This is a genomic window from Streptomyces guryensis (assembly GCF_021261325.1).
In the GTDB taxonomy this organism is placed as follows: Bacteria; Actinomycetota; Actinomycetes; order Streptomycetales; family Streptomycetaceae; genus Streptomyces; species Streptomyces guryensis.
In genome coordinates this window covers 340,603-455,945 of record NZ_JAJSBI010000004.1, presented here as the reverse complement: position 1 = coordinate 455,945, position 115,343 = coordinate 340,603, and the positions used below count along the sequence as shown (strand labels likewise).

Here is a 115,343-nt window from a genome sequence, read left to right as displayed (position 1 = left end):
CCCTCCTCGGCGCATCGGCGCGCATGGCGCAGGACCGCTTCGGCGTTGGCATGCGGGTCGGCGATGACGGTGTGGCCCGTACATGCGGCGACGCGTGCGAAGCCGTGCTGATACATCGACCAGAAGTTCAATTCAGGCACGAGCGCCAGTGTAATCGTCAGAGCGACGCGATGGGGTGGCGGGGCTGCCCTCGCACGCCGAAGGGGCGCGGGATGACCACATCCCGCGCCCCTCCGTACGGTGCCGTTGCCGGCGCTGCCTCAGTGGCCCTTGTACGACTCGACGTAGCCGTTCGCGGGCGAGCCCACGCCGGTGACGTCGTCGTAGCCCTTGACCGCGGACAGCGAGCTGTCCTTGCCGAGGCTGCGGACCGAGGTGGCCAGACCACCGGTGGCGTCATACCCGTTGACGAAGTCCACGCGCGCCTCCGCCAGGCCGGAGCCCGTCGGGTTGTCGGTCACGTCGTGGAACACGCCCTTGCCGTACCGGGCGTAGATCTCCGGGTTGGCGAAACCGATGACCTTGCCCCGTGCCTCCTGGGCCAGCGCCTGGACGGCCGCGATGACCGGAGCGGCGAGCGAGGTGCCGCCGATGCGGTACTCGTCGTACGCCTGGGTCTTCCCGTCCGGCAGGGTCTGGGTCTGCCCGACGAGGAAGCCGGTGTTCGGGTCGGCGATCGCCGCGATGTCCGGGACGACGCGGTTGCCGTCGGCGCTGTTGGCCGTGGCGAGCGCGTCGGGGACGATGCCCTTCTGGTAGTAGGGCTCGGCGACCGTCTTGCTGGTGCCGCCGCCCGCACCCGAGGTGAACGCGCCGGGGAAGTTGGTCCAGCTCTTGCCGTCCGCGGACAGCAGGGCCTTCTTGGTGCCCCAGCCGGTTTCCCACTGGTAGTTGTTGCTCTTGCCGACCGCCAGCGAGGTACCGCCGACCGCCGTCACCCAGGCCGAGTTGGCCGGGGTGTCGACCTGCTTCGTACCGGTGTTGGCGACCTCGTCGCCGTTGTCACCGGAGGAGAAGTAGAAGCCGATGCCCTCGACCGCGCCGAACTGGAACACCTGGTCGTAGGCGGCCGCGAGGTCGGGCGTCTGGTTGGCCTCGATGTCGCCCCACGAGTTGGAGACGATGTCGGCGAGGTGGTTGTCGACCACCTTGCTCAGCGAGTCCAGCAGGTCGTTGTCCAGGCACGAGGCGGCACCCACATAGGTGACGTCCGCGGCCGGCGCGACCGCGTGCACGGCCTCGACGTCCAGGGTCTCCTCGCCGTACCAGCCGGCCGCCTTGCAGTCCTTGACGTTCGTGTAGCTCTTCGGCAGGACCTGGTGCAGCTGCCCGGTCGACCACTTGGCGTCACGGTGCTTGCCCGCGTACGTCTGCGCGTCGAACGCGATGTACGGCGAGGCGTACGCGTCCGTGATGGCGACCTTGACGCCCTTGCCGGTGTACTTGCCCGCACCGTAGGCGGCACGCAGCTGCTTGCCGGTGTAGCCCTGGATCGCGTACGGGATCTTCGAGCCGTAGGCGTCGGGCAGGGTGCTCGCGGTGTTCGAGCCGTAGTACGACGAGAACGGCCCGGAGTTGCGGAACACGGTCTCCGGCTGCGGCAGCTGGTCGTCGTGGGTCGACTTGTGCGGCGCGTTGTCCAGGCCGGTGACGGTCAGGACGGCGCCCTTGAGACTGTCCGGGACGGAGGCGGCCTTCGCCGGCGCCCGGTAGGTCTTCGACCCCTTGGTGTAGTTGTGCAGAGAGGTGCCGAACGCCTTCTCGGCGGCGGCCACGTCACCGGTGACGGAGACGTAGTGCTGCGTGACGCCCGTGACCTTCAGGCCCGCGGACCTCAGCCACGACTTGACCGCGGCCACCTGGGCCTTGGTCGCGCCGAATCGGGCCTGGGCCTTCTTGGCGCTCAGGTACTTGCCGTACGAGGCCGAGCTCGGGTCGGACACGGCCTTCGCGTACTCGGCGAGGCCGGCGGCGTCCTTGCCCGCGAAATAGACCCGGGCGGAGACCTGGGCGCTGTTCGAGGTGGCGCCCTTGTCCGCCTTGGCCGTCGCCCACGCGGGCTTGGTGCCCGCGAGCGCGTTCCGGCCGGGGTTGTCCGCGGCGTGCGCCGCGGGTATGCCGAGCGCCAGCGCACCGGCGATCATGGGCAGTGTCGCCGCCATGCTCACGGTGCGCAGTTTGGCGCGGTTGGATCTCATGGAACCCCCTGCAATGCGGTTCTTCGCATGTGTGGTCGGTCGTCGCTGTGATCCGCGTAGACAACCCGCTCCGCGGCGGAGGCGCGGGCATTGGATCAAGCGATGGGGGTCACTCTTTCGATGAACTGTTCATGCCAGGGGAATGCGAAAGCCAAGAGAAACCCAAGGAACCGTCATCCAGGGCGATTTGAGGCTTTCGTTCTCGCTGGAGAGTTATGAACGCGCTTTCGCTCCCCGCTCCTTGAGCATGTCCGCCATCAGCTTGATCTCCGACTGCTGGGCGTCGACCATGCCCTGCGCGAGACTCTTCTCCACGCCGACCCCGCACTTGGCGACACAGCCCTCGGCCATGTGGATCCCGCCCTTGTGATGGTCCGTCATCAACTGCAGGTAGAAGACCTCGGCCTGCCTGCCGCTCAGCGTGCCGAGCTTCGTCAGCTCCGTGTTGGTCGCCATGCCCGGCATCAGCGCGCCGTCCTTGCCGGAGGCCATGTCGCCCATGCCCATCCAGGTCATCGGCGGATCCGCCGACACCTTCGGCAGCCCCCACAGATCCAGCCAGCCCAGCAGCATGCCGCGCTGGTTGGCCTGCGTCTGCGCGATGTCGTAGGCGAGCCGCCGCACTTCCGCGTTCTTGGTGCGGTCGCGCACGATGTACGACATCTCGACGGCCTGCTGGTGATGTACCGCCATGTCCCGCGCGAACCCCGCGTCCGCGGAGTCGGCGGACGGCGTGCTCGCGCCCGGGTCCGCCCCGTTGTCCTCGGCGACCGCGTAGGTGATCGCGCCCGCGGCGACGAGCGCGGCCGCCGCGGCCCCCGCGATCCAGCCGATGTGCTTCTTCATGTCACATCGTCCCGCCGGTGCAGGAGGCACCCGGTTCCGGGGTCTGCTTGCCCTGGACGTACGTCTCGAAGAACTTGGCGACCTTCGGGTCGTCGGCGCTCGTCACACTCAGCTGGTGCCCCCACGCCGACAGCTCGATCGGGGAGGTCTGGCTGGAGTACGGGCTCATCAGCGAGTACGGCGTCTGCTTCACCTTCGCCGCCAGCTTGTCCACGTCGGACTTCTTCGCCTTGTCGGTGTACGTCACCCAGACCGCGCCGTGCTCCAGGGCGTGGACGGCGTTCTCGTCGTGCACGGCCTTGGTGTAGACGTCGCCGTTGCAGTTGAGCCAGACCTGGTTGTGGTTGCCGCCGACGGGCGGGTGCATCGGGTAGTTCACGGTCCCGGTGACATGGTTGCGGGCCAGCTTGCCCGTCCACGTCCGCACCCCGTCCGTGCCGGTGACGAAGTGCCCCTTGCCGTCGCCCGAGGAGGTGGTGTCGCTCGCCGTGTCGCTCTTCTTGCCGTCCTGCGACTTCACGATGAAGACACCGCCCACCACCAGACCGGCGACGACCAGCACGCTCGCACCGATCGTCAGGATCCGGTTGCGCCGCTCGCGGGCCTGCTCGGCACGCCGCATCTCCTCTATTCGCGCCTTGCGTGCCGCGCTGCTGCTCTTCTTGGCGGTGGCCATCGCAGTGTCCTTCTGGGGGAATCGGGTGGGGGGTGAGAAAAAATGACGGTCGGGTCGCCTGATCGTAGTGGGAGAGTGGTGACTTTTTGCAGACGGGGCACGGGAAAGCCGGGTCCTGCCAAGGTGCTCGTCACCTTCTGCCGGGCCTCCCATTACGGATGTCGGTCCGAGCAGGCAAGATGGTCTGTGGAGCAGTACACCCGCTGTTGGTGAGGCGTTCAGACCGGAGTCGCCCGGTCGATCATGGTCGGCAACGCGCACGAAACGCTGTTGTGGTGTGATGCTCAGGTGCCCGACCGCCTCCTGCGGGACACGGAGACAGGCGGCCTGACCAGCAAGGATGGGGAAGCGGAAGATGGACAAGCAGCAGGAGTTCGTGCTCCGGACCTTGGAGGAGCGCGACATCCGGTTCGTACGGCTGTGGTTCACGGACGTGCTGGGCTTCCTCAAGTCCGTCGCCGTGGCCCCGGCCGAGCTGGAACAGGCCTTCGACGAGGGCATCGGCTTCGACGGCTCGGCCATCGAGGGCTTCGCCCGGGTCTACGAGTCCGACATGATCGCCAAGCCGGACCCGTCGACCTTCCAGATCCTGCCCTGGCGCGCCGAGGCCCCAGGCACCGCCCGTATGTTCTGCGACATCCTCATGCCGGACGGCTCCCCGTCCTTCGCCGACCCGCGCTACGTCCTCAAGCGCGCCCTGACCCGCGGCTCCGACCTGGGCTTCACCTTCTACACCCACCCGGAGATCGAGTTCTTCCTGCTGAAGGACCGCCCGCTGGACGGCACGCGCCCGACGCCCGCCGACAACTCGGGCTACTTCGACCACACCCCCCAGAACATCGGCATGGACTTCCGCCGCCAGGCGATCACCATGCTGGAGTCGATGGGCATCTCGGTCGAGTTCTCCCACCACGAGGGCGCCCCGGGCCAGCAGGAGATCGACCTCCGGTACGCCGACGCGCTCTCCACGGCGGACAACATCATGACGTTCCGCCTGGTCATGAAGCAGGTGGCACTGGAGCAGGGCGTCCAGGCGACCTTCATGCCCAAGCCGTTCTCGGAGCACCCGGGCTCGGGCATGCACACGCACCTCTCCCTCTTCGAGGGCGACCGGAACGCGTTCTACGAGTCCGGCTCGGAGTACCAGCTCTCCAAGGTCGGCCGCTCCTTCATCGCGGGCCTGCTCAAGCACGCGGCGGAGATCTCCGCGGTCACCAACCAGTGGGTGAACTCCTACAAGCGCATCTGGGGCGGCTCGGAGCGCACCGCCGGCGCCGGCGGCGAGGCCCCCTCCTACATCTGCTGGGGCCACAACAACCGCTCGGCCCTGGTCCGCGTCCCGATGTACAAGCCCGGCAAGACGGGCTCCGCGCGCGTGGAGGTCCGCTCCCTGGACTCCGGCGCCAACCCGTACCTGTCGTACGCGGTCCTGCTGGCCGCCGGCCTCAAGGGCATCGAGGAGGGCTACGAGCTCCCGCCCGGCGCCGAGGACGACGTCTGGGCCCTCTCGGACGCCGAGCGCCGCGCGATGGGCATCGAACCGCTCCCGCAGAACCTCGGCGAGGCGCTCACCCTGATGGAGCGCAGCGACCTGGTCGCCGAGACCCTGGGCGAGCACGTCTTCGACTTCTTCCTGCGCAACAAGCGCCAGGAATGGGAGGAGTACCGCAGCGAGGTGACCGCCTTCGAGCTGCGGAAGAACCTGCCGGTTCTGTAGAGCTTCGCCGTAGGGGCGCGGGGAGTCTGCGACAGTGCGGCCCGGTGGGGGCCTGCCGCGCAGTTCCCCGCGCCCCTAGAGGTTGGTCAGGATGGTCACTGCGCCGCCAGTTTGGCCAGCACCGCGTGCAGCGGCTCCGTCTCGCGGCGCCGGTACTCCTGGATGGCCCACCCGTTGCCGTCGGGGTCCTTGAAGTACATGAACGTGGCCCCGTCCTGCGGGGCGAACTGCTGCGGCTCACTGACGTCGAGGCCGCGCGCCGTCAGCTCCTCGTACGCCGCCTTCGCGTCCGTCACGCACAGCTGCATCCCGTGGTACGTCCCCGGCTGCGGCGTCCCGGTGGGCACCTGCAGCCCGTCGACCAGGGCGATCGAACACCCCGACCCGGGCGGGGTGAGCTGCACGATCCGCACCCCCTCCATCACCTCGCCGTCGAGGTCGACGTGGAAACCGACCTTGTCGCGGTAGAACTCCTTGGCCCGGTCCACGTCGGAGACCGGCAGCAGGATCACTTCGAGACTCATGTCCATGGAGCGACTCCTTTGTCGTACATCAGTCATGTGTGTCGTACGTCGGTGGTGCGTCGGCGCTGCCCCAGTCATACGGCACGTGAACGTGGCAGGGCCACGGCTCGGGGAGAACGGCCCGGCGCTTCTGTCAGTGTCTCCGGTTAGGCTCGGCCCAGTACGACCTTGATCCGACAGGAGGACGGGGATGACGGTGCCCGGGCGCAGGAGCAGTACCTTCACGCGGCTGCTGCGGCACGGGTTCACCGACCCCTCCGCCGCCGAGCGGCTGCTCGACAGCGCGGAGCTCATGCCCGTGCGGGACGACCCGGTGCTGCTCGACGCCCTGGGGGCGACCGCCGACCCCGACCTGGCGCTGCTCGGTCTGGTGCGGCTCCTCGAAGCCCAGCCGGGGACCACCGCGCGCCGCGAGCTGCTGGACACGCTGATAGCGGCCAAGCCGCTGCGCGACCGCCTGCTCGGTGTGCTCGGCGCGTCCGCCGCGCTCGCCGACCATCTGGCCCGGCATCCGCGCGACTGGGAGGCGCTGGTCACCTACGAGCCGCGGGACCTGCACCCGGGGGTGGAGGAGTTCGAGCGGGGCCTCGCGGAGGCCACCGACCCCGTCACCCTGCGTGTCGCCTACCGGCGCTGCCTGCTGTCCATCGCCGCCCGTGACGTGTGCGGCACCACCGACCTCGCCGAGTCCGCCGCCGAGCTCGCCGACCTCGCCACCGCCACCCTGCGCGCCGCCCTCGCGATCGCCCGGGCCGCCGCGCCCGAGGACGCCGCGCTGTGCCGGCTCGCGGTGATCGCGATGGGCAAGTGCGGCGGCCACGAGCTGAACTATGTGTCCGACGTCGACGTGATCTTCGTGGGCGAGGCCGTCGACGGGGCCGACGAGGGCAAGGCCCTGCGCTCCGCCACCAAACTCGCCTCGCACATGATGCGGATCTGCTCCGAGACGACCGTCGAGGGGTCCATCTGGCCGGTCGACGCCAACCTGCGCCCCGAGGGCCGGAACGGCCCGCTCGTCCGCACCCTCTCCAGCCACCTCGCCTACTACCAGCGCTGGGCCAAGACCTGGGAGTTCCAGGCGCTGCTCAAGGCCCGCCCGGTGGCCGGCGACATCGAGCTCGGCGAGGAGTACGTCGCCGCCCTCGAACCCCTCGTCTGGCAGGCCGCCGAGCGGGAGAACTTCGTCGCCGACGTCCAGAAGATGCGCCGCCGGGTCGTCGAGAACATCCCCGTGGCCGAGATCGACCGCGAGCTGAAGCTCGGCCCCGGCGGCCTCCGGGACGTCGAGTTCGCCGTACAGCTGCTGCAGCTGGTGCACGGGCGGGCGGACGCCGCGCTGCGCAGCGGCACCACGCTGGACGCGCTGCAGGCGCTGGCGGCGGGCGGGTACGTGGGGCGGGCCGACGCCGTGCAGCTCGACGAGGCGTATCGGTTCCTGCGGTCCATGGAGCATCGGATCCAGCTGTACCGGCTGCGGCGCACGCATCTGGTGCCGGAGGACGAGGCCGACCAGCGGCGCATCGGGCGCTCGCTCGGCCTGCGCGTCGACCCGGTGGCCGAGCTGAACCGCGAGTGGCGGCGGCACGCGGCCGTCGTACGCCGTCTGCACGAGAAGCTCTTCTACCGCCCGCTGCTCGACACGTTCGCCCAACTCGCCCCCGGCGAGGCCAGGTTGAGCCCGGAGGCGGCGAGGGAGCGGCTGGTCGCGCTCGGGTACGGCGACCCGGCCGCCGCCCTGCGCCACCTGGAGGCGCTGGCCTCCGGGGTGACGAGAAAGGCCGCCATCCAGCGGACCCTGCTGCCGGTGCTCCTCGGCTGGTTCGCGGACTCCGCCGACCCGGACGCGGGCCTGCTGAACTTCCGCAAGGTGTCGGACGCGCTCGGCAGGACCCCCTGGTATCTGCGGCTGCTGCGGGACGAGGGCGCGGCGGCCGAGAACCTCGCCCGCGTGCTGTCCGCCGGACGCCTCGCCCCCGACCTGCTGATGCGCGCCCCGGAGGCGGTGGCCCTGCTCGGCGACGGCGACGGCGGGGGACTGGAGCCGCGCGAGCGGGCCCACCTGGAGCAGGAGATCCTCGCCGCCGTCGGCCGCGCGGAGAACGCACAGCAGGCGGTCACCGCGGCCCGCGGCGTCCGCCGCCGCGAGCTGTTCCGCACGGCCGCGGTCGACATCGTCGGCTCGTACGGCACCGAGACCCAGCCCGCCGAGGCCGACCGGGGCGCGCTGGTGGACCTGGTCGGCGGCGCGGTCTCCGACCTTACGGCGGCGACGCTCGCCGGGACGCTGCGTGCGGTGGTGCGGGACGGCTGGGGCGACACGCTGCCGACCCGTTTCGCCGTCATCGGCATGGGCCGCTTCGGGGGGCACGAGCTGGGCTACGGCTCCGACGCGGACGTGATCTTCGTGCACGAGCCGTGCGAGGGGGTGCCGGAGCGGGAGGCCTCGGAGGCCGCGGGCCGGGTCGTCTCCGAGATGCGGCGACTGCTGCAGATCCCGAGCGCGGATCCGCCGCTGCTGATCGACGCGGACCTGCGGCCCGAGGGCAAGTCCGGGCCGCTCGTACGGACCCTGAAGTCGTACGAGGCCTACTACCGCCGCTGGTCCCTGGTCTGGGAGTCGCAGGCGCTGCTGCGGGCCGAGCCGGTGGCCGGGGACGAGGAGCTGGGGCGGTCCTTCGTCGAGCTGATCGATCCGCTGCGGTACCCGGCGGAGGGGCTCGGGGACGACGCCGTACGGGAGATCCGGCGGCTGAAGGCCCGCATGGAGTCCGAGCGGCTGCCGCGGGGCGCCGACCCCAAGCTGCACACCAAACTCGGGCCGGGCGGCCTGTCCGACGTCGAATGGACCGTGCAGCTGCTCCAGCTGCAGCACGGCTGGGCCGAGCCGGTCCTGCGGACGACCCGTACCCGGGAGGCACTCGTCGCGGCGTGCGCCGCCGAGCTGATCTCGGCCGAGGACGCGTCGATCCTGGACGAGGCATGGGTGCTGGCCACTCGCGTGCGCAACGCCGTGATGCTGGTGCGCGGCCGTGCGGGGGACACCTTCCCGTCGGACGGGCGTGAACTGGCGGCGGTGGGGCGGTACCTGGGGTACGGGGACGGGCACGTGGGGGACATGCTCGATGCGTATCGCCGTACGGCGCGGCGGGCCAGGGCCGTGGTGGAGGTGCTGTTCTACGGGGCGTAGGGAAGATCTCGGCCGCGGGCGCATTACGGTTGCTCGCCGCGCAGATCCCCGCGCCTTTGAAGGGCACGTCACCGGCGGGGATGCGCGCCGTCAGGGGCGCGGGGAACTGCGCGACCAGCCACGATGGCGCTGCAGACGATCGGCGGCCGGCTCCTCCGGCAGGGCATACGGCAGCACCCCGTACCAGACCCGAGCCACCGCGAACCCGAACCCCAGGCACAGCAGCCCCCCCACCGCATCCAGCCAGAAGTGGTTGGCGGTGGCAACGATCACCGTCAGTGTCACCACCGGATACAGAAGACCCAGCACCCGCACCCACGGCACCTTGGCGAGTGCGAAGATCGTCAGCCCGCACCACACCGACCACCCGATGTGCATGGACGGCATCGCGGCGTACTGGTTCGACATGTGCTTCAGGTCCCCGGAGGCCATCGACCCCCAGGTCTGATGGACCATGACCGTGTCGATGAAGGTGCTGCCGTTCATGAGCCGCGGCGGCGCCAGCGGATACAGGTAGTAACCGACCAGAGCCACACCCGTCGTCGCGAACAGCACCAGACGCGTCGCCGCATAGCGGCCCGGGTGACTACGGTAGAGCCACACCAGTACACCCAGAGTCACCACGAAGTGCAGCGTGGCGTAGTAGTAGTTCATGCCGACGATCAGCCAAGTCGCCGAGTTCACGGCGTGGTTGACCGACTCCTCGACGGCGATGCCGAGATGGTGCTCCATCCGCCACAGCCAGTCGGCGTTGCGCAGCGCCTGGCCGCGCTGTTCCGGAACCGCGTTGCGGATCAGTGAGTAAGTCCAGTAACTCACCGCGATCAGAACGATCTCGAACCAGAGGCGGGGCCGGCGCGGGGTGCGCAGTCGGCGCAGGAAGCCCGGCCCGTGCACGGCCGTAAGGGAGTCAGGAACGGCCGTCTGTTCACGGTCGCCCAGACTGGTTACGGTCGAGTCACCCATGGGCACAAAGTCTGCCAGAAACGCCTTCTGCGACCGATCATCCCGCGGTTGGGTTCGGCCCGCATGTTCTACAACAGACGGATGTGTGCGCCTACTCCCGACGCACTGCGCGAATCTCCGGATTCTCCGCCCTAGGGACGATTCCGGTCCCCAGGCGCCGAAGCGGTCGAACCACGTACCACCAGCTCCGGCATGAACACGAACTCACTGTGGGGCGCGGGCGTCCCGCCGATTTCCTCCAGCAACGTACGCACCGCCGCCTGTCCCATCGCCGGGACCGGCTTGCGGACCGTGGTCAGCGGCGGATCCGTGAAAGCGATCAGGGGGGAGTCGTCGAAGCCCACCACCGAGACGTCCCGCGGGACTTCGAGGCCGAGCTGGCGTGCCGCGCGTATCGCGCCGAGCGCCATCATGTCGCTCGCGCACACCACCGCCGTACAGTCACGGCCGATCAGCGCGGTGGCGGCGGCCTGGCCGCCCTCCAGGGTGTAGAGCGAGTGCTGGACCAGCTCCGTCTCGATGGTCTGCGCGCTCAGGCCGGTCTGTTCCTGCATCGAGCGCACGAAGCCCTCGATCTTGCGCTGCACCGGCACGAAGCGCTTGGGGCCGAGGGCCAGACCGATCCGTACATGCCCCAGTGACACCAGGTGCGTGACCGCCAGCGTCATCGCCGCGCGGTCGTCGGGGGAGATGAACGGCGCCTGCACCTTCGGCGAGAAGCCGTCCACCAGCACATACGGCACGCCCTGCGCGCGCAGCCGCTCGTAGCGCTCCATGTCGGCCGTGGTGTCGGCGTGCAGCCCGGAGACGTAGATGATGCCGGCGACCCCGCGGTCGACGAGCATCTCCGTCAGCTCGTCCTCGGTGGATCCGCCCGGGGTCTGGGTGGCGAGCACCGGGGTGTAGCCCTGCCGGGTCAGGGCCTGGCCGATCACCTGGGCCAGCGCCGGGAAGATCGGGTTCTCCAGTTCCGGAGTTATCAGGCCCACCAGGCCCTCGCTGCGCTGTCGCAGCCGTACCGGGCGCTCGTAGCCCAGGACGTCGAGGGCGGCGAGCACGGACTGGCGGGTGGTGGCGGCGACGCCCGGCTTGCCGTTGAGGACGCGGCTGACGGTCGCCTCGCTCACCCCCGCCTGGGCGGCGATGTCGGCAAGCCGTGTGGTCACAGGGGTGGACTGTACCGGTCGACTGTCGCTTTGCACACCAATCGGGCGCCGGGCGCGAGCTGTTGCACGGCCCCGGGCGGGTTGCTGCGTCATCGCGGTCCCTCGTGTTCTGGTGGGCGCCTGGTTCGGCAAGAGCTTGCAGAGTCTTGCACAAGACTCCCACGGCCCGCTCAGCGGCTTCAATACTCGGTTGCGCGGGGGTCGAGGAGAGGTCACGGGGACGTAACTCTCGCGCCGTCTTGCAATTTTTTGCTGCAAGACCTTTCGCGCAGCTTTCAACGCTGTTACGTTCACGTCGCCCGGCGGCGGCAACGGCGCAGTCGGCACGACAGCAGGAACGGCAGACGGGGCCGCACCTGCACCACACGGGCTTTCACCCTCAAGGAGAACTCATGCGGCGTGGCATAGCGGCCACCGCGCTGGTGGCGTCCCTCGCCCTGGCGGCGACGGCGTGCGGCGGAAGTGGCAGCGGCAGCGACAAGAGCAGCGGCCCGGTCACCATCACCTGGTGGGACACCTCCAACGCCACCAATGAGGCGCCGACGTACAAGGCCCTGGTCAGCCAGTTCGAGGCCGCCAACAAGGACATCAAGGTCAACTACGTCAACGTCCCCTTCGACCAGGCGCAGAACAAGTTCGACACCGCCGCCGGCTCCAAGGGCGCCCCCGACGTACTGCGCTCCGAGGTCGGCTGGACCCCCGCCTTCGCCAAGAAGGGCTACTTCCTGCCGCTGGACGGCACGGAGGCCCTCAAGGACCAGAGCAAGTTCCGCTCCAACCTGATCGAGCAGGCCAAGTACGACGGCAAGACCTACGGCGTCCCGCTGGTCACCGACACCCTCGCCCTCGTCTACAACAAGGCCCTCTTCAAGAAGGCCGGCATCACCGAGGCCCCCAAGACCTGGGACGAGCTGAAGGCCGACGCCGCCAAGATCGACTCCAAGGCCAAGGTCTACGGCTACTGGGGCTCCACCCAGTCCTATTACGCGCAGACCTTCCTCTACGGCGAGGGCACCGACACCGTCGACGCCACCGCCAAGAAGATCACCGTGAACTCGGCCCCCGCGAAGAAGGCCTACGGCACCTGGCTGAGCCTCTTCAAGGGACAGGGCCTGCACAAGGCCGACACCACCGCCGACGCGTACGCCCACATCCAGGACGCGTTCGTCAACGGCAAGGTCGCCTCGATCATCCAGGGCCCCTGGGAGATCACGAACTTCTACAAGGGCTCGGCCTTCAAGGACAAGTCCAACCTCGGCATCGCCACCGTCCCGGCCGGTTCCACCGGCAAGGCGGGCGCCCCGACCGGCGGTCACAACCTTTCGGTCTACGCCGGTTCGGACTCCGCCCACCAGAAGGCGGCTCTCAAGTTCGTGAACTTCATGACCTCCGCGAAGTCCCAGACGGAGATCGCCCTGAAGAACTCCACCCTGCCGACCCGCGACGACGCCTACACCGCCGAGGTCAAGGCCGACCCGGGCATCGCCGGCTTCCAGACCGTCCTGCCCGCCGCCCAGCCGCGCCCGGCGCTGCCCGAGTACAGCTCCCTGTGGACCCCGCTGGACACCGAGCTGACCTCCATCGCCGGCGGCAAGGAGTCCCTCGACAAGGGCCTGAGCAACGCCGAGCTCGCCATGGCCAAGCTGGTGCCGGACTTCAGCAAGTGATCCCCGAGTGACCGTCGGGTCCGCCATTTCATGGGGGGACGGACCCGGCGGTCACCGGCCTGCGCCCAGCCCGCCCGCCGCTTTGACTGCCGTAGAACTTCCCAGGCCGTAGAACTCCCCAGAAGGTGTCGAACATGACAGTCGCCATCGACCGCGCCACCGGCAAACGCCACGGTGACCGCGCGCCACGGCCCGGGTTGGGCGGGCGCTTCAAGCGCAGCTACCAGAAGTACTGGTACGCGTACGCGATGATCGCCCCGGTGATCATCGTGCTCGGCGCCCTCGTGCTGTACCCGTTGGTGTACGGCCTGTACCTGACGCTGACGGACGCCAACAGCCTCAACACCGCGCGCACGATCGGCGTCAACCACATCGACGCCACCTACAAGTTCATCGGGCTCGACAACTACAAGGACATCCTGTTCGGCCCGACGGCGTACGACCGCTTCTGGTCGCACTTCATCTGGACGATCGTGTGGACGGCGGTCTGTGTGACCCTGCACTACACGATCGGCCTCGGCCTCGCCCTGCTCCTGAACCAGAAGCTGCGCGGCCGCACCCTCTACCGGCTGATCCTCATCCTGCCGTGGGCCGTGCCGACCTTCGTCACCGTCTTCGGCTGGCGCTTCATGCTTGCCGACGGCGGCATCATCAACACCGTCCTGCACGCCCTCCATCTGCCGCAACCCTCATGGCTGGAGGACACCTTCTGGCAGCGGTTCGCCGCGATCATGGTCAACACCTGGTGCGGTGTGCCCTTCATGATGCTCTCGCTGCTCGGCGGACTTCAGGCCATCGACTCCTCGCTGTACGAGGCCGCCGAGATGGACGGCGCCAGCAGCTGGCAGCGGTTCCGGTACGTCACCCTGCCGGGCCTGAGGTCGGTCAGCTCCACCGTCGTACTCCTCGGCATCATCTGGACCTTCAACCAGTTCGCCATCATCTTCCTGCTGTTCGGCAACACCGCCCCGGACGCCCAGATCCTGGTCACCTGGGCGTACTACCTCGGCTTCGGGCAGCAGCCGCGCGACTTCGCGCAGTCGGCCACCTACGGCATCCTGCTGTTGGCCATTCTGATCGTCTTCACCTCCTTCTACCGCCGCTGGCTGAACCGCAATGAGCAGCAGCTCGCGATCTGAGGCAGGAGTCACCATGAGCACAGCAACACCCCCCGAGATCAAGTCCGGCCGCCCGGTGACCCCGCAGGTCCTCGCCAACTCGCGGCTCCGACCGGTCCGCCGCCGAGGCAACAGCAGCTCGACCGCCCGCCTCGTCTCGCACGGCATCCTGATCGTCGCGAGCCTGATCGCACTCTTCCCGGTGGCCTGGCTGGTCTACCTGTCCCTCGGTCCGGACAAGGACGACTATCTGCACCCCGGCGGCATCTGGGGCAAGATGTCGCTGACCAACTACTCGTTCGTGCTGGAGCACACTCAGTTCTTCGACTGGCTGCTGACCACGGCGGTCGTCACGCTCGGCACCACCCTCATCGGTGTGCTGATCTCCGCCACCACCGGCTACGCCGTCTCGCGGATGCGCTTCCCCGGCTACAAGAAGTTCATGTGGGTGCTCCTGGTCACCCAGATGTTCCCGGTGGCCGTACTCATGGTGCCGATGTACCAGATCCTCTCGGACCTGCAGCTCATCGACACCTATCTCGGGCTCATCCTCGTCTACTGCTCCACCGTCGTCCCGTACTGCGCGTGGCTGATGAAGGGCTACTTCGACACCATCCCGTTCGAGATCGACGAGGCCGGACGTGTCGACGGTCTGTCCCCCTTCGGCACGTTCGCGCGACTGATCATTCCACTCGCCAAGCCGGGCCTGGCGGTTGCGGCCTTCTACACCTTCCTCACGGCCTTCGGCGAGGTCGCCTTCGCCTCGACGTTCATGCTGTCCGACACGAAGTACACCTTCGCCGTCGGACTCCAGACCTTCGTCAGCGAGCACGACGCCCAGCGCAACCTCATGGCTGCCACCGCGGTGCTGATCGCGATACCCGTGTCCGCGTTCTTCTACCTCGTGCAGAAGAACCTGGTGACCGGGCTCACCGCGGGCGGCACGAAGGGCTGACCGCCGGTTGAGCCGCGACAGGCCGCCGTTCCCCTGCGGCGCCATGGTGGCCGGTCGCGCCGACGCGGCGGTAGCCGCAAATTCAACACAGCCCCGCGCCCCCTCGGGGGCGCTGCCCCCCCGCCCCCCTGAGACCCGAGGCGGTCGCGGTGTCCATCCGACCCCGCTGTCACCGCGGCCGCCTCGTCACCACAGTCGCCGTACGCCCACCACTGACCCGATGACTCCTCCCGCATCAAGGACGCCATGAGCCAGCAGCAGTCCACCGACCCGGCCCCGACCTCCGCTGTAGCCACCGTCGCCAAGCGCCGTGACTGGTGGCGGGACGCGGTGATCTACCAGGTCTATCCGCGCAGCTTCGCCGACAGCAACGGTGATGGCATGGGTGATCTGGAGGGCGTACGTTCCCGACTCCCGTATCTGCGCGACCTCGGCGTGGACGCCGTGTGGCTCAGCCCCTTCTACGCCTCCCCGCAGGCCGACGCCGGCTACGACGTCGCCGACTACCGGGCCGTGGACGCCATGTTCGGCAACCTCCTCGACGCCGACGCACTGATCCGTGACGCCCGCGACCTCGGCCTCCGGATCATCGTCGACCTCGTCCCCAACCACTCCTCGGACCAGCACGAGTGGTTCAAGCGGGCGCTGCGGGAGGGGCCCGGATCGTCGCTCCGGGACCGCTACCACTTCCGTCCCGGCAAGGGGGAGGACGGCGAACTCCCGCCCAACGACTGGGAGTCCATCTTCGGCGGCCCGGCCTGGACCCGCGTCACCGAGCCGGACGGCACCCCGGGGGAGTGGTACCTCCACCTGTTCGCCCCCGAGCAGCCCGACTTCAACTGGGAACACCCGGCGGTGGGCGACGAGTTCCGCTCGATCCTGCGCTTCTGGCTGGACATGGGCGTCGACGGCTTCCGTATCGACGTGGCCCATGGCCTGGTCAAGGCGGAGGGCCTGCCCGACCTCGGCTCCCACGAACAGCTGAAGCTGCTGGGCAACGATGTCATGCCGTTCTTCGACCAGGACGGCGTGCACGAGATCTACCGTCAGTGGCGCACGATCCTCGACGAGTACTCCGGTGAGCGCATCTTCGTGGCCGAGGCATGGACGCCGACCGTCGAGCGCACGGCGAACTACGTCCGCCCGGACGAGCTCCACCAGGCCTTCAACTTCCAGTACCTGGCGACCGACTGGGACGCCGACGAACTCCGCAAGGTCGTCGACCGCACCCTGGAGGCGATGCGCCCGGTCGGCGCCCCCGCCACCTGGGTCCTCTCCAACCACGACGTGACCCGCCACGCCACCCGCTTCGCCAACCCGCCCGGCCTCGGCACCCAGATCCGGCTGGCCGGCGACCGCGCGCTGGGGCTCAGGCGTGCCAGGGCCGCCACGCTGCTGATGCTGGCGCTGCCCGGCTCGGCATATGTCTACCAGGGCGAGGAACTCGGCCTCCCGGACGTCGTCGACCTGCCCGACGAGGTGCGCCAGGACCCGGCGTACTTCCGCGGCGCGGGCCAGGACGGCTTCCGCGACGGCTGCCGGGTGCCGATCCCGTGGACCCGCACGGGATCCTCGTACGGCTTCGGCGACGGCGGCAGTTGGCTTCCGCAGCCCGAGGGCTGGGGCGAGCTGAGCGTCGAGGCGCAGACCGGCGTCCCCGGCTCGACCCTGGAGCTGTACCGCACCGCCCTCGCCGCCCGCCGCGAGCAGCCCGACCTGGGCGCGGGCGACACGCTGGAGTGGCTGCGCGCCCCCGAGGGCGTACTCGCCTTCCGGCGCGGGGAGTTCGTGTGCGTCGCCAACACGAGCGGCGAGTCGGTGACGACCCCGGCGTACGGCCGCGTCCTGCTCACCAGCGGCGAGATCACCGAGGCGGACGGCGAAACGAAGGTGCCGGCGGACACGACGGTGTGGTTCACCACCGCCTGACCCGACTGCCGGGGGCCTGACGGCCTTTCTGAAAGTTCTTGCATCAACTTCACGCGGCCCGCTGCCTTTTCAGGCAGCGGGCCTTTAACATCTCCGTCACCGCAAGTTTGCGGGAAAGTTTCTGCAAGAGCCTTCAACGGTGAAGGAGACCCCCACATGGCACGCAGAACCCTCGCGGCGACCGTCGCCCTCACAGCGGCCGCCCTTGTCATGACCCCGACCGTCGCGGACGCGACCCCGCCCGGCACCAAGGACGTCACCGCCGTCCTCTTCGAGTGGAACTTCGCCTCCGTCGCCAAGGAGTGCACCAACACCCTCGGCCCCGCCGGCTACGGCTACGTCCAGGTCAGCCCACCCGCCGAGCACATACAGGGCTCGCAGTGGTGGACCTCGTACCAGCCGGTGAGCTACAAGATCGCGGGTCGGCTCGGAGACGCGACGGCCTTCAAGGACATGATCGACACCTGTCACGCGGCGGGCGTGAAGGTCGTCGTCGACACGGTCATCAACCACATGACGTCGGGCAGCGGCACCGGCACCGGCGGCTCCTCGTACACGAAGTACAACTACCCGGGCCTGTACTCCTCGGCCGACATGGACGACTGCACCGCCACGGTCAGCGACTACACCAACCGCGCCAACGTCCAGAACTGCGAACTCGTCGGCCTCGCCGACCTGGACACGGGCGAGGAGTACGTCCGTGCCACCATCGCCGGCTACATGAACAGCCTCCTCGGCTACGGCGCCGACGGCTTCCGCATCGACGCGGCCAAGCACATCCCGGCGACCGACCTCGCCAACATCAAGTCCCGGCTGAGCAACCCGTCCGTGTACTGGAAGCAGGAGGTCATCTACGGCGCCGGAGAGGCCGTCCAGCCCACCGAGTACACCGGTAACGGCGACGTCCAGGAGTTCCGCTACGCCTACGACCTCAAGCGGGTCTTCAACAACGAGAAGCTGGCCTACCTCACCAACTTCGGCGAGGGCTGGGGATACATGAGCAGTGGCGTCGCCGGCGTTTTCGTCGACAACCACGACACCGAGCGCAACGGCTCCACCCTCAACTACAAGGACGGGGCGAACTACACCCTCGCCAACGTCTTCATGCTCGCCTACCCGTACGGCGCCCCGGACATCAACTCCGGCTACGAGTGGTCCGACAAGGACGCGGGCCCGCCGAACAACGGCCAGGTCAACGCCTGCTGGCAGGACGGCTGGAAGTGCCAGCACGCCTGGCCGGAGATCATCCGCATGGTCGCCTTCCGCAACGCCACCCGCGGCCAGTCGGTGACCAACTGGTGGGACAACGGCAACAACGCCATCGCCTTCGGGCGCGGCAGCAAGGGCTACGTCGCCATCAACCACGAGTCGAGCAGCCTGACCCGTACGTACCAGACGTCGCTGGCTGCGGGGACGTACTGCAACGTGCAGAACAACACCAGCGTGACGGTCGACTCCAACGGCCAGTTCAGCGCCACTCTCGGGTCCAACACCGCCCTCGCGATCTACGCGGGCAAGACGAGCTGCTGAGCGACAGAGGGCAGTGAGCCCGCAACAGCCGAAGGGGAACGTGGGATTGACGCTCATCGAGTGTCGTCCTACGTTCCCTGATGTCTGTGGGAGCGCTCCCAGGTGGCGCTCCCGTGAAGGGAGCATCATGCAGCGCAGGCTCAGAAACTGGGCGTTGACGTCCTTGGCGGCTCTGCTGACGGCCGCCGCCACCACCGCGGCCGCCCTGCCGCAGCCGACGGCCGCCACCACGGCGACGATCAACGGCTCGACCACGTACCAGCCGATCGACGGCTTCGGATTCTCCGAGCACTTCGGACGGGCCGCCATCATGAACGGCTCGCAGGGCTTATCCGCCCAGCACCAGAAGGAGATCCTCGATCTGCTGCTCGACCGCAGCACCGGCGCGGGGTTGAGCATCCTGCGCCTGGGCATCGACTCCGGGATCCAGCCCGCCGACCCGGGCGGCCCCAACGCGACCCCCAAGTACGTGTGGGACGGCGTCGACAAGGGCCAGGTGTGGCTGGCCAAGCAGGCCAAGTCATACGGCGTGAAGCGCTTCTACGCCGATGCCTGGACCGCCCCCGGCTATATGAAGACCAACGGCACGGACGCCAACGGCGGCACCCTGTGCGGCCTGTCCGGCGCGACGTGTGCGAGCGGCGACTGGCGGAAGGCGTACGCGAACTTCCTGGTCCAGTACGCCAGGTTCTACCGCCAGGAGGGCATCGGCATCACCGACCTGGGGTTCACCAACGAGCCCGACTGGACGGCGACGTACGACTCCATGCGCCTGACCCCCGCCCAGGCCGTCGAGTTCATCAAGACCTTCGGCCCGATCGCGCGCGCCGCCGGGTACAAGGTCGCCTGCTGCGACTCCTTCGGCTGGGACCAGGAGAAGACTTACAGCAGCTCGATCGAGGCGGACGCGAAGGCGCGGGGCCTGGTCACCACCCACACCGGCCACACCTACGCCAGCAAGGTCGACGGCCCCCTGCCGACGCAGAAGCGCAGCTGGATGTCGGAGTGGTCCCCCGACGGCACCACCTGGAACGAGAACTGGGACGACGGCAGCGGCTACGACGGCTTCACGGTCGCCTCCGCCATCCACGACGCCCTCACCAAGGGCAACACCAGTGGATACGTCTACTGGTACGGCGCTTCCCTCGGCGCCACCCGCGGGCTGATCCAGATGGACGGCGACGGCTACCACGTCTCCAAGCGCCTGTGGGCGATGGCGAACTACAGCCGCTTCATCCGCCCGGGTGCCACGCGCATCGGTGCCACGGCCTCCGACTCCGCCCTCGAACTGTCGGCGTTCCGCAACACCAACGGCACGGTGACCGTCGTAGCGCTGAACACCTCCACCAGCGCCACTCCGGTCACCTTCGACCTGAAGAACACGGGAATCGGCAAGGGCACGGCGACCCCGTACCTGACCGACGCCACGCACAGCACGGCGCAGCAGCCGACCGTGGCGGTCGGCAAGAGTTCACTGACCAGCACGGTCCCGGCCCGGGCGCTGGTCACCTACACCATCAGGCGATAGGGCCCGCTCACTTCCACGTGTCGCTCGCGGTGTATCCGGACGAACTGCCCGTCGTGTACGAGCGGTTCGTCCCGGACTCCCAGGTCACGTTTCCTGGGCTGTTCTTCTTGGGGTATTGGCGCTCGATCGTCGTGGCCGGTGGCTGGCCGGGTCGGCAGTCGGGAGAGGTCACTCACCCGGGTGATGTTGATCGATGGCGTGCGCAGTCGGGGAACGCGCGAGCTAGGTTCACGGCAGGGCACGGTTTCGCATGTACCCGACGAGCAAGCAGGCGAGCATCATGCTCGGTCACTGCGCGCACGAGCGGTACGTGTGGAACTTGGCCGTCGAGCAGCACTTGCACTGGTACAAGGGCCGCAAGGCCGCGCCCGGTTTCCTCGAACAGTGCCGCCAGCTCACCGTGGCCCGCCGGGAGAACGAATGGCCGGCCGCCGGTAACGCCGATGCCCAGCAGCAGGCCCTGAGGGACTTCGCCAAGGCCAAGCAGGCCCGGTTCACCTCCGGCTTCGGTGAGCCATCCTGGCGCAAGAAGTACCGGCATGAGGGCTTCCGGGTTATCGGCACCGACCGCGTACCCGAGTACAACGAGGACGGGTCGCCGAAGCTGAACGCGAAGACCGGCAGACAGGTCTTGGGCCGCTCAGTCGTTGTGCAGAAGCTGAACCGGCGGCGGGCGCAGGTGAAGGTGCCGGGCTGCGGGTGGGTGCGCTTCAGGCTGTCCCGCACCGGCCTGCCGAAGGCGAAGACGTTCCGGGTCACGTACCGCAACGGTCAGTGGCACCTCGCGTTCGCCGTCATCCCGTGCCGGTCGACGCGCCCGGCACGGGTGCGGTCGTCGGCATCGACCGGGGCGTGAAGATCACCGCTGCCCTCTCCGACGGCCGGAAGCTGAACTGCCCGCAGCTCACCACGAAGGAGCGCGCCCGGATCCGCAAGCACCAGCGCCGAGCTGCCCGCGCCCCGAAGGGCAGCAAGGCCAAGACCGCCGAGTACGCCAAGGCCGCTCGCCTCAAGGCCCGCGAAGCCGACCGGCCCAAGGACTGGTGCGAGAAGACCGGCACCATGCTCGCCCGCACCTGTGGTCTGATCCGGTTCGAGAAGCTGAACATCAAGAACATGACCCGCTCTGCGAAGGGGACGGTTGACCAGCCCGGCACGAGGGTTCGGCAGAAGGCCGGGCTGAACCGGGCGATCCTCGCCCAGGGGTGGGGCCTGCTCCGGCAGCGCACCGAGGACAAAGCCCCGGGCCGGGTCGAGGACGTCCCCGCCTCCTTTACGTCTCTGCGGTGCAGTGCCTGCGGATGGATCGAGAAGAACTCGCGCAAGAGCCAAGCCGAGTTCGTCTGCGTGTCCTGCGGGTTCACCTGCAACGCGGACACCAACGCAGCAACCAACGTCGCGGCAGGACAGGGCGGGATCCCCCGCCCCCGGCGCTCAGCCGGTGCCGGAGGGACGACAGCGGCCACAAACCGTTCGAGCGTCCGTGAACCTCAACCCACCCGGGTTGGCATCCCCCTCTATTAGAGGCGGAGGATGTCAATCCCACAGGTTGGCGATGACGTCGCCTTTTGCGCTGGTGTCCGCGTGCGCGGAGGCGGCGGGCAGTGCCACGGCGCCCGCGAGGGCCAGCGCGCCGGCGGCCACGGCACCGGCCGTGCGCCGGAAGACACCAGGGGGTCGGTGTCTGGTCAGTGCGGCTCCGATGAAAGGTGTTGGGGTTTCAACCAGGGGTCAACCAGAGGTGAGAGTGGGGCCGTTGGTGAGGCGCGTCAAGGTGGCGCGTGAAAGTTCTTGCTATGAGTTTCAAGCCTCTTGCTGTAAACCTTGCGTTAGCGATACGGTCGCGCGGGGTCGGACCCAGAGAGTCGTGATCGCAAGGAGATCCCGCCTGTGATATCGAGATGGCCGGCGCCCCGGACGCGCCGTACCGCCCATGCCAGACGGGTCGCGGCCGTCACCGTCGCCGCGCTCGCCGCAGCCCTGATCCAGCCACTCGCGGCGCATGCGGACTCCCCGCCCGCGCCGCCCTCCGACGGGAAGCTGGCTGCCGCGCCCGCCCGGCACGACGACACCCGCGAGCAGTTCTACTTCGTCATGCCGGACCGTTTCGCCAACGGGGACACCGGCAATGACAAAGGCGGGCTGACGGGCTCGCGCCTCAGCACCGGCTACGACCCCACCGACAAGGGCTTCTACCAGGGCGGCGACCTCAAGGGCCTGACCAGGAAGCTCGACTACATCAAGGGTCTTGGCACCACCGCCATCTGGATGGCCCCGATCTTCAAGAACCGTCCCGTGCAGGGGACGGGGAGCAACGCCTCGGCCGGCTACCACGGCTACTGGATCACGGACTTCACCCAGGTCGACCCGCACTTCGGGACCAACAAGGACCTGGCAACCCTCATCTCCAAGGCGCACGCCAAGGGCATGAAGGTCTTCTTCGACGTCATCACCAACCACACCGCCGACGTCGTCGACTACAAGGAGAAGTCCTACGACTACCTCTCCAAGGGCGCCTTCCCGTACCTGACCAAGGACGGCCGCCCCTTCGACGACGCCGACTACGCGGACGGCAGCAAGAAGTTCCCCGCCGTCGACACCGGATCCTTCCCGCGCACGCCCACCGTCGCCGCCGCGGACAGGAACGCCAAGGTCCCCTCCTGGCTCAACGACCCGACGATGTACCACAACCGCGGTGACTCCACCTTCGCCGGTGAGAGCGCCACGTACGGGGACTTCGGCGGCCTCGACGACCTGTGGACCGAGCGTCCCGAGGTCGTGCGGGGCATGGAGAAGATCTACGAACGCTGGGTGCGCGACTTCGACATCGACGGCTTCCGGATCGACACGGTCAAGCACGTCGACATGGACTTCTGGACCCAGTGGGCGACCGCGCTCGACGCCTACGCGGCGAAGCAGGGGCGCAGGAACTTCTTCATGTTCGGCGAGGTCTACTCCGCAGACACCTCGATCACTTCGCCGTACGTCACCCAGGGCCGCCTGGACGCCACCCTCGACTTCCCCTTCCAGGACGCGGCCCGCAGCTACGCGTCCCAGGGTGGCAGCGCGCAGAAGCTGGCCTCGCTCTTCGGCGACGACTACAAGTACACGACCGACAAGGCCAACGCGTACGAGCAGGTCACCTTCCTCGGCAACCACGACATGGGCCGCATCGGGTACTTCCTGAACCAGGACAACCCGAAGGCCACCGATGCCCAGCTTCTCGCCAAGGACAAGCTCGCCAACGAGGTGATGTTCCTCAGCCGCGGCAACCCGGTCGTCTACTACGGCGACGAACAGGGCTTCACCGGTTCCGGCGGCGACAAGGACGCCCGCCAGACCATGTTCGCCTCGAAGGTCGCCGACTACCTCGACGAAAAGGAGATCGGCACCGACCGCACCCACGCGAGCGACTCGTACGACACGAGCGCACCGCTCTACCGGCAGATCGCCGCGCTCAGCAAGCTGCGCAAGGACAACCCCGCCCTGGCGGACGGCGTCCAGACGCAGCGGTACGCGTCCGACGGCTCAGGCGTCTACGCGTTCTCGCGTACGGACGCCAGGACCGGCCAGGAGTACGTCGTCGCCCTCAACAACGCCGACGAGGCGAAGTCGGCCACCTTTGCGACCGGCTCGGCCGACATGAAGTTCCACGGGATCTACGGGACTTCGGCCGACACGACCTCCGACGGGGACAGGAAGATCACCGTCACCGTCCCGGCCGGTACGGCGATCGTCCTCAAGGCGGCGGGCAGGCTCGCCAAGCCGACCACGGCACCGACCCTCACCTTCAAGGCCCCCGACGCCGGCGCCACCGGCACCGTCGAACTCTCCGCCGACGTCAACGGCGGTCAGCTCAACCGCGTCGTCTTCGCCGCGCAGGTCGGCAACGGCAAGTGGCAGACACTCGGCTCCGCCGACCACGCCCCGTACAAGGTCACGCAGACCATCGGCAAGGACGTCCCGGCCGGAACCGCCCTGCGCTACAAGGCAGTTGTCATCGACTCGGCCGGTCACACGGCGAGCGCCACCGCCGCCTCCAGCACCGGCACCCCGCCCGCCGAGGAGCCTCCCACCGCCTCCTCACGCGACTACGCGGTCGTCCACTACAAGCGCACCGACGGCGACTACGACAACTGGGGCCTGTACGCCTGGGGCGACCTCGCCGACGGCGAGTCGACCACCTGGCCGGCCGGCCACCCCTTCGTCGGCCGTGACGCGTACGGGGCCTTCGCCTACGTCAAGCTGAAGCCGGGCGCCTCCAGCGTCGGGTTCCTGGTCGTCGACAAGAACGGCAACAAGGACGTCTCGACCGATCGCACCATCGACGTCACCAAGACCGGCGAGATCTGGATCGAGCAGGGCAAGGAGGCCGTACAGACGACGCGGCCTGACTACCCGGCGCAGGACAAGAGCAAGGCGGTCATCCACTACCACCGCGCCGACGGGAACTACGACGGCTGGGGACTGCACGTCTGGACCGGTGCCGCGAACCCCACGGACTGGTCGAGCCCGCTGAAGCCGGTGAGGACCGACGCCTACGGCGCGGTCTTCGAGGTGCCGCTCACCGACGGTGCCACCAGCCTCAGTTACCTCATCCACAAGGGCGACGAGAAGGACCTCCCGTCCGACCAGTCGCTCGACCTCAAGTCCAACGGCTACGAGGTCTGGCTGTTGAACGGCCAGGAGAAGTACCTGCTGCCGCAGCCCGCCGGTTCCGCCGCCGCGCTCGACCTGACCACCTCCAAGGCGGTCTGGATCGACCGGGACACCGTCGCCTGGAACGGCTCCGACGCCGCCGCCTCCACCCAGCTGCTCTACTCCCACGACGGCTCGATCGCCGTGAAGAACGGGGCGCTGACCAGCGACGACGAGCGCTGGCTGCGTCTTGCGAAGACCACGCTCACCGACGCCCAGAAGGCCAGGTTCCCGTATCTGAAGGACTACACGGCCTGGACTGTCGACCCGCGTGACCGGGACCGGGTGCGCGCGGCCCTGGACGGCCAGATCGTCGCCTCCCAGCGGGCGGCGAACGGTGCCGTGCTCGCGGCGACCGGCGTCCAGATCGCCGGCGTACTCGACGACGTGTACGCGAGCGCGACCAAGGCCGAGCTGGGGCCGACGTTCCACAAGGGCCGGCCCACCCTCGCGGTGTGGGCGCCGACCGCGCAGAGCGTGGCACTGGAGCTCGACGGCTCGGTCAGGAAGATGACGCGCGACGACTCCACCGGCGTCTGGTCCGTCTCCGGCCCGGCGTCCTGGAAGAACAAGCCCTACCGGTACGTCGTCAAGGTGTGGGCGCCGAGCGTGCGCAAGGTCGTCACCAACAAGGTCACCGACCCGTACTCGGTCGCCCTCACCGCGGACTCCGGGCGCAGTCTCGTCGTCGACCTGGACGACAGGTCCCTCGCGCCGAGCGGCTGGTCGAGCCTCGCCAAGCCCAGGGCCGTACCGCTGAAGGACGCCCAGATCCAGGAGCTGCACATCCGGGACTTCTCCGTCGCGGACGAGACCGTGCCGGCGAAGGACCAGGGCACCTACCTCGCCTTCGCCGACAGGAACAGCGACGGCTCGAAGCACCTGCGGCAGCTGGCGAAGTCGGGCACGTCGTACGTCCATCTCCTGCCGGCCTTCGACTTCGCGACCGTCCCCGAGAAGAAGGCGGACCAGGCGAGGACGGACTGCGACCTCGCCTCCTACGGCGCCGACTCCGACCAGCAGCAGGCGTGCGTCGCGAAGACCGCCGCGAAGGACGCGTACAACTGGGGCTACGACCCGCTCCACTACACGGTCCCCGAGGGCTCGTACGCGACCGACCCGGACGGCACCGGCCGTACCGTCGAGTTCCGCAAGATGGTGAAGGGGCTGAACCAGGACGGGCTCCGGGTCGTCATGGACGTCGTCTACAACCACACGGCGGCCGCAGGTCAGGCGGACGCCAGCGTCCTCGACCAGGTGGTGCCCGGCTACTACCAGCGGCTCCTCGCGGACGGCTCGGTCGCCAACAGCACCTGCTGCGCCAACACGGCCACCGAGAACTCCATGATGGGCAAACTGGTCGTCGACTCGGTCGTCACCTGGGCCAAGGAGTACAAGGTCGACGGCTTCCGCTTCGACCTGATGGGCCACCAGCCGAAGGCCAACATCCTCGCGGTCAGGAAGGCGCTCGACGCGCTGACCCTCGCGAAGGACGGCGTCGACGGCAAGAAGATCATCATGTACGGCGAGGGCTGGAACTTCGGCGAGGTCGCCGACAACGCCCGCTTCGTGCAGGCCACGCAGAAGAACATGGCCGGAACCGGCATTGCGACCTTCTCGGACCGGGCGCGTGACGCCGTGCGCGGCGGCAGCCCCTTCGACTCCGACCCCGGAGTCCAGGGCTTCGCCTCCGGGCTGTACACCGACCCCAACTCGTCCACGGCGAACGGGACTTCGGCCGAGCAGAAGGCCCGTCTGCTGCACTACCAGGACCTGATCAAGGTCGGTCTGTCCGGCGACCTCGCCGACTACCGCTTCACCGACACCGACGGCAAGGAGGTCACCGGCGCGGAGATCGACTACAACGGTCAGCCGGCCGGTTACGCGGACGCGCCCGGTGACGCCGTCGCCTACGCCGACGCGCACGACAACGAGTCCCTCTTCGACGCCCTCACCTACAAGCTGCCCGCTTCGACGAGTGCGGCCGACCGGGCCAGGATGCAGGTCCTCGCCATGGCGACGGCCACCCTCTCGCAGGGGCCGTCCCTCTCGCAGGCGGGCTCCGACCTGCTGCGTTCCAAGTCCCTGGACCGCAACTCGTTCGACAGCGGCGACTGGTTCAACGCCATCCACTGGAACTGCACGGACGGCAACGGCTTCGGGCGGGGGCTGCCGATGGCGGCCGACAACCAGTCCAAGTGGCCGTATGCGAAGCCGCTGCTCAGCTCCGTGCGCGTGGGCTGCCCGCAGATCGAGGGGGCCTCGGCCGCGTATCAGGACCTGCTGAAGATCCGTTCGACGGACGGCGTCTTCTCGCTCGGCACGGCCGCTCAGGTGCAGTCGAAGCTGTCCTTCCCGCTGTCCGGGAAGGACGAGACGCCCGGTGTGATCACGATGGTCCTGGGTGACCTGGTCGTCGTCTTCAACGCGACGCCGAGCCGGCAGGAGCAGCGCGTCGGCTCGCTGGCCGGGGTCGGCTACCGTCTGCACCCGGTGCAGGCGGCGGGCGCCGACCCTATCGTCAAGTCCTCTTCCTATGAGCGGGAATCGGGCACGTTCGCCGTTCCGGGGCGCAGTGTCGCAATATTCTCCCGGATCTCCTGATAGGAGCATTACTTTGGTGGGGCGGACCGCGACCCGCGGTCCGCCCCACCGGCGTTCGTCCAAGGGCTGACAGGCTGACAGATGGACCTCAACGGCAAGCTGACAGACACGACCGTGCTGGTCGTGGACGACGTCGCGGCCAGCCGGTACGCGATGGGGACCGTGCTGCGCCGGGCCGGACACCAGGTCGTACCGGTCGCCACCGGCCAGCAGGCGCTCGTCGAACTCGACGTACGGCTGCGCAAGGGCCTCCTGCCCGACGTGGCTCTCGTCGACATCGACCTGCCGGACATGAGCGGCTTCGAACTGTGCCGGCGGCTCAAGGAGCGGCCGCACATGGCGGGCCTGCCCGTGGTGCACTTCTCGGCCGCCGCCGTGGCACCGGCCGACCGCTGCAAGGGGCTGGACGCGGGCGCAGAGATCTATCTGACGGTGCCCGCCGAGCCCGAGGAGATCGAGGCGGTGGTCCGCTCCGCGGTGCGCACCGCCCGGCTGCGCGCCGACGACCAGGCGCTGGTACGACGGCTGATGCTGCTGTCGCAGGCCATCGTCACCATCCAGTCGGCGCGCTCCCTGCAGGAACTCGCCGACGCCGCCGCCGACGGCACCGCGCGGCTCATCGGCGGTCCGGCCGCCGTCTTCGTCCTCGGCCCGGACGACGAGCTGTACCGCGGCGTGTCCCGGGACCGCACCTCCCTAGCCCTGCCGGACGCGGGCGCCCACCGGACCGTGGCCGGTCTGCTGCGGCGGCTCACCCGCGGGCAGGCCGGGGTGCAGATCACCACGGTGCCCGCGCCGCTGTGGCCCGCCGGGTTCTTCCGGCCCGGCATGCAGCACGACGCCCGGCTGGCGCTTGTCCTCACCCAGGACGACAAGGCCCCCGTGTGCCTGGCCACGCCCACCCGCGGGGTGCGCCGGGTGAACCCCGAGGAGGAGGCCCTCGTCGCCCAGCTGGCGCAGGCCACCGCACTCGCCGCCGAGCCGCTGCTCATGTACCAGGTCGAGCGGCATGTCGCCCTCACCCTCCAGCACAGCTTCCTGCCCCAGCCGCACCGGCTGCCCGAGCTGCCCGGCATCGACGTCGGGGTCCGCTATGTGCCCGCGTCCCGCGAGACCGAGATCGGCGGTGACTTCTACGCGGCCCTGCGCACCGAGGAGGGTGTGCTCACCGCGGTCGGCGACGTCGTCGGGCACTCGCTGGAGGCGGCCACCGTCATGGTCGAGATACGGCACGCGCTGCGCGCCTACTGCGTCGAGGAGAGCGACCCCGCCGTACTCGCCGAGCGCCTCGACCGGATGCTGCAGCACTACCACCCCGACGTCACCGCCACCGTCTGCCTGGTCCTGATCGACCCCGAGACCGGGCGCACCCGGATCGCCAACGCGGGCCACATCCCGCCGCTGATCCTGCGGCACGGCTCGGACGCCGAGTACGCCAAGGCCGACGGACCGCTGCTCGGCCTGGGCCTGCCCCACCCGTCGCCCACCGAGCTGTTCCTGGAGCCCGGCGACCGGCTCCTCATGGTCACCGACGGCCTGATCGAGACCAGGGGCACGGACCTGAGCCTCTCGATGGAACAGCTCCGCTCGGCGGCCGTCGGCGCGCTGCCCGGCCTGGACGCCCTGTGCGACACCCTGCTGGCCTGCTTCGGCCACGATCGCGAGGACGACATCGCGATGCTGGCGCTCCAGCTGAGGAATTAGGCTGCTCACGTCGCTGCCGTCCTGGAACAGGAGTGCTCATGCCGCAGATCACCGTCGACTACACCTATGCCTCGGAAGAGTCGATCGACATGGAGGGCTTCACGCGGGCCCTGCACGAGACGGTCGTGGAGATCGCGGCGGCCAAGCCGGAGGCCTGCAAGACCCTGCTCCGGGCGGGGATCGCCGCGTACGGGTACGAGGACATGGACCAGTCGCACACCCTTGTGCACGTGACCATCGGGCTCCTTGCCGGACGCAGCGAGGAGACGAAGGCGAACCTCACGGAGGCAGTGCTGGATCTGCTCCGCAAGTACGTGAGCTCGGAAGACGGGGTAACCCTGCACGCCTCCGCCGAGGTGCGGGACCTCGACCCGTCGTACCGGAAGTTCGAGCGCTGAGGGTTCTTGGTCGTCTGCGGGTCCGTTGTGGCTGGTCGCGCCCAGGCGCGGCAGCCGCAAATTGACACAGTCCCGCGCTCCTGAGACCCCTGCCGGCGGCTCAGGAAGCCAGGGCGAGCAGGCGCGCCACCAAATCCGCGAACGGCCCGTTCGGGGGCTCGTCCTTGATCATGCGGCGCAGTAGTGCGCCCATTTCCTCGTCGTAGGCGGCGCTCACCGCGGCCAGGGCGGCGAAGTCGTGGACGAGTTGGGATTCCAGTTCGGCGCGGGGGATGCGGCGGCCGTCCAGCCAGAGCAGGGCGGTCGACTCGGCGAGGGAGATCCAGGAGCGTACGACCAGTTCCAGTCGGGCGGGCGGGTTCTGGACGTCCAGATGCGACAGGATCTGTTCGTAGGCGGCCTGCCGTACGGAGTCGATGAGGGCGTTGGTGGCCGACGAGCCGACTGCCGGGCCGCCGCGCATCAGGGCCGAGAAACCGGGCCCGTGGTCGTCCACGAAGTCGAAGAAGCGGTGCATCGCCCGCAGCAGCCGGGCACCCAGCGGACCCTCCTGCGGCTCCTTGAACCGGCCCGCCAGATCTTCCGCCGCACGCTTCAACGCGGCCTCGTACAGGCTGAGTTTGCCGGGGAAGTAGTGGTACACCAGCGGGCGGGAGATGCCCGCGGCGGCGGCTATCTCGTCGATGGAGACGTCGTCGGGAGAGCGTTGGCTGAACAGTTCGAGGGCGACGCCGATCAACTGCTGCCGCCGCTCCTCGACTCCCAATCTGCGGCGTACCCCGGTAGTCATGCGAACACCTTACCGATCGGATCCGGCCCCGAACGGACCGGACCGGACGCGGATGTTCACATATCCAGCACCAGACGCTCACTTCGTGCTCGCGAAACACAGATCAGCATCGAGTCGGCCCGCTCGGCGTCCGTCAGCAGTTCGTCCCGGTGCTCCACCTCGCCCTCCAGGACCCGCTGCTGGCAGGTTCCGCAGAAGCCCTGTTCACAGGAGTACGCGGTGTTCGGTAGCTCGGAGCGCACCGCGGCCAGCACGGTCGAGTCGGCCGGCACGGTCAACGTCCGGCCGGTGCGCCGGAGTTCGACCTCGAAGGCGCCGTTGCCGTCGGCCGACGTACGCGGTGTGAACCGCTCGAGGCGGACCTGGGGGAACCGCTCCTCCACCGCGGCGATGAGCCCCTCCGGCCCGCAGCAGTACACGGCGGCGCCCTCGGCCGTGGCCGCCGACAGGCCGTCGAGATCGGGCAGTCCGTCCTCGTCCTCGGCGACGACGGTCACCCGGTCACCGCCCAGCTTCTCGACCTCCTCCAGGAACGGCATCGACGCCCGCGTCCGCCCGCCGTACACCAGCCGCCACCGGGTGCCCTCCCCGAGCGCCCGCAGCATCGGCAGCACGGGAGTGATCCCGATGCCGCCGACGACGAAGACGTACGACGGGGCCTCGATGAGCGGGAAGCGGTTCCGCGGCCCGCGCACCTCCAGTTCCATCCCCTCGGTGACCTGCTCGTGCACCTCGCGCGAGCCGCCCCGCCCGTCCTCGATCAGCCGGGTGGCGACCGTGTACGACGAGGTGTCCTCGGGGTCCCCGCACAGCGAGTACTGCCGTATCAGCCCCGACGGCAGTACGAGGTCGAGATGCGCGCCGGGCTCCCAGCGCGGCAAGTCCCTTCCTTCCAGGCGCAGTTGTACGACGCCTTCGGCGACCGTCGCGCGCGAGGCGACCAGCAGCTTCAGCGCCCGCGACCGGGGTCGCCCGGACGTCGGGTGGTCCAGTGCGGGCATGGGCCACAGCGGCGAGGCCTGGATGCGGCTCCGCATCGCCCGTCTGACCAGCATCGCGGCGCCCGCGACGACCACGACCGTGCGCAGCTTCGGCATCACACGGCTCCCTTCTCCGCCGCGAGCGCCGCGAGCGCCGCGGGGGAGGAGGCGAGATAGGCGACGGCCTGCTCGGTGGAGCCCTCCTGGGAGGGGTGGTAGGCCTGGCTGAGATACCGCGGGATGGACCTGAGCATGTCGCCGGTCGTGGGCAGGGTGCCCCGTCTGCCGCGCACGTGGAATTGCCTGAAGCTCGCCCTGCCGTCGATCAGCGTCGGGTCGTTCTCCATGAAGAAGCGCGCCCCGCGCTGCCACAGGAACACGATCGCCGCGAAGGCCGTGGCCCAGGTGCGCACGCGCCGCCGGTAGCTGCCGTCGACGTGCATGAACAGGTCGAAGGCGACCGAGCGGTGCTCGACCTCCTCGGCACCGTGCCAGCGCAGCAGGTCCAGCATGGTGGGGTCGGCGCCCCGCCGGTCCAGCTCCTCCGCGTTGAGGACCCAGTTGCCGAGGAACGCGGTGTAGTGCTCGATCGCGGCGATGATCGCGACCCGCTCCATCAGCCACCACTTGCGCGCCCTGCCCGGTGGCAGCGTCCGGTCGCCGAGCAGCTTCTCGAAGAACCAGTCGACCTGCGCGGTGTACGGCGCCGGATCGAGCCCCAGGTCCTTGAGGTGCGGCAGGACCTCGTCATGGGCCTGCGAGTGCATCGCCTCCTGCCCGATGAACCCGATGACGTCCTCGCGCAGCCGGTCGTCCCGGATGTACGGCAGCACCTGTTTGTAGACGTGCACGAACCACCGCTCACCGGCGGGCAGCAGCAGATGCAGCACATTGATGGTGTGCGTGGTGAACGGATCCCCAGGCACCCAGTGCAGCGGGGTCCCCTCCCACGAGAAGGACACCTTCCGCGGCTTGAGGGCGACCCGCTCCGAGGCCGGCGTGTTAGACATGGCGTCAATGTACTGACGAGTAAGTCCGAGGGAAACCCTTCTGCGGCGACTTGTTGACGCCAGCGTCAGCCAGGGGCCGGGGCGGGGGTCACTGCAGTCCACCGAGTCAGCTAGGGGCCGGGGCGGGGGTCACTGCAGTCCACCGACCGACCGCCCGTCCTCCAGGGTCCCCTCCAGCTCGGCCCGCTCCCCCTGCTTGGCCCGCACGGCCAGCAGGCTGCCCGGGGCTGAGGTGCTGACTCCTCCGGTCGTACTGATCGACGACATCCCCGGGCTGCCGGCCGCGAGCAGGTACCAGTTCCCCGCCCCCGACTTCCACAGCACCCCGGCGAGCACCTGCGGGTCCTTGGCGCCGCAGGCCGGCACGTTCTCCCCCTTCGCCGCGACCGCCCCGTACGCCCCGCCCGGCGTGTGGAACTGCGCCAGCACCCGTGTCCCGCCGCCCCGCCAGGTGTCGGCCCGTGTACACACCCAGTCCGCCGCGCCGCTCGCGTCGGGCAGCGGCTGCCGGCCGTACGCCCAGGCGTTGACCGTGCGCACGCCCGCCGAACGCATCGAGGCGAGCGAGCAGGCGTACGGCGCCCAGGTGTGCAGTGCCTGGGCGCCGGTGACCTCGTGGGTGGCGCCGGGCCGTCCGGTGGTGAGATGGGCGGGGACGAGCTCGCCGAGGTCGGTGCTCAGACGGGTGCCGGTGGCGTCGGTGAGCTGGAGCACCTTCCATGACGTGCAGTCGCCGGTCTGGGCGGCGGAGCTGGCCAGCGGTGCCGTGACTCCACCGGTCAGGGCGAGGGCCGTGGTGCCGGTGCCCGGCTTGAGGAGGTCCCGCTCGGTGGCCTGCTTCACCCAGGGGGCCGTCAGATAGCGGACGTTGCCGTCGGCCCGGTCCAGGACCAGCGCGTTCGCCTCGGAGCGGTCGGCGCCGTCGACGCGCGCGAAGTCGAGCGCGGCACCCTTCGTGCTGCTCTTCGGCTCGGCGTACCGGACGATGCGCAGACCGTCGTAGAGGATCACCACGCGTGCGCTGTCGACGGTCCCGGCGTACAGGAGCTGGGGCGGGCCGGACGGGCCGCCGGACGGGGTGCCGGGGGTCGCGGAGACCTGGACGCTCTCGCCGGGGCGGGCCCAGACGGCGAGGGCGCGGCGCAGCAGGGCCTTGTCGCCGGTGAGGTCGCCGCGGGCCGGCCAGACGGAGAAGTCGGTGCGCGCGGAGGTCGTCCAGGCGGTGGGGGCGACCCGCAGCAGCTTGCCCGGGTCCAGGGCGGCTTCGGCCGCCGGGTTCTGCGCGTACACCGGGGCGGCGGCGCCGTCGGGGGCCCAGCCGTCCCCGGGCAGGCCGAGCAGCACCCCGCACACGGCGACGGCCGCGGCGGCGGCCAGCGCGGCCTTGGTGTGCTGTCTGCGCCGCATCAGATCGGTGGGCCGGGCGTGCAGCGAGCAGGGGTCGAACTCGGGGGAGTCGAGCAGGGCGTACTGCTCGGGGATGTCGTCGGCCTCCTGGAGCGCGTCCTCCGGTTCCTCGCAGCCGGCGGCGGTCAGCACTCCGACCACGTCGCCGTCGGGGAGTTTCTCCAGGCCGCGCAGGACGTAGGCGGCGCGGGCGGGGCCGGACAGGGCGGACAGGCGCTGGTCCAGGGCGAGTTCGTCGGCGCCGCCCGAGCGCGGGAAGAGCCGCAGGCCCCACACCTGGGGGAGCAGCGGCGGCAGCTGGGACCGCTTGGGTAGCGCCGTGCGCTTCAGCGGCCGGCCCGCGTCCAGTGCCGTACGCAGTACCTGGAGGCGGACGAAGGCGTACCCGGGGTCCCCGTTGCGCCCGGTCGACCGTGCCGGGATCGTGGGCGCCTGCGTCCGGCCCCTGGGCAGGGCGCGCTGGGTGACGGCGTGTGCGGTCACCACGCGCCGGTTGCGGCCGAGGCTCGGCGGCAGCACCAGGTAGGCGAGCCGGACCAGCCGCGGATAGTGCTCGACGAGCGCGGCCTCGGCCTGTTCGACGTCGACGGCCAGGTCGGAAGTGGACGGTGCGGGGCGCGGGGCGACATCCTGTGACTGCACGTTCAGCAAAACGAGCGAATCGTGGGATAGTCACCGCCGCCCGGGTGACTCAGGCCCTGTCGGCCGAGCCCTCGGGCTCGACGAGTGCGCGCGCGTAGTTCGCCATCGAGCGCTGATAGCGCGGGAGATGGGGCGCCAGGGCGCCGAGCACCAGGGACAGTCCCTCGCGGTCCCGGCCGAGGCTGGACAGGCAGAGGGCCAGACACGCCCGTACCGCGTCGTCCAACTCGTCGGAGGGCGCGTCCAGTTCGGGCGTCAGCAGCTTGACGCCCTCCTCGGGCCGCCCGGTGTTCCTGAGCGAACTGGACAACTGGATCTTGGCCCTGCGGCCCTTGTACGGGCTGACCTCGCTCAGCCCGCGCTCCAGCGCCTCCCGGTACAGCGGGACCGCCTGGTCCGAGTGCCCGGTCGAGTCCCAGGCGGAGGCCTGCTCGAAGAGTCCGAGGGGGCTGCCCTCCGGCAGTTCCGCGGCGAGGGTGTCGATCACGGCCCGGAAGTCGGCTGCCTTCTCTTCCGGATAGCCGTCGAGGGTGGCCCAGGCCGCGGTCACGCGATCTTCCCAGTCTTGATTCACCAGAGCACCTTCGCACACACATGCGCGGGGAGACGGCCGTATTTTTGAGCGCGTCAGCTCTCACAGCCGTATCGAAGGGGACGGGCCCACAGGGCCTGGCTGGCAAAGCGACTCGGAGGAACAGATGAGGTTGACCCGACCGATGCTCGCCGTGGCCGGAGCCGCGGGCGTCCTGGCGCTGGCGGGCTGTGGAACCGGAAACAGCGACGCGGCCGCCAAGGTGCCGACCGCCGCGACCGGCAGCCTGGAGAGCCTGGCCGCCAAGGTGAAGTGCAAGCCGGACATGCAGATCGACTCCGACGAGGTCCGCCAGGCCATCTGCAAGACCACCGCCGGCAAGTTCGTCCTCGTCACCTTCTCCACCGACCGCGGCCAGCGCGAGTGGATCAACGACGCCAAGGACTACGGCGGTTTCTACCTCGTCGGGCGCAAGTGGGTCACCGTCGGTGAGGACAAGGTGGTCAAGTCGCTGCAGCACACGCTCGGCGGCGACGAGGAGATCGGCACCAACCACAGCGCGCACAGCAGCCACAGCGGCTGAACACCTCGTACGAGACACGCTGTCGTACACACACCGGAAGGCCGGTGGCGGGAGATCCCGCCACCGGCCTTCTTCGGTGGGTCACCGGCTCAGTGTGTCACTGGCACTTCTGTCCGGTGTTGATGCAGTTGGCGATCTTGTTCGCCAGGCCGCCGGTCGTGACGCTGATGAAGTCGTCGTGATCGGTGATCGCCTTGTGGAGCTCCTCGGGGAAGCCGTCCACTGCGTAGGCGTTCTTGACCTGGCCGTTCTGGATGGTCGGCGGCGTGACGTTGTACACCAGACGCATCGTCAGCTGCGGGATCGCCTTGAAGCCGTTGCCGCAGTTGCCGGCGGCGTCCGCGAACGCCACATGCGTGCGGTGGTTGGCGCTGTCGATGTTCTTGCCGTCCCAGCAGCTCTGGAAGGCGAACGAACGGACCACCTGGCTGCCCTGCGGACAGATCGGGTACTTGTCCGTCAGCTGCACCTTGTTCTCGAAGCCGGTGCAGCTCCAGTGCGCGTTGGCGTTCGCCGGGCCGTTGACGAAGGCCTTGGCGTCACCGGTGATGATGCGCAGGAACTGCGGCATCGCGACGACCTTGCTGGTCGGGCTGCCGACGTACTTGATCTGCGCCTGCTGCGGCGTCAGGATCTTGCCGACGTTGAGGTCCTTGCCGCCGCCGTCCGCGTTCGCGTCCTTCTCCTGCGTGCCGTCCTGCAGACGGATCACCGGCCAGTAGTACGCCGACAGGTCGTTCTTGTTCTGGCAGCTGCTGCCGCCCTGCAGGAACGTGTTGTTGTTGGAGAACGCGTTGACCTTCTGGTTGCCGACGTAGTCGTGCACGTGGTGGGCACCGTTGGTCACGCCGGGCGCGACGATGACGTTGTCGCTGTTGTGGTTCTGGTTCGCGTTCACCCCGCACTTGGTGATGAAGGCGCCGGTCGAGGCATTGCCGGACTTCTGCGGCTTCGCGGCGACGTTGGGCTGGACCTTCGTGATGTCGACGAAGTCCGCCGCGGACGGGCCGTCGCCGCCCTGACCGCCGTTGTTCTGCTGTCCGCCCTGCTGCTGACCGCCGTTGTTCTGCTGGCCGCCCTGCTGCTGACCGCCGTTCTGCTGCTGTCCGCCGTTCTGCTGCTGCTGTCCGCCGTTCTGCTGCTGACCACCGGCGTTGGTCTGGTTGGCGGACTGCGTCGTACAGGCGGCGAGTGCGCTCAGCCCGGCCGCGTCGACCTGGCCGCCCACCCGCTGGATGTCGATCCGGATCCGGTCGAGGGTCGCGGCTCGCTTGTCCTTGAGGGGGCCGACGATCGCGTTCTGCACGAAGCTGGCGTCCTGCGTCTGTGCCTGGCGCGTGGAGGCGAGCCGCGTGTAGGCCTCGGTGACCTGCTTGTCGAGGTTCGCCAGCTCCGTGGCCACACCCTGCTGGGCCTTGGCCGGCACGTTCGTCAGCTTCTGCTGGACGTCGGGGCAGGCGATCGTGGCGACCTGACCGGTGGCGGCATAGGTCTGGTTCTGCCCCGAGCTGTTCGACTCGTGTGCCGAGGCGTAGAAGTTCGCCCAGATCAGCCCGCCCCCACCGAGCGCTAGGGCCGCCGATGCGGCTATGGCCTTGGTGGCCAGCGGCGTACGGCGTTTTCGTGTGTTGCGTCCCATGGAACTCCTCTGACTTCCTTGCGGGCTTGGCGGGGCTTCGAGGCGCCCGACAGGAGTGAAGCGGCTCCCACTCATACGGTCGCGGTCCCAGAGGTGTTCAGCAGCCCCACAAACAAATCAGAGGTTTGCTCGGCCTTTGCGACCCAACAGCAGTCTGAGCAGCGGAAGTTACGGAGGATCAGCAACCGCTTACTGTTCCCGGTCCAGATAGGCGAGAACCGCCAGGACGCGACGGTTGTCGTCGTCCGAGACCTCCAGGTCCAGTTTGGTGAAGATGTTGGAGGTGTGCTTGGCAATGGCCCGTTCTGTGACCACCAGCTGTCCCGCGATCGCCGCGTTGGAACGGCCCTGCGCCATCAGCTCCAGCACCTCCCGCTCACGGGGCGTCAGCCGCGCGAGCGGACGGTCGTCGGCGGCCCGCCGCGAGAGCAGCTGCTGGATCACCTGCGGATCCATGGCCGTACCGCCCGCCGCGACCCGCCGTACGGCATCCACGAACTGCTCCGCGTCGAACACCCGGTCCTTCAGCAGGTACCCGACCCCGCCGCTGCCGTCGGCGAGCAGCTCACGCGCGTACAACTGCTCCACGTGCTGCGAGAGCACCAGCACCGGAAGCCCGGGTCTGTCCCGGCGGGCCCGCAGCGCGCACTGCAGCCCCTCGTCGGTGTGCGTCGGCGGCAGGCGTACGTCGACCACGGCGACGTCCGGCTCCAGCTCGGCCAGCGCCCGTTCGAGCTCGGGGCCGGACTCGACGGCCGCGGCGATCTCGAAGTCGTAGGCCTCCAGAAGCCGGACCAGGCCGTCGCGCAGCAGGAAGAGGTCTTCGGCTAGGACAATGCGCAAGGGATCTCCATGGTGACCATGGTGGGACCGCCCGCGGGACTGCTGACGGCCAGGACGCCGTCGAATGTACCCAGGCGCCGCTCGACTCCGGCCAGCCCCGAACCGGCCCCGATCACCGCGCCGCCCTTGCCGTTGTCGGTGACGGTGACGCGCAGCATGCCGGCGCCCTCGGTCACATGATGCAGGTCGATCCAGATCCGGTCCGCGCCCGAGTGCTTGACCGCGTTGGTGAGCACCTCGCTGACCGCGAAGTAGGCGGCCGACTCGACCGGCGCGTCCGCGCGCCCCGCCAGATCGACGTTCACCTCGGTGGGCAGCGGCAGCCGCAGCGCCAACGCCCTCACGGCGTCGCCGAGTCCGCGCTCGGCCAGCACCGGCGGATGGATGCCGCGGACCAGGTCGCGCAGCTCGGCGAGCGCGTCGACGGAGGACTGCCGGGTCCGGGCGAGGAGCTGCTTCGCCTTCGCCGGGTCCTTGTCGAGGAGCATCTCGATGGTGCCCAGATCCATGCCCATGGCCACCAGCCGGGCCTGCGCGCCGTCGTGCAGATCCCGCTCGATACGGCGCAGCTCGGCGGCGGAGGTGTCGACTGCGTCCTTCCGGGTCTCGGTCAGCACCTGCACCCGCTCGGCCAGTTCGGCCTGACTCGCGCCGAGTACGGCCCGGGTGAGCCGGAAGTGGGCGGTCAGCAGGGACGGGGCGTAGCGGTGGGCGAGGGGGAGGAGTGCGAGGGCCAGGGCGCCGGCGCCGAGCGCGGAGGCCTGGTCGGTGACGTGTACGAAGCCGTACCAGTAGCCGCCGGCCTCCGACAGCGGCCGCCACAGCCCGGCCGCCACCGCGAGGCCCTCCAGGGGGTAGAAGACGAGCAACGCAGGCAGCAGCGCGGTGACGAACCCCGCCGTCATGTCCACCTGAAGCCAGCGCACGTCCCGCCAGACCGCCGGGTCGCGCAGCATGGCGTACGTGCGCGTCCAGGGGTTGGCCCGCCCGGGGACCGGCCGGTACGCCGACGGTATCCGCACCCCGCACCACTCCGCCGCGAGCTCCCGCCGCTTGTCCGCGAGGGTCCGCACCGCGTTCAGGATCGGCGGGGTCGTGACGACACCGACGCCGATGGGTATGAGCGCGACGGAGACGAGGGCCAGGACGAACAGCAGCACCGACAAGGGCAGCACGGCCACGGCCAGTGCGAGTCCCCGTACGGCAGCCAGTAGTACCTCGCGGGCCCGCGCCCGGGCACGGTGCGTGTCGGTGTTCATGGCAGAAGTCTGGCCGAGCGGGGACGGAGGGTCACGGGGCCGGGCCCCCCGGGTGGGGGGTGGTGCCAGGTACACCCACGGGAGGGGCATTTGGGGGCGCGGGGAACCGTGCGATCAGCCCCCACCGGCCCGCAGTCTCGTCACCGCCCCAACACCTTCGCCTCCACCACCGGATCCAGCCCCACCGGCGGCCGCCCCGGCCGTACGGGCGCGGTGCCGCCGATCCCCTGGAGCCAACGCCAGGTATCGGCGACGGTCTCCCCGACGGGGCGGCAGACCAGCCCCGCCGCCAGCGCACGGGAGACGTTCCCACTGTGCATGGAGTCATGCATGTCGGTGTGCGGCGGCACCCACACCGGCAGCTGGGTCCACGGCGCGATACCCGCATCGAGGATCACCCCGGGGTCGGTCCACCGCAGTTCCGCACCCGAGCCGGTGACGGCGACGCACGCGTCCAGCAGGCTGCCCATGGTGGCGTGCCCCTGCTCGCTGACCATGTTGTACGGCCCGCTCAACTCCCGCTCCACCGCGCCGAGAATCCACTCGGCCATGTCCCGCACGTCGATGTACTGCAACGGCAGACCCCGTGGCCCGGGCGCGAGCACCGGCCCGCCCCGCGCAATCCGCCCCAGCCACCACGGCAACCGCCCGATGTTCTCGTACGGACCGAGGATCAGCCCGGCCCGTACGAGCACGGAACGCTCAGCGCCGAAGGCGTCCACGACGGCGATCTCCGCACCCCGCTTGTCGCGCGTGTAATCCGTCGTGTCCGCGTCGGGCTCGGCACCCTCGACCAGTGGGGCGCTCTCGTCGTACCCGGCCGGCGAGGGCCACGCGTACACCGAGCAACTGGACACATACACATACCGCCCGACACGGCCCTGCAGCAGCCGTGCGGCGCTCCGCACGGCCCGGGGCGCCGCCGACCAGGTGTCGACGACGGCGTCCCACTCGCCCTCCGCGAGGGGGGCGAGCCCGTCGGGCGCGGTGCGGTCACCTCGCAACGCCCGTACGCCGTCCGGGAGTCGGCGCCGCCCCCGGTTGAGGGCGGTCACCTCCCAGCCACGCCCCAGGGCCGCTTCCACGACGGCCCGCCCCGCGAACTCCGTCCCGCCCAGCACCAGAAGTCTCATGCCGGTGAGCCTGCCCGGTCGGGCCGCCGGACGGAACGGCAATCTGCCGTCAGCAGAGGACACGCCGTCCGTGGACGCTCAACGACCGGTCGGCGGCGTGTACTTGTACCCGACCCGCCGCACCGTCTGGATCGTCCCGCGGTGCTCGGCGCCCAGCTTGCGGCGCAGGCGGGCGACGTGGACGTCGACGGTGCGGCCGTCGCCCACGTGGCCGTACCCCCATACAGTGGTGACCAGCTGGTCGCGGGTGTGCACCCGGTGCGGATGCCCGACGAGATGCGCGAGGAGCTCGAACTCCAGGTAGGTGAGGTCGAGTTCGCGCCCGTCCACCTCGGCCGTGCGCTGTACGGAGTCGATCCGGACCAGGGGGTTGCCGCTGCCCCGCGTCTCACCGGTGGGGCCGGGCACCGCCACCGGCAGGAAGGGCGGCTGCTGGTCGGCCGGGACGAGCACCAGGTAGCCGATCATCGGCGGCTGGCCCGGCAGGGTGGGCAGGGTGTGCTGCGGAGCGGGCAGCCAGGTGGCACCCGGCGGCAGGAAGTCCGCCACGTCCACGACCTCGTCCCGGTCGACGGCCCGCAGCCGGTGCCGGGCGCCGTTCTGGGCGGGGGAGGTGAGGGCGGCGGTGGAGAGAGAACGAGTGGTCGCCATGAGAGGTCAGCTCTTTCGCGCGAGGAGTTCGTCTGGGAGGACGGCGGCCGCGATTCGTGGTCGGGCCCGCCGGGACGTACGTCGTTGCGCGCTGGCCGAAGGCCGGGGTGTACGGCTTTAGAGGGCCGGCGCGTTCGTCGCGCGGCAACACACCCGGTCGAAGTCGTGGTGCTGACGGGAAGGCCAGAACGGCTCGAGGTCATGGCGACCCGTCGCGGTGTGGTTCTGGAAGCTGGCCATGCGCCCATTGAAGCAGACCATGCCCCTCACGAGGAGCGTTCTCTCACTGCTCGGACACTTCCCTGGCATGAAACCGGCCTTGCGTACCTCACCCCACCAGGCGTTTGCGCCAGGTCAAGGGTGTGACCTCGATCGCCGTGTCCGGATCCCCGTCCCACATCACGGACAGTCCGGCGGCACCCAGGGCGGCGACGACCTCGCGCCCGACGGCGGCCGTGGTCTGCTCCGACCCGTCGAACCTGCCGTACAGCAGCATCAGTCCACGTCCTGCGGCGGCACTTTCGGTGCACTGTGTATGAAAGTAGACGAAGCCGCGGTCGCCTTCGGCCCGCTCCCCGCCTATCTCGGCGGTACCGCACGAGCGGCAGCAGGTGAAGTTCTCCCGGCCGGTGATGCCCCGCGCGTTCAACGCCTCGAAGGCGGCGGTGAGGCGCTCGGGATCGGTGGTCCCGACCCAGGCCGCCTGTTCGGTGACCCGCTCCATCCACAGCCGGTCCACGAGCCTTTGGGCCTGGGCCCGGGAGACGGGCCGCTCATCGCCGTCGACCAGCCACTCCTCGGCGGCCTCGGCCAACCGGGCCCGGCTGTCGTACCCACAACGCAGCAGCAACCGGACACGCTCCTCGACCTTCTCGCGCACCTCGTCCGGCAGTTCGGGCACCTCCTCGGCCGGTCCCAGGCCGACCGGCTCCCAGGAGACTCCCGCGTCCCATCCGGCGTCTCGCCGGGCCCAGCCGATCAGCAGGTCCGCCGCCTGGGCGGGTGCCGGAAGGTTCGTACCGCAGAACCCGGCCGCGCCGCGCCGGTGTTCGAGCCGGTAGTCGCCGCCCTCCTCGTGCCAGACCTGCGCGAACTCGTCCGGGATGTCAGGAACCCGCTGTACGACCAGAAAGCGGTTCCCCGCGCCCCCGATCGTGTGCACCAACTCCCGCAACCGGTCCTGCGCAATCCGCGCGTGCGAACGACCCGTCTCCGTCTCGACCTTGACGGCGAGGCCCTCGTCGATCTCCATGGCTTTCACCTTTGCACGCCCCACTGACAACGCGCCGGGCCCAACGCGAAGAGGCGCCCACCGCGAACGGGTGGACGCCCCTTTTCCGGAGAACCGGGATCAGACCTGGCCGGCCTTCTCCAGCGCGGAGCAGCACGTGTCGACGATCAGGCGCGTCACGACGTACGGGTCGACGTTGGCGTTGGGGCGGCGGTCCTCGATGTAGCCCTTGCCGTCCTTCTCGACCTGCCACGGGATGCGGACCGAGGCGCCGCGGTTGGAGACTCCGTAGGAGTACTCGTTCCACGGGGCGGTCTCGTGCAGACCGGTCAGGCGGTCGTCGATGCCGGCGCCGTAGTTCTTGACGTGGTCGAGCGGCTTGGAGCCCTCACCCAGCGACTCGGCGGCGGTGATGATCGCCTCGTAGGTCTCGCGCATCGCCTTGGTGGAGAAGTTGGTGTGCGCACCGGCGCCGTTCCAGTCGCCCTTCACCGGCTTCGGGTCCAGCGTCGCGGCGACGCCGAAGTCCTCGGCGGTGCGGTAGAGCAGCCAGCGGGCCACCCACAGGTGGTCGGAGACCTCCAGCGGGGAGACCGGGCCGACCTGGAACTCCCACTGGCCGGGCATGACCTCGGCGTTGATGCCGGAGATGGCGAGACCGGCCGCGAGGCAGTTCTCCAGGTGGGCCTCGACGATGTCACGGCCGAAGATCTCGTCGGCGCCGACTCCGCAGTAGTAGCCGCCCTGGGGGGCCGGGAAGCCGCCCTTGGGGAAGCCCAGCGGGTAGCCGTCCTGGAAGAAGGTGTACTCCTGCTCGATGCCGAAGATCGGCTCCTGAGCGGCGAACTTCTCGGCGACCTCGGTCAGCGCGGCACGGGTGTTGGACTCGTGCGGCGTCATGTCGATGTTGAGGACCTCGCACAGGACGAGGATGTCGTCGCCGCCGCGGATCGGGTCCGGGCAGGTGAAGACCGGCTTGAGGACACGGTCCGAGGAGTGGCCCTCGGCCTGGTTCGTGGAGGACCCGTCGAAGCCCCAGATCGGCAGCGCGTCCAGACCGGCGGGCTCGCCCGCGATGATCTTCGTCTTGGAACGGAGCTTGGCGGTCGGCTGGGTGCCGTCGATCCAGATGTACTCAGCCTTGAAGGTCACGGGCCACTTCCTTCGGGGGATGTGTCTACGCACTTGCGGGTGCTGCGGCGCTGCGGCACTGGGGCGCCGCGGTGGATGTCCGCGAGCCTGTCAACAGGCGATTTCCCGGCCATTGCTCGAGTGTGAACCCCGTGTTACCTGGCGGTGGTGTGGCGCGATTCACGCTGTGAGGGCGGGTGGGGCGCGGCGAGTCGACAGGTCGACGCGGTCGGCGGCGGCGAACGGCCCGTCGTACGGCCCCTCGTACGGCCTGTCGTGGGGTGGGCGTGGGGTATGCCGTACGGCGGCTCGTATGCGATGGGGTTCTGCGCAAACGGCCGGGTGGTCAGCCGCCGGCCGCGGCCGCGTCCCGCACCCCGGCGAGGAACCCCCTGATCGCGGCCACCTCCCGCTCGTCGTACCCCTGCAGCAGCTCCACCGTCCGCTGGATCAGCGGCCCGAAGGAGGACCACCCGAGCCCGACCGCCCGCTCGTCCACCTCGATCACCACCCTGCGCCGGTCCCGTGGGTCACGGACCCGGCGCACATGCCCGGCCCGCTCCAGCCGGTCGACCAGCGCGGTGGTCCCCGCCGAGTTCAGTCCGAGGGCGGTCCCGAGCCGCCCGGCCGTCATCTCCTCACCCGCGCGGGAGACGTCCATGAGGGCGATCAGGGCGCGTACGTCCGTGGGGTGCATGCCGTTGCGGGACGCGAAACGGGCGCTGTGCAGGGCGAGTTCGACGGTCGCCGCACGCAGCAGGTGGACGACCTCCATCTCGGGGCCCTGGGGGTTCGGCACGAACTGCCTCCGACTATTATCTCGTTCACCGAGTATCTCGCCTAACGAGATAATAAGGGAGGTTCCGGTGCCTGCTCGCAGCGCCTACGACATGGACGGCTTCCGCACCGCGTACGACAAGGTCATGGCCAAGTGGCCCGCCGAGCGCGAGGCGGTGACCGTCCCCACGCCCTTCGGGACGACGTACGTCAACCTGTGCGGCCCGGTCGACGCGCCCGCGGTCGTCCTGCTCCCCGGCGGCGGGGGAGCCACCTCCGCCACGTGGTACGCGCAGGCCGCCGACCTGGCCCCTACCCACCGCGTGTTCGCCGTCGACCTCCCCGGCTGCGCGGGCCGCGGCACCGAGGCCGGCGACCGTCACCCCCGTACGGTCGCCGACCTGGTGGTCTGGCTGGACGTGGTCCTGGACGACCTCGGCCTTGAAGAGACGGACCTGGGCGGGCACTCGTACGGCGGCTGGATCGCCCTGCACTACGCGCTGCACGCCCGCGCACGCGTCCGCCGGCTCTTCCTGCTGGACCCCACCCAGTGCTTCGCCGGATACCGGCCCGCGTATCTCCTGCACGCCCTGCCGCTGCTGCTGCGGCCCTCGCCCCGCCGGGCCCGGGCCTTCCTGGAATGGGAGGCCGGGGGAGGGACCGGAGAAGTGCCCCTCGACCCCGACTGGCTCCGGCTCCAGGAGGCGGCCGCCGGCTTCCCCTCCGTATCGAAGCCGGTGACCGGTCCGCGCCCGGCGCCGGACGCGCTGCGCGGGCTGGACATGCCGGTCCTGCTGTTCCTGGCCGGGAACAGCAGGACACATGACACGTACGAGGTGGCGGCGAGGGCGGATGCGCTGCTGCCGCGCGCGGAGACGGTCGTGGTCCCGGACGTCTCCCATCACGCGCTGCCGCAGGCCGCACCCGCCGGACTCGGCCGCCGCCTCACGGGGTTCTTGAGCCCTTGAGCCTCACCCCACCTTCTCGATCAGCGCATGGCGGATCAGGAACTTGCCGGGCTCCCGGACCTGTTCGAAGGCCGCGTCGTTGAGCAGGGCACAGCTGCCGGAGACCGAGGTGACCTTCACCGTCGTGGACTTGTTGTTGTCCAGGTTGGTGACCTTCAGCGTCGTCCCCGCCGGGAACTGGTTGCTGGAGGCGGCAGGCGCGCCGCCCTCTCCGGAGAGGGTGACGGTGGAGCCGTTGCACACCTGCTGACCCGAGGCGGCAGCGCCGCCACCCGCGTTCCCGTTCGCGTTTCCCGCGGGTGCCGAGGCCGCCTGCGAGGGCTGCGCGGACTGCTGCGCACCCCCCGCCTGCTGTCCCGCCGCCTGCTGTCCCGCACCGTTCTGCGCCGGCTGCGTCGCCTGGGAGCCCTGAGCCGACTCCCCAACGGTGCAACCGGACGCCTTCTGCTGGACCTTGATCTGCGCGATGACGGCCTCGCGGTTGGCGATCCGGGCCGCGGACTGGGCGTCGGGGTCGGCCTTCTGCCCGTCGATGAACTTCTGGTTGTTGCCGAGGGCGGTGGCGAGCCCCTGGCAGACGTTCGAGTCCGCGGCCGACAGGGTCTTGGCCTGGGGGCTCTGCGCGGCGTTCGAGGTGCTCGCCATGACGAAGGCGCCGCCTCCCGCCACCGCCGCCGCGCTCACCAGCAGCGCGATCTTCTTCTTCGTACCGAGACTTCTCCTACGCGACATGCGCGCCTCCTGCGAGGTAGGGGAGCGTACGCCGCTATGTACGAGATACCGAACGAGGTTACTCAGCGGTTACAGGAGTCACCGAAGTAACGTGCGTCACAGGGAAGTTGAAGCCGGCTCACAGCGCCGGCTCCGTTCCCTGCTGTCGGGCCTATCGCGACAGGGCGTCCCGCACGGCCTCGTCGGTGCGGCCGACCACCGCGGTGCCGTCGTCGGCGGTGATGATCGGGCGCTGGATCAGCTTCGGGTGCTCGGCGAGCGCCTTGATCCACCGTTCGCGCGAAGAGTCGTCCCGCGCCCACTCCTCCAGTCCGAGCTCCTTGGCGTCGGCCTCCTGGGTGCGGGTGATGTCCCAGGGTTCGAGGCCGAGACGGTCGAGTACGTCCCTGATCTCGTCCTCGCTCGGTACGTCGTCCAGGTAGCGGCGGACGGTGTAGTCGGCGCCCTCGGCATCGAGCAGGCTGATGGCGCTGCGGCACTTCGAACATGCGGGGTTGATCCAGATCTCCATGGGGTCAAAGGTACCCCTGGGACCCTCTCAAAGCCCCTGTGGCCAGGGCCTTTTGTCAGTGCCGAGCGGTACACTAGAAGAAGTGTTCGAGGGTGTGGGGGGTTGCCGAAACTCCCGTTCCGACGCCCTCACCGCGACAGGAGGATGCCTGTGCCCGCTGCCGCACTGAAGCCGAAGCCGACCCAGTCCACCGCAAAGCGTTCTGTTCTGCTCGACCTGCCGTACGACCCCGTGGAGAAGCGACCGCTGCCGCCGGGCCGTCCGCGCGAGTGGTACGTCACGCACAACCGCCGCCTCAAGGCGATGCGGCTCGCCATCGCCCTGCTCGACACGGGGGTGTACGTACCGAACCAGGCCCGCAACGAGACGATACGGAGCACGGCCGAACTGATCGGCGTCCACCCGCCGTCGGACACGACGTGCCACATGGTGCGGGCGCTGATGCGGTATTCGCGTTGAGTGTGGTGCCGGGTGCCGCCTGCTTGCGGGGGGCACCCGGCACTTGTGTTGCCGCCTGCTGGGGGCTGCCGCCCCCAGGCCCCCGCTTCGGCCCTCAAGGGGCTTCGTCCTCAAACGCCGGACGGGCTGAAAACGCGGACCGGCGCCGAGAACGCGCTGCCCCGTGGGCACGTGGGGTATGGGATGCCAGTCCCTGTCCTCAAGCGCCGGACGGGCCGGGGAGTGCCGCCAACTCCTTCTCCAGGGGCGTCCGGAAGCGGGGTGTCACCTTCGTGGCGCCCACCCACCCCCGCAGTCTCTCCGCCTCGGCCGCGATCGCCGCCTCGGCCTCACGCCCCACACCGTCCGTGTCGAGCAGCCGCCAGACGATCTCACCGTCGGGACGCTGAGCCCATCCGCCCACCACCCGGCCGTCCCACCACACCGTCGGCCCCACGTTGCCGCTGTAGTCGAACAGCGACGGCCGCAGCTCCGGCGCCAGGTACCAGTCCCGCTCCCGCCACCCCATCGCCGTCGGATCCAGCGCGGGCAGCAGCGCGGCCCACGGCGAGTCGGGGCCCGCCACCGGCTCGACGTCACCGGCGACGACGTACCCCGTGCCCTCGTCCAGCCTCACCGCCCGCGCGCCGATCGCCGCCAGCGCACGCCGGACGTCCGTGACCTTCCACCCCGTCCACCACTTGAGGTCGTCCTCCGTGGCGGGCCCGCACACCGCGAGCCACCGCCCGAGCAGCGCTGACTGCGCCTCGGCCACGTCGAGTTCGGGGTGCGGAGGGGCCACGGCCCAGCGGAACTGGCTGGACGTCCACGAACCGAGCGGCCGCCCCCGTACGACCTTGCCCTCCACTCCCAGCACCCTCAGCAAGCGGGTCGAGACGGTGTGCACGCCCTCGTAGCTCTTTCCGGCCGCGTACACGAACTGCTCTCTCAACCGCGGCTCGTCCAGGGCGAGTTCGGTCGCCGTCGCCTGACCGCGCCGCGCCAGAGCCGCCAGCGTCGACTCCTCGACGTCCTTCAGCCAAACCGCGTCCGGTGCCCCGGCCTTCGCCATGTCCTTGAGCAGCGAGGCCCGCTCCCGGCCGGCGACCGTGATGCCGGTCGAGGCGTGCACGACGGCGGTGAGGTCGGTGGGGAACACGAACACCGTGTGCCGCATGCCGTGCATCCGCACCAGCGACCGGTCCCGGTACAGCGCCCGCTCGGTCTCCGCCACGGTTCCCGCCGCGTCCGCGAGCCGCGCGCCCACCGCCAGGTGCACCGTCGCCGGGTCCGACCCGTGCAGTGCCACCAGCGTGCCCGCGACCTCCTCCGGGCTGCCCGCCCGCGCCGCCGGAGCCAGCCGCTGCCGCAACGCGAGCCGCGCCCGCCGCTCCGCCACCCCGACATACCGCCCGCCGTCACTCATCCCGGCCTCCCCGTCAGCCACCTGTCCCCCCATCTTGCAGGAGCCCACTGACAACGCCCCCTCGTCTCCAGCCGCCGGTCTTGAGGGCGGTCACGGCGGACCGCAGGGGCCCTGGCTCGTGAGCCGTCGGCCGTGGGCCTTGTGTCTTGGGCCGTTGGTCTTCGGGGGGCTGGTCGCGGCCGTGGGCGCGGGTGCCCGCTCACGAGCCACCGGCTGTACGTCGCCGTTCGTGCGGCTGGTTTCGGTTGGCGGTGACTGCTGGTGGCACGGGTTTTTGCTGGTGAGCCGCTGGTGCTGAGTCCGTCGGCGGCCGGAGTCACCAGCCCCGTCCCCGAAGTCCCCCACCCCACCCCGCGCCCCGTCACCCGATCGCCGCCCCCGGCATGCGCGCGTCCCCGCCCCCGCCTTCACTGCGATCAGGAGGCGACGGAAGGCGACCGCACCGGAGGCGTGATGGGCAGGCGCGGTATGCGGTGGTGGGGGCCGTGAGTACGCCCGTTGCCCGGGCCGAGCGGGGTAAGGCCGCCCGGCGGAGGGTTTCGCGTTCCGCGCATGCGGGGTGGGTCCCGCCCGTCGACCGGGCCGACCCCCTGGGCGTACTGGAACGGCAGGGACGTGACCGGCTGCCGGAGCTGCTGCCGATCCGGTACGGGCGGATGGCCGCCTCGCCGTTCGCGTTTCTGCGCGGTGCCGCCGCCGTGATGGCCGCCGACCTCGCGTCCCGGCCGCACACCGGGCTGACCGTGCAGCTGTGCGGTGACGCCCACCTGCTGAACTTCGGCGTGTACGCCTCCCCGGAGCGGGCGCTTCTCTTCGACCTGAACGACTTCGACGAGACGTTTCCCGGCCCCTTCGAGTGGGATGTCGAGCGGCTCGCGGCGTCCGTCGCCGTGGCCGGGCGGGCGAACGGGCACGTCGAGGCCAAGGTGCGGCGCGCGACGCTGGAGGCGGGTGCCGCCTACCGGGCCGCCATGCGGCGGCTGGCCGGGCGCGGCGAGCTCGCCGTCTGGTACGAGCGCCTCGACGCCGACACCCTGCTGCCCCTCGTCCGCTCCGCCCGCCGCCGCGGGCAGGTCGCCTCCAGCCTCACCCGGGCCCGCCGCCGCACCAGCCTGCAGGCCCTCGGCAAGCTCACGGAGGTGGTCGACGGGCGCCGCCGGATCATCCACGACCCGCCCCTCCTCGAACCCGCCGGCGCCTCCGACACGGCCTCCCTGCGCAAGATCTTCAGCGACTACCGTTCCACCCTCTCCGAGGAGCGTCGCCTGCTCCTGGACCGCTACCGCTTCGCGGACGCCGCCCGCAAGGTCGTCGGCATCGGCAGTGTCGGCCTGCGCTGCTTCGTCGTACTGCTCACCGGACGGGACCAGGGCGACCCCCTGTTCCTGCAGATCAAGGAGGCGCGGAAGTCCGTACTGGAGGAACATCTGCCGCACGGGCCGTACGTCCATCCCGGACATCGCGTCGTCGCAGGTCAGCGGCAGCTGCAGGCGGCGAGTGACATCTTCCTGGGGTGGATGAGCGGACCGCAGGGGCGCGCCTTCTACTGGCGGCAGCTGCGCGACATGAAGGGCTCCGCGGACGTGGCCGGGATGAGTCCGGCCGACCTGCTCGGGTACGCCCGGCTGTGCGGCACCGCCCTGGCCCGCGCCCACGCCCGCTCCGGCGACCGCATCGCCATAGCCGCCTATCTCGGCGGCGCCGACACCTTCGAACAGGCCGTCGCCGACTTCGCCCTCGCCTACGCCGACCAGACCACCGCGGACCACGCGGCCCTGGGCGCCGCCGTCGCCGCCGGCGTGGTCGCGGCCGCCCCCGAGGTGTGATCACACCCCAGGACCTGCCTCCCCCGGTCAACAGACCTACGCTGACCAAGTGCAGCCTTCCGAGCCCACGACCGACGGCTTCGAGGCCGTCGCCGTAGCCTCCTCCGCGGGCGGCATCAACGGCCTGGTCACCCTGCTCGGCGCTCTCGACGCCGGGTTCCCGGTGCCGGTCCTGGTCGTGCAGCACCTGGACCCCCGCCATCGCACCGTGATCGCGGAGGTCCTGGACCGCCGTACCGAACTGGATGTGAAGCTCGCCGAGGACCACGAGCGGACCCGGCCGGGCACGGTCTACATCGCCCCGCCCAACCGGCACCTGCTCGTCCGCCCCGGCGGCCTGCTCACCCTCACCGACAGCGAGCCGGTCCACTTCGTCCGGCCCTCCGCCGACCTGCTGTTCGAGTCGGTCGCGGGGGCGTACGGGGCGCGGGCCATAGCCTGCGTGCTCACCGGGACCGGGCGGGACGGCGCGATGGGCGTGGACGCGGTCAAGTCGCGCGGCGGCACCGTGATCGCCCAGGATCCGGCGACGGCGGAGTTCAGAGGCATGCCCGAGGCGGCCGTGGGTACGGGGACGGTTGACTTCGTGCTACCTCTGGAGGAGATCGCCGCAGTGATCCGCGGGCTGGTCGAGACCAAGAGGCAGTAGCAGAGAAGCAGGCGGAAGCGATGGTTGACGGACAGCCGGACGTGGAGACCGACGAGGAACTGGAGGAGCTCCTCGGCTTCCTCAGGGACGCCCGCGGTTTCGACTTCACCGGTTACAAGCGGTCCTCACTGGGCCGCCGCATCCGCAAGCGGATGACGGACACGCAGATCACGTCGTACACCGACTACCGCGACCGCCTGGAGACCAATGCGGAGGAATTCAACGCGCTGTTCAACACCATCCTGATCAACGTCACCTCGTTCTTCCGCGACCCCGAGGCATGGACCTTCCTGCAACGCGAGGTGATGCCCGAGCTGATCGCGAGGAGCGGGAGCGAGGGCGAGATCCGGGTGTGGTGCGCGGGCTGCTCCAGCGGCGAGGAGGCATACTCCCTGGCCATCATGTTCGCCGAGACGCTGGGCCTCGACGAGACCCTGGAGCGGGTCAAGATCTACGGCACGGACGTCGACGACGAGGCGCTGCGCGACGCCCGCTCCGGTCTGTATCCGGCGAGGTCCCTCGAACCGCTCTCGTCCGAGCTGCGCGACAAGTACTTCGAGCAGAACGGCGCCCGGTTCGGTTTCCGCTCCGATCTGCGCCGAAGGGTGATCTTCGGTCGCCACGACATCACGCGCGACGCTCCGATCTCCCGCCTCGACCTGCTCATCTGCCGCAACACCCTGATGTACTTCAACGTCGAGGCGCAGACACAGATCATCGATCGCTTCCACTTCGCGCTGCGCGAGGGCGGCTGTCTCTTCCTCGGCAAGGCCGAGATGCTGCTCAACGACGCGGAGCGGTTCGAGGTGATGAGCATGCGCCAGCGCGTGTTCCGGCGCCGCCCCGGTGAGGCCACTCCGCCGTACCAGCCCGCACCGGTGAAGATCCGGGCCGGAACGGGCGGCGAGCTGACCAGCGTGGCCCGCCACCGGCAGTTGCGCGACCTCATCCTCGACGCGACACCCAGCGCCGCCCTTGCCGTCGACTCCGAGGGCATGGTCGTCCTGGTCACCAGGCACGCGCGCGTGCAGTTCGGCCTCACCGCGACCGACATCGGGCGCCCCTTCCAGGACCTGGAGATCTCCTACCGCCCCGTCGAACTGCGCTCTCTGGTCGAACAGGCCACTCACGAGCGGCGCTCCGTGCGGATCAACGGCGTCGAGCGCCGCGTCGCCGACGACGTCCAGTACTTCGACATCCTCGTCCAGCCCGTGACCGGCTCCGACGGCGTGCCGGTCGCCACCCACATCACCTTCACCGATGTCACGGTCGCCACCCAGCTCAAGTCCGAGGTCAAGCGAGTGCGCGAGGATCTTGAGACGGCATACGAGGAACTCCAGTCCACGAACGAGGAGCTGGAGACGACGAACGAGGAACTCCAGTCGAGCATCGAGGAGCTGGAGACGACGAACGAGGAACTCCAGTCCACCAATGAGGAGTTGGAGACGACCAATGAGGAGCTCCAGTCGGGGAACGAGGAACTGGAGACCATGAACGAGGAGATGCGGGTCCGCACAGAGGAGCTGGACGAGGCCCGCACCTTCCTGGAGGCCGTGCTCACCTCCGTCGCAGCCGGGATCGTCGTCCTGGACCAGGGGCTGAAGGTCAAGAGCTGGAACCGCGGCGCCGTCGACATGTGGGGCCTGCGCCCCGACGAGGTCCTCGACCAGCCCTTCCACGGTCTCGACTTCGGACTGCCCACCGCGAAGCTGCGCGAGACGATCGAGCGCTGTGTCGACACCGGCAGACGGGGAGAGCCGCTGCCCGTGCAGGCCGTCAACCGCCTGGGCCGCTCGATGATCTGCACGGTGCACTGCAGCCCCTTCGACGGCCACAACGGCGGGGTCGTCCTGCTCATGGAAGTAGGCAGGACGAACGGCTCCGGGTGAGGACCTGAAGCGTAGGATTCCGGTATGGCCACCGGAGGTGAGGTCGGGGACCTCATGGCGTCCGCCGAGCGGAAGGCCGCTGTGGCGCGGGTCCGTTCCGAGCGTGAGAGCGGCCATGCAGAGCTGCATGAGTTCCGCGCCGGTCAGGCCCCCACCGAGGTGCTCAGAGACGTCCATCTGCGGATCGCGGAGATCCACCGGTCGACGGCGGCCCGCCACCTGACCGCGGCACAGCTTCAGGACGACTACGTGTCCCGGCTCAGAGACTGGTCCCGGACGCGCAACACCCCGCAGCCGCAGTTCATGTCCGGGGTCGCGGCGGCCTGCGGCACCAGCAGCGCCGCCGTCACGCTGGTCGGAGCGGCCCGCGACCAGCTCGGCCTGGCCGCCTCCGACGAACCGGCCCGTGCCGCGCAGGAGCTTGAGTTCCTGCTCGGCGAGGGGCCCGCCCGGGACGCCACCAGCGAGGTCCGCCCGGTGACCGCGGCCGGCCCGGCACTGGCCGACCGCTGGCCCGGGTACGGCCCCGCGGTGGCCGAACTGGGCATCGGCGCGGTCGCGGCCGTACCGCTCAGCCTGTCCGGCACCTGTGTCGGCGCGCTCGCGGTCTTCGACCCCGTGCAGGGCGTCACCGACTCGGACACCTTCAGCGAGGTCGCCGAGGCGCTGACCCGCTCCATGATCCTCAGCTCGGACGGCGACCCCGGGCTGTACGGCGCCACCGACCTGCGCGCCAAGGTGCACCAGGCCGCCGGCATGGTCTCGGTGCACCTCGACTGCCCGGTGACCGACGCACTGGAACTGATCAGGGCACACGCCTTCGCCGAGGGCGTCCTGGATCACTCGGTGGCGGAGCGCATCCTGCGGGGCGAGCTGCGTCTCGGCTGAAGCGGCAGACGCCGCGGGCGCCGACAAGGAAGACTGCGGACACGGTTCGCGACCGATGTCCGAGAGGCGAAGGGAAGCTGATGAGCACGATGCCTCCGTCGCAGCAACGGCTGGCACAGGCGTTCGTGGATCTGGCCGCCAGCCAGGTCACCGAACCCTCCGATCCGACCGGGCTCCTCGCGGCCCTCGCCGCGCACGGTACCGAACTGCTCGGCGACTGCGTCACGGTCGTGCTGTACGCCCCCGACGACTCCGTCGGCCCCGACGTGGCCGGCACCGGCAAGGAACTGCTGCACCTGGCTCGCTCGGCCGCCACCTGGGGCGAGGGGCCGGGGTCGGAAGCCCGCCGCACCGGCGTCCCGGTGCCGGACACCGCCCTCGACGGCGAGCGGGCCCGCCGGGACTGGCCGCGGTACGCCGCCCGGGCCGTGGAACTGGGTTACGGCCGGGCCGCCGCGCTGCCCCTGCACGTCGGCGACGACACCCTGGGCGCCCTCGTGCTGCTGGGCCCCGGCGGCACCCCGCTGCCCCCCGAGCTCCTGACACTGGGCCAGTCACTCACCGACGCCGCCGGCTGGAACCTGGAACGGGACCGCCGACTGCGCGAGACCCGAGCCCTGGCCGACCAGCTCGGTCAGGCGCTGACCAGCCGTATCGTCATCGAACAGGCCAAGGGCACACTCGCGGCCCGGCACTCCATCACGGTCGACGAGGCCTTCCGCATCCTGCGCTCCCACGCCCGCTCGCACCGCCGCCGCATCACCGAGGTGGCCCAGGAGGTGGTGGAGCGGAGGCTGGATCTGCAGACGGACTGAGGCCGTCTCCGAGGGCCCCGGGCAGAAAACCGGATGCACGGCGAGTGACCGTCTCCCTACGCTGGACAAGCGTTGCGGAGCTGCCCACCACCGCTTTCCGCAGGACAGGCATCACCCTGCGGACTCGGGGCTACTCTCTACGCACCGACGGACGGACGCTCATCCCCCAGCGCCCCGTCGGGACGACAACTCATCACCGCTCACTCACCCACGCCCAAACGGAGGCCCGTCATGGGCACCATCGTCATAGCCGGGACCGCTGTCCTGGTGCTCCTGGGATTCGGAAACCACGTCTGGTGGCTGGCCGCGGTCGCTGTGCTCTTCCTGTACCTGCAGTACGGGCGGAGCGGCACCGGCGGTGGCTCCGCCTCGCAGTCCTCGCAGTCGTCGGGGGGCTCCTCTTCGGGGTCCATGCCGGCCACGTACCAGGCCTACCGCAAGCGCCGTGACATGCAGGCCAAGTGGGAGCGCCGATACCGTCGCGAGCGTCCCATGGAGTCGCGCCGCCAGGAGCGCGAGAAGAGCAAGTGAGACGACGTGAACCGCTGGTAGGCGCTGCCGGTCACTGTCCCGGCGCGCCCCACACGGGGAACCAGCGGCTCAGGTCCTGCTCCATCCGCAGGTCGCCGGCGAGCGCCGCCTTCACCTGCAGCTCCAGCGCGTTGTCGCGCCGCTGCCCACCGCCGGGCAGCGGTGCGAACGGGTAGAACGTGCCGCGCTTGTAGAGATAGACCAGCGCGAGCCGTCGGCCCCCCTCGCCCTGGAAACCGGCCAGGGAGCACAGCAGCTGCGGCCCGAAGCCGTTGACCTCCATCGAGCTGTTCACCGCGTGCAGATCGTTGACCAGCTCGGACAGCCGACCGGGGGAGCGGCGGGAGACCAGCCACGAGTACCCGTACTCGTCCTGGCTGAGCTCCACCGGGGGCCCGTCCCGGTCGGCGTCCGCGTCCAGCAGGGCCTGGACCTCCCGGTGCGTCTGCTCGAACGCCCCGCCCTCGACCGTGGCGAAGCACACCGCACCGGTGCCGGTCGGCGTGAAACCGGCCGCGGCCTCCAGGGTCACGGCAGCCGACGGCAGCGCGAAGAGCTGGTCGAGGTCGGGCAGGACCGGTTTCGTACGGCCGAGCAGAATGTCCAGGAGCCCCATGTCACCCCTTTCCGGGTGTGGTCGCCTCACCCAACTCGGCGGAGATCCGCCCCAGTTGGTCGAGCCGCTGCTCCAGGCTCGGGTGGGTGGAGAAGTACCGCTCGATGCCGGGCTCCTTGCCGGTCGCCGGGGTGAAGTAGAAGGCGTTGAAGGCCTGCGCCGTCCGCAGGTCCTTGGTCGGGATCCTCGCGATGTCGCCCGAGACCTTGGTCAGCGCGGAGGCCAGCGCCGAGGGCCGCCCGGTGAGCAGCGCCGCGGCCCGGTCAGCGGCCAGCTCCCGGTACCGGGACAGGGCCCTGATCAGCAGGAAACTGATCGCGTACACGGCGGCCGACACCCCCATCACGATGGCGAAGACGGCAGCGGTGTTCTGGTCCCTGCGCCCTCCGCCGAACAGCTGAGAGTAGAAGGCGAACCGCACGATCAGCCCCGCGATCACACCCAGGAACGACGCGATCGTGATCACGGCGACGTCCTTGTGCGCCACGTGCGACAGCTCGTGCGCGAGCACGCCCTCCAGCTCCGCGGGCTCCAGCCGCCGCAGCAGCCCCGTCGTCACACACACCACGGCATGGTCGGGATTGCGCCCGGTCGCGAACGCGTTCGGCATGTCCATCTCGGACACGGCCACCACCGGCTTGGGCATGTCGGCGATCGCGCACAGCCGGTCGACCACCGCGTGCAGCTCGGGATACTCCTCGCGCTCCACGACCCGCCCGCGCATGGCGAACATCGCGATCCGGTCGGAGAACCAGAACTGCGCGACGAACATCGCCGCCACCAGCACCACGACCAGCAGCCACGATTTCAACAACACGATCAGTGCGGCGACGAACGCCACGTACAGCAACCCGAGCAGGAACATCGTGACCGTCATCCGCACGGTCAACCGCCGGTCGCTCCGGAAGCGGCTCTGCATCTGCCATCACCCCGCAGTCAGGCACTCGTCCCGCTGTCCAGTGTGCACCCGGCCGGACCCATGAAGTAGTTCCGATCGGCCCTAGGAGCTGTAAAGGGCACGTTCTGTGACTAGTACGGCGCCCGGAACCGGGTGTACCCCAGCAGCAGGATGATCGCGGCGATGCCGCCCAGCACGATGACCGTGGACATCCACGAGGACCGACGCGGCGCCACCCGCCCGGGATCGGCGCGGAACGGCTGCGGCTGCGGCGGGTTCTCCCGCCACCGAGCGGCGAGCATCCGGGCCCGTGCCGAGGGCTCCTTGTGCTGGGCGTCGTCCGCCCACCTCAGGTCGAACTCGCGCTCGTGGTTGTCGCGTTCGTGCTCCGGCATCCCGTCCACCCCCGTGTCGTGTCATCGGCAGAATAGAACATACGCCCGCGCCCCCGCTGTCGGTACGACAACGGGGGCGCGGGCGCTGTACCTGGGACAGGCGTCGATCACACGTCGAAGTAGAGCTCGAACTCGTGCGGGTGCGGACGCAGCTGCAGCGGGGCGATCTCGTTCGCGCGCTTGTAGTCGATCCACGTCTCGATCAGGTCGGACGTGAAGACGTCACCGGCGAGCAGGAACTCGTGGTCGCTCTCGAGGCGGTCGAGGACGGCGGGGAGCGAGGTCGGGACCTGCGCGACGCCCGCGTGCTCCTCGGGAGCCAGCTCGTAGAGGTCCTTGTCGATCGGCTCGGCCGGCTCGATCTTGTTCTTGATGCCGTCCAGACCCGCGAGCAGCAGCGCGGAGAACGCCAGGTACGGGTTGCCGGACGAGTCGGGCGCACGGAACTCGACGCGCTTGGCCTTCGGGTTGGAGCCGGTGATCGGGATACGCATGGCCGCGGAGCGGTTGCGCTGCGAGTACACCAGGTTGACCGGCGCCTCGAAGCCCGGCACCAGACGGTGGTACGAGTTCACCGTCGGGTTGGTGAAGGCCAGCAGCGACGGGGCGTGCTTGAGGATGCCGCCGATGTAGTAGCGGGCGGTGTCCGACAGGCCCGCGTAGCCGGCCTCGTCGTAGAACAGCGGGTCGCCGTTCGCCCACAGCGACTGGTGCACGTGCATGCCCGAGCCGTTGTCGCCGAAGATCGGCTTCGGCATGAAGGTCGCGGTCTTGCCGTTGCGCCAGGCCACGTTCTTCACGATGTACTTGAAGAGCTGGAGGTCGTCGGCCGCGGCGAGCAGCGTGTTGAACTTGTAGTTGATCTCGGCCTGGCCGGCGGTGCCCACCTCGTGGTGCTGGCGCTCGACCTGGAGGCCCGAGTTGGCGAGCTCCAGGGAGATCTCGGCACGCAGGTCGGCGAAGTGGTCGACCGGCGGGGTCGGGAAGTAGCCGCCCTTGTAGCGGACCTTGTAACCACGGTTGTCCTCGAGGGCACCGGTGTTCCAGGCGCCGGCCTCGGAGTCGATGTGGTAGAAGGCCTCGTTCGCGGAGGTCTGGAAGCGCACGCTGTCGAAGACGTAGAACTCGGCCTCGGGGCCGAAGTACGCGGTGTCGGCGATGCCGGTGGACGCCAGGTAGGCCTCCGCCTTCTTCGCCACGTTGCGCGGGTCACGGGAGTACTGCTCGCCCGTGATCGGGTCGTGGATGAAGAAGTTGATGTTGACCGTCTTGTCGCGGCGGAAGGGGTCGACGCGCGCGGTGGACAGGTCGGCGCGGAGCGCCATGTCGGACTCGTGGATGGCCTGGAAGCCGCGGATCGAGGAGCCGTCGAAGGCGAGCTCCTCGGCCGGGTCGAAGGCCTCCGCCGGAATCGTGAAGTGCTGCATCACACCCGGCAGGTCGCAGAAGCGGACGTCGACGAACTTGACGTCCTCGTCCGCGATGAACTTCTTGGCCTCGTCGGCGTTCTGGAACATCCAGCTCCTCCTACTCCCGACCGTCCTGCCGGGGTGGTAGTTCGTTCGTGCGGCCAGTGCGGTGGCACACGCTGTCCCCGACCCTAGGGACGGGTGATTTCTCGGGCGTGACCCATTTGTTTCGCACAAGTTAACCGGACCCAGTCCGGTGTACCCCACCTGTCCGTATCGCGAAACGGGCGCAGTACCGTGGACGCGTGGACAACAGGGATGCAATCGGCTCATGGCTCTCGGGCCCCCGCGCGGCCGCAGAGGAAGCCGGTGCCGACTTCGGATACCGCGGCGAACAGCTCGGTCTGCCCGAGGAAGGACCGGGCTCGATCGCCCGTCCGGGCCGCCGGTTCGGCGCCCTCGTCGTCGACTGGGGCCTGTGCCTCTTGATCGCATACGGTCTGATCACACACGGCTACGACCAGGCCACCGGCAACTGGGCGCTGCTCATCTTCTTCGTCCTCGGTGTCCTGACGGCCGGCACGATCGGCTTCACCCCCGGTAAGCGCCTTTTCGGCCTCCGCGTGGTCGCCCTGGACACCGGCCGCCCCAGCCCCCTCCGCGCCACCGTCCGCACGGCCCTGCTGTGCATCGCGATCCCGGCCCTGATCTGGGACCGCGACGGCAGGGGCCTGCACGACCGGCTGGCCCGCACGGTCGAGGTCCGCGGCTGAGCGCTCCGCGGGGTGCGCCGTTCATCGTCTGCGGCGCCATCGTGGTTACTCGCGCAGTTCCCCCGCGCCCCTTCAGGGCGCGACAGCGTCCTCCAAGGTTGCCTTTGGGTTCACTCTGCGCGTTTAGCCGCTGACCAGCACGAACATGCTATGAAGGCGCCCCCGCTTCCACTCGAACCGGGGGCGTCTTCACGTCGCGTGCGGTCCTTCAGTTCGGCTTCCCACTGAGCCATGCGATCAATTCGGCGTTCTCCGCGAGGGTCCTTCGGCGAAGCGCCTCGATCTTCGGGTCAAACACGTTCCATGAGTGGTTGCGGGTGTGGTCCCGGTAGAGCGTGCATGCGTCGCCGTCCGGTCCGCCGGGGATCTCGCACCATGGCAGGGTCTCGAACCGCATGGGGCTTTCAGTGGTCCAACGCGCCCACCGTCCTTGTGTGGGCTCGTCTTTCCACTCCCATACATAGTCGGCGTGCTCGCCCTCGTGCCAGAGGACAAGTCCGCATCGGACCGACCAGGGGGCGTCGACAAGTTCGGGTACGCCCTCCGCGTTTCGCGAAGCACCCCTCCCGAGGCCGATCCACAGGTCTTGAGCATTGCTCCGGGGCCATTCTCGGGTTCGCGTGCAGCGGTGGGCGCGGCGCGGCGCACGTACTCGTGTGTCCGGGGGCTATCGCTCACGACCGTGCGGGGTGAGACCGAACAGGACGAGCGTCAGCCAGCGGGCGCGAGCTGCCGGTGGGCGGTCGGTGGGCGCGGTGGTGAAGAGCAGGTAGACGTCCGCGACGCTGATGTCGGGGTGGAGGTCGCCGTCGGACTGGGCGGCCTGGATGAGAGTCGTCAGGGCAGCGCCAGCGCGGTCCTCGTCAGCCTTGTCGTCCGGGACGGCGCCCAGCGTCTGAGTGGCGGCCTTCACGGCGTGGTTGGTCGCCACTTCCTCGGTGAGCCGGGTCAGGAAGCCGGTGATCTCGTCCCACGCGTGGGCACCTGATGCGACGCGCGCGCAGGCGGCCTCGGCGTCGTCGGCCACCTGCGCGACGAACTCCTCGACGACGGCCGCCACCAGGTCGGTCTTGGTGGGGAAATGGCGGTACAGGGTGCCCACGGCCACACCTGCCGCGGCGGCGATCTCGTCCATTCCGACGTCCGGGCCGTGCGCTGTCACCTGCTCACGAGCTGCGGCGAGGATCTTCTTGCGGTTGCGCACCGCGTCGGCCCGTGGCGGCCGGCCTTCGGTCATGGTCTCTCCCTGAACAATCCGCACGCGACTTGCCTAAAGGTGAACCGTGGTTCACGATGATCGTGAACCACGGTTCATCTTAACTCCTGAGGCGGAGACGGACACAGAGGGGAGAGGCGCGTGACCGAGAAGGTCTGGTTCATGACGGGCTGCTCGCGGGGGTTCGGCCGGCTTTGGGCAGAGGCAGCCCTGAGAAGGGGCGACCGGGTCGTCGCGACGGCGCGCGAGGAGAGCCGGCTCAAGCCGCTGGCCGAGGCATTCCCCGACTCTGCGCTGGTCCTGCCGCTGGATGTCACCCAGCGCGGTGCTGTGTTCGACGCCGTGGCCGCCGCTCACCAGCACTTCGGGCGGCTCGACGTGATCGTCAACAATGCGGGCTACGGCTTGCGCGGCGCCGTCGAGGAGGTCCAGGAGGACGACGTCCGGGAGCTGCTCGACACCAATCTGCTCGGGGCGTTGTGGGTGACGCAAGCAGCACTGCCCCTCCTGCGCGAACAGGGAAGCGGTCACATCGTGTCGGTGTCCAGCCTGGCCGGCCTGATCGGCGAGCCGACCCTCGGTCTTTACAACGCCTCCAAGTGGGCGCTGGAAGGCATGATGGACGCCCTGTCGCGAGAGGTCGCCCACCTCGGGATCAAGGTGACCATCATCGAACCCGGGCCCTACGCCACCGAGTTCGCCAGCGCCGGTTCCCTCAGGCAATCACCCGAGATCCCCGCCTACGACGAGGCTCGACGAGCCCTGCTCGCGGGCTTCGACCCCGCAGACTTCGCGGACCCGGTGGCGACACCGGAAGCCGTTCTCGCGGCCGTCGACGCCGACGTGCCGCCGCTGCGGCTCATCCTGGGCAGGGCGGTACTGCCGAAGGTCCGCGGTCATTACGACGCACGGCTGTCCACATGGGACGCATGGACCCACCTCTCGGAAATCGCACACGGCAACTCATAGCGGCCTGGGCCCTCTTGGCCGTCCCCAAGACTGGAGAACCACCATCATGAAAGCAGTTGTGTACCGCGAGAACGGCGGGCCTGACGTGCTCAGCTACGAGGAGATCGCCGACCCCGTGCCTGACGACAACGAGGTGTTGATCAAAGTCGAGGCGATCAGCATCGAGGGCGGCGACCTTCTGACCAGGCTGATGATGCCACTCCCGCGAAGCCCCCACGTCGTCGGCTACGGCAGTGCGGGCACGGTGGTAGCCGTTGGCGAGCAGGTGACCGATCTCCGGGTCGGACAGCGCGTGAGCGCTTTCGGAGAGCACGGCTCACATGCGGAACTCCGGGCGGTGCGGGCAGACCATTGCTGGGTCCTGCCCGACGGCGCCGACGCGGCAGCGGCGGCGTGCGTGCCGGTCGCGTTCGGAACCGCCTACGAGGCGCTGTTCGAGCAGGGCGGTCTCGCCGCCGGCAGTACGGTGCTGGTGCAGGGCGCGGCGGGAGGAGTCGGTCTCGCGGCGGTGCAGCTCGCGGCGAAGGCCGGGGCGCGGGTGATCGGGACGGGTTCGAGCCACGAGCAACTTGACGCGCTGCGCCGACTCGGCCTCCACGACGGCATCGACTATCGCACCGAAGACGTGCGCCGACGCGTCCTCGAACTCACCGACGGCATCGGTGTCGACCTGGCCCTGGATCCCGTTGGTGGGCCCATGACGCAGCAGTTGATCCTTGCCACGCGCCAGGGTGGCACGGTGGTCTTCCTCGGGGCGTCGGCCAGGGAGGCGTCGATGGTCGATGCGACCACGCTCCTCCTGGGCAACTGCACCCTGAGCGGCTTCAGCCTCAGCCCAATGATCCACACGCCTCGCGTGCGTGCCTACGTCGCCGACATGATCCGCCGGGTAGCCGACGGCGACCTCGACGTGGTCGTCGACCGGGTGTTCCCACTCGCCGACGCCGCCGACGCGCATCGCTACGCCGAGCAACGTGGTCGTATCGGTCGGGTGGTGATGGTGCCGTGACGACGGATTCGGCCCAGCGACAACGACGCCCGCAGCCGACGATCAGGGAAGAGGGAAAAGAAATGACACTGCCCATGGAAACTCGTTCCGATGAGGGAACCGGCATCAGCTCGGTGACCGTCGACGTCCCCGTCGAAGCCAGCGCAGCCTTCACCTGGGATGTCATACGCGACATCTACGCGGTGGACACGCGGCTCATCCCAGGGTTCGCGGTCACCGTCGAAAAGAGGCCGGACAGCAGAGTTGTGACCTTCGCCAATGGCATGAGGGCCACCGAGCGCATCGTCGAACTCGACGACGACGCTCGACGGCTCCAGTACCAGGTGACCGACAGTACCGTGACGCACCACCTGGGAACCCAGGTCGTGCGCGAGGACGACGCGGGTGTCCATCTCATGTGGACGACCGAGTTCGCACCCGCATCGCTCCTCGATTTCACCACCACGAACATGCGCACCGCCGCGCAACTCATGAAGACAACGATCGACACCGCGTACGCCAACCAGCGATGAATGGGCCCATCGCGCCGTCACCGACGACCAGCTCGGGATCGCGCATGCCCCGGCGGCGGCAGTCGCGCAGCAGGTCGGTCCACGACTCGGTGGACTCGCGCAGCCCCTCGGCCAGCGCGATCAGCTCCTTGGGCGTGCCTCGGTCTGTGAGCCGTGCGCCTACCTGCATGCGGGCGACACCTTCCAGCTGATCCGTGCTGGCCTGTCCGGCGGAAAGAGCGTGCCCGCTGCCGTGCGGGGGCAGCCCCGGCTGTTCGTAACGCTGACCGCCCCCTTGTTCGGCCCGGTGCACCGTGTGCGTGATGGGGGCTAATGCCGTCCGCGCCGGGATGATCCGCGCTGCGAACACGGGCGGCGCCTCGGCTGCGGCCTGGTGCACACCGAGGATGACCCGCTCATCGGCCTGCCTCTGTGCCAGGACTGCTACGACTACACGGGCCACGTGCTGTGGCACGCACACGCCGGGCGTCTGTGGGACCGCTTCACCACCGCCGTGCGGCGCCACCTGGCCTCCGCCGCGGGCATACCGCGCTCCAAGCTGCGTGACCACCTGGTGGTGTCCTTCGCCAAGGTCGCCGAGTACCAGAAGCGGGCGGTTATCCACTTCCACGGGGTGGTACGCCCTCGACGGCCGGACGGTCCCGGTGACCCGTGCCCGGCGTGGGCCACGGCCGAACTGCTCACCGACGCCGTGCATGCGGCTGCCGCAGCGGCGAACGTGAGCGTCCCGGAATCCGACGCCTACGGCACCGAACTCCTCGTGTTCGGCGGGCAGTTGGACGTACGGCCGATCCGGGCCTTCGCGGATGGTGAGGGGCCCACCGACGATGCGGTTGCCGCCTACGTCGCCAAGTACGTGTCCAAGGGGACCGCCGAAACCGGCGCCGGACTGGACTACCGCGTCACCAGTCCGGACGACATCCATGCGGCCGTCGTCACATCTCACGTACGCGCCCTGATGGGCACCTGCTGGCGCCTGGGCGGCCTGCCCGAACTCGAACACCTCCGGCTCCGACCGTGGGCCCACACGCTCGGCTACCAGGGCCACATCCTCACCAAATCCCGCCGCTACTCCACCACCTACGGCGCACTGCGCGAGGAACGCGCCGAATACCAGCGAGGCGCCCCCGAACCGACCGACAACCCGGACGTCATCACAGAGTCGAACTGGCGATACGTCGGCTCCGGCCACACCCCCGGCGCCGCCCTATTCGCCGCAGGAATCGGCGAAGACATCGCCACCAACCGCGAGATCGCTCGAATGGAAATAGGGGACGCGAGGCACTGGGATAAGTGGGATTGGGCGGTCGGGGCATGAGTCGGCAGGGCAGGGAAAATCAGGCGAGAAACGAAACGCCCCTAGCGCAGTCGTGCGATCCTGTTGAGGCGAATTTTGGTCGAAAGGTTATTTGGCGCACGACGGAGAAGCCGGGATCACAGGCAGCGTACCGTCGAATACTGGAAATCCTGTTCGCTCCCGTGTAGGGCGATCATCACGTATAGTCGACTGACCGCATGGGTGACCCCGGCAGCGTTGGCGCGCTCCGGGGTCCGGCCAGTCTGGAGGGACTGACATGGGTAAGACTCTCACGTCTTCAATCGACGTGGCAGCAGGGGCTACGACACTCCGAGCGGTCGACTACCTGAGGGTGTCGACCGAAGACCAGGCCAAGGGCTACGGCGTCGCCTACACGTCCAAGAAGACCGCGCGCTACATGGAGCGCAAGGGCTGGGAGCACGTGGGCACCTACACCGACGAGGGTGTGAGCGGCAGCCTGGAGGCTCACCAGCGGGGCGACCTCAAGCGGCTCATGGAGGACGCTCACCGTGATCCCCGCCCCTTCGACATGGTGGTGGTGAACGAAGGGCGGGCCATCGGTCGCACAGGCCGGGCTTTCTGGCGCTGGGTCTGGGATCTCGAAGAACTCGGGATCTTCGTTGCCGTGGTGAAGGATGACTACGACAATTCAACGGCTTCCGGACGCTCGAAGATGCGAAAGGATGCTGATTACGCGGAGGAAGAGCGCGAGAATATCCGCAGCCGCACGCAAGGGGGAATCCAGGAAAAGGCGGAAGATGGCGGATTTCCTGGTGGGCAGGCTCGTTACGGATACAGGATCGCCAACAAGGGGAAGAAGGGCGAGCAGAAGCTTGTCATAGACGAGTGCGACGGTGGGGAATACTGCACTCGCGCGTTGCCTTGCGAGCCCCTTCACGAAGCTGTGGTGCTTCGTAGGGCGCGGGTGTTCGCGGTCAAGTTCCGGGGGAACTGGCGAAAAGTGGCGCTGAGCCTCAATGCGGAAGGGCTTCTGAATCGGTCCGGTAAACCCTGGAGTCATGCCAACATTCGGTCGCGACTGATGAACGAAGACCTGTTGAAAGGCCGGTTCGTCTTCAGGAGCACCAAGAATGCCGAACTGGGGCCGGATGGTCGTCCCGTATGGGGCGAGAGCATCGTCATGGAATTGGACCCGATGTTCACTCCGGAAGAGGTCGCCGAGCTGCGTCGAGCGACCTCCAAGCCTGCCCGCTCCGCTGCCGGACCTGGACGCGTGTATTCGCTCTCCAGCCGGATCATCAGCCCCTGTGGCAAGCACTACGTCGGGGCCACTCGTGCTGACGCAACCACCCGTCACTACCGCTGCACGGGCAAAGCCGAGGCGTACCCCGGAGCGCCCACCTGCTCCTGCTCACAGATCGACGCGGGCGGTGTGGAGACGTGGGCATGGACGGAAGTCTGCAAGCTCCTTGGGGACGCGGAACGCCTCCGGACCATGGCTGAGCAGTGGATGGGAACGACGGTCGGTGGGACGTTCTCCGAAGCAGGCTGAAACGGCCGTTGATCGGGCCGTAAAGCCCTTGCTGGAGGAACTGGCGCAATTGGAGAAGACACGTGAAGAGATCGCTGCTTGGCAGGCTGAGGTAGCCATGGGGGAGGAGCGCGCGAAGAACCTTCAGGCGCTTGCTGACATGGCACACCACCGCTTGGAAGAGGTGTCCGAAGAGCAACAGCAGGAGTTCATGGAACTCCTCGACATCCGCATCAAGGTGACTGGTCCCCCTCCGCCGATGCGCAAGGGGCTTGTCTGCTCGGTGGCGGAGTGGTTCCGGACGAGGGAGCGTCTGGTCCCGAACCTCGCAGACGGATGCTGGGACCGGATCGTAGAAGTGGTCCGCTTCCCGGGCGGCGGGCTCACCGCCCGTCAGAAAGGCGGGCTCGCACCGCGTTACCGTGCTGGAGGCGTTCCTAGAGAAGGCGCGTACCGGTGCCCGCTGGTCTGAGCTGGACGCGAAGTACGGCTCTAAGGGGCTGCGTGGGCACTGGCGGCGCTGGACTGCGTCAGGCCTCTGGGAAGAGCTGATGGGCGCCCTGGAGGGGTGCGAGGGCACCCCTCCGGTTGATCCTCACCCCCTGCCGCCCATGGAGCTGAGCGGTGAGGTGAGGGCGGGTGTCATCCTCGCGATCGCGGGGGGCGACCGGGAAGGCCACGCCCAGGAATCGGACCCTTCGGCAGCGGCATGTTGCTCATCAGGTCGCCCATGGCACGCAGTCGGTCGTTGGTGGCCGTCACCTGGGGACCGGTGAGCACGCGCGGCAGCTTGAGCATCGTGGTCCGCAGCTTCTTCAGCGCGACCTGGCCGTCGCCCGTGCCGACGACGACGTCGTGCACCGGTACGTCCGCGACGATGCGGTTCATCTTCTTCTTCTCGGCGGCCAGCAGGGTCTTCACCCGGTTCGGGTTGCCCTCGGCGACCAGGACGATGCCGGCCTTGCCCACGGCCCGGTGCACCACGTCCTGGCTGCGGTTCATGGCCACGGCGGGCGTCGTCGTCCAGCCTCGGCCGATGTTGTCGAGGACCGCCGCGGCCGCGCCCGGCTGGCCCTCCATCTGTCCGAAGGCCGCCCGCTCGGCCCGGCGCCCGAACACGATCGCCGTTCCGAGGAAGGCGAGCAGCAGGCCCAGGATGCCGAGATAGATGGGGTGACCGATCAAGAAACCGATCGCGAGGAAAACACCGAAGATGCCGATGCCGACAGCCGCGAGTACAAGACCGATCTTATTGTCGGCCTTGCGGGTCATCTTGTAGGTCAGAGCGATCTGCTTCAGTCGCCCGGGGTTCGCAGCGTCCGCTGCAGGTTCCTTCCTCGCCATGCCACGAAGTCTACGTGGCCCCGGGAGCGCCGTACGACGGCAGTGTCCGGAGGGTGGGATTCAGGGTCGGGCGACGAGGGTGGTCTGTTCCATGACGCGCTGGGCCTCGACCCGGTCCTTGGCGCGGCGGCGGTCCTCCAGGACGGAGGTCCAGGCGTTGCGGCGGGCGGTGCGCTGACCGCTGCTCATGAGCAGCGACTCGACTGCACGCAGTGCAGTGGTGAACGACGGGATTGCGGTGGCGCGAACCGGCGCGGCCTGCATGGTGGAGGTCCCCCCTCGGGATACGGGCACTGGGAGTTGGTGTACGTGGCGTGAGTCCAGCGTCACTGATTGGTGTTACCAGGGCGTGACCGACCGGTCAAACACCAATGAAGCCTTGATGCGACGAGCGAAAACGCTGACGCGGCCCTGACGGCGCCCTCATCTGCGAGGACGGTCAGGACCGCGTCGATTCGGCCGTTACCGGCGGGTAGTTTCTTGTGCGCAGATTCACACGAAGTAGTGGCACTCCGTGCCATCCGGCGGTGGTTCGTCCGCCCCTCAGACGGCCTGCGAAGCGACGTAGGAACCCCGCTTCTCGATGGCCATCTGGTACAGCCGGCCGGCCCGGTAGGAGGACCGGACCAGCGGGCCGGACATCACGCCGGAGAAGCCGATCTGCTCGGCCTCCTCCTTCAGTTCCACGAACTCGTGCGGCTTGACCCAGCGCTCGACGGGGTGGTGGCGCACCGACGGGCGCAGGTACTGCGTGATGGTGACCAGCTCGCAGCCGGCCTCGTGCAGCTGCCGCAGCGCGTCGCTGACCTCCTCGCGGGTCTCACCCATGCCGAGGATCAGGTTCGACTTGGTGACGAGGCCGTAGTCGCGGGCGGCCGTGATGACCTTCAGCGAGCGCTCGTAGCGGAAGCCGGGGCGGATGCGCTTGAAGATCCGCGGGACCGTCTCGACGTTGTGCGCGAAGACCTCGGGGCGGGAGGAGAAGACCTCTTCGAGCTGCTCGGGCACGGCGTTGAAGTCCGGGGCGAGCAGCTCCACCTTCGTCCGCCCGTCCTCGCGCCCGCCGGTCTGCTGGTGGATCTGGCGGACCGTCTCGGCGTACAGCCAGGCGCCGCCGTCCTCCAGGTCGTCACGGGCGACGCCGGTGATGGTGGCGTAGTTCAGGTCCATGGTGACCACGGACTCGCCGACGCGCCGCGGCTCGTCACGGTCCAGCGCCTCGGGCTTGCCGGTGTCGATCTGGCAGAAGTCGCAGCGCCGGGTGCACTGGTCACCGCCGATGAGGAAGGTCGCCTCGCGGTCCTCCCAGCACTCGTAGATGTTCGGGCAGCCGGCTTCCTGGCAGACCGTGTGCAGGCCCTCGCTCTTCACGAGGTTCTGCATCTTCGTGTACTCGGGACCCATTTTCGCCCGGGTCTTGATCCACTCGGGCTTGCGCTCGATGGGGGTCTGGCTGTTGCGGACCTCCAGGCGCAGCATCTTGCGTCCGTCGGGTGCGACTGCGGACACGACCGGCTCCCTAGCGATTGATTCTTCGGCGTGCTCAAGGGTACGCCCGTTGATTTCAAGCCCGACGCCGGTGCTGGCCCTGGGGGCTGCCGCCCCCAGACCTCCGCCTCGGCCCGAAGGGCCTCGTCCTCGAACGCCGGACGGGCTGGATCTATGCCGGCGTCTTCTCGATCGCTCGCGGCCTCAACTCGGCGTTCTCCAGGACGTCCTTCAAGTGCCGCTCCACGACCGGCAGCACCTCGGCGATCGTCACGTCCCGGCCCAGTTCGCCGGCCAGGGAGGCGACGCCCGCGTCGCGGATGCCGCACGGGATGATGCGGTCGAACCACCGGTTGTCCGGGTTCACGTTGAGCGCGAAGCCGTGCATGGTGACGCCCTTGGCCACGCGGATGCCGATCGCCGCGATCTTGCGGTCCTCGCGGCGCTGGCCCGCGTTGGACGGGGCGTACTCCGGGCCGTTCATCCGCGGGTCGAACTCCTCGTCGTGGAGACGGGGGTCGAAGTCGAGGGACAGCCCGCCGAGCGAGGGGCGCTGCTCGACCGGGTCCCCGAGGACCCACACCCCGCTGCGGCCCTCCACCCGCGTGGTCTCCACCCCGAACTCCGCGCAGGTGCGGATGAGGGCCTCCTCCAGGCGCCGTACATGGGCCACCACGTCCACGGGGCGCGGGAGCTTCTGGATGGGGTAGCCCACCAGCTGGCCCGGGCCGTGCCAGGTGATCTTGCCGCCGCGGTCCACGTCGATGACGGGGGTGCCGTCGAGGGGGCGTTCGCTGTCCGCCGTGCGCCGGCCGGCCGTGTACACCGCCGGGTGCTCCAGGAGCAGGACGGTGTCGGGGATCTCGTCGGCGAAGCGTGCCGCGTGCACGCGGCGCTGCTCGTCCCACGCCGTCTGGTACTCGACGGCCTCGGCACCGAATCCCATGCGGACGAACCGCAGCTCACTCACGGCAAGCGCCTCCCTAGAAGGTCGTAAGGCACGAAACGTGCCTACGCCACTGTACGACCGACCGTCTCGCGTCAGCCCTGCGGCCAATCCTCACACGATCGGATGAACGAACGGCGAAGTGTGCAACCGACTGCTCACTCTCCGCTACATTCGCGCCGTTCACAGAGGCCATAAGGGCTGCTCACAGGCAATCCGGGCACAGCGGGCCGACACGGTCCCTGGAGGCCCGAAAGGCAGGAGACCGCACCGCAGATGACGGAACGACCCGCGCAGCGCACTCCCAACCGCCAGCTCGCCGCGCTCATCGCAGAAGCCGGGTTCTCCAACGCGGGTCTCGCCCGCCGAGTCGACCAGCTCGGCCTCGAACACGGGCTTGATCTGAGATACGACAAGACGTCGGTCACCCGCTGGCTGCGCGGGCAGCAGCCTCGCGGCACCACTCCCGCCCTGATCGCCGAGGTCTTCACCCGCCGCCTCGGCCGCCGCCTCACCGCCCAGGACCTCGGCCTCGACGCCTGTGCGCCGGTGTACGCCGGGCTGGAGTTCGCCGCCACGCCCGAGGAGGCCGTCGACATCGTCGGCGGCCTGTGGCGCAAGGACTCCGGTTCGCACGCCGAACTCCGCAAGATCGCGTTCACGCCCGCCGGTCTGGTCGTGCCCAGCCGGGACTGGCTGATCGGCCGCGCCGACGACAAGGTCGCCCGCGGCGAACAGCCCGCACGCGTCCCCGCCCAGGGCCGCCCGGTGGTGCCCCGCCAGCGCGGCCAGGCCGACCGCGGCCCCGGCCAGAAGGTCACCGCCGGCGACATCGCCGCACTCCGCTCGGTCGGCGAACTGTTCCGCACCCTCGACGACAAGTACGGCGGCGGCCACGCCCGCCAGGCCCTCGTCCGCTACCTGGAGCACGAGTGCGAGCCGATGCTGCGCGGCACCTACGGCGAGCAGACGGGCCGCCGGCTGTTCGCCGCCGCCGCCGACCTGACCCGGCTCGCCGGATGGACGTCGTACGACATCGCCGCGCACGGCCTCGCGCAGCGGTACTTCGTGCAGGCCCTGCGGCTTTCCCAGGCGGCGGGGGACCGGGCGTACGGCTCCTATGTGCTGGTCACCATGAGCCGCCAGGCCGTCTATCTCGGCCACGGGCGGGAAGCCGTGCAGCTGGCGCGGGTCGCCCAGCAGGGCGTCGGGACCAACGCCCCGCCCGTCGTGCAGTCGCTGCTGCACTCGGCCGAGGCGCGCGGGCACGGAGTGCTCGGCGAGGTGCGCAACTGCACCGCCTCGCTGGTACGGGCCGAGCGGGCCCTGGAGGCCGCACGATCCGGTGACGAAGTGCCGTTCTGGGCGCGGTTCTTCGACGAGGCGCAGCTCGCCGACGAGTTCGGGCACGCCCATCGGGATCTGCAGCAGTTCCGCGCGGCTGCGCAGCATGCGGAGCGGTCGCTGCAGTTGCGTGCGCCTGCGTATGCGCGGAGCCGGCTGTTCTGCCGGGTGGTGCTTGCCTCCGCCCGCCTGGGGCTGGGCGAGCTTGACCAGGCTTGTGCGCTGGGGGCGGAGGCGGCGGGGGCTGCGGTTGAGATGCGGTCTGTGCGGGCGGTTGAGTATGTGCGGGAGTTCGAGCGGCGGTTGGAGCCGTACAAGGATGCGGCGCCCGTGCGGGGGTATCGCGACAAGGTCGCCGCGCTGGGCTAGGCGGGGTAGCGCCGTGACTTCGACTGTTGGATGCCGTGCGTGCGTTCGTTGTGGTTGCCGGCGCCCACGCGGCGGAGCCGCATATCGACACAGCCCCGCGCCGCTTTGGGGCGCCTGCTCAGGCCGCCTGCTCGACTGCGCTGCTCGGTGGGTCCGCCCTGTGCATCGAGCCCGCTGCTCCCAGGTCCGTCAGGATCGCCGTTGCGGCCCTGTGGGCCGAGTGGAGGGCTCCCTGGACCGTGCTGGTGTCCCGGTGGTCGCCGCAGACGTAGAGGCCCGCCAGGAGGCGTACTGGGCGCCGTAGGTCGTGTGGGGGGCGCATGGCGGGGACGGCCTCGGGGGTGTGGTGGACGGCGAGGGTTTCCCAGCGGGTGGTGGGGGTGCCGTAGAGGCGGGAGAGGTGCATGCGGACGGCGGTGTCGAGTTCCGGCGGGGGCGGGCCGAGGACGGTGGAGGAGATGAGGGCCCGGCCCGCGGGGGCCCGGCTGGGGTCCACCGCGCTGACCACCGCGGTGTGGGCGACCGGGCCGCCGCGGTCGGCGTCCAGGAGGAGGGCCGCGCCGGTGGCCGGCGGCTCGTCCGTGGTGTGGTGAAGGACCGTCAGCGGATGGAAGTCCGGTACTCGCAGGCCCGGCAGCAGGTCGGCCGCGGCGCGTGCGTCGGTCGCGAGGAGTACGGCGCGGCAGCGGATCTCGCCGTGCTCGGCGGTCGTGACCGCGCTGGTCGAGACCGAGGTGACCCGGACGCCGGTGTGGACCGTGCCCGGCGGCAGCGCTCGTGCGAGCAGCTCCGGGAGCATCTCGGCGCCGCCCTCCGGCAGGCACAGGTGCCCGCAGGCGAAGGCGCGCAGCGCGAGGTCGGCGCACCGGCTGGAGGTGGTCAGTTCGGGGTCGCAGAGCAGGGCGGCCAGCAGCGGGCGCAGGAAGCTGTCGACCGTGCGGGCCGGGACACCGCGGGCCGTCAGGGCCTGGGTGGCGGGCAACTCCGGGCGGGACAGCAGGCGTTCGACGGGGATTGTGGCGAGCCGGGACAGGGCGGTGCCCAGGCGGGCCTGGTCCACGGCGGTGCCGAGTGGGTCGGTGGCCCGGGGGGCGCTCCTGGTGGGGGCGCTTGCCAGGGCGCGTACAGCGTGGAGTGCGCCCCTTGCGCCCCCCGCGGCCGCCGGGGCGCCCGCGCGGTGGTGGCGTCCGTCGCTGTGCAGCAGGACGCCGGGGGCGAAGGCGCGCAGCACGAGCGCGTCCAGCCCTGGTGTCAGCCGTAGCTCGGGATACGCCGTGGACAGCAGCTGACCGATCCGGTCGAGCCGGAACCCGTCGACCTTCTCCGTCGACATGCGGCCGCCCACGCAAGGGGCGGCCTCCAGGACCGCGGTCGTCACTCCTGCGCTGGTCAGCCGATGCGCCGCGGAGAGGCCGGCGACCCCGGCTCCCACGATCACGACGTCCGCCTGGTACGCGGGCTCAAGCACGTGCCCCTCCTCGAGGTTGCGCGGCCGGTGGAGACGTCATGCCCCCAACTGGCTCCAGGGATACCCGAGTTCGGGTCGAGGGTAGGGCTGCGATCGGTCAAGAACAGTCGCGCATGAACAGAGCACGGTCGCACAGCGGTCGCATATGGTCGCGCCTTCCTTACTGCGCCTCCGGGGCGCCTCCGCCCTGCGGCTCCGCGAGCGCGGCCGTCAGCGCCCCTTCGATGTCCGGGAACGTGAACGTGAAGCCGGACTCCAGCAGCCGCCCGGGCAGCACCCGGGCGCTGGCCGGCACGTCCCCGGCCATGTCGCCGAGCGTGGTCCGCAGTATGGGTGCGGGCATGGTGAACAGTGTCGGCCGGTGCGGTACGCGTGTCGTGGTCGCGGTGGTCGCGGTGGTCGCGGTGGTCGCGGTGGTCGCGGTGGTCGCGGTGGTCCCGGGCGCCTGGGCCCTACGGCTCCGCGAGCGCGGCCGTCAGCGCCCCTTCGATGTCCGGGAACGTGAACGTGAAGCCGGACTCCAGCAGCCGCCCGGGCAGCACCCGGGCGCTGCCCAGCACGTCCCCGGCCATCTCGCCGAGCACCGTCCGCAGTACCGGGGCGGGCACGGTGAACAGTGTCGGCCGGTGCAGCACGCGCCCCATGGCCGCGGTGATCTCACGGTTCGTCAGCGGGTGCGGGGCGGTGAGGTTGAACGGCCCGGACAGGCCGTCGGTGTCGATGAGATGGCGGATCGCGGCCACCTCGTCGTGCAGCGCGATGTACGACCAGTACTGGCGGCCGTCGCCCATGCGTCCCCCGAGGCCCGCCCTGAACAGCGGGAACAGCCGGCCCCAGGCGCCGCCGCCGCGGGCCACCACCAGACCCGTCCGGGTGAACACGGTCCGTACGCCCGCCTCCTGGGCGGGGGCCGCGGCGCCCTCCCACTCCACGCACAGCTCGGGCAGGAAACCAGCCCCGGGCGGCGCGCTCTCGTCGACCGCCCGGTCGCCGGTCTCGCCGTAGTACCCCATCGCGCTGCCGTTCACGAACACCCCTGGCTTCTCGTCCAGTTCGGCGATCGCCTCGGCCAGGGCGGCGGTGCCGAGCACCCGGCTGCGCCGGATCCGGGTCTTGTACGCGTCCGTCCAGCGGTGGTCGCCCACGCCGGCGCCCGCGAGGTTCACCACGACGTCACACCCGGCGAGAACGGCCGGATCGAGGCTCTTGCCCTCCGGGTCCCACCGGACCTCGTCCTTCGCCCGGGGCGCCCGGCGCACCAGCCGCACCACCTCGTGCCCGTCGGCGGTCAAGGACCGCACCAGGGCGCCACCGATGAGCCCGGACGCACCGGCCACCGCGATTCGGGAACGTTCCATGGGCCCATTCTGCTCGGGGGACTCATAAGGTGGCTGTCATGCCGGTTCCGTTCATACGCCACGCAACCCTCGACGACGAGGAGACGCTGGGGCGCCTCGACCGTGTCGCCTGGTCTCCGCTGCACTCCGTGCAGTCGCGCCCCCAACCGCCGTACGAGCCCTTCTACAACGAGCGGTTCGGGCCCCGGGACCATCTGGTCGCGGAGCTCGACGGGGAACTCGTCGGCTATGTCCGCCTGGGCCGTCCGACCCCCCTCGTCTGCAACGCACACGTCCGGCAGATCCAGGGGCTCGTCGTCGCCGAGACGGCACGCGGCGCCGGAGTCGGGCGGGCGCTGCTGCGGGCGGTGCGGGAGGAGGCCCGCCGTCAGGGCGCCCGCCGGCTCACGCTGCGCGTCCTCGGCCACAACACCCCGGCCCGGGGGCTCTACGAGGCCGAGGGGTTCGTGGTCGAGGGGGTCCTGCCCGAGGAGTTCCTGCTGGCGGGCGAGTACGTGGACGACGTTCTCATGGGGCGCAGTCTCTGACCGCCCGCGCTAGGACGTGACCAGGTCGCCCGTGTCCACCGATGCCGTCGCGTTCGCCGCGCGCCCGGCGTCGGAGGCGACCTCGGCCGCCGTCAGGACGTAACCCGTCTCGTTGTCGGACGTCGAGCGGGCGAAGACGACGCCGTAGACCCGGCCGGCGGTCGTCAGCAGCGGGCCGCCGGAGTTGCCCGGGCGGACGGTCGAGCGGATCGAGTAGATCTCGCGGGTCACCGTCGCGTCGCTGTAGATGTTCTGGCCGGTCGCCCGCACCCGGTTCGCGACGGTCGCCGCCTGGAGGTTGAGGTCGCCGTCCTGCGGATAGCCGGCCACCACCGCCGAGTCACCGCGCCTGGCGCTCTCGTCGAACCTCAGCACCGGCGCGTTCAGTCCGGGCACATACAGCACCGCCACGTCCCTGTCGGGGTCGAAGAGCACCACCCGTGCCTCGTACGACCGCCCGACCCCGCCGATCCGGACGCTCGGGTCGTCGATACCGGCCACCACGTGCGCGTTGGTCATCACATGGTCGCGCGCGTACACGAACCCGCTGCCCTCGCGGCCCTGGTTGCCGGAGACGCCCTCGATCTTCACCGTGCTGCGCTTGGCCGCGTTCGTGGCGCTCGGCGTGACGCTGTCGCCGGTGGGCTTGGCGACCTCGGCCGTCGACTCGTTCTCGAACGGGTTGAACACCTGGGGGAAGCCCGCCTGGGTGAGCGCCGAGGTGGCCCGGGAGAACCAGGTGGGCGTGGTGTCCGGCATGGCGTTCTGTACGGCGCCGAGCAGCGCTGAGTCCCGGATCGCGGTCGTGAGCAGCGGCGACGAGGAAGCACCCAGGACGCTCGCGGCGACCCAGGCCACGATCAGCACGGCGACGGAGTTGGCCGCGGCCCCGCCGACCCCGTCGGCCACCCTGAGCGGCCCCCGGTCCAGCTCCCGGCGCAGCCTGAGCGCGAGGCGCCCCGCCAGCTCGTGCCCCACCACGGCCGGGAGCAGCACGGTCAGTACCGCGGTCACGGTCGCCCGGGTCGTCCCCGCCGTCACCAGGTCCATCATCCAGGGCAGGATCCACACGCCGAGCACCGCGCCACCGACGAACCCGGCGAGCGAGACACAGCCGGCCACCAGTCCGCGCCGGTAGCCCGATGCCGCGTAGGCCACGACCACCAGCAACAGCAGGATGTCGAGCAGGTCCACAGAGCCGCCTTTCTCTCAGACCTCTTAGTACGCGCGGGACGGGCCCAGTGATCAGCCACGCGCGCGTGGAGCTCCGAGCCGGCCACGCGTGCGTGCATCAGGAGAAACGCCCCGGACCAGGACGATGGTTCCACCGGGTGGCACAGCACACATCGCGGACGGGGCGGATCCGGCCGAGAGTGGGGTCATGCGCGTCCGAAGATCGCGAAAGCCCCGGGACGCACGCGCCGCGCCCGCGCGGCGGAGCCGGACATCGACACGGTCCCGTGTCCCGAGCGTGCTGCTCGCCTGTCTGCCCGGACTCGCCGCCGCCCTCGGACTGGTCCTGTGCGCGGACGGCATCGGACACCCGCGCGCGAAGTCCCGGCCGCCGGTCGCGGCCCGCCCCGCCGCGCCGCACACCGCGGCCAGGCCGCAGATCGTGCCCCGGTCGGCCTGGCTGGACTCCCTCGCCCGGCACGCCCAGCCGCCCCCGCGCTACGACGACAAGGTCGTAGCGGTCTTCGTCCACCACACCGACTCGCCGAACGACTACGACTGCGCCGACGCGCCCCGCATCATCCGCTACCTCTACGCAGGCCAGACCGGTGCCCGGAACTGGGACGACATCGGCTACAACTTCCTCGTCGACCGCTGCGGCACCATCTACGAGGGCCGCGCGGGCGGCACGGACCGCCCCGTCACCGGCGCCCACACCCAGGGCTTCAACCACCGCACCACCGGCATCGCGGCCCTCGGCACCTTCACCGCGGGCGCCACCGTCCCGAAGGCCATGACCGACGCGATGGCCGCCCTCGCCGCCTGGAAACTGGGGCTCGCCGACATCGACCCGCGCGCCGAGGTGCGCCTGGTCTCCAGCAACAGCCTCAGCCGCTACCCGTCCGGCAGCACCGCCACCTTCCCCGCCCTCGCCGGCCACACGGAGGCGTTCATGACGAGCTGCCCCGGCAGGGCCCTCACCGCCCGCCTCCCTGCGATCAGACAGCTGGCGGCGCGGCTGCAGGGGCGCACGCCGTAGCCGGCGTCCTGAAGGGGCGCGGGGCGGTATCCGTATGCGGCGCCGCCGCGTGGGCGCGAACAGCCACGATGGTGCCGTGGACGAATGACGGCCCATCCCGGCGCACGTACATCGGCACAGACGGCGGAGCGCTCCCTCACCTGCGCCCGAGATACGCCCCCAGCGCCCGCTGCAACACCCTGCCCTGGCTGCCCACCGGCAGCTTCCACTCCCCGAGGTACTCCACCGCCCGGCCGCCCGCGCCCGTCTTGAAACGGAGCCGGTTCAGCAGCCGGTCCTCGGTCAGCACAGGAGTGACGGAGCGCAGGTCGTACGTCGCGGCCCCCGCCGCCCGCGCGTCGCAGAGCATCCGCCACAACAGCGCGCTGCTGGGCCGCAGTTCACGCCCCCGGCGGCCCGATGCGGCGTAGGAGTGCCAGGCGCGGGAGCCGACGTTGATCATGAGCGCGGCGGAGAGCACCTCGCCGTCGTACTCGGCGAGATACAGCCGCAGCCGGTCGTCGTCCTCGGCGTTCAGCGCCTTCCACATGCGCCGGAAGTAGTCGAGCGGGCGGGCCTTGAAGCCGTCGCGGGCGGCGGTCGCGGTGTACAGACGGTGGAACTCGGGCAGGTCGGCGGCCGCACCCCAGCCGACGCGCACGCCGCCCAGCTCGGACGTCCGCAGGGACCGCTCCCAGTGCGGTGCCAGCGCCCCGCGCAAATCGTCCACCGAGCGCCCCGCGAGCGGTATGTGGCAGCCGTAGCGCGGCTGGCCAAGACCGAAGCCGCTGCCTTCGTCGTCCTCGCACCGCCGCCACCCGAGCCGCCCCAGCCGCTCCGCCACGTCCAGCGCGTACCCGTCGAGGCCGTCCGCCGGCAGATCGTGCAGATGTCGTACGTCGGGGTCGGCGATGCCCGCCGCCACGCCGGCCGCTTCCCAGTGGCGTACGACAAGGGGTGGTCCGATCCGGAGCGAGAACGCCCCGCGCTCCTCGACATGGGCGACGAGCGGGTCCAGCAGGCGTTCCAGACGAGGGTTGTGCCAGTCGATCGCGGGCCCGTCGGGGAGATAGGCGAGGCAGCGCCGGGTGCCGGGCAGCGGCCGGTACAGCACGAGGGCCGCGGCGACCATGTACCTGCCGTCGAACCAACCGACGCTCTCCGCCTGCCAGTCGGGCTTCACCTCGCCCCACTCGGGAATCTGGAGGTGGCTCGCGTCGGGGTGCTGCCGCAGGTGGGCCAGGTGTTCCTCGCGCGTGAGCTCCCTTACGTACGGGCTGGTCATGGCCTCACAGGTTCCTCTCAGCCGCCTCATGGATCCTCCCGAGGCGCTCTCCCTATCGTCATGCACACGCACTGACTGGAGGTGGGGAAGAAGTGAACAGTCACCACAGCACCACGCACAAGACCGAGAGCCGTTCCCGGGCCACCCGTGGCCCCTGGGCGGCGCTCTGCGCGGCCGCGGCCGTCGTCCTGGGCCCGGCAGCCGTCACCGCGTCCGCGCTCGACCAGGCCAACGCCGCGCCGATGCACCACGCGGTGAAGGCCGCCCAGACGCAGGCGTACCTCCCCTCGGACACGGTCCGGCGGAGGACGGCGTGATTCCTCAGCCGGGGTCGCCGTTGACCAGCCCCAGGAACCGTTCCCCGGACGGGTCGACATCCACGGCGAGTCCGTTCAAGAGGCCTGCCAGCATGACGTAGTAGCCGGTCGTGGTGACGATCTCGATCACCTGCCGGTCGGTGAAGCAGGCGCGGAGAGCCGCCAGAGTGGTCTCGGACAGGGTGTGCCGGGACACCAGCTCGAAGGCCGCGGTCAGCGCCGCCGACTCCGTCTCGCCGAACTCCGGCCCGTCGGCCCGCCGTTCGGCGACCGCCGCCAGCTGCTCGGGCGTCACCCCCGCGTCCAGGGCGATCGGACGGTGCTGGACGGACCCGTACTCGCACTGCGTGGCGGTCGCGACCGCCATCACGACCAGCTCGCGCAACCGGACCGGGAGCGTCGACTCGCGCAGCACGGCCAGGCCCAGCTCGATCGCCGGGCCGGTCAGCGGCGGTGCGTGCGAGAGCATGCGGAAGGCGTTGAGCGGCACGGGCAGCCGGGCGACGGCGTCGGACGGTCGCTCCGGGTACGGGATTCGAGCCATGGTCCCCCTCCTCGAACCGGTCCCACCGGACCGCTGGTCCCAGTGAACCGGTGAAACGTCACTCCCGGAACCGTTCCCACAGCTTGGGGTAGCGCTCCGCCAGCACCCGCTCGTTCTCGAAGTCGAGCGGTGTGCCCTCCGGCTCGGAGGCCGCGGCCGGGATGCCCAGGTCGGGGGCGACGGTGCCGGTGAGCTGCTCGTAGGCCTCGTCCGCCGTGTACCCCAGTTCCTCCCCGTCCCCGTCGATCTCCTCGTCGAAGTCGTCCAGGAGGTCGGCCAGCGAGTCGGGCTGGTGCACGGCTCCTTCGTAGACCTCCCGTCCCTGGCCGATCAGCCAGCACCGGAAGAAGTCGAACGCGTCGTCGCTCGCCCCGTCGAGCAGCACCCAGGCCGCGCCCCACAGATCCCAGCTGTACGCCCGGTTGTAGCGCGACTCGAAATGACGGGCGAAGTCCAGGACCGTCTCCGGATCGAGCTCCAGAAGCCGCTCCACCAGCAGGTCCGCCTGCTCCTCGGGGTCGCCCTCGGCGGCCTCGCGGGCGGCGTCCACCAGCTCCCAGAACTCCGACTCTTCCATCACGGGTCCAGCATCGGCCCTGGGCCGGTGGGGCGCACGTGGAGTGCGACGGATTGTTATGTCCCGTACAGCAGGCCGAGTCGTAGCGCGTCGTCGGCGAAACGCGCCCGCAGGCTGTCCGGCGCCAGCACCTCCACCTCCGGACCGAGCCCCGCGAGCTGCGCATGGGCGACCTCCTCGGACTCCACGGGGAGCGTCACCGTCAGCAGGCCGCCCTCGTCCGGGGCACCGGCGGCCGCCAGCGCCTCCCGGGCGGAGGCGGGATCGACGGCGTACGGCAGCCTCCGCGCCCCCGCCGCCGACAGCCGCACGACGACCTCGGCCCGCAGGATCGACCGCGCGAACCGCTCGGCCTGTTCCGCCCAGAAGCCGGGAAGATCGAATTCCTCGTCGCGGACGAAACGCTCCTCGGCGGCAGCCACCGCGGTGAACCGGTCGATCCGGTAGACGCGGTAGGGCCCCTGGCCCTCCGCCACCCGTGCGCACACGTACCAGACCCCCGCCTTGAGCACGAGCCCGTACGGCTCCAGCTCCCGCTCCACCTCGGCCTCCCGGCTCCGGTAGCCCGCGGTGATCCGGCGGTCGTCCCACACTGCGTCCGCGACGGCGGGCAGCAGCTCGGGTGCCTTCGGCTCCGTGAACCAGTTCGGCGCGTCCAGATGGAAGCGCTGCGCAGCGGTCTTCGAGGCGTCTCGCAGGGAGGGGAGCAGTGCCGCCGACACCTTCAGCCGGGCCGCCGAGGCCGCGTCCTCCAGCCCCATCTCCCGCAGCGCCCCCGGCACACCGGACAGGAACAGCGCCTCGGCCTCACCGCGCGCCAGCCCGGTCAGCCGGGTGCGGTAGCCGCCGATGAGCCGGTAGCCGCCGGCCCGGCCCCGGTCCGCGTACACCGGGACCCCTGCCTCCGACAGCGCCTGCGCATCCCGTGTCACGGTCCGCTCGGACACCTCGAGCTCCCGCGCCAGTTCGGCGGCGGTCATGGAGGGCCGGGACTGCAGGAGGAGCACCATCTTGATGAGGCGGGCGGCACGCATGCGTTCATTCTGCCGAGGCTCTGCGGGTGGGGTGCGCCGCCGGGTGCGGGCCCGGATGCGGCTGGTCGCGCCCACGCGGCGGTAGCCGCATGTTCAACACAGCCCCGCGCCCCTCAAGAACGGGGCAGCTGAGCCGACGTGTTTTTTTAGGGGCGCGGGGCTGTATCGACATGCGGCTCCGCCGCGTGGGCGCGAACGACCCCCACCGGCCCGCAGCCGAAAAGCGACCGGGAAACGGTGAAGGGACCCCGGGCGTCAACCGCCGGGGGCCCCTTCGGCACCGCGGGCCTACAGCCCGTACTTCTCCCGGGCTTCCTTCACGGCGGTCGCCTTCACCTCGCCGCGGCGGGCCAGCTGGGCCAGGGCCGCCACGACGATCGACCGGGCGTCGACGCCGAAGTGGCGGCGGGCCGCCTCGCGGGTGTCCGAGAGGCCGAAGCCGTCGGCACCGAGCGAGGAGTAGTCCTGGTCCACCCACTGCGCGATCTGGTCCGGGACCTGCCGCATGTAGTCGGAGACGGCCAGCACCGGGCCCTCGGCGCCGTGCAGCGCCTGCCGGACGTAGGGGACACGCTCCTCGCCGCGCAGCAGGGCCGCGTCGGCCTCCAGTGCGTCGCGGCGCAGTTCCGTCCAGGAGGTCGCCGACCAGACGTCGGCCGCGATGCCCCACTCCTGCGCGAGCAGCTTCTGCGCCTCGATCACCCAGTGGATCGCCGTGCCGGAGCCCAGCAGCTGGATGCGGGGGGCGTTGGCCACCGGCGAAAGCCCCGCCGACTCCGCCGTGTTGAAGCGGTACAGGCCCTTGACGATGCCCTCGTCGATGCCGAGACCGGCCGGCTTCGCGGGCTGCGGCAGCGGCTCGTTGTAGACGGTGAGGTAGTAGAAGACGTTCGGGTCCTCGCCCGGCGCCGCCTCGCCGTACATGCGGCGCAGACCGTCCTTGACGATCGTCGCCACCTCGTACGCGAACGCCGGGTCGTACGTCAGCGCCGCCGGGTTCGTCGCGGCGATCACCGGCGAGTGGCCGTCGGCGTGCTGCAGGCCCTCGCCCGTCAGCGTCGTACGGCCGGCCGTCGCGCCGACCAGGAAGCCGCGGCCGAGCTGGTCGCCGAGCTGCCACATCTGGTCGGCGGTGCGCTGCCAGCCGAACATCGAGTAGAAGATGTAGAACGGGATCATCGCTTCGCCGTGCGTGGAGTACGCGGTGGACGCGGCGATGAAGTCGGCCATCGAACCGGCCTCGGTGATCCCCTCGTTGAGGATCTGGCCGTTCTTGGCCTCCTTGTAGTACATCAGCTGGTCGCGGTCGACCGGCTCGTACGTCTGGCCCTTGGGGGAGTAGATCCCGAGCGACGGGAACAGCGACTCCATGCCGAAGGTGCGCGCCTCGTCGGGGACGATCGGCACCCAGCGCCTGCCCGTCTCCTTGTCGCGGACCAGGTCCTTGATGAGGCGGACGAAGGCCATGGTGGTGGCCAGGTTCTGCGTGCCGGAGCCCTTGTCGAAGGAGGCGAAGGCCTTGTCGGCGGGGGCGGGGAGCGGCGCGAGTGCGTGTGTACGGCGGGCCGGGGCCGGGCCGCCGAGGGCGGCGCGGCGCTCCTGGAGGTAACGGACCTCGGGGGAGTCGGCGCCCGGGTGGCCGTAGGGCACCTGACCGTCGACGAACTGGCTGTCCGAGATGGGGAGTTCGAGCAGATCACGCATCTTCTTGAACTCGTCCACCGTCAGCTTCTTCATCTGGTGGTTGGCGTTCTTCGACGCGAAGCCCTCGCCGAGGGTGAAGCCCTTGACGGTCTGGGCCAGGATGACGGTCGGGGTGTCCTTGTGGTCGAGGGCGGCCTTGTAGGCGGCGTAGACCTTGCGGGCCTCGTGGCCACCGCGCGACAGGTGGAAACACTCGAGGATCTTGTCGTCGCTCAGCAGCTTCGCCATCTCGACGAGCGCCGGGTCCTTGCCGAAGAAGTCCTCGCGGATGTAGGCCGCGTCGCGCGTCTGATACGTCTGCACCTGTGCGTCCGGTACCTCGCGCAGCCGGCGTACGAGCGCGCCGGTCGTGTCGAGGGCGAACAGCTCGTCCCAGGCCGTACCCCAGAGCGTCTTCACGACGTTCCAGCCGGCGCCGCGGAACTGGGCCTCCAGCTCCTGCACGATCTTGAAGTTCGCGCGGACCGGGCCGTCGAGGCGCTGCAGGTTGCAGTTGATGACGAAGGTGAGGTTGTCCAGACCCTCGCGGCTCGCGAGTGCCAGTGCGGCCGTCGACTCCGGCTCGTCCATCTCGCCGTCGCCCAGGAAGGCCCAGACGTGGGAGGACGAGACGTCCTTGATGCCGCGTGCCGTCAGATAGCGGTTGAAGCGGGCCTGGTAGATCGCCGACAGCGGGCCGAGACCCATGGAGACGGTCGGGAACTCCCACAGCCAGGGCAGGCGCCGCGGGTGCGGGTACGACGGGAGGCCGTTGCCACCCGCCTCCTGGCGGAAGTTGTCGAGGTGCGCCTCGGTCAGGCGGCCGTCGAGGAAGGCACGGGCGTAGATGCCGGGGGAGGCGTGGCCCTGGATGTAGAGCTGGTCGCCCGAGCCGTCGGCCTCCTTGCCGTGGAAGAAGTGGTTGAAGCCGGTCTCGTACAGCCAGGCCGCGGAGGCGAAGGTGGCGATGTGGCCGCCGACGCCGTGTTTGCTGCCCCGGGACACCATCGCGGCCGCGTTCCAGCGGTTCCACGCGGTGATGCGGGACTCCATCGCCTCGTCGCCGGGCACACCCGGCTCGGCGGCGGTGGGGATGGTGTTGACGTAGTCCGTCTCGAGCAGCTTGGGCAGCGCGATGCCGTTGCCCTCCGCGCGCTCCAGCGTGCGGCGCATCAGATACGCGGCACGGTGCGGGCCCGCCGCCTTGGCGACCGCGTCCAGGGAGGCCTGCCATTCGGCGGTCTCCTCGGGGTCCCGGTCGGGGAGCTGGTCGAGCTCGCTCGGCTGGATGGCGTAGGGGTCGGTCATGTCGCCGCCTTCCTCAGTCGAAGGGGGTTCCCTCATCGGTAAAGGGTTCGGGGGTGCCCTTGGTCTTTGGCAGGACAGGGCGGCGGGCTTGGGTGCTGTGACACCTTGCGGCTTCCGCCGCGTGGCCCGCCGAGACTCTAACTCCCTGATCGATGATCGATCAAAGGGTTGCGGGCAAAACTTCTCGATTACGAGAAAGTAGGCACGCGGTGCCTTTCGGGCGGGCACCCGGTGCCGTATTTTTCAGGTGTTTCCGCAGGTGAGCGTACGGATGCTCGGTTGTTTCACGCCCGCGGCGCGCACCCCAGCACATGCGCCTTCACCAGTTCCGCGATCCTCGGGTCACGCCTCCGGAACGCCTGGACGAGCTCCTCGTGCTCCTCCGCGTACGACTGCTGCACCGTCCCCAGCCAGCGGATCGACAGTGCCGTGAACACCTCGATGCCCAGGCCCTCCCAGGTGTGCAGCAGTACGGAGTTGTCCGCGGCCCGCACCAGCTCGCGGTGGAAGCCGACCGTGTGCCGTACCTGGCCCGTGCCGTCGGCGTTGCGGTCGGCCTCGTACAGCGCGAGGACGTGCGGCTCCAGGGCCGAGCAGTCCTCCGCCAGCCTCTCCGCCGCCAGCTCCGCCGCGATCGCCTCCAGGCCGGCCCGGACCGGGTAGCTCTCCTCCAGGTCGGCCGCCGTCAGGTTCCGCACCCGCACGCCCTTGTTCGGCGCCGACTCGATCAGCCGCAGCGACTCCAGCTCGCGCAGCGCCTCCCGCACCGGCGTCTGGCTGACCTCCAGCTCGGTCGCGATCCGTCGCTCCACGATCCGCTCGCCCGGCTTCCAGCGCCCGCTGACGATCCCCTCCACGATGTGCTCGCGGATCTGTTCGCGCAGCGAGTGGACGACGGGCGCGGTCATGAGAGCTCCTTAGGGAGGGGCCGCCCATCGGCCCCTGGGGCGTTTGACGTTTAGACAATAAGGCCGGGGGCCCGTTCGGGAGGGGCGCACGGGGGCGCTTTCATGCAGGTGAGACGAGACTTACACCTCCGGCGGCGGGCGGCGGCGCCGATGAGCTCGGGCTCGACTGTTGTTCCGCGGGTGCGGGTTGTCCGTGGTTGATCGCGCCCACGCGGCGGAGCCGCAAGTCGATCCGGCCCCGCGCCCCTTTGGGGCGGTGCGGTCAGCCCTCTGCTGCACATGCGACGGCGCCCCGCCCGGAGAGAATCCGGGCGGGGCGCCGTACGGACTGACAGGGAGGTCAGAGGCCGAGCTCGACCTCGAACTCGCCCGCCTCCAGGATCGCCTTGACCGCGGTCAGGTAACGGGCCGCGTCGGCGCCGTCCACCAGACGGTGGTCGTAGGAGAGGGTCAGGTAGGTCATGTCGCGGACGCCGATGACCGTGCCCTCCTCGGTCTCGATGACCGCCGGGCGCTTGACCGTGGCACCGATGCCGAGGATCGCGACCTGGCCCGGCGGCACGATGATCGTGTCGAAGAGCGCACCGCGCGAACCGGTGTTGGAGATGGTGAAGGTCGCGCCGGACAGCTCGTCGGGCGTGATCTTGTTGGCGCGGACCTTGCCCGCCAGGTCGGCCGTGGCCTTGGCGATACCGGCGAGGTTGAGGTCACCGGCGTGCTTGATGACCGGGGTCATCAGGCCCTTCTCGGAGTCCACCGCGATACCGATGTTCTCGGTGTCGAAGTAGGTGATCGTGCCTTCGCCCTCGTTGATCTTGGCGTTGATGGGCGCGTGGGCCTTCAGCGCCTGGGCCGCCGCCTTCACGAAGAACGGCATCGGGGAGAGCTTGACGCCCTCGCGGGCCGCGAACGCGTCCTTGGCCCGGGCGCGCAACTTCATCAGACGGGTGACGTCGACCTCGACGACCGAGGACAGCTGCGCCTGCTCGTGCAGCGCCTTGACCATGTTGTCGCCGATGACCTTGCGGATGCGCGGCATCTTGACGGTCTGGCCACGCAGAGGCGAAGCCTCCAGCGTCGGCGCCTTCTTGGCGGCAGCCGGAGCGGCGGCGGCCGGAGCCGGAGCAGCGGCGGCGGCCTTCGCGGCCTCGGCGGCGGCGATGACGTCCTGCTTGCGGATACGGCCTCCGACGCCGGTGCCCTTGACGCCGGCCAGGTCGACGCCGTTCTCGGAGGCGAGCTTGCGCACCAGCGGGGTGACGTAGGCGCCCTCGTCGGTGGCACCCGCGGCGGGCGCGGGCGCGGCCGGGGCGACCGGAGCCGGAGCGGCCGGAGCGGGAGCCGGTGCGGGAGCGGCCGGAGCAGCGGCGACCGGGGCGGGCGCGGGAGCCGGCGCCGGGGCCGGCGGAGCCACGGGGGCAGCCGGAGCCGGAGCCGGAGCCGGAGCAGCGGCGGCGGGGGCCGGGGCCGGGGCGGCGGGGGCCGGGGCGGCCGCCGGAGCGGCACCGGGAGCGCCGATGACGGCGAGCTTGGCGCCGACCTCGGCGGTCTCGTCCTCGCCGACCGTGATCTCGAGCAGCACACCGGAGGTGGGCGCCGGGATCTCGGTGTCGACCTTGTCCGTGGAGACCTCGAGCAGCGGCTCGTCGGCCTCGACGGAGTCGCCGACCGACTTCAGCCAGCGGGTGACGGTGCCCTCGGTGACGGACTCACCGAGCGCGGGCAGGACCACGTCCGTGCCCTCGGCGGAGCCGGCGCCGGCGGCGGCCTCGGCGGTGGGAGCCGGGGCGGGCGCGGCCTGCTCGGTGGAGGGCTGGGCGGCCGGCGCCGGGGCGGGGGCCTCGGCGGCCGGAGCTGGAGCCTCGGCAGCGGCGGGGGCCGGGGCGGCAGCGGGCGCGCCCGTGCCGTCGTCGATGACGGCCAGCTCGGCGCCGACCTCAACGGTCTCGTCCTCGGCGACCTTGATGGACGCCAGGACACCGGCAGCAGGGGAGGGGATCTCGGTGTCGACCTTGTCGGTCGAGACCTCGAGCAGCGGCTCGTCGGCCTCGACGCGCTCGCCCTCGGCCTTCAGCCAGCGAGTGACAGTGCCCTCGGTGACGCTCTCGCCGAGCGCCGGAAGGGTTACGGAAACCGCCATGGTTTCGGTTGCTCCTTACGGAAAGTGCGGAAGTCTGCGTTCGTCGCGGAGTCGCTTCGTCGACCGAGGGATCAGTCGTGCGAGTGAAGGGGCTTGCCGGCCAGGGCCAGGTGGGCCTCGCCCATCGCCTCGTTCTGGGTCGGGTGGGCGTGGATGAGCTGGGCGACCTCGGCGGGCAGCGCTTCCCAGTTGTAGATCAGCTGGGCCTCGCCGACCTGCTCACCCATGCGGTCGCCGACCATGTGGACGCCGACCACGGCACCGTCCTTCACCTGGACGAGCTTGATCTCGCCCGCGGTGTTGAGGATCTTGCTCTTGCCGTTGCCCGCGAGGTTGTACTTCAGAGCGACGACCTTGTCCGCACCGTAGATCTCCTTGGCCTTGGCCTCGGTGATGCCCACGGAGGCGACCTCGGGGTGGCAGTACGTCACCCGCGGCACGCCGTCGTAGTCGATCGGGACGGTCTTGAGACCGGCCAGACGCTCCGCCACCAGGATGCCCTCGGCGAAGCCGACGTGCGCGAGCTGGAGCGTCGGGACCAGGTCACCGACGGCGGAGATGGTCGGGACGTTCGTCCGCATGTACTCGTCGACCAGGACGTAGCCGCGGTCCATCGCGACGCCCTGCTCCTCGTAGCCCAGACCGGCGGAGACCGGGCCGCGGCCCACCGCGACCAGCAGGATCTCGGCCTCGAACTCCTTGCCGTCGGCCAGGGTGACCTTGACGCCTTCGGCGGTGTACTCGGCCTTCGAGAAGAAGGTGCCCAGGTTGAACTTGATGCCGCGCTTGCGGAACGCGCGCTCAAGAAGCTTGGAGGAGTTCTCGTCCTCGACCGGGACGAGGTGCTTGAGGCCCTCGATGACGGTGATGTCCGAGCCGAAGGACTTCCAGGCGGAGGCGAACTCGACACCGATGACGCCGCCGCCGAGGACGATCGCCGACTTCGGCACGCGGTCCAGGACGAGGGCGTGGTCCGAGGAGATGATGCGGTTGCCGTCGATCTCCAGGCCCGGCAGCGACTTCGGCACGGAGCCGGTCGCGAGGAGCACGTGGCGGCCCTGGACGCGGCGGCCGTTCACGTCGACGGAGGTGGGGGAGGAGAGCCGGCCCTCACCCTCGATGTACGTCACCTTGCGGGACGCGATGAGACCCTGCAGGCCCTTGTACAGACCGGCGATCACGCCGTCCTTGTACTTGTGGACAGCCGGTACGTCGATGCCCTCGAAGGTGGCCTTGACGCCGAACTGCTCGCTCTCGCGGGCCTGGTCGGCGATCTCGCCCGCGTGCAGCAGGGCCTTGGTGGGGATGCACCCCCGGTGCAGGCAGGTACCGCCGACCTTGTCCTTCTCGATCAGGGCGACGTCCAGGCCCAGCTGGGCCCCGCGCAGCGCCGCGGCGTAACCACCGCTACCACCGCCGAGGATCACTAGGTCGAAAACGGTGCTGGCGTCGTTCGCCACGTCACGTCCTCCATGCATGTGCGCCACGCCGGTCGTCCGCGACCGGTCGGCGGCTGGTGTCCGGCCGCTCTTTCTTCGGCCCTGTGATGGGGGCCCTGTCCTGCCGTGCCCCATCTTCGCACTTGTCGAGGGGCAACGAGACGCCGGGCCGGTGTGTGAGACGTCCCACGTTCAGTTGAGCGGATGGGTGAGGCGCATGAACGAGGGGGCTCCGCCCTACCCGCGCGCGGAGCCCCCTCTGGTTCACTCAGGTCTGCCTCGCGACATCCGCACCGGTCATCCGGGCCGACCTGCTTTTCTGCCGGGGGCCCGGGGGTTGTCCCCCGGAATGACCCAGCAGAGCAACCTCACCCGAGGTCGCCGGCCGCGGTGAGCTCCGCGAGCCGTACCAGCGTCCGCACCGCCGTCCCCGTACCGCCCTTCGGCGTGTAACCGAACGGTCCGCCCTCGTTGAAGGCGGGCCCCGCGATGTCGAGGTGCGCCCAGGTGATCCCCTCGCCCACGAACTCGCGCAGGAAGAGACCGGCGACCAGGCCGCCGCCCATCCGCTCGCCCATGTTCGCGATGTCGGCGGTGGGGGAGTCCATGCCCTTGCGCAGGTGCTCCGGCAGCGGCATCTGCCAGGCCGGCTCGCCGACCTCCTCGGCCGCCTCGTGCACGGCGGAGCGGAACGCGTCGTCGTTCGCCATGATCCCGAACGTCCGGCTGCCCAGCGCCAGCACCATCGCGCCGGTGAGGGTCGCGACATCGACGATGGCGTCCGGCTTCTCCTGCGAGGCCGCCCACAGCGCGTCCGCGAGGACCAGCCGGCCCTCGGCGTCGGTGTTGAGGACCTCGACCGTCTTGCCGCTGTACATGCGCAGCACGTCACCGGGACGGGTGGCGGAACCCGACGGCATGTTCTCGGCGAGCGCCAGCCAGCCGGTGACGTTCACCTCCAGGCCCAGGCGCGCGGCGGCGACCACGGCGGCGAAGACGGCGGCCGCCCCGCTCATGTCGCACTTCATCGTCTCGTTGTGGCCGGCCGGCTTCAGCGAGATGCCGCCCGAGTCGTAGGTGATGCCCTTGCCGACGAACGCGAGGTGCTTCTTCGCCTTGCCGGAGGAGTACGACAGCTTCACCAGCCGCGGACCCGCCGCCGAACCGGCACCGACGCCGAGGATGCCGCCGTAGCCGCCCTTCTCCAGGGCCTTCACGTCGAGCACCTGCACCTTGATGCCGTGCTCCTTGGCCGCCGCCGTCGCGACGGCCGCGAACGCCTCCGGGTCGAGGTCGTTCGGCGGGGTGTTGATCAGGTCGCGGGCGCGGTTGAGCTCCTCGGCGACGGCGGTGGCGCGCTCGACGGCCGCCTTGTGCTCCTTGTCGCGGGGCTTGGCGCCCAGGACGGAGGCCTCGGTGAGGGGGGCCTTGCCGTTCCTGGCCTTCGGGTCCTTGCCGTTGTCCTTGTAGGCGTCGAAGGAGTAGGCGCCGAGCAGCACGCCCTCGCCGATCGCGCCGACGTCGGCGGCATCCCCGACGGGGAGGGCGAACGCGGCCTTCTTGGCTCCGGTGAGGGCGCGGGCCGCGGCACCGGCGGCCTTGCGCAGAGCTTCGGCGTCATACCCGGAGTCCTTCTCGGGCTCCGCGCCCAGGCCCACCGCCACCACGAGCGGGGCCTTGAAGCCGGACGGCGCCGGCAGCTTCGTCACCTCGCCCTCGGCGCCGGAGGCACCGAGGGTCTCCAGGACGCCGGCGAGCCTGCCGTCATACGCCTTGTCCACGGCCTCGGCGCCCGGTGCGACGACCGGGCCCCTCGCGCCCTTGGCCACACCGATCACGATCGCGTCGGCCCGAAGACCGGGCGCCGCGGCGGTGCTGAGAGTGAGAGCAGTCACGGTGGTGAATTCTCGCTTCCAATGTGAAGTTTCTGTGGTCGATCTGTGTGGGTCGACCGGGCCCACAGCCGACCCTAGATCCGGCCTCAGGGTGCGGTCTCAGCGGGGCCTTCCCCGGTACGGCGAACACTCGGGATGAGCCTACGCGTGTGTGGCCCGGACGTCCGGCTGCGAACGGGGCCTCGGAGTACCGCGCGGCGCCCGGCATCGGAGATCATCCGTGGGGAACACTTCCCCGCATCCTGGAGCCCGTTCGTTGAAACGCCCGATACTCCTGCTCGCCCTGCTCCTGTCGGCGGCGGGCTGCACCGATGCGCCCGACTCCGAGCCGTCCGGCGGGCGTTGGCAGCCGCGCCCCGGCGTGGCCTGGCAGTGGCAGCTCAGCGGCCGCGTCGACACCTCCGTCGACGTGCCGGTCTACGACATCGACGGCTTCGACCAGCCGAAGGCCACGGTCACCACCCTGCACGACAAGGGCCGCAAGGCGATCTGCTACCTCTCCACCGGTGCCTGGGAGGACTGGCGCCCGGACGCGACCAGGTTCCCGAAGTCGGTGCTCGGCAGGGGCAACGGCTGGAAGGGCGAGCGCTGGCTCGACATCCGCCGCACCGACGTACTGGAGCCGCTGATGGCGGCCCGCTTCGACATGTGCCGCGAGAAGGGCTTCGACGCGGTGGAGCCGGACAACATGGACGGCTACAAGAACACCACCGGCTTCCCGCTCAAGGCCGCCGACCAGCTCCGCTACAACCGCCTGATCGCGAGGCTGGCCCACGACCGGGGCATGGCGGTCGGCCTGAAGAACGACCTCGATCAGATCCCGCAGCTGGTGGGCGACTTCGACTTCGCGGTCAACGAACAGTGCGCCCAGTACGGCGAATGCGCCGACGTGTTGCCCTTCATCAAGGCCGGCAAGGCCGTCTTCCACGTCGAGTACGAGCTGCCGACCAGCCGCTTCTGCGCCCAGTCGCGTCGGCTGAAGCTCAGCTCGATGCTCAAAAAGTACGAACTGGGGGTGTGGCGGCGGGCGTGCTGACCCCGAGCGCGGTGACCGCCGTGCCCGCCAGCCGGTCGGCGAGGGAGCGGCGGGCGGGGGCGAGGACCGGCAGCGCGTTGAGCAGGAAGACGGCGACGGCCAGCGCCCACACCAGCACCGACAGCAGGAACTGCCCCTCGACCAGCAGGATGCAGGCGACGGCGTAGACGGCGATGTCGGCGGCCGTGGTGACCGCGGCGCGGACCGCGGCCCGGGAGGGGGCGTTCGGGGTGACCCGCAGCCCGAGCAGCCCCTTGCCGAGGGTCCGTCCGGCGAGGGCGAGACAGCCCCACTGGTAGAGGAACGTCGCCACGATCAGCATCCCGAAGGCCTCCTCGACGTCGAGCACGGCCCGGTGCCACAGCGAAAGCCCGAGGGTCTCCGAGGCGCCGACCACGTCGCCCTGCGAGGTCAGCAGGTCGAACCCACCATGGGTGGCGAGCTCGGGCACGTCGGTGACCAGCGCGGATATCCGGTGGAAGGTCAGGGCGGCGAGCAGGTACGCGAGTGTGAGCACCAGCGCGAAGTCGATGAACCAGGCTCCGGCACGACGAAGCTTCGGCACGAACATCCCCCGATCACGATCATTTGTCCGTGTACGGCGGAAGAGACTACTGCCCCAGCGACAGCACCACGAGCGCGACCGTCGCGGCCGTCTCGGCGAGCCCCCCGAACACATCGCCGGTGACCCCGCCGAAGCGCCGCGTGCAGTGGCGGAGCAGGAGTTCGGCGACGGCGAGGGAGGCGAGGACCGCGGCCGCCGTACGGACCACGTCGTACGTCCCGAGGAGCGTGCCCCCCGCGGCCGCGGCACCGGTCGCGACCGCCGCCGCGACCACCGCAGCCCGCACCGGCACCACGCCCGCGACCGCCGCTCCCAGCCCCTCGGGGCGGGCGGCCGGCACCCCCGTGCGCGCGGCCAGGGTGAGCGCCAGCCGCGCGGCCGTCGCCGAGACGACGGCGGCGAGCGCACCCCGGGCCCACGAGTCGCCGTACGCCTGAGCCAGCGCGGCCACCTGCGCGAGCAGCACGAGGACGAGCGTGATCACCCCGAACGGCCCGATGTCCGACTGCTTCATGATCCGCAACGCGTCCTCGGCGGGCTTCCCGCTGCCGAGCCCGTCCGCGGTGTCCGCGAGCCCGTCCAGATGCAGACCACGGGTGAGGACGGCGGGTACGGCGGCGGAGGCGACGGCGGCGAGCAGCGCACCCGCGCCCAGCGCCAGCAGCACCACACCGGCCAGGGCCGCGCACCCGCCGACGACCAGCCCGGCGAGCGGTGCGCAGAGCATGCCGCCGCGCGCGGCGTCCCGGTCCCAGCGGGTCACCTTCACCGGGAGCACGGTGAGGGTGCCGAAGGCGAAACGGAGGCCGTCCGGCCAGGGGGTCTTGAGCACCGGCGCAGGTTACCGGGCGGTCCGGGGGAGGGCCGAGGCGGCCGTGGATACAGTGCGCATATGGGACATTGGTTGCATCGCAACATCGTCGAGCCCGGCAAGTTGCCGCTGCTGCTCGCCCTCACCGCGTTTGTGCTGACGTTCCTGATCACCCGGGCCGTCACCCGTCTCATCCGGGCCGGCAAGGGGCCCTTCGGCAACGTCAAGGCGGGCGGGCTGCACATCCATCACGTCGTGCCCGGCGTCGCCCTGATCGTCGTCGGCGGCTTCGGGGCGGTGGCCAGCGGCCGGTACGGCTTCGGCGCGGCCGTCTTCGCGGTCCTCTTCGGCATGGGGGCCGGGCTGGTCCTCGACGAGTTCGCGCTGATCCTGCACCTCGACGACGTCTACTGGACCGAGGAGGGCCGCAAGAGCGTCGAGGTCGTCGTGCTCACGGCGGCCCTGGTGGGGCTGGTGCTCTCGGGGTTCTCGCCGTTCGGCGTCAACGACATGAGTCAGCAGGAGCTGCACGACCGGGGGAGCGTGATCTCGACCGTGGTGTTCAACTTCCTGTTCTCGCTGGCCGTCCTCAGCAAGGGCAAGGCGCGGATGGCGATCTTCAGCGTGATCGTCCCGTTCATCGGTCTGATCGGTCTGGTCCGGCTCGCCCGCCCCGGCTCCTACTGGGCCAGACGCTTCTACCGCCGGCGGCCGCGGGCCCGGGCGAAGTCCACGCTGCGGGCCTATCGCCACGACCGCCGGTGGGCGGGTCCCCGCCGTAGACTCCAGGACCTCCTGGGCGGCAAGCCCGACCCGGTGCCGGATCGTTCCCTGGGGCGGTGAGGTGGCCGCGCCCGAAGGGGCGCGGGGCTGTATTCGATCTGCGGCTACCGCCGCGTGGGCGCGACCAACCACGACGGCGCAGCAGTCACGATCTCACACGCGGAAAACCCGAGCCCGAGCCGATCCGCACCGTAGGCCGGTGACGATGCCGCACCGCCGAGATGAAGCACAGCACCCCCACCGCCGCGATCGCCGCCATGTGTTCCTTGCCGGCGAGATTCCCCTTCAGGAGCACCTCGACCGCCATCGCCGCCGTCACCGCGCACGCCGTGACGTACGCGCCGTAGCGCCAGCCGAGGAACACGGCGAGGCCCACCACCGCCGCCGACGGGCCGGTGTCCACCACCCCGGCGTCCGAGGAAGGCAGCCCGAACGCGTTGTCGAAGCCCAGCCAGATGCCGAGGCGGGCGTAGAGCGTGCCGGCGAGCGTGGCGGAGTAGGCGATGACGAGCGTGCGCCAGCGGCCGAGGCAGATCTCCGCGACGCCGAAGACGAACAGGATCTGCGCGAGCGCCCCCCACACCGGGAGGTCGAGGGCCGGGACGAACAGCGACAGGGGAGTGCGCAGCAGCGACAGCCACAGCGGGTCCTCGGCGCGCACGCCCCCGGTGTTCTCCACGAACCGGTAGCCCCACGACTGGTTCTGCACGAGCTGTATGGCCGCCGTCAGCACCACCGCCCCGAGAGTCATCGGGATCGCCCGCCAGCGCCGCTTCAGCAGCGGCTCACGCACCGTGACGTACAGGAATCCCCATTCGGCACGGGCCCAGCGGGCGAGCCTGTTCATCCGGCGATCCTCATCTGTGCGTCTCCAGGTGCTTGCGGTACAGCCACTTCGGCATGCCGGGTGCCTCGAGGAACCCCTCCGCGCGGGCGGATGCGATGCCGATGCGCGGCAGGTCCGCGCTCTTCTCGAAGAGCAGGAACCGCGGCTCCCAGATGGGCCGGTACTTGGCGTTGGCGCGGTACAGCGACTCGATCTGCCACCAGCGCGAGAAGAAGCTGAGGAGCGAGCGCCACAGCCTCAGCACCGGCCCGGCGCCGAGGCGTGCACCACGTTCGAAGACCGAACGGAACATCGCGAAGTTGAGCGAGACCTGCGTGATCTCGATCTCTCGGGCGCGCCGCAGCAGCTCGATGACCATGAACTCCATCAGGCCGTTGTCGGAGTCGCGGTCCCGCCGCATCAGGTCCAGGGAGAGCCCGTGCGGACCCCACGGCACGAAGGACAGCAGCGCTCTCAACCCGCCGTCGCCGTCGGTGCATTCGAGCATCACGCACCGCCCGTCCTCCGGGTCGCCGAGCCGCCCCAGCGCCATGCTGAACCCGCGCTCGGTGGCCCCGTCGCGCCAGTCGTCGGCCCGCTTCAGCAGATACGCCATCTCCTCGTCCGGAATATCCTCGTGCCGCCGGATACGTACCGTGTACCCAGCCCGCTTCACCCGGTTGTACGCCTGCCGCACGGTGCGCATGGCCCGTCCGTCGAGGGTGAAGTCGGCGACCTCCACCAGGGCCTCGTCGCCGAGTTCCAGGGCGTCCAGGCCGTGCCGCGCGTACACCGTCCCGGCCTCCTCGCTCGCCCCCATCACGGCCGGGATCCATCCGTGCGCGCGTGCCTCGGCGAGCCACGGCTCGATGGCGCCCGGCCAGGCCTCCGGGTCGCCGATCGGATCACCGGACGCCAGCGAGACGCCCCCGACGACCCGGTACGCGACGGCCGCCTTGCAGGTCGGCGACCACACGACGCTCTTCTCCCGCCGCAGCGCGAAGTAACCGAGCGAGTCCCGCTCGCCCTGCCGCTCCAGCAGCTCCCGCAGCCGCTTCTCGTCGTCCTCGGTGAGCGGGTCGACGGCCCTCCGGGAGCGGAAGGCGGCGTAGAAGACGGCGAGGACGAGGATCGTGCTGAGCACGTTGATGGCGACGTTGACCCAGTTCGGTGCGTCGATCCCGGGGAAGCGGGACTCGTCGACGGCGACGGAGACGAGCCGCAGGGTGCCGTAGCGCCAGCGCTCCAGGAACGTCGAACTGGCCGCGTCCGGTGCCTGGTTGGTGACCGTCACCAGCAGCGCGGCGAGCAGCGAGGCGACCAGGGTGCCGCCCACCGCGACGGCGGCGGCGAGCCTGGGGTTCGAGCGGTCGCCCTTCGCGTAGAACTCCCGCCGCCCGGCCAGCAGCGCGGCGACGAAGGCGGCGGTGAGGGCGAGCGAGATCCAGTTCTGGGCGTACTGCCGGATCTCGGGGAACGTCATCGCGAAGGCGAACAGCGTGAGGAACGAGCCGGCCAGGGCGAGGTTGAGGATCCATGCGGCGCGTTTGCGGCGCCGCATGGTGATGGCGAGGAACGCCGTGAACACCCCGGAGGCGAAGCCGGCGGTGAGTAGATAGGGGGTGAAGAAGTTCTCCTGGTTGTGTCGCCGCACGTCCTGCCCCAGAGAGACCCAGACGGCACTGAGGAAATTCACGAACGCGACGGCCCGCAAATACCAGACGGCGAATGCGGCGGCTCGCCGCGAGGCAATTCGGGCATCTCCCATGAGTGAGGATCATATGGGCGATGTCTTGATGAACCCATCCACCTTTTGTCTGCGGTTCTGTCGACTTTCGGCCCCTCCTGCGGCCTACTCGGTCTCCTCCTTCGTGTCGACGTCAGCCGCGGATTCATCCTTGGGTTCATCCTTCTCAGGTACCCCGGAGACCTGCGGCTTCTCCGGCAGCTCAGCGGCCAGCGCCGCGGCGGCCTGCACCAGCGGCAGCGCCAGCAGCGCCCCCGCACCCTCACCCACGGTGACCCCGTGCGAGAGCAGCGGCTCCAGCGCCATCCGGTCCAGCGCCTTCGCCTGTCCCGGCTCCCCGCTGTCGTGCGCGGCCAGCCACCAGTCCGGCGCCCGGAACGCGATCCGCTGCCCCACCAGGGCGCAGGCGGCCGTCACGACCCCGTCCAGGACCACCGGCATCTTCCGCACCGCGCTCTGCAGCAGAAAGCCCGTGATCGCGGCGAGGTCGGCCCCGCCCACAGTGGCCAGCAGCTGCAGCTGGTCGCCCAGCACCGGACGGGCCCGGCGCAGCGCGTCCCGGATCGCCCCGCACTTGCGCATCCAGGCCAGGTCGTCGATGGCGAGCCCACCCCGACCGGTGACGACGGAGGCGTCGGTCCCGCACAGCGCGGCGATCAGCACACCCGCCGCGGTCGTCCCGCCCACGCTCACATCGCCGAGCACCACCAGATCCGTACCGGAGTCGGCCTCCTCGTCGGCCACCGCGACACCGGCGCGGAACGCGGCCTCGGCCTCCTCGGCCGTCAGCGCGTCCTCGCGGTCGATACGTCCGCTGCCGCGCCGCACCCGGTGCCGTACGACCTCGTCGGGGAGTGTGTCGGGGTCGCAGTCCAGCGCCATGTCGACGATCCGCACCGGGACACCCAGCCGCCGGGCGAGCACCGACACCGGCCGGCCGCCCTCCAGGACCTCCCGCACCAGCTGGTCGGCGGTCCCCGCGGGCCTTGCCGAGACGCCCAGTTCGGCGACTGCGTGGTCACCGGCGAAGAGCACCACCCGGGGCCGTTCGATCGGCCGCACCGGCACGGCGGACTGTGCCGCCGACAGCCACTCACCCAGGTCGTCGAGGCGGCCCAGCGACCCGGGCGGCACGATCTGACGCTCCCTGCGCGCCTCGGCGTCGCGCCGCACCCCGCCGTCGGGGCGCTCGATCAGATCGGTGAAGTCGTCGAGATTAAGCGAGCTCATTCGCCGAACAGTACCGGCACCGGTCGAACGGGACAGCGCCACATGGTCACCACGCGTGCGTGACGTCTTTGCTCCCGGGATATGGATCCCATACGTTCCGTTTTGCAGCGGATTGTCCTACGCCTCCGGGAGCCGCCATGACAGCCCTGAGCACCCACGTCAGCGCTCGTGAGCGGCGCCGGTACCACTCGACGGCCCGCGCGGTCCTGCGGCTCCTGCCCGAACCGGAGAGCTGGCTGGACGTGGGCACGGGCGACGCCCACTTCCCCGGGGCGGCACGCGAACTCTTCCCCTACACCTCCTTCGACGGCCTCGACCCCACCCCGCGCGTGTCGTACGCCTGCCACGCCGAGCGCGTCGAGGAGGCCTTCGTGGGACACGTGACGGACCCGCACATCACCACGATCCTGCGCGCCCGCTACGACGTCGTCACACTCCTCCAGGACCGCTCACCCGTCCCGGACCTCCGCGCCGAACTCCGCGCGGCCCTCACGCTCGTCCGCCGAGGCGGCCTGCTGCTCGTGGAGGCTCCGGCAACCCGGTCGAACGCCCTGCGGGCCCAACTCGACTCCTGGAACTGCCCGGTCGTCGCGACGAGCCGCCACCTCCTCGGCGAGTTCCCGTACACCCACCGCCTCGTCGCGCGCCGCATCGGACGCGCGGCGAGGTCAGCCCCGTAGCACCAGCGCCTGCCCCGCCACCACCAGCACCACCTGCTCGCACTCCCCGGCGAACGCCGCGTTCAGCCGCCCGAGTTCGTCGCGGTACCGGCGCCCGGAAGCGGTGGCCGGCACGATCCCCGAGCCGACCTCGTTGGACACGGCGACCACGGTCCGCCGGGTTGCCCGCACCGCGTCCGTCAGCTCCCGCACCCGCTCCCGCAGGGCCCGTTCCCCGCCGTCGGCCCACTCCACGTCGTCCCACGCGCCGACAGAGTCCATCGCGTCCGTCAGCCACAGCGACAGACAGTCGACGAGCAGCGGCGGGCCGTCGGCCGCCAGCAGCGGCACCAGATCGCAGGTCTCGGCCGTCCGCCAGGACCCCGGCCGCCGCTCCCGGTGGACGGCCACCCGGGACGCCCACTCCGTGTCCCCGTTCCGCGAGCCGCCCGTCGCCACGTACAGCACCTCCGGAAAGGCCTCCAGGCGCCGTTCGGCCTCCACCGACTTCCCGGACCGTGCCCCGCCCAGCACCAGCGTCCGCCGCGGCACGTCCGGCACGTCCTCGTACACCCCCACCGTCAGCGTCGCCCCGTCCGGCACGGCCCGCGCCCCCGCGGCGGCGAGTCGCCGCCGCAACTCGGGCCCCGGCGGCACGTCGTGGTCGAGATGGACGGCGACGACATCCGTGGTCGGGCCGACGGCGCCGACCGCCCGCAGCCTGGCCAGCGCGTCCGGCCGCCCCACGACATCGGCCAGCACCATGTCACAGACCACGGCCCCGTTGTGGTCCAGCCCGGCCGGCGCACCCCCCGGCGGCAGATACAGCAGCCGCTGCCCGGTCGGACCGGTCACCGCGTACCCCGTGCCCGGCCCGTCCATCGCCACCGCCCGCACCCGATGCCCCGTCAGCAGCGCCGACTCCCGCCCGTCCGGCACCCGCCCGGGCTGCGGCAGCCCGGCCGGCACCTCGACCACGGGCCCGGCGTGCGGATGCGACAACAGCACCTGCCGTACGCCGCCGAGCGAATGCCCGGACCGCGCCGCCGCGAACGCCGCGCCCGGCGTCAGATCTAGCAGCAGGGTCCCGTCCACGAGCACCGCGGTCGCCGCACGGGCGTCCGCCCCGAGGGCGGTCGCGCAGACGGCGCAGGGACAGTCGGGGCGGGGCAGGCCCGCGGGGGCACCGGTGCCGAGCAGAGTCACTTCCACGGAAGTGATTTTCGCGTGTCTGCGCAGGTGCCGCCCATCCGACTAGGCTTCTGGCAGGAGGCGGACCAAGATCCGCCTCCTGCTCTGCAGGTGCTTCAGACACGGGAGGCGTACATGGCGTCATGGACGTGGCGGTTCGAGAAGACCGACGGGGCGGAGGTCCAGCCCGCGGTCCAGCCCGAGGAGTTCACCACGCAGGGGGACGCGGAGTCCTGGATCGGGGAGCACTGGAAGGCCCTGCAGGACGGCGGCGCCGACCAGGTGCGGCTGTTCGAGGACTCGGCGGAGATCTACGGGCCGATGAGCCTGCACGCCGAAGAGGCGTAGGCGGTACGGACGCGGGCGGTATGGAAGGGGGGAGGGGGCGGCCGTGATCCGGCCGCCCCCTCCCCCCTCGTCTCACTGCTCGCCCAGCGTCACTTCGACCTTCTTCTGACCCCCGTTCCGGGTGAACGTCACCGACGTCCTGTCACCCGGCTTCTGCGCCGCCAGTGCCTCGGCCAGGGACGTGATGGTGGTGACGGCCGTGTCGCCCAGCCCGGTGATGACGTCCCCGGCCACGATGCCCGCCTTGTCGGCCGCCCCGCCGCTCTTCACGGCGACCACGGCGACCCCCGCGGCCTGGTAACCGCTGTCGACGACCGTACGGCCGGTGATGCCGAGCGCGGCCCGCCCCGAGTCGGTCACCTTGCCGCTCCTGATGATCTGGTCGGCGACCGTCCTCACCATCGACGAGGGGATCGCGAACCCGATCCCCGGGGCCGCGCCGTTGCCGAGGGCGGGGTCGGTGGCGGCCAGCGTGGGGATGCCGATGACCTGCCCGTCGAGGTTGACGAGGGCGCCGCCGCTGTTGCCCGGGTTGATGGCCGCGGACGTCTGCACCATGTTGGCGATGGTCGCGCCCGTGCCCCCGTCGGTACGGCCCTCGCTCACGGTCCGCCCGGTCGCCGACACGATGCCCTGCGTCACGCTGGACGACAGCCCGAGCGGCGAGCCCATCGCCAGCACGATCTGCCCGACCTGCGCCTTCGAGGAGTCCGCGAAGGCGGCCGCCTTCAGCCCGCTCGGCACCTTGTCCAGCTTGATGACGGCGAGGTCCTGGTCCGGGTACGAGTAGACGAGCCCGGCGGTCAGCACGTCCTCGCTGTTGACGGTCGTCACCTTGAAGGTCTTCGAGTCCCCGACGACATGCGCGTTGGTGACGATGCTGCCCTTGTCGTCGTACACGATCCCCGACCCCAGATCGCTGCCGGCCTGGATCTGCACGACCGACGGCAGAACGTCCTTGATCACCCTCTGGTAGGCGTTCTGCAGGTCGTTGCCCGACATGGGAGCGACGGCCTGCGCGGGCTGCGCTGCCTGTGCGGTCGTCTTCTCCTGCTCGCCGGAGGAACCGCCACCGGAGCAGCCCGCGACGGGCGCGAGCGCACAGCAGAGCGCGGCGACGCCGAGCAGACGAAGGGCACGGGAACGGGTGACGTCCATGCCCCGAGTCTCACTTCGGGATGAACGCCCGGCTTGCGATAGGCGCCCGAACGGGCGGCGGCCTGCGCCAAGCGCCCTCGCCGAGATCCGGTGCGGTTCGGAAGCCCTTCACGGGCGCGGGGAACTGCGCGACCAGCCACAACTGCGCCGCAGACGAAAAGCGGCCCAGCGCGGCGGAGCAGCACACAGGCACAGCCCGCGGCACTCAGCCGCGCACCCCGCACAGGTGCAGCAAAGCCGCCACCCCCCGGTACGGGTCCGTCCGCCCGGCCCGCTCTTCGACCGCGAGCAGGGTCTCCACGTCGGCCGGGATCTCCGCCCCGTCCGCCGCGGTGTCAGTGAACACCCGCACCCCGTACCAGGCGTGCAGCGGCGCGGCGATCCCGGCGAGCGTCGCCGTCAGCACCTCCAGCCGGTCGGCCCGCACGTCGAGCCCCAGCCGGTTCGTGTACGACACGGTGTCGAAGGCGTCCAGCGCGTCGGCCCAGTCGCCGGACAGTCCCGGCCGCATCGCCAGCGCGTCGCCGTTGCGGACGAGCAGTGACAGCAGCCCGCCCTGGGCGAGCATCCGGGCCAGCCCGGCCAGCAGCGGATCCGGCTGCTCGACGTACATCAGCACGCCGTGGCACAGCACCACGTCGAAGCTGCCCGGCAGGAAGTGCACCCCGGTGTCCCGGCCGTCACCCTCGATGATCCGCACCCGCTCCCGGATGCCCTCGGGCTCGACGGAAAGGGCCTCGCGCGCGACTGCGACCATCGTGGAGTCCTGCTCCAGCCCGGTGACCTGATGCCCCGCGCGCGCCAGCCGCAGCGCCTGCGTGCCCTGGCCCATGCCGACATCGAGCACCCGCAGCCGCTGCCCGACCGGGAACCGACCCGCTATCTGCTCGTCGAGCTGCCGGGCCACCAGCTCCTGTCGTACGGCGTTCCGCAGCCCACCCAGCTTCGCCAGCCAGGAATCCGCCGCGCCCCCGGAGAACGACGTAGTGCTCAGGGCCGCTCTCCGCGCTTGACCTGCGGCTTCGGCAGCCGGAGCCGGCGCATCTGGAGGGAGCGCATCAGGGCGTACCGGGTGGCGCCCTTCGTGTTCTGCTCCGGGAAGCGCTCGGCGAGCGCCTTCTTCAGCCGGAAGGCGCTGACGACCGCGTCGAGCACGATCAGCACGATCACGACGAGCCACAGCAGCAGCGCGATGCTCTGCAGCGCGCCCACCCGCACCACGCTCAGCACGAGGATGACCACGGCCATGGGCAGGAAGAACTCCGCCACGTTCAACCGCGAGTCGATCCAGTCGCGGGCGAACTTCCGCACCGGGCCCTTGTCACGGGCGGGCAGATACCGCTCGTCACCGCCGGCCAGCGCCTGGCGCTGCCGCTCCAGCTGCGCACGGCGCTCGTCGCGCTGGCGCTTGGAGGCGTCCTTGCGGGTCATCGAGGTGTTGGCGACGCTGCGGCGCTGGGACTGGGCCTCACTGCGCTTGGGCGTGGGCCGACCCTTCTTGGCCTGCGGGTCACGGGGCTGCTTGGAGTCGGTCAGCGACGCCTTGGCGGCGACGGCTGCCTTCTCTTCCTTGGCACGGCTACGGAACACAAAACCCAAGGGTACGGGGTGGCCGGGGTTGGACCCCAGCCCCGCGGGGAACGATCCGGCAACGCCAGTCGTCATGTAAGGGACAGAGGGGACGTTGCACATGCTTCCGGCCCCGGGGTCCACGGGGGTCTCCTTGGGGGGACACCTACTCCCTACGCCGGAGCGGGAGCGGTTGCAGTCGTCCTTGGGGATGAGCACATCCGTCCCCGAACAGTGCGTCAATGGATGCAGGGCCCGTACTGTGGGTTCTGTCGCAGAGCTGGAGCTGGAAGTCCGTCAGAAGGGGGCGCGCGAAGCCCATGAGCGGTGTCATGAAGCGTATGGGGATGATCTTCCGCGCGAAGGCGAACAAGGCCCTTGACCGGGCCGAGGACCCGCGCGAAACCCTCGATTACTCGTACCAGAAGCAGCTGGAGCTGCTTCAGAAGGTGCGCCGGGGCGTCGCCGACGTGGCGACGTCCCGCAAGCGCCTGGAACTCCAGCTGAACCAGCTGCAGGGCCAGTCCACCAAGCTGGAGGACCAGGGCCGCAAGGCGCTCGCGCTCGGCCGTGAGGACCTCGCCCGCGAGGCGCTGTCCCGCCGCGCCGCGCTCCAGCAGCAGGTCACCGATCTCGAGACGCAGCACGCGACGCTCCAGGGCGAGGAGGAGAAGCTCACCCTGGCGGCCCAGCGGCTCCAGGCCAAGGTCGACGCCTTCCGTACGAAGAAGGAGACGATCAAGGCGACGTACACGGCCGCCCAGGCGCAGACCCGCATCGGCGAGGCCTTCTCCGGAATCTCGGAGGAAATGGGCGACGTGGGCCTGGCGATCCAGCGCGCCGAGGACAAGACCGCCCAGCTCCAGGCCCGCGCCGGCGCGATCGACGAGCTCCTCGCCTCGGGTGCCCTGGACGACCAGTCCGGCATGCACAAGGACGAGATCCAGGCCGAGCTGGACCGGATCTCCGGTGGCTCGGACGTGGAGCTTGAACTGCAGCGCATGAAGGCGGAGCTGGCCGGAGGCTCGTCCCAGCAGGCGATCGAGGGCGGCACAGGGCAGTCTCAGTCCCAGCAGCAGCCGCAGGACACCCCACGCTTCGACAAGCAGTAGGGGCCACGCCTAGGAGGCCTACATGGGCGACATGATCGTACGGATCATGGGGGAGGGGCAGGTGAGGCTGGCGGACAGCCACCTCACCGAACTCAACAAGCTCGACGACGTACTCCTGCAGGAAATGGAGAAGGGCGACGGCCCCGGCTTCCGCCGCACCCTGGAGGCCCTCCTGGCCAAGGTCCGCGAACTGGGCGCCCCGCTGCCGGACGACTCCCTGGAACCGTCGGAGCTGATCCTGCCGTCTCAGGACGCCACCTTGGAGGAGGTCCGGGATCTGCTGAGGGACGACGGCTTGATCCCGGGCTGACGGCTCCGCCGGTCACGGGTCTGCTTCCTTCCGCCGGGCGGCGCCTTTGTGGCGTCGGGCCGCGTCCGTCAGCCTGTCCGGCGTTTGAGCACCAGGGACTGCCATCCCGATCCCCCACCCGCCCGCCGGGGGCGGAGCGTTCTCGCCGCCGGTCCGCGTCTTTCAGCTCGTCCGGCGTTTGAGGACGAGGCCCCTCAGGGCCGAAGCGGGGGTCTGGGGGCGGCAGCCCCCGGCACCGGCACGGCAGCGTGCACCCACCACCAGTTCCGGCCGGGACAACCGCCCCGTACTGTTCAAACGTGAGCGGCAAGCTGGAACGCACAAGATGTCGCCTGAAGGCGCACCCCCTCGCACTGGACGCGAGCCTGGCGGCCGGCGTACTGGTCTGCATGGTGGCCGGCTCCTTCGTGGACCCGCACGGCAGGAACGGCGTCACCTGGGGCGTCCGCACCCCCGACGCCCTCGCCCTCGTGCTGATGGTCCTCGGCGCCCTCGCGCTGGTATTCCGCCGCCGCGCTCCCCGAACGGTCCTCGCCCTCACCGGCACCGTCTCCCTCGTCGAGTGCGTCGTCGGCGACCCCCGCGCCCCCGTCGCGATGTCCGCGGTCATCGCCCTCTTCACCGTCGCCGCCAGCACCGACCGCCCCACCACCTGGCGCCTCGGCCTGCTCACGATGACGGTCCTCACCGGCGCGTCCATGCTGTTCGGGCCCCTGCCGTGGTACGCCCAGGAGAACCTCGCCATCTTCGCCTGGACCGGCATCGGAGCCACCGCGGGCGACGCCGTCCGCAGCCGCCGCGCCTTCGTCCAGGCCATCCGCGAACGCGCCGAGCGAGCCGAACGCACCCGTGAGGAGGAGGCCCGCCGCCGGGTCGCCGAGGAACGCCTCCGTATCGCCCGCGACCTGCACGACGTCGTCGCCCACCACATCGCCCTGGTCAACGTCCAGGCGGGCGTCGCCGCGCACGTCATGGACAAGCGCCCCGACCAGGCCAAGGAGGCCCTCGCCCACGTCCGTGAGGCCAGCCGCTCCGCACTGAACGAACTCCGCGCCACGGTCGGCCTGTTGCGCCAGTCCGGCGACCCCGAGGCCCCCACCGAACCCGCCCCCGGCCTGGACCGCCTCGACGAACTCGTCGGCACCTTCCGCAGCGCCGGTCTGCATGTCGAGGTGGCCCGCGCCGACAACGGCACCACCCTCCCCGCCGCCGTCGGCCTGGCCGCGTACCGCGTCATCCAGGAAGCCCTCACCAACGTCCAGAAACACGCCGGTACGGAGGCGAAGGCCGAGGTCAGCGTCGTACGCGTCGGCCCGAACGTGGAGATCACCGTCCTCGACAACGGCTCCGGCGAGGACGACGCCTCCGAGAGCGGCGGCGGCCACGGCCTGCTCGGCATGCGCGAGCGCGTCACCGCTCTGCGCGGCACCCTCACCACCGGCCCCCGCTACGGCGGCGGTTTCCGCGTCCATGCGATCCTGCCGGTCAAGACCCGTACGGCCACTCCGGGGGGAACCGCATGACCATCCGCGTCCTGCTCGCCGACGACCAGGCGCTGCTGCGCAGCGCCTTCCGCGTACTCGTCGACTCCGAGCCCGACATGGAGGTCGTCGGCGAGGCGTCCGACGGCGCTCAGGCGGTACGGCTGGCCAAGGAGGAGCGGGCCGACGTCGTGCTGATGGACATCCGTATGCCCGGCACCGACGGCCTCGCCGCCACCCGCATGATCAGCACCGACCCCGCCCTCGCCCACGTCCGCATCGTCATCCTCACCACCTTCGAGGTCGACGACTACGTCGTGCAGTCCCTGAGGGCGGGCGCATCCGGCTTCCTCGGCAAGGGCAGCGAGCCGGAGGAGCTGCTGACCGCGATCCGGATCGCGGCCGGCGGCGAGGCCCTGCTCTCCCCGGCCGCCACCAAGGGCCTGATCGCCCGCTTCCTCGCCCAGGGCGACGCGGACGACGGCCGCGACCCCGCCCGTACCGAACGCCTGGAGGCGCTCACCGTGCGCGAGCGCGAGGTCCTGGTCCAGGTCGCCGGCGGCCACTCCAACGACGAGATAGCCGAACGCCTGGAGGTCAGCCCGCTCACGGTGAAGACCCACGTCAACCGGGCCATGGCCAAGCTGGGCGCTCGCGACCGGGCGCAACTGGTCGTGATCGCGTACGAGTCCGGGCTGGTACGCCCAAGGGTGGAGTGAGCTCAAGGCGGCCGTACTGCGGCCGGAGTATGCGCCGCATAAGGAAATGGACCTGGGGCCTACGGATCAGCGCCCGTCGATGGCTCAGGGTGAAGGGGCGGGCGCTCACCTGTGCGCCGGCGTTTGCCTTGTCTGCCCCTTCGCCGCCCTTGTGCCGCTCATCTGCCGCTCATCTGCTGCTTACAGAAGAGAGACCCCTGACCCATGTCCTGGCTGTCCAGATTCAGCCTCGCGCAACGTGCCCTGATCGGGCTGGTGTCCGTCATCGCGCTCGCTTTCGGGGCGATCGCGATACCCCAGCTCAAGCAGCAGCTGCTGCCCTCCATCGAGCTGCCCGTGGTGTCCGTCCTCGCGCCGTACCAGGGCGCGTCCCCGGACGTCGTCGAGAAGCAGGTCGTGGAGCCCATCGAGAACAACCTCGATGCCGTGGACGGCGTTTCGGGTGTCACCTCCACGGCCAGTGAGGGCAACGCCGTGATCATGGCGTCCTTCGACTACGGCAACGACACCAAGCAGCTCGTCGCCGACGTCCAGCAGGCCGTCAACCGGTCCCGCGCCCAGCTCCCGGACGGCATCGACCCACAGGTCGTCGCCGGTTCCACCGACGACATGCCGACCGTCGTCCTCGCCGTCACCTCCGGCAAGGACCAGCAGGCCCTCGCCGACCAGCTCGACGACACCGTCGTGCCGGACCTCAAAAACATCGACGGCGTGGGCCGGGTCGCGGTCGACGGCGTACGGGACCTGCAGGTCACCGTCACGCCGGACGACAGGAAGCTGGCGAAGACGGGCCTGACCACGCAGGCGGTCTCCCAGGCCCTGCAGGCGGGCGGCGTGACCGTCCCGGCCGGCTCCTTCGACGAGGGCGGCAGCAACCGCACCATCCAGGTCGGCGGCGGCTACACCTCGCTCGCCCAGATCAAGGATCTGATGGTCACGGGCCAGGTCGCTTCGGCCCCGGTCAAGCAGCGGGTACAGCCGGTCCGCCTGGGCGACGTGGCCACCGTCACGCAGCAGCAGGCCCCCGCCGACTCCATCACCCGCACCGACGGCAAGCCCTCCCTCGCCGTCACGGTCACCATGGACCACGACGGCAGCGCGGTCGCCATCTCGAACGCGGTCAAGGACAGACTTCCGGCCCTCCGCAAGGACCTGGGCTCCGGCACGAAGATCACGGTCGTCAGCGACCAGGGCCCCGCGGTCTCGAAGGCCATCAGCGGCCTGACCACCGAGGGCGGGCTCGGCCTGCTCTTCGCGGTCCTCGTGATCCTGGTCTTCCTGGCCTCGGTCCGCTCGACCCTGGTCACGGCGGTGAGCATTCCGCTCTCCGTCGTCCTGGCCCTGATCGTCCTGTGGACGCGCGACCTCTCGCTCAACATGCTGACGCTCGGCGCCCTGACGATCGCCATCGGCCGGGTCGTCGACGACTCGATCGTGGTCCTGGAGAACATCAAGCGGCACCTCGGCTACGGCGAGGAGCGCCAGGCGGCGATCCTGAACGCCGTCCGCGAGGTGGCCGGCGCGGTGACGTCCTCGACCCTCACCACGGTCGCCGTCTTCCTGCCGATCGGCCTGGTCGGCGGCATGGTGGGCCAGCTGTTCGGCCCGTTCAGCCTGACGGTGACGGCGGCCCTGCTGGCGTCGCTCGTCGTGTCCCTGACGGTCGTCCCGGTCCTGTCGTACTGGTTCCTGCGCGCCCCGAAGGGCACACCGCAGGACGCGGAAGAGACCCGCCGCAAGGCCGAGCTGAAGGAGGCGAAGAGCCGCCTCCAGCGCTTCTACGTCCCTGTCCTGCGCTTCGCGACCCGTCGCCGCCTCACCAGCGTGCTGCTGGCGGTCGTGATCCTGGTGGGCACCTTCGGTATGGCGCCCCTTCTGAAGACCAACTTCTTCGACCAGGGCGAGCAGGAGGTCCTCACCGTCAAGCAGGAGTTGAAGCCGGGCACCAGCCTGGCCGCGACCGACGAGCAGGCGAAGAAGGTCGAGCGGCTGCTCTCCTCGGTGAAGGGCGTCAGGGACTACCAGGTGACGGTCGGCTCGTCCGGCTTCATGGCGGCCTTCGGCGGCAGCACGGCAGCCAGCCACGCGTCGTACCAGGTGATGCTGAAGGACGACGCGTCGGCCACGGACGTCCAGGGCGACATCGAGTCGGGTCTGAAGAAGCTCTCCGGCATCGGCACGACGACGGTCTCGGCCGGTGCCGGCTTCGGCAACCAGGACCTGAGCGTCGTGGTGAAGGCGGCCGACGGAAACGTCCTGCGCAGGGCCTCGGAGCAGGTGCGCACCGCAGTGGCCGGCCTCGACCACGTCACGGACGTCACCAGCGACCTCGCGCAGAGCGTGCCGCGCATCTCGGTCAAGGCCGACTCCCGCGCCGCGGCGGCCGGTTTCAACGACCAGACCCTGGGCGCGGCGGTGGCCGAAGCGGTGAAGGGCACCACGGCAGCCAAGGCGATCCTGGACGACACCGAGCGCGACGTCGTCGTCAGGTCGGCGACCCCGGCGACGACGCTGGCCCAACTGAAGAACCTGCAGCTGGGCCCGGTGAGGCTGGGTGACATCGCCACGGTGCAACTGGTCGACGGCCCGGTGTCCATGACCCGCATCGACGGCCGGCGAGCCGCCGCCATCACCGCGAAGCCGACGGGCGACAACACGGGCGCGGTCAGCACCAGGCTCCAGTCCAAGATCAAGGCACTGAAGCTCCCGGCGGGCGCCACGGCCGAGATCGGCGGCGTCACGTCCGACCAGGACAGCGCGTTCAAGAACCTGGGCCTGGCGATGCTGGCGGCGATCGCGATCGTCTTCATGCTGCTGGTGGCAACGTTCCGCTCGCTCGCTCAGCCCCTGATCCTCCTGGTGTCCATCCCCTTCGCGGCGACGGGCGCGATCGGCCTGCTGGTCGCCACGGGCACCCCGATGGGCGTCCCCGCGATGATCGGCATGCTGATGCTCATCGGCATCGTGGTGACGAACGCGATCGTGCTGATCGATCTGATCAACCAGTACCGCAAGCAGGGTTACGGCGTCGTGGAAGCCGTGGTCGAAGGCGGCCGCCACCGCCTCCGCCCGATCCTCATGACGGCCCTGGCGACGATCTTCGCCCTCCTCCCCATGGCCCTGGGCGTCACGGGCGAGGGCGGCTTCATCGCTCAGCCACTGGCGGTGGTCGTGATCGGCGGCTTGATCACATCGACGCTCCTCACCCTCCTCCTGGTCCCGACGCTTTACGCGATGCTGGAGCTCCGCAAGGAGCGACGGGCCAAGAAGCGGGCGGCGAAGAGTGAGTCCCGGGAGCCCGAGGAGGCGGAGGTACTGGAGGCTGCGGGGGTGTAGCCGGCACGTGGGTCGGGCCCGCACGGTCGTGCGGGCCCGACCCATGCGACGAAATCAGAGGCAGATCCATAACCGCCGCCGCTCATGTCTTCGCCCCCGCTATCCCCGCCGCATCCACGGCCACCGCGTCCGGCACGATCCCCGCCGCCGGAGGCAGCACCAGGCCCGCCGCACCGCCCGCGTCCACCGCGATCCCCACCGGCCCGCCCACCTCCGGCACCACCTGATCCGGCAGCGACGCCCCATACACCGCAACCCGCTCGGGCACCGCCTCACCGCGCACCTCCGCGAACCGCGGCGGCGCCGCGTCGTCCGTGAACACGAACAACCACCGGATCCCGGCCCCCTCCGCCGACACCGGCGAGCCGTCCACCACCGGCACCAGCACCTCACTGCGCCGGAACTCCCCGACCACCGCCCGCAGATCGCCCCGCCCGGACGCCGCCAGATCTGCCGGTCGCAGCCGCAGGGCACCGGCCCGCACGTCAGCCCCTTCGTGGATTTCGTGGAGGTCGCAGATTTTCATTGCTCATCGCACAAGTGAACGACCATGCTGTGCGGGCGAGTTCACGGGGCGCCGGCACTGGCGTGTCGACCACGACGGACCGGACCGGACCGCGAGGAGGCGCCCCACCCGTCGAAGCCGTCTCCGTTACGTATTCTGTGGGCTCGAACTGCCGTGCAAGGAAGGGGATTCGGGCGTGCCGCTGCGCAAGGACGACCCGAAGTCGGTCGGCGGGTACAGACTGGTGGACCGGCTCGGGTCCGGCGGCATGGGGATCGTCTACCGGGGCAGATCGCGGTCGGGCCGTGAGGTCGCCGTCAAGGTGGTGCACGCACACCACGCCGAGGACGCCGTCTTCCGCGCCCGGTTCCGGCAGGAGATAGCGGCCGTCCGCAAGGTGAGCGGCGCCTTCACCGCACCGGTCGTGGACGCCGACCCCGAGGCGCTACGGCCCTGGATGGCGACCCAGTACGTACCCGGACGCTCCCTCGCCGACCGGATCCGTGAGCAGGGCGCCCTCCGCCCCGCCGAACTGCGGCGGCTGGCCCTCGGGTTGGTGGAGGCACTGCGGGACATCCACCGGGCCGGGGTGGTCCACCGGGACCTCAAGCCGGCGAACGTGCTGATGGCCGAGGACGGCCCCCGCGTCATCGACTTCGGCATCTCCCGCGCGGTGGAGAACCACAACACCCTGACCGAGACCGGCCAGATGATCGGCACCCCGCCGTTCATGTCCCCGGAGCAGTTCACCGACGCCCGCACGGTCGAGCCCGCCTCGGACGTCTTCTCGCTCGGCGCGCTGCTGGTGTTCTGCGCCACCGGGCGAGGGCCCTTCGACGCCGACAGCCCCTATCTGACCGCCTTCCGGGTCGTCCACGAGGCACCTGTCCTGGACGGTGTGGTGCAGCCGCTGCGCGCCGTCCTGGAGCACTGCCTGACCAAGGAGGCCGCGGACCGGCCCGGACTCGACGAGCTGGCGAAGGAGTTCGCGGACGCCCTGCCCGAACCGGACCCCGGCGAGCCGCTCACGGTGACCCTGCGCGCGGACGCGCTGCGGACCGTGGGGGAGACCTCCTCCGGGGCCGACCCGGTGGCGATGACGAAACTCCCCGGACGGATCCGCCGTATCGGCAGGTGGGGCCGCCGTGCCCGCCCGCTGCTGGTCACGGCCGGCACGGTGGGCGCGGTGGCCCTGGGCCTGCTCTGGTACATACGTCTCGGGCCGGGCTTCGCGGACACCCCCCGGACGGCGAGCTCCGCGACCTCCGCCGGCTCCCGATGGGCTGCGGTCCCCACCGGCTGGCAGCCCTGGCAGACGACGATGTTCAAGCCGGCACCGCGGGGCGAGGTCAAGGCGCTGGGGAAGGGGAGCGGCGCACCGGGCGACGCCACCTGCGGGACGTACGCGGACGCGGTCTACTGCGCGGGCAACGACATCCTGCCGGTACGACTGGACGGCCGTACCGGCAGGACCGTCTGGCGCGCGTCCATCGGGTCCGACGCGGGGCTGAACAACTTCACGCTCCTCGGTGTGCGGGACGGCGCGATGCTCGTCCGGCAGGCCGTCTACTCGAACGACGCCAAGTCCACCTCGGTCAGCGTCGTCGCCCTCGACACGGCGAGCGGCAACCAGCTGTGGGCCCGCAGGATGAACGACACGAGCATCGACCTGACCCTGTCGGGCGACCTCGTCCTGACCGCCGACCCCGGCGGCCGGCTGGTCACGGCCCGCAACCCGCGCACCGGCGGCGACCGGTGGAGCGTACAGCTGCCCGCCGACGCCTACTGCCAGTTCGTGGCGATCGGCACCGGCCTGTACGAGCACTGCTTCCCGGAGAGCGAGACCCGGGCCGCCGTGCTCCTGAAGCTGGACCGGTCCGACGGGTCGGTGCTGAAGCGTCTGAAGACCCCGAACCTGAGCGGCATGCTCGGCGTCGTCAACGGCAAGGAGGCCTTCGTGGTCGGGGGCGGCGGCAGCGGCAGCGGCCCGGTGCGGCCCGTGGACCTGAAGTTCGGCAGGATCCTGCTGGTCGACCCGGACACCGGCGCCGCCACCACCACGAAGCTGGCGAAGACGTACGACGGCTCGGTGACGCTGGCCGCCGGCACCCTGTGGATCACCGAGGCCAACGGCCGGGTGAGCGCCGTGTCCCCGCTGAGCGGCAAGGAGCTGTGGCAGACCCGGACCGACGCCGAGGGCTCGGGCCGACCCGTGTACGACGCCGCCACCCGCACCCTGTACCTGGTCAGCACCAGCGGCCGGGTCGCGGCCCTGGACGCGCGCAAGGGCGCCCTGCTGTGGCAGACGGACGCGCACGCCGATCAGCTCGCGGGCGCCGACGTGGTCAAGTCCGGGGTACTGCCGTACGGCGGTGCGCTGATCGCGGTCACCCCGGACGGCACCGTCTTCAGCCTCGACCCCGCGCACCCCGAGCGGAAACCCGTCTCGGGGTGACGGCGGGCCGGGAAACGAGGCTTACGGCAGCGCCAGCATCCGCTCCAGCGCCAGCTTCGCGAACGCCTCGGTCTCCTTGTCGACCTCGATCCGGTTGACCAGGTTGCCCTCGGCCAGGGACTCCAGCGTCCAGACCAGGTGGGGCAGGTCGATGCGGTTCATGGTCGAGCAGAAGCAGACCGTCTTGTCGAGGAAGACGATCTCCTTGCCCTCGGGCGCGAAACGGTTCGCGAGCCGTCGTACGAGATTGAGCTCCGTGCCGATGGCCCACTTGGACCCGGCGGGCGCGGCCTCCAGGGCCTTGATGATGTACTCCGTCGAGCCGACGTAGTCCGCCGCGGCGACCACCTCGTGCTTGCACTCGGGGTGCACCAGGACGTTCACGCCGGGGATGCGGGCGCGCACGTCCTCGACCGACTCCAGCGAGAACCGGCCGTGCACCGAGCAGTGGCCGCGCCAAAGGATCATCTTCGCGTCGCGCAGCTGCTCGGCCGTCAGCCCGCCGTTCGGCTTGTGCGGGTTGTAGAGGACGCAGTCCTCCAGGGACATGCCCATGTCCCGCACTGCCGTGTTGCGGCCGAGGTGCTGGTCGGGCAGGAAGAGCACCTTCTCGCCCTGCTCGAAGGCCCACTCCAGCGCCTTCCTGGCGTTCGAGGACGTGCAGATCGTGCCGCCGTGCTTGCCCGTGAACGCCTTGATGTCCGCGGAGGAGTTCATGTACGAGACGGGCACGACCTGCTCGGCTATCCCGGCCTCGGTCAGCACGTCCCAGCACTCGGCGACCTGCTCGGCCGTGGCCATGTCCGCCATCGAGCACCCGGCCGCGAGGTCCGGCAGGACGACCTTCTGGTCGTCGGACGTCAGGATGTCCGCGGACTCCGCCATGAAGTGCACACCGCAGAACACGATGTACTCGGCCTCCGGACGCGCCGCCGCGTCCCGGGCCAGCTTGAACGAGTCACCCGTGACGTCGGCGAACTGGATGACCTCGTCGCGCTGGTAGTGGTGGCCGAGCACGAAGACCTTGTCGCCGAGCTTCTCCTTGGCCGCGCGGGCGCGGGCCACCAGCTCCGGGTCGGACGGGGACGGCAGGTCGCCGGGGCACTCGACGCCCCGCTCGCTCTTCGGGTCGGCCTCGCGGCCGAGCAGCAGCAGGGCGAGAGGAGTCGGCTGTACGTCGAGCTCCGGGGTCTGGGCGGTGGTCACGACACGCACCCTTTCTGTTCTGCGGGATTCTGCTGGGGGTTCTGCGGAGGGAGGTTCTACGGACGTGCTTCTCGTCTAACTGACGCTATCTATCATAACCCGCTTCACGTCAGTTTGACGATGGTCATAACGTCGATGTGACATGAATCCCGATGAGCCGTTTTCCGCTCGCCATCGCATGTGCGAGCATGAAGGAGGCGCCGAAAACAGGCGCCCGGCCCGGAATGAATCCGCGGCCTTGCCGGTTGGACCAGTCGGCAAGCAGTCTCCGTACAACCCGGGAGAGATGTAGATGTCCGTATCGGACGAGACCAGCACCGTCACCGACGGCATCATCCTGTCCGACGCCGCCGCGGCGAAGGTCAAGGCCCTGCTCGACCAGGAAGGCCGTGACGACCTGGCCCTGCGTGTCGCCGTTCAGCCCGGCGGCTGCTCCGGCCTGCGCTACCAGCTGTTCTTCGACGAGCGCTCCCTCGACGGAGACGTGGTCAAGGACTTCGGCGGCGTCAAGGTCGTCACCGACCGCATGAGCGCCCCGTACCTGGGCGGCGCGTCGATCGACTTCGTCGACACCATCGAGAAGCAGGGCTTCACGATCGACAACCCGAACGCGACGGGCTCCTGCGCCTGCGGCGACTCCTTCAGCTAAGCCCTGTCGGCTTGCTGGACAACTGAACAGACCGAAGGCGGCGGCCCCCTCCGACAGGGCCGCCGCCTTCGTGTGTCCGGCGGGCTACCGCACCCCGGCCGTCGCCTGCGGCCGCAGCGGCCCCGGCTTCGGCAGCGAGATCTCCTTGCCGTCCGAGCCCACGACCTTCCGGTCGCCGAGCGGCTTGTCCAGCTGCACGGTCCGCGTCAGCTGCTTGGCGATCATGATGCAGACCTTGTCCTTCCACGGTGTCTCGGTCACCGTGACGGTCACCTTGTCGGCGCTCTCGCTCGCCTTCGCGTCGTAGTCGCCACACACCCCACCGGTGAAGATCACGGTCAGGTTCCTGCCGTCGGCCGTGTAGCTGTCCACCTTGATGTCACGGGTGGCGGGCGCCGAGCTCGGCCCGCCGCCCGACGTGGTCGCCGACGGGGTGGGTTCCCCGGACGGCGTCGTCGAGTTCGAGGCCAGGTACTTCGGGTCGACGGCCGGATACGTCACCGTGAAGCCGCCCTGCGCGCCCGCGCCCTTCACCTGGAACAGCCAGGACGGCACCAGCGCCCGCCGCCCGTTCACCGCATGCACGGCCAGCCCGAAGACCGCGCCGTCCACGGGGACGGTCTGCTTCGCCGGCGTCGCGCCCGCCCCGGACGCCGACTGCCCGCACGGCGCCTCCAGCCGGTCCTTCATCGGTACGGGGCTGGCGCAGCCGCCGATGCCCATGCGGTGGTCGGTCGTGGGCGCCGAGTTCATCAGGTCCAGCGTCTTCCGCGCGCCCAGCACCGGGTACGTGTCGCCCTTCACCGGCGCCTTCAACTGCCCGCTGCCGCCGACCACTTCACCCTGGGGGCCGACGGTCAGCCCGGTCGTCCAGCCGTACGTGGGCAGCCCGCCGACCAGGGGGTTGGCGTTCACCACCCGCTGGGCGCCCATGACCTGGCTCGCGTCCACCTTCGCGTCGTCCTGGCCGAGCGCCTTCAGCACCGGCGCAGCGGCCTTCCTCGCCGCGGCCTCGCTCACCGTGTCGACGGCCGGGTTCGCGGGATCCTTCGTGCACGCGATGGCGCTCTGACAGGCGTCGGTGCCGGCCGCGTACCGGTGGAACGTCCACGCCCCCGGCGCCTGCCTGTCCACCACGAGGCTCGGCCCGGATCCGTCCTTGGCCGGCCCGACCTGCCAGGCCTGCCCCTGCGCCACCGGCGTGCCGTCCAGCCCGAGGGCCTTGGCCAGCCGCGCCACCTCGTCCTTGGTGACCTGGCCGGTGGCCCGGTACACGGGCGCCGAGTCCGGCCCGCCGGGCAGGGTGCCGTCGGCCTCGTACCGCACGCCGTACGGGTTGGGCTCCCCCGGCGCGATCCCGTTCGTACCCCCCTCGGAGTAACCGTCGAGCGCGAGCAGCGGGGGAGTGGTGTCGTCGCCGGAGGCCGATGCGTTCGTACGACCGCCGGACCCGCCGGAGGCCGATGCGGCGAGGTACGCCCCGCCGCCTCCGACCAGCAACACGGCAGCGGCGACGGAGGCGATGAGCAGGAGGGAGCGGCGGCGGACCGGACGGGGCTCTTCCGTGCCCGGCTCGGGGGTGGCGTCGGGAATCTCGGTGACACCGTCGGCCGCGGTCGGTGCCTTGGCGGCCGTCGGTGCGTTGGCGGCAGTCGGAACCTCGGCGGCCTCGGTCTCCTCGGCGGCCTCGCTCTGCTCGGCGACCGCGGTCTCCTTGACCGGGGCGGTCGCTCCGGCCGCGGTGGTCTCTCCGGTCTCGGCGGTCGCCTCGCCTGTGGTGGGTTCCTCGGCCCCGGCGGATCCCTCGGCCCCGGCGGATCCCTCGGCCGGGGCGGGTTCCTGGGTTGGGGCGGTCGCTCCGACGTCGGTGGTTTCTCCGGTCTTGGCGGATCCCTCGGCCGGGGTGGGTTCCTCGGCCGGGGCTGTCCCCCCGGCCCTGGTGCTTTCCTCTCCCGCGCTGATTTCCCCGACCTCGGCGTCCTCACCCGCGCCCCCGGTCTTCTCCGCGTCGGCTTCCTCCCCAGGAGCGTCCGCGTCGCCCTCCGTCACGCCCGGAGTCCGGGCACGCACGGCACCCTGCTCCTCCGCGGAGCCGGGGGCGCCGACGCCACCGTCCTCGTCCCGGGCGTCGTTGTCGGGTCGCTCGGTGTTCACCGCATCGCTCCTTCGGCTGCGCAGCTGTC

At 70.3% G+C, this 115,343-nt stretch carries 101 protein-coding genes and 3 pseudogenes (1 of these 104 running past the window's edge); 44 read left to right on the top strand and 60 right to left on the bottom strand.

Features of this window, described 5'->3' with window-relative positions:
• From LJ657_RS11605 to LJ657_RS11590, 4 genes are all read right to left on the bottom strand, one after another.
• On the bottom strand, positions 1–116 hold the 5' portion of the coding sequence (locus LJ657_RS11605) for an NAD(+) synthase (RefSeq protein ID WP_232648431.1). It extends 1,897 nt beyond the left edge of the window; 116 of the gene's 2,013 nt are visible here — the first part of the coding sequence; its start codon is at positions 114–116; its stop codon lies beyond the left edge, outside the window.
• A gap of 144 nt (positions 117–260) precedes the next feature.
• On the bottom strand, positions 261–2,198 hold the full coding sequence (locus tag LJ657_RS11600) for a S53 family peptidase (protein WP_232648359.1): 1,938 nt from the start codon (positions 2,196–2,198) through the stop codon (positions 261–263).
• A 213-nt stretch (positions 2,199–2,411) separates the two neighbouring features.
• Positions 2,412–3,044: a DUF305 domain-containing protein gene (locus LJ657_RS11595; protein WP_232648358.1), complete on the bottom strand. Its 633-nt coding sequence runs from the start codon at positions 3,042–3,044 to the stop codon at positions 2,412–2,414.
• Position 3,045: 1 nt separating this feature from the next.
• Positions 3,046–3,720, bottom strand: coding sequence for a thioredoxin-like domain-containing protein (locus tag LJ657_RS11590; protein ID WP_232648357.1), 675 nt, complete (start codon positions 3,718–3,720; stop codon positions 3,046–3,048).
• A 355-nt stretch (positions 3,721–4,075) separates the two neighbouring features.
• Between LJ657_RS11590 and glnA2 the strand changes: the two genes are divergently transcribed.
• Positions 4,076–5,437, top strand: a complete 1,362-nt coding sequence (glnA2, locus tag LJ657_RS11585; protein WP_232648356.1) for a gamma-glutamylpolyamine synthetase GlnA2 — start codon at positions 4,076–4,078, stop codon at positions 5,435–5,437.
• Between the two features lie 95 nt (positions 5,438–5,532).
• Here the strand turns inward: glnA2 and LJ657_RS11580 are convergent, their stop codons facing one another.
• Positions 5,533–5,967: a VOC family protein gene (locus tag LJ657_RS11580; RefSeq protein ID WP_232648355.1), complete on the bottom strand. Its 435-nt coding sequence runs from the start codon at positions 5,965–5,967 to the stop codon at positions 5,533–5,535.
• Between the two features lie 184 nt (positions 5,968–6,151).
• Between LJ657_RS11580 and LJ657_RS11575 the strand changes: the two genes are divergently transcribed.
• Positions 6,152–9,148, top strand: a complete 2,997-nt coding sequence (locus LJ657_RS11575) for a bifunctional [glutamine synthetase] adenylyltransferase/[glutamine synthetase]-adenylyl-L-tyrosine phosphorylase (protein WP_232648354.1) — start codon at positions 6,152–6,154, stop codon at positions 9,146–9,148.
• 90 nt (positions 9,149–9,238) lie between these two features.
• Here LJ657_RS11575 and LJ657_RS11570 read toward each other — a convergent pair whose 3' ends face one another.
• On the bottom strand, positions 9,239–10,114 hold the full coding sequence (locus LJ657_RS11570) for a phosphatase PAP2 family protein (RefSeq protein ID WP_232648353.1): 876 nt from the start codon (positions 10,112–10,114) through the stop codon (positions 9,239–9,241).
• 131 nt (positions 10,115–10,245) lie between these two features.
• Entirely contained in the window at positions 10,246–11,280 is a 1,035-nt protein-coding gene (locus LJ657_RS11565) for a LacI family DNA-binding transcriptional regulator (RefSeq protein WP_232648352.1), read from the bottom strand.
• 392 nt (positions 11,281–11,672) lie between these two features.
• Here LJ657_RS11565 and LJ657_RS11560 point away from each other — a divergent pair, with 392 nt between their 5' ends.
• From LJ657_RS11560 to LJ657_RS11535, 6 genes are all read left to right on the top strand, one after another.
• Positions 11,673–12,947 carry an extracellular solute-binding protein gene (locus LJ657_RS11560; protein WP_232648351.1) on the top strand — a complete coding sequence of 425 codons (1,275 nt, stop codon included), beginning with the start codon at positions 11,673–11,675 and terminating at the stop codon, positions 12,945–12,947.
• Between the two features lie 134 nt (positions 12,948–13,081).
• Entirely contained in the window at positions 13,082–14,086 is a 1,005-nt protein-coding gene (locus tag LJ657_RS11555) for a carbohydrate ABC transporter permease (protein WP_232648350.1), read from the top strand.
• A 13-nt stretch (positions 14,087–14,099) separates the two neighbouring features.
• Positions 14,100–15,020: a sugar ABC transporter permease gene (locus LJ657_RS11550; RefSeq protein WP_232648349.1), complete on the top strand. Its 921-nt coding sequence runs from the start codon at positions 14,100–14,102 to the stop codon at positions 15,018–15,020.
• 246 nt (positions 15,021–15,266) lie between these two features.
• Positions 15,267–16,949, top strand: coding sequence for a glycoside hydrolase family 13 protein (locus tag LJ657_RS11545; protein WP_232648348.1), 1,683 nt, complete (start codon positions 15,267–15,269; stop codon positions 16,947–16,949).
• 156 nt (positions 16,950–17,105) lie between these two features.
• Positions 17,106–18,479: an alpha-amylase gene (locus tag LJ657_RS11540; RefSeq protein ID WP_232648347.1), complete on the top strand. Its 1,374-nt coding sequence runs from the start codon at positions 17,106–17,108 to the stop codon at positions 18,477–18,479.
• 127 nt (positions 18,480–18,606) lie between these two features.
• Entirely contained in the window at positions 18,607–20,007 is a 1,401-nt protein-coding gene (locus LJ657_RS11535; protein ID WP_232648346.1) for a glycoside hydrolase family 30 protein, read from the top strand.
• Positions 20,008–20,014: 7 nt separating this feature from the next.
• Here LJ657_RS11535 and LJ657_RS11530 read toward each other — a convergent pair whose 3' ends face one another.
• On the bottom strand, positions 20,015–20,179 hold the full coding sequence (locus LJ657_RS11530; RefSeq protein WP_308117020.1) for a carbohydrate-binding module family 20 domain-containing protein: 165 nt from the start codon (positions 20,177–20,179) through the stop codon (positions 20,015–20,017).
• A gap of 78 nt (positions 20,180–20,257) precedes the next feature.
• Here LJ657_RS11530 and LJ657_RS11525 point away from each other — a divergent pair, with 78 nt between their 5' ends.
• The 5 genes from LJ657_RS11525 to LJ657_RS11505 all read left to right on the top strand — a co-directional run bounded on the left by LJ657_RS11525 (position 20,258) and on the right by LJ657_RS11505 (position 29,411).
• Positions 20,258–20,863 (top strand): helix-turn-helix domain-containing protein, encoded by a 606-nt coding sequence (locus LJ657_RS11525; protein WP_232648345.1) that lies wholly within the window; start codon positions 20,258–20,260, stop codon positions 20,861–20,863.
• Positions 20,809–21,531, top strand: coding sequence for an RNA-guided endonuclease InsQ/TnpB family protein (locus LJ657_RS11520; protein ID WP_232648344.1), 723 nt, complete (start codon positions 20,809–20,811; stop codon positions 21,529–21,531). The genes LJ657_RS11525 and LJ657_RS11520 overlap by 55 nt, the downstream gene beginning before the upstream one ends.
• Positions 21,532–21,897: 366 nt before the next feature.
• Complete coding sequence (gene pulA, locus LJ657_RS11515) at positions 21,898–27,309, top strand: pullulanase-type alpha-1,6-glucosidase (RefSeq protein WP_232648343.1); 5,412 nt, start codon at positions 21,898–21,900, stop codon at positions 27,307–27,309.
• Positions 27,310–27,390: 81 nt separating this feature from the next.
• The gene (locus LJ657_RS11510; protein ID WP_232648342.1) at positions 27,391–29,013 is read left to right on the top strand and encodes a fused response regulator/phosphatase; all 1,623 of its coding nucleotides are present in this window, start codon (positions 27,391–27,393) and stop codon (positions 29,011–29,013) included.
• Between the two features lie 38 nt (positions 29,014–29,051).
• Complete coding sequence (locus LJ657_RS11505) at positions 29,052–29,411, top strand: 5-carboxymethyl-2-hydroxymuconate Delta-isomerase (protein ID WP_232648341.1); 360 nt, start codon at positions 29,052–29,054, stop codon at positions 29,409–29,411.
• 100 nt (positions 29,412–29,511) lie between these two features.
• On the opposite strand, the gene LJ657_RS11500 is transcribed toward LJ657_RS11505, so the two are convergent.
• The 5 genes from LJ657_RS11500 to LJ657_RS11480 all read right to left on the bottom strand — a co-directional run bounded on the left by LJ657_RS11500 (position 29,512) and on the right by LJ657_RS11480 (position 34,832).
• Entirely contained in the window at positions 29,512–30,201 is a 690-nt protein-coding gene (locus LJ657_RS11500; RefSeq protein ID WP_232648340.1) for a TetR/AcrR family transcriptional regulator, read from the bottom strand.
• A 56-nt stretch (positions 30,202–30,257) separates the two neighbouring features.
• Complete coding sequence (locus LJ657_RS11495; RefSeq protein WP_232648339.1) at positions 30,258–31,298, bottom strand: PDR/VanB family oxidoreductase; 1,041 nt, start codon at positions 31,296–31,298, stop codon at positions 30,258–30,260.
• Complete coding sequence (locus LJ657_RS11490; protein WP_232648338.1) at positions 31,298–32,191, bottom strand: metal-dependent hydrolase; 894 nt, start codon at positions 32,189–32,191, stop codon at positions 31,298–31,300. The genes LJ657_RS11495 and LJ657_RS11490 overlap by 1 nt, the downstream gene beginning before the upstream one ends.
• A gap of 129 nt (positions 32,192–32,320) precedes the next feature.
• On the bottom strand, positions 32,321–34,240 hold the full coding sequence (locus tag LJ657_RS11485) for a hypothetical protein (protein WP_232648337.1): 1,920 nt from the start codon (positions 34,238–34,240) through the stop codon (positions 32,321–32,323).
• A gap of 49 nt (positions 34,241–34,289) precedes the next feature.
• Positions 34,290–34,832 (bottom strand): tetratricopeptide repeat protein, encoded by a 543-nt coding sequence (locus LJ657_RS11480; RefSeq protein WP_232648336.1) that lies wholly within the window; start codon positions 34,830–34,832, stop codon positions 34,290–34,292.
• A gap of 106 nt (positions 34,833–34,938) precedes the next feature.
• On the opposite strand from LJ657_RS11480, the gene LJ657_RS11475 reads away from it, so the two are divergent.
• Positions 34,939–35,355: a hypothetical protein gene (locus LJ657_RS11475; protein ID WP_232648335.1), complete on the top strand. Its 417-nt coding sequence runs from the start codon at positions 34,939–34,941 to the stop codon at positions 35,353–35,355.
• Between the two features lie 97 nt (positions 35,356–35,452).
• On the opposite strand, the gene LJ657_RS11470 is transcribed toward LJ657_RS11475, so the two are convergent.
• From LJ657_RS11470 to LJ657_RS11430, 8 genes are all read right to left on the bottom strand, one after another.
• A complete protein-coding gene (locus LJ657_RS11470) occupies positions 35,453–36,994 on the bottom strand; it encodes a DUF1996 domain-containing protein (protein ID WP_232648334.1) in 1,542 nt (513 codons plus the stop codon).
• 189 nt (positions 36,995–37,183) lie between these two features.
• Entirely contained in the window at positions 37,184–37,837 is a 654-nt protein-coding gene (locus tag LJ657_RS11465) for a LuxR C-terminal-related transcriptional regulator (RefSeq protein WP_232648333.1), read from the bottom strand.
• Entirely contained in the window at positions 37,822–39,096 is a 1,275-nt protein-coding gene (locus LJ657_RS11460; RefSeq protein WP_232648332.1) for a sensor histidine kinase, read from the bottom strand. Before LJ657_RS11460 ends, LJ657_RS11465 begins: the two co-directional genes overlap by 16 nt.
• 140 nt (positions 39,097–39,236) lie before the next feature.
• Positions 39,237–40,229, bottom strand: coding sequence for an SDR family oxidoreductase (locus LJ657_RS11455; RefSeq protein WP_232648331.1), 993 nt, complete (start codon positions 40,227–40,229; stop codon positions 39,237–39,239).
• A 78-nt stretch (positions 40,230–40,307) separates the two neighbouring features.
• Entirely contained in the window at positions 40,308–40,880 is a 573-nt protein-coding gene (locus LJ657_RS11450) for a winged helix-turn-helix domain-containing protein (protein WP_232648330.1), read from the bottom strand.
• A 328-nt stretch (positions 40,881–41,208) separates the two neighbouring features.
• On the bottom strand, positions 41,209–42,132 hold the full coding sequence (locus LJ657_RS11440) for a DUF6891 domain-containing protein (protein WP_232648328.1): 924 nt from the start codon (positions 42,130–42,132) through the stop codon (positions 41,209–41,211).
• Between the two features lie 99 nt (positions 42,133–42,231).
• Positions 42,232–43,263, bottom strand: coding sequence for a glutamine synthetase (glnII, locus tag LJ657_RS11435; protein WP_232648327.1), 1,032 nt, complete (start codon positions 43,261–43,263; stop codon positions 42,232–42,234).
• Between the two features lie 325 nt (positions 43,264–43,588).
• Positions 43,589–44,017, bottom strand: a complete 429-nt coding sequence (locus LJ657_RS11430; RefSeq protein WP_232648429.1) for a MarR family transcriptional regulator — start codon at positions 44,015–44,017, stop codon at positions 43,589–43,591.
• Between the two features lie 91 nt (positions 44,018–44,108).
• Between LJ657_RS11430 and LJ657_RS11425 the strand changes: the two genes are divergently transcribed.
• Entirely contained in the window at positions 44,109–44,987 is an 879-nt protein-coding gene (locus tag LJ657_RS11425; protein WP_372487900.1) for an alpha/beta fold hydrolase, read from the top strand.
• Between the two features lie 3 nt (positions 44,988–44,990).
• Here LJ657_RS11425 and LJ657_RS11420 read toward each other — a convergent pair whose 3' ends face one another.
• Together LJ657_RS11420 and LJ657_RS11415 are read right to left on the bottom strand one after the other, a co-directional pair.
• The gene (locus LJ657_RS11420) at positions 44,991–45,719 is read right to left on the bottom strand and encodes an SCO2207 family protein (RefSeq protein ID WP_232648326.1); all 729 of its coding nucleotides are present in this window, start codon (positions 45,717–45,719) and stop codon (positions 44,991–44,993) included.
• 151 nt (positions 45,720–45,870) lie between these two features.
• Positions 45,871–46,230, bottom strand: coding sequence for an arsenate reductase family protein (locus LJ657_RS11415; RefSeq protein ID WP_232648325.1), 360 nt, complete (start codon positions 46,228–46,230; stop codon positions 45,871–45,873).
• A 150-nt stretch (positions 46,231–46,380) separates the two neighbouring features.
• On the opposite strand from LJ657_RS11415, the gene LJ657_RS11410 reads away from it, so the two are divergent.
• Positions 46,381–46,689, top strand: a complete 309-nt coding sequence (locus LJ657_RS11410) for a hypothetical protein (protein ID WP_232648324.1) — start codon at positions 46,381–46,383, stop codon at positions 46,687–46,689.
• 199 nt (positions 46,690–46,888) lie between these two features.
• Here the strand turns inward: LJ657_RS11410 and LJ657_RS11405 are convergent, their stop codons facing one another.
• Positions 46,889–48,094, bottom strand: a complete 1,206-nt coding sequence (locus LJ657_RS11405; protein WP_232648323.1) for a winged helix DNA-binding domain-containing protein — start codon at positions 48,092–48,094, stop codon at positions 46,889–46,891.
• Positions 48,095–48,579: 485 nt separating this feature from the next.
• On the opposite strand from LJ657_RS11405, the gene LJ657_RS11400 reads away from it, so the two are divergent.
• The 6 genes from LJ657_RS11400 (at position 48,580) to LJ657_RS11375 (ending at position 54,692) form a co-directional block, all read left to right on the top strand.
• Entirely contained in the window at positions 48,580–49,920 is a 1,341-nt protein-coding gene (locus LJ657_RS11400) for a DUF2252 domain-containing protein (protein WP_232648322.1), read from the top strand.
• Positions 49,921–49,969: 49 nt separating this feature from the next.
• A complete protein-coding gene (locus LJ657_RS11395; RefSeq protein WP_232648321.1) occupies positions 49,970–50,569 on the top strand; it encodes a chemotaxis protein CheB in 600 nt (199 codons plus the stop codon).
• 20 nt (positions 50,570–50,589) lie between these two features.
• On the top strand, positions 50,590–52,458 hold the full coding sequence (locus tag LJ657_RS11390) for a CheR family methyltransferase (protein ID WP_232648320.1): 1,869 nt from the start codon (positions 50,590–50,592) through the stop codon (positions 52,456–52,458).
• A 24-nt stretch (positions 52,459–52,482) separates the two neighbouring features.
• On the top strand, positions 52,483–53,346 hold the full coding sequence (locus LJ657_RS11385; RefSeq protein WP_232648319.1) for a GAF domain-containing protein: 864 nt from the start codon (positions 52,483–52,485) through the stop codon (positions 53,344–53,346).
• A gap of 80 nt (positions 53,347–53,426) precedes the next feature.
• Positions 53,427–54,161 carry a GAF and ANTAR domain-containing protein gene (locus tag LJ657_RS11380; RefSeq protein WP_232648318.1) on the top strand — a complete coding sequence of 245 codons (735 nt, stop codon included), beginning with the start codon at positions 53,427–53,429 and terminating at the stop codon, positions 54,159–54,161.
• Between the two features lie 231 nt (positions 54,162–54,392).
• Positions 54,393–54,692 carry a hypothetical protein gene (locus LJ657_RS11375; RefSeq protein ID WP_232648317.1) on the top strand — a complete coding sequence of 100 codons (300 nt, stop codon included), beginning with the start codon at positions 54,393–54,395 and terminating at the stop codon, positions 54,690–54,692.
• Between the two features lie 31 nt (positions 54,693–54,723).
• Here LJ657_RS11375 and pspAB read toward each other — a convergent pair whose 3' ends face one another.
• The 4 genes from pspAB to glnA form a co-directional block, all read right to left on the bottom strand.
• Positions 54,724–55,308, bottom strand: a complete 585-nt coding sequence (gene pspAB, locus LJ657_RS11370) for a PspA-associated protein PspAB (protein WP_232648316.1) — start codon at positions 55,306–55,308, stop codon at positions 54,724–54,726.
• Position 55,309: 1 nt separating this feature from the next.
• On the bottom strand, positions 55,310–56,227 hold the full coding sequence (gene htpX, locus LJ657_RS11365; RefSeq protein WP_232648315.1) for a zinc metalloprotease HtpX: 918 nt from the start codon (positions 56,225–56,227) through the stop codon (positions 55,310–55,312).
• A gap of 110 nt (positions 56,228–56,337) precedes the next feature.
• Complete coding sequence (locus tag LJ657_RS11360) at positions 56,338–56,601, bottom strand: SCO2583/SCO2584 N-terminal domain-containing protein (RefSeq protein ID WP_232648314.1); 264 nt, start codon at positions 56,599–56,601, stop codon at positions 56,338–56,340.
• 107 nt (positions 56,602–56,708) lie between these two features.
• Complete coding sequence (gene glnA, locus LJ657_RS11355; RefSeq protein WP_232648313.1) at positions 56,709–58,118, bottom strand: type I glutamate--ammonia ligase; 1,410 nt, start codon at positions 58,116–58,118, stop codon at positions 56,709–56,711.
• 197 nt (positions 58,119–58,315) lie between these two features.
• On the opposite strand from glnA, the gene LJ657_RS11350 reads away from it, so the two are divergent.
• Positions 58,316–58,783, top strand: a complete 468-nt coding sequence (locus tag LJ657_RS11350; protein ID WP_232648312.1) for an RDD family protein — start codon at positions 58,316–58,318, stop codon at positions 58,781–58,783.
• A gap of 208 nt (positions 58,784–58,991) precedes the next feature.
• On the opposite strand, the gene LJ657_RS11345 is transcribed toward LJ657_RS11350, so the two are convergent.
• A complete protein-coding gene (locus LJ657_RS11345; RefSeq protein ID WP_232648311.1) occupies positions 58,992–59,180 on the bottom strand; it encodes a hypothetical protein in 189 nt (62 codons plus the stop codon).
• 270 nt (positions 59,181–59,450) lie between these two features.
• Positions 59,451–60,020 (bottom strand): TetR/AcrR family transcriptional regulator, encoded by a 570-nt coding sequence (locus LJ657_RS11340; RefSeq protein WP_232648310.1) that lies wholly within the window; start codon positions 60,018–60,020, stop codon positions 59,451–59,453.
• 120 nt (positions 60,021–60,140) lie between these two features.
• Here LJ657_RS11340 and LJ657_RS11335 point away from each other — a divergent pair, with 120 nt between their 5' ends.
• The 3 genes from LJ657_RS11335 to LJ657_RS11325 are packed head-to-tail and all read left to right on the top strand — an operon-like array spanning position 60,141 to position 62,489.
• Positions 60,141–60,968: an SDR family NAD(P)-dependent oxidoreductase gene (locus LJ657_RS11335; RefSeq protein ID WP_232648309.1), complete on the top strand. Its 828-nt coding sequence runs from the start codon at positions 60,141–60,143 to the stop codon at positions 60,966–60,968.
• Positions 60,969–61,026: 58 nt separating this feature from the next.
• Positions 61,027–61,977 (top strand): quinone oxidoreductase family protein, encoded by a 951-nt coding sequence (locus LJ657_RS11330; protein ID WP_232648308.1) that lies wholly within the window; start codon positions 61,027–61,029, stop codon positions 61,975–61,977.
• Positions 61,974–62,489 carry an SRPBCC family protein gene (locus LJ657_RS11325; RefSeq protein ID WP_232648307.1) on the top strand — a complete coding sequence of 172 codons (516 nt, stop codon included), beginning with the start codon at positions 61,974–61,976 and terminating at the stop codon, positions 62,487–62,489. Before LJ657_RS11330 ends, LJ657_RS11325 begins: the two co-directional genes overlap by 4 nt.
• 4 nt (positions 62,490–62,493) lie before the next feature.
• Here the strand turns inward: LJ657_RS11325 and LJ657_RS11320 are convergent.
• Positions 62,494–62,619 (bottom strand): annotated as a pseudogene (locus LJ657_RS11320) (transposase); the annotation flags it as partial.
• A gap of 33 nt (positions 62,620–62,652) precedes the next feature.
• On the opposite strand from LJ657_RS11320, the pseudogene LJ657_RS11315 reads away from it, so the two are divergent.
• The 3 genes and pseudogenes from LJ657_RS11315 to LJ657_RS11305 all read left to right on the top strand — a co-directional run bounded on the left by LJ657_RS11315 (position 62,653) and on the right by LJ657_RS11305 (position 65,771).
• Positions 62,653–63,807 (top strand): annotated as a pseudogene (locus LJ657_RS11315) (replication initiator).
• A gap of 256 nt (positions 63,808–64,063) precedes the next feature.
• Positions 64,064–65,320, top strand: coding sequence for a recombinase family protein (locus LJ657_RS11310; RefSeq protein ID WP_232648306.1), 1,257 nt, complete (start codon positions 64,064–64,066; stop codon positions 65,318–65,320).
• A gap of 28 nt (positions 65,321–65,348) precedes the next feature.
• Positions 65,349–65,771, top strand: a complete 423-nt coding sequence (locus LJ657_RS11305) for a hypothetical protein (RefSeq protein WP_232648305.1) — start codon at positions 65,349–65,351, stop codon at positions 65,769–65,771.
• A 170-nt stretch (positions 65,772–65,941) separates the two neighbouring features.
• Here LJ657_RS11305 and LJ657_RS11300 read toward each other — a convergent pair whose 3' ends face one another.
• From LJ657_RS11300 to lipB, 4 genes are all read right to left on the bottom strand, one after another.
• Positions 65,942–66,643, bottom strand: coding sequence for a DUF4191 domain-containing protein (locus LJ657_RS11300; protein WP_232648304.1), 702 nt, complete (start codon positions 66,641–66,643; stop codon positions 65,942–65,944).
• 60 nt (positions 66,644–66,703) lie between these two features.
• A complete protein-coding gene (locus LJ657_RS11295) occupies positions 66,704–66,907 on the bottom strand; it encodes an SCO2195 family GlnR-regulated protein (protein ID WP_232648303.1) in 204 nt (67 codons plus the stop codon).
• A gap of 279 nt (positions 66,908–67,186) precedes the next feature.
• Positions 67,187–68,152 (bottom strand): lipoyl synthase, encoded by a 966-nt coding sequence (lipA, locus tag LJ657_RS11290; protein WP_232648302.1) that lies wholly within the window; start codon positions 68,150–68,152, stop codon positions 67,187–67,189.
• 151 nt (positions 68,153–68,303) lie between these two features.
• Complete coding sequence (lipB, locus tag LJ657_RS11285; RefSeq protein ID WP_232648301.1) at positions 68,304–69,101, bottom strand: lipoyl(octanoyl) transferase LipB; 798 nt, start codon at positions 69,099–69,101, stop codon at positions 68,304–68,306.
• Positions 69,102–69,353: 252 nt separating this feature from the next.
• On the opposite strand from lipB, the gene LJ657_RS11280 reads away from it, so the two are divergent.
• Entirely contained in the window at positions 69,354–70,790 is a 1,437-nt protein-coding gene (locus LJ657_RS11280; RefSeq protein ID WP_232648300.1) for an NsdA family TPR-like regulatory protein, read from the top strand.
• A gap of 118 nt (positions 70,791–70,908) precedes the next feature.
• Here the strand turns inward: LJ657_RS11280 and LJ657_RS11275 are convergent, their stop codons facing one another.
• From LJ657_RS11275 to LJ657_RS11265, 3 genes and pseudogenes are all read right to left on the bottom strand, one after another.
• Positions 70,909–72,258, bottom strand: a complete 1,350-nt coding sequence (locus LJ657_RS11275; RefSeq protein ID WP_232648299.1) for an NAD(P)/FAD-dependent oxidoreductase — start codon at positions 72,256–72,258, stop codon at positions 70,909–70,911.
• A gap of 160 nt (positions 72,259–72,418) precedes the next feature.
• Positions 72,419–72,631 (bottom strand): annotated as a pseudogene (locus tag LJ657_RS11270) (DUF1731 domain-containing protein); the annotation flags it as partial.
• 79 nt (positions 72,632–72,710) lie between these two features.
• The gene (locus LJ657_RS11265; protein ID WP_232648298.1) at positions 72,711–73,616 is read right to left on the bottom strand and encodes a TIGR01777 family oxidoreductase; all 906 of its coding nucleotides are present in this window, start codon (positions 73,614–73,616) and stop codon (positions 72,711–72,713) included.
• Positions 73,617–73,654: 38 nt separating this feature from the next.
• On the opposite strand from LJ657_RS11265, the gene LJ657_RS11260 reads away from it, so the two are divergent.
• Positions 73,655–74,143, top strand: a complete 489-nt coding sequence (locus LJ657_RS11260; protein WP_232648297.1) for a GNAT family N-acetyltransferase — start codon at positions 73,655–73,657, stop codon at positions 74,141–74,143.
• Positions 74,144–74,152: 9 nt separating this feature from the next.
• On the opposite strand, the gene LJ657_RS11255 is transcribed toward LJ657_RS11260, so the two are convergent.
• Complete coding sequence (locus LJ657_RS11255) at positions 74,153–75,337, bottom strand: MarP family serine protease (protein ID WP_232648296.1); 1,185 nt, start codon at positions 75,335–75,337, stop codon at positions 74,153–74,155.
• 277 nt (positions 75,338–75,614) lie between these two features.
• On the opposite strand from LJ657_RS11255, the gene LJ657_RS11250 reads away from it, so the two are divergent.
• Positions 75,615–76,355 (top strand): peptidoglycan recognition protein family protein, encoded by a 741-nt coding sequence (locus tag LJ657_RS11250; protein ID WP_232648295.1) that lies wholly within the window; start codon positions 75,615–75,617, stop codon positions 76,353–76,355.
• A 136-nt stretch (positions 76,356–76,491) separates the two neighbouring features.
• Here LJ657_RS11250 and LJ657_RS11245 read toward each other — a convergent pair whose 3' ends face one another.
• Positions 76,492–77,619 carry a lipid II:glycine glycyltransferase FemX gene (locus tag LJ657_RS11245; RefSeq protein WP_232648294.1) on the bottom strand — a complete coding sequence of 376 codons (1,128 nt, stop codon included), beginning with the start codon at positions 77,617–77,619 and terminating at the stop codon, positions 76,492–76,494.
• Between the two features lie 92 nt (positions 77,620–77,711).
• On the opposite strand from LJ657_RS11245, the gene LJ657_RS11240 reads away from it, so the two are divergent.
• Positions 77,712–77,936 carry a hypothetical protein gene (locus LJ657_RS11240; protein WP_232648293.1) on the top strand — a complete coding sequence of 75 codons (225 nt, stop codon included), beginning with the start codon at positions 77,712–77,714 and terminating at the stop codon, positions 77,934–77,936.
• A gap of 4 nt (positions 77,937–77,940) precedes the next feature.
• On the opposite strand, the gene LJ657_RS11235 is transcribed toward LJ657_RS11240, so the two are convergent.
• The 8 genes from LJ657_RS11235 to LJ657_RS11200 all read right to left on the bottom strand — a co-directional run bounded on the left by LJ657_RS11235 (position 77,941) and on the right by LJ657_RS11200 (position 89,464).
• Entirely contained in the window at positions 77,941–78,480 is a 540-nt protein-coding gene (locus LJ657_RS11235) for a carboxymuconolactone decarboxylase family protein (RefSeq protein ID WP_232648292.1), read from the bottom strand.
• Between the two features lie 58 nt (positions 78,481–78,538).
• Positions 78,539–79,057 (bottom strand): DUF4240 domain-containing protein, encoded by a 519-nt coding sequence (locus LJ657_RS11230; RefSeq protein ID WP_232648427.1) that lies wholly within the window; start codon positions 79,055–79,057, stop codon positions 78,539–78,541.
• A gap of 56 nt (positions 79,058–79,113) precedes the next feature.
• Positions 79,114–80,091: a helix-turn-helix transcriptional regulator gene (locus LJ657_RS11225; RefSeq protein ID WP_232648291.1), complete on the bottom strand. Its 978-nt coding sequence runs from the start codon at positions 80,089–80,091 to the stop codon at positions 79,114–79,116.
• A 288-nt stretch (positions 80,092–80,379) separates the two neighbouring features.
• Positions 80,380–83,082, bottom strand: a complete 2,703-nt coding sequence (aceE, locus tag LJ657_RS11220) for a pyruvate dehydrogenase (acetyl-transferring), homodimeric type (protein ID WP_232648290.1) — start codon at positions 83,080–83,082, stop codon at positions 80,380–80,382.
• 284 nt (positions 83,083–83,366) lie between these two features.
• Complete coding sequence (locus LJ657_RS11215; RefSeq protein ID WP_232648289.1) at positions 83,367–83,990, bottom strand: GntR family transcriptional regulator; 624 nt, start codon at positions 83,988–83,990, stop codon at positions 83,367–83,369.
• Positions 83,991–84,330: 340 nt separating this feature from the next.
• Positions 84,331–86,130 (bottom strand): 2-oxoglutarate dehydrogenase, E2 component, dihydrolipoamide succinyltransferase, encoded by a 1,800-nt coding sequence (gene sucB / locus LJ657_RS11210; RefSeq protein ID WP_232648288.1) that lies wholly within the window; start codon positions 86,128–86,130, stop codon positions 84,331–84,333.
• Between the two features lie 71 nt (positions 86,131–86,201).
• Positions 86,202–87,590 carry a dihydrolipoyl dehydrogenase gene (lpdA, locus tag LJ657_RS11205; protein ID WP_232648287.1) on the bottom strand — a complete coding sequence of 463 codons (1,389 nt, stop codon included), beginning with the start codon at positions 87,588–87,590 and terminating at the stop codon, positions 86,202–86,204.
• A 347-nt stretch (positions 87,591–87,937) separates the two neighbouring features.
• The gene (locus LJ657_RS11200) at positions 87,938–89,464 is read right to left on the bottom strand and encodes a leucyl aminopeptidase (protein ID WP_232648286.1); all 1,527 of its coding nucleotides are present in this window, start codon (positions 89,462–89,464) and stop codon (positions 87,938–87,940) included.
• Positions 89,465–89,720: 256 nt separating this feature from the next.
• Between LJ657_RS11200 and LJ657_RS11195 the strand changes: the two genes are divergently transcribed.
• Positions 89,721–90,500, top strand: coding sequence for an endo alpha-1,4 polygalactosaminidase (locus LJ657_RS11195; RefSeq protein ID WP_232648285.1), 780 nt, complete (start codon positions 89,721–89,723; stop codon positions 90,498–90,500).
• Here LJ657_RS11195 and LJ657_RS11190 read toward each other — a convergent pair.
• Both LJ657_RS11190 and LJ657_RS11185 read right to left on the bottom strand, forming a co-directional pair.
• Positions 90,460–91,065, bottom strand: a complete 606-nt coding sequence (locus LJ657_RS11190; RefSeq protein WP_232648284.1) for an RDD family protein — start codon at positions 91,063–91,065, stop codon at positions 90,460–90,462. The two genes, LJ657_RS11195 and LJ657_RS11190, sit on opposite strands and share 41 nt — an antisense overlap.
• 46 nt (positions 91,066–91,111) lie before the next feature.
• Positions 91,112–91,897, bottom strand: a complete 786-nt coding sequence (locus LJ657_RS11185; protein ID WP_232648283.1) for an adenosylcobinamide-GDP ribazoletransferase — start codon at positions 91,895–91,897, stop codon at positions 91,112–91,114.
• 60 nt (positions 91,898–91,957) lie between these two features.
• Here LJ657_RS11185 and LJ657_RS11180 point away from each other — a divergent pair, with 60 nt between their 5' ends.
• A complete protein-coding gene (locus LJ657_RS11180) occupies positions 91,958–92,719 on the top strand; it encodes a hypothetical protein (RefSeq protein ID WP_232648282.1) in 762 nt (253 codons plus the stop codon).
• Between the two features lie 85 nt (positions 92,720–92,804).
• Here LJ657_RS11180 and LJ657_RS11175 read toward each other — a convergent pair whose 3' ends face one another.
• From LJ657_RS11175 to cobT, 3 genes are all read right to left on the bottom strand, one after another.
• The gene (locus LJ657_RS11175; protein ID WP_232648281.1) at positions 92,805–93,506 is read right to left on the bottom strand and encodes a hypothetical protein; all 702 of its coding nucleotides are present in this window, start codon (positions 93,504–93,506) and stop codon (positions 92,805–92,807) included.
• A 10-nt stretch (positions 93,507–93,516) separates the two neighbouring features.
• Positions 93,517–95,253 (bottom strand): phosphatidylglycerol lysyltransferase domain-containing protein, encoded by a 1,737-nt coding sequence (locus LJ657_RS11170; protein ID WP_232648280.1) that lies wholly within the window; start codon positions 95,251–95,253, stop codon positions 93,517–93,519.
• An 84-nt stretch (positions 95,254–95,337) separates the two neighbouring features.
• On the bottom strand, positions 95,338–96,462 hold the full coding sequence (gene cobT, locus LJ657_RS11165; RefSeq protein ID WP_232648279.1) for a nicotinate-nucleotide--dimethylbenzimidazole phosphoribosyltransferase: 1,125 nt from the start codon (positions 96,460–96,462) through the stop codon (positions 95,338–95,340).
• Positions 96,463–96,599: 137 nt separating this feature from the next.
• Here cobT and LJ657_RS11160 point away from each other — a divergent pair, with 137 nt between their 5' ends.
• Positions 96,600–97,142: a methyltransferase domain-containing protein gene (locus LJ657_RS11160; RefSeq protein WP_232648278.1), complete on the top strand. Its 543-nt coding sequence runs from the start codon at positions 96,600–96,602 to the stop codon at positions 97,140–97,142.
• Here LJ657_RS11160 and LJ657_RS11155 read toward each other — a convergent pair.
• Positions 97,131–98,333 carry a bifunctional adenosylcobinamide kinase/adenosylcobinamide-phosphate guanylyltransferase gene (locus LJ657_RS11155; RefSeq protein ID WP_232648277.1) on the bottom strand — a complete coding sequence of 401 codons (1,203 nt, stop codon included), beginning with the start codon at positions 98,331–98,333 and terminating at the stop codon, positions 97,131–97,133. The genes LJ657_RS11160 and LJ657_RS11155 overlap by 12 nt on opposite strands.
• Before the next feature lie 114 nt (positions 98,334–98,447).
• Between LJ657_RS11155 and LJ657_RS11150 the strand changes: the two genes are divergently transcribed.
• A complete protein-coding gene (locus LJ657_RS11150) occupies positions 98,448–98,660 on the top strand; it encodes a hypothetical protein (RefSeq protein ID WP_232648276.1) in 213 nt (70 codons plus the stop codon).
• Between the two features lie 72 nt (positions 98,661–98,732).
• Here LJ657_RS11150 and LJ657_RS11145 read toward each other — a convergent pair whose 3' ends face one another.
• The 3 genes from LJ657_RS11145 to LJ657_RS11135 form a co-directional block, all read right to left on the bottom strand.
• Positions 98,733–99,818 carry a S1C family serine protease gene (locus tag LJ657_RS11145; protein WP_232648275.1) on the bottom strand — a complete coding sequence of 362 codons (1,086 nt, stop codon included), beginning with the start codon at positions 99,816–99,818 and terminating at the stop codon, positions 98,733–98,735.
• Between the two features lie 205 nt (positions 99,819–100,023).
• Complete coding sequence (locus LJ657_RS11140) at positions 100,024–100,725, bottom strand: class I SAM-dependent methyltransferase (protein WP_232648274.1); 702 nt, start codon at positions 100,723–100,725, stop codon at positions 100,024–100,026.
• Positions 100,726–100,808: 83 nt separating this feature from the next.
• Entirely contained in the window at positions 100,809–101,483 is a 675-nt protein-coding gene (locus tag LJ657_RS11135) for a DUF3043 domain-containing protein (RefSeq protein ID WP_232648273.1), read from the bottom strand.
• A gap of 251 nt (positions 101,484–101,734) precedes the next feature.
• Between LJ657_RS11135 and LJ657_RS11130 the strand changes: the two genes are divergently transcribed.
• The 5 genes from LJ657_RS11130 to LJ657_RS11110 all read left to right on the top strand — a co-directional run bounded on the left by LJ657_RS11130 (position 101,735) and on the right by LJ657_RS11110 (position 108,345).
• Complete coding sequence (locus tag LJ657_RS11130; protein ID WP_232648426.1) at positions 101,735–102,499, top strand: PspA/IM30 family protein; 765 nt, start codon at positions 101,735–101,737, stop codon at positions 102,497–102,499.
• A gap of 31 nt (positions 102,500–102,530) precedes the next feature.
• Positions 102,531–102,809 (top strand): PspA-associated protein PspAA, encoded by a 279-nt coding sequence (gene pspAA / locus LJ657_RS11125; RefSeq protein WP_232648425.1) that lies wholly within the window; start codon positions 102,531–102,533, stop codon positions 102,807–102,809.
• A 299-nt stretch (positions 102,810–103,108) separates the two neighbouring features.
• Positions 103,109–104,332 (top strand): sensor histidine kinase, encoded by a 1,224-nt coding sequence (locus tag LJ657_RS11120; protein WP_232648272.1) that lies wholly within the window; start codon positions 103,109–103,111, stop codon positions 104,330–104,332.
• The gene (locus LJ657_RS11115) at positions 104,329–105,009 is read left to right on the top strand and encodes a response regulator (RefSeq protein WP_232648271.1); all 681 of its coding nucleotides are present in this window, start codon (positions 104,329–104,331) and stop codon (positions 105,007–105,009) included. The genes LJ657_RS11120 and LJ657_RS11115 overlap by 4 nt, the downstream gene beginning before the upstream one ends.
• A gap of 204 nt (positions 105,010–105,213) precedes the next feature.
• Entirely contained in the window at positions 105,214–108,345 is a 3,132-nt protein-coding gene (locus LJ657_RS11110) for an efflux RND transporter permease subunit (RefSeq protein ID WP_232648270.1), read from the top strand.
• Positions 108,346–108,427: 82 nt separating this feature from the next.
• Here LJ657_RS11110 and LJ657_RS11105 read toward each other — a convergent pair whose 3' ends face one another.
• The gene (locus tag LJ657_RS11105; RefSeq protein ID WP_232648269.1) at positions 108,428–108,829 is read right to left on the bottom strand and encodes an SseB family protein; all 402 of its coding nucleotides are present in this window, start codon (positions 108,827–108,829) and stop codon (positions 108,428–108,430) included.
• A 217-nt stretch (positions 108,830–109,046) separates the two neighbouring features.
• On the opposite strand from LJ657_RS11105, the gene LJ657_RS11100 reads away from it, so the two are divergent.
• Positions 109,047–111,305, top strand: a complete 2,259-nt coding sequence (locus LJ657_RS11100) for a serine/threonine-protein kinase (protein ID WP_232648268.1) — start codon at positions 109,047–109,049, stop codon at positions 111,303–111,305.
• Between the two features lie 21 nt (positions 111,306–111,326).
• Here LJ657_RS11100 and nadA read toward each other — a convergent pair whose 3' ends face one another.
• Positions 111,327–112,511, bottom strand: coding sequence for a quinolinate synthase NadA (gene nadA, locus LJ657_RS11095; RefSeq protein ID WP_232648267.1), 1,185 nt, complete (start codon positions 112,509–112,511; stop codon positions 111,327–111,329).
• Positions 112,512–112,803: 292 nt separating this feature from the next.
• Between nadA and LJ657_RS11090 the strand changes: the two genes are divergently transcribed.
• Positions 112,804–113,160 carry an iron-sulfur cluster assembly accessory protein gene (locus tag LJ657_RS11090; RefSeq protein ID WP_030582488.1) on the top strand — a complete coding sequence of 119 codons (357 nt, stop codon included), beginning with the start codon at positions 112,804–112,806 and terminating at the stop codon, positions 113,158–113,160.
• A gap of 84 nt (positions 113,161–113,244) precedes the next feature.
• Here LJ657_RS11090 and LJ657_RS11085 read toward each other — a convergent pair whose 3' ends face one another.
• A complete protein-coding gene (locus LJ657_RS11085) occupies positions 113,245–115,314 on the bottom strand; it encodes an ICP22 family protein (RefSeq protein WP_372487899.1) in 2,070 nt (689 codons plus the stop codon).
• Positions 115,315–115,343 lie beyond the last annotated feature (29 nt).

Coding starts and splice junctions, on each gene's coding strand:
- LJ657_RS11600 (WP_232648359.1), bottom strand. CDS start 2,198: ATGAGATCCAACCGCGCCAAACTGCGCACCGTGAGCATGGCGGCGACA.
- LJ657_RS11595 (WP_232648358.1), bottom strand. CDS start 3,044: ATGAAGAAGCACATCGGCTGGATCGCGGGGGCCGCGGCGGCCGCGCTC.
- LJ657_RS11590 (WP_232648357.1), bottom strand. CDS start 3,720: ATGGCCACCGCCAAGAAGAGCAGCAGCGCGGCACGCAAGGCGCGAATA.
- glnA2 (WP_232648356.1), top strand. CDS start 4,076: ATGGACAAGCAGCAGGAGTTCGTGCTCCGGACCTTGGAGGAGCGCGAC.
- LJ657_RS11580 (WP_232648355.1), bottom strand. CDS start 5,967: ATGGACATGAGTCTCGAAGTGATCCTGCTGCCGGTCTCCGACGTGGAC.
- LJ657_RS11575 (WP_232648354.1), top strand. CDS start 6,152: ATGACGGTGCCCGGGCGCAGGAGCAGTACCTTCACGCGGCTGCTGCGG.
- LJ657_RS11570 (WP_232648353.1), bottom strand. CDS start 10,114: ATGGGTGACTCGACCGTAACCAGTCTGGGCGACCGTGAACAGACGGCC.
- LJ657_RS11560 (WP_232648351.1), top strand. CDS start 11,673: ATGCGGCGTGGCATAGCGGCCACCGCGCTGGTGGCGTCCCTCGCCCTG.
- LJ657_RS11555 (WP_232648350.1), top strand. CDS start 13,082: ATGACAGTCGCCATCGACCGCGCCACCGGCAAACGCCACGGTGACCGC.
- LJ657_RS11550 (WP_232648349.1), top strand. CDS start 14,100: ATGAGCACAGCAACACCCCCCGAGATCAAGTCCGGCCGCCCGGTGACC.
- LJ657_RS11545 (WP_232648348.1), top strand. CDS start 15,267: ATGAGCCAGCAGCAGTCCACCGACCCGGCCCCGACCTCCGCTGTAGCC.
- LJ657_RS11540 (WP_232648347.1), top strand. CDS start 17,106: ATGGCACGCAGAACCCTCGCGGCGACCGTCGCCCTCACAGCGGCCGCC.
- LJ657_RS11535 (WP_232648346.1), top strand. CDS start 18,607: ATGCAGCGCAGGCTCAGAAACTGGGCGTTGACGTCCTTGGCGGCTCTG.
- LJ657_RS11525 (WP_232648345.1), top strand. CDS start 20,258: ATGTACCCGACGAGCAAGCAGGCGAGCATCATGCTCGGTCACTGCGCG.
- LJ657_RS11510 (WP_232648342.1), top strand. CDS start 27,391: ATGGACCTCAACGGCAAGCTGACAGACACGACCGTGCTGGTCGTGGAC.
- LJ657_RS11505 (WP_232648341.1), top strand. CDS start 29,052: ATGCCGCAGATCACCGTCGACTACACCTATGCCTCGGAAGAGTCGATC.
- LJ657_RS11500 (WP_232648340.1), bottom strand. CDS start 30,201: ATGACTACCGGGGTACGCCGCAGATTGGGAGTCGAGGAGCGGCGGCAG.
- LJ657_RS11495 (WP_232648339.1), bottom strand. CDS start 31,298: ATGCCGAAGCTGCGCACGGTCGTGGTCGTCGCGGGCGCCGCGATGCTG.
- LJ657_RS11490 (WP_232648338.1), bottom strand. CDS start 32,191: ATGTCTAACACGCCGGCCTCGGAGCGGGTCGCCCTCAAGCCGCGGAAG.
- LJ657_RS11475 (WP_232648335.1), top strand. CDS start 34,939: ATGAGGTTGACCCGACCGATGCTCGCCGTGGCCGGAGCCGCGGGCGTC.
- LJ657_RS11470 (WP_232648334.1), bottom strand. CDS start 36,994: ATGGGACGCAACACACGAAAACGCCGTACGCCGCTGGCCACCAAGGCC.
- LJ657_RS11460 (WP_232648332.1), bottom strand. CDS start 39,096: ATGAACACCGACACGCACCGTGCCCGGGCGCGGGCCCGCGAGGTACTA.
- LJ657_RS11455 (WP_232648331.1), bottom strand. CDS start 40,229: ATGAGACTTCTGGTGCTGGGCGGGACGGAGTTCGCGGGGCGGGCCGTC.
- LJ657_RS11450 (WP_232648330.1), bottom strand. CDS start 40,880: ATGGCGACCACTCGTTCTCTCTCCACCGCCGCCCTCACCTCCCCCGCC.
- LJ657_RS11440 (WP_232648328.1), bottom strand. CDS start 42,132: ATGGAGATCGACGAGGGCCTCGCCGTCAAGGTCGAGACGGAGACGGGT.
- LJ657_RS11430 (WP_232648429.1), bottom strand. CDS start 44,017: ATGGAGGTCGTCCACCTGCTGCGTGCGGCGACCGTCGAACTCGCCCTG.
- LJ657_RS11420 (WP_232648326.1), bottom strand. CDS start 45,719: ATGTCGCGTAGGAGAAGTCTCGGTACGAAGAAGAAGATCGCGCTGCTG.
- LJ657_RS11415 (WP_232648325.1), bottom strand. CDS start 46,230: ATGGAGATCTGGATCAACCCCGCATGTTCGAAGTGCCGCAGCGCCATC.
- LJ657_RS11405 (WP_232648323.1), bottom strand. CDS start 48,094: ATGAGTGACGGCGGGCGGTATGTCGGGGTGGCGGAGCGGCGGGCGCGG.
- LJ657_RS11390 (WP_232648320.1), top strand. CDS start 50,590: ATGGTTGACGGACAGCCGGACGTGGAGACCGACGAGGAACTGGAGGAG.
- LJ657_RS11385 (WP_232648319.1), top strand. CDS start 52,483: ATGGCCACCGGAGGTGAGGTCGGGGACCTCATGGCGTCCGCCGAGCGG.
- LJ657_RS11380 (WP_232648318.1), top strand. CDS start 53,427: ATGAGCACGATGCCTCCGTCGCAGCAACGGCTGGCACAGGCGTTCGTG.
- LJ657_RS11375 (WP_232648317.1), top strand. CDS start 54,393: ATGGGCACCATCGTCATAGCCGGGACCGCTGTCCTGGTGCTCCTGGGA.
- pspAB (WP_232648316.1), bottom strand. CDS start 55,308: ATGGGGCTCCTGGACATTCTGCTCGGCCGTACGAAACCGGTCCTGCCC.
- htpX (WP_232648315.1), bottom strand. CDS start 56,227: ATGCAGAGCCGCTTCCGGAGCGACCGGCGGTTGACCGTGCGGATGACG.
- LJ657_RS11360 (WP_232648314.1), bottom strand. CDS start 56,601: ATGCCGGAGCACGAACGCGACAACCACGAGCGCGAGTTCGACCTGAGG.
- glnA (WP_232648313.1), bottom strand. CDS start 58,118: ATGTTCCAGAACGCCGACGAGGCCAAGAAGTTCATCGCGGACGAGGAC.
- LJ657_RS11345 (WP_232648311.1), bottom strand. CDS start 59,180: ATGCGGTTCGAGACCCTGCCATGGTGCGAGATCCCCGGCGGACCGGAC.
- LJ657_RS11340 (WP_232648310.1), bottom strand. CDS start 60,020: ATGACCGAAGGCCGGCCGCCACGGGCCGACGCGGTGCGCAACCGCAAG.
- LJ657_RS11310 (WP_232648306.1), top strand. CDS start 64,064: ATGGGTAAGACTCTCACGTCTTCAATCGACGTGGCAGCAGGGGCTACG.
- LJ657_RS11300 (WP_232648304.1), bottom strand. CDS start 66,643: ATGGCGAGGAAGGAACCTGCAGCGGACGCTGCGAACCCCGGGCGACTG.
- LJ657_RS11295 (WP_232648303.1), bottom strand. CDS start 66,907: ATGCAGGCCGCGCCGGTTCGCGCCACCGCAATCCCGTCGTTCACCACT.
- LJ657_RS11280 (WP_232648300.1), top strand. CDS start 69,354: ATGACGGAACGACCCGCGCAGCGCACTCCCAACCGCCAGCTCGCCGCG.
- LJ657_RS11265 (WP_232648298.1), bottom strand. CDS start 73,616: ATGGAACGTTCCCGAATCGCGGTGGCCGGTGCGTCCGGGCTCATCGGT.
- LJ657_RS11260 (WP_232648297.1), top strand. CDS start 73,655: ATGCCGGTTCCGTTCATACGCCACGCAACCCTCGACGACGAGGAGACG.
- LJ657_RS11245 (WP_232648294.1), bottom strand. CDS start 77,619: ATGACCAGCCCGTACGTAAGGGAGCTCACGCGCGAGGAACACCTGGCC.
- LJ657_RS11235 (WP_232648292.1), bottom strand. CDS start 78,480: ATGGCTCGAATCCCGTACCCGGAGCGACCGTCCGACGCCGTCGCCCGG.
- LJ657_RS11230 (WP_232648427.1), bottom strand. CDS start 79,057: ATGGAAGAGTCGGAGTTCTGGGAGCTGGTGGACGCCGCCCGCGAGGCC.
- LJ657_RS11225 (WP_232648291.1), bottom strand. CDS start 80,091: ATGCGTGCCGCCCGCCTCATCAAGATGGTGCTCCTCCTGCAGTCCCGG.
- aceE (WP_232648290.1), bottom strand. CDS start 83,082: ATGACCGACCCCTACGCCATCCAGCCGAGCGAGCTCGACCAGCTCCCC.
- LJ657_RS11215 (WP_232648289.1), bottom strand. CDS start 83,990: ATGACCGCGCCCGTCGTCCACTCGCTGCGCGAACAGATCCGCGAGCAC.
- sucB (WP_232648288.1), bottom strand. CDS start 86,130: ATGGCGGTTTCCGTAACCCTTCCGGCGCTCGGCGAGAGCGTCACCGAG.
- LJ657_RS11180 (WP_232648282.1), top strand. CDS start 91,958: ATGGGACATTGGTTGCATCGCAACATCGTCGAGCCCGGCAAGTTGCCG.
- LJ657_RS11175 (WP_232648281.1), bottom strand. CDS start 93,506: ATGAACAGGCTCGCCCGCTGGGCCCGTGCCGAATGGGGATTCCTGTAC.
- LJ657_RS11170 (WP_232648280.1), bottom strand. CDS start 95,253: ATGGGAGATGCCCGAATTGCCTCGCGGCGAGCCGCCGCATTCGCCGTC.
- cobT (WP_232648279.1), bottom strand. CDS start 96,462: ATGAGCTCGCTTAATCTCGACGACTTCACCGATCTGATCGAGCGCCCC.
- LJ657_RS11160 (WP_232648278.1), top strand. CDS start 96,600: ATGACAGCCCTGAGCACCCACGTCAGCGCTCGTGAGCGGCGCCGGTAC.
- LJ657_RS11150 (WP_232648276.1), top strand. CDS start 98,448: ATGGCGTCATGGACGTGGCGGTTCGAGAAGACCGACGGGGCGGAGGTC.
- LJ657_RS11145 (WP_232648275.1), bottom strand. CDS start 99,818: ATGGACGTCACCCGTTCCCGTGCCCTTCGTCTGCTCGGCGTCGCCGCG.
- LJ657_RS11135 (WP_232648273.1), bottom strand. CDS start 101,483: ATGACGACTGGCGTTGCCGGATCGTTCCCCGCGGGGCTGGGGTCCAAC.
- LJ657_RS11130 (WP_232648426.1), top strand. CDS start 101,735: ATGATCTTCCGCGCGAAGGCGAACAAGGCCCTTGACCGGGCCGAGGAC.
- pspAA (WP_232648425.1), top strand. CDS start 102,531: ATGATCGTACGGATCATGGGGGAGGGGCAGGTGAGGCTGGCGGACAGC.
- LJ657_RS11115 (WP_232648271.1), top strand. CDS start 104,329: ATGACCATCCGCGTCCTGCTCGCCGACGACCAGGCGCTGCTGCGCAGC.
- LJ657_RS11110 (WP_232648270.1), top strand. CDS start 105,214: ATGTCCTGGCTGTCCAGATTCAGCCTCGCGCAACGTGCCCTGATCGGG.
- LJ657_RS11090 (WP_030582488.1), top strand. CDS start 112,804: ATGTCCGTATCGGACGAGACCAGCACCGTCACCGACGGCATCATCCTG.